This window comes from Pleomorphomonas sp. JP5 (assembly GCF_023721815.1).
Lineage (GTDB): Bacteria > Pseudomonadota > Alphaproteobacteria > Rhizobiales > Pleomorphomonadaceae > Pleomorphomonas.
On the sequence record NZ_JAMDLI010000013.1, the window covers coordinates 1 to 112,064 of the forward strand.

The 112,064-nt window shown below is 64.5% G+C and carries 106 protein-coding genes and 1 pseudogene (1 of these 107 running past the window's edge); 51 read left to right on the forward strand and 56 right to left on the reverse strand.

Annotated elements, in window-relative coordinates; translation table 11 throughout:
* Positions 1-172 precede the first annotated feature (172 nt).
* From M4J40_RS17245 to M4J40_RS17270, 6 genes and pseudogenes are all read right to left on the reverse strand, one after another.
* Positions 173-1,291, reverse strand: coding sequence for a branched-chain amino acid ABC transporter substrate-binding protein (locus M4J40_RS17245; protein ID WP_251755663.1), 1,119 nt, complete (start codon positions 1,289-1,291; stop codon positions 173-175).
* A 164-nt stretch (positions 1,292-1,455) separates the two neighbouring features.
* Positions 1,456-1,803 (reverse strand): DUF6867 family protein, encoded by a 348-nt coding sequence (locus tag M4J40_RS17250; protein ID WP_251755664.1) that lies wholly within the window; start codon positions 1,801-1,803, stop codon positions 1,456-1,458.
* A 68-nt stretch (positions 1,804-1,871) separates the two neighbouring features.
* Entirely contained in the window at positions 1,872-2,609 is a 738-nt protein-coding gene (locus M4J40_RS17255; protein WP_251755665.1) for an ABC transporter ATP-binding protein, read from the reverse strand.
* A gap of 26 nt (positions 2,610-2,635) precedes the next feature.
* Positions 2,636-3,490, reverse strand: a pseudogene (locus M4J40_RS17260) (ABC transporter ATP-binding protein); the annotation flags it as partial.
* A gap of 1 nt (position 3,491) precedes the next feature.
* Positions 3,492-4,886, reverse strand: a complete 1,395-nt coding sequence (gene livM / locus M4J40_RS17265; RefSeq protein ID WP_251755667.1) for a high-affinity branched-chain amino acid ABC transporter permease LivM — start codon at positions 4,884-4,886, stop codon at positions 3,492-3,494.
* Positions 4,887-4,888: 2 nt separating this feature from the next.
* On the reverse strand, positions 4,889-5,809 hold the full coding sequence (locus M4J40_RS17270; RefSeq protein WP_251755668.1) for a branched-chain amino acid ABC transporter permease: 921 nt from the start codon (positions 5,807-5,809) through the stop codon (positions 4,889-4,891).
* 376 nt (positions 5,810-6,185) lie between these two features.
* Between M4J40_RS17270 and M4J40_RS17275 the strand changes: the two genes are divergently transcribed.
* A complete protein-coding gene (locus M4J40_RS17275) occupies positions 6,186-6,746 on the forward strand; it encodes a flavin reductase (RefSeq protein ID WP_251755669.1) in 561 nt (186 codons plus the stop codon).
* A gap of 169 nt (positions 6,747-6,915) precedes the next feature.
* Positions 6,916-8,241, forward strand: coding sequence for an adenylosuccinate lyase (gene purB / locus M4J40_RS17280; RefSeq protein WP_251755670.1), 1,326 nt, complete (start codon positions 6,916-6,918; stop codon positions 8,239-8,241).
* Positions 8,242-8,293: 52 nt separating this feature from the next.
* On the opposite strand, the gene M4J40_RS17285 is transcribed toward purB, so the two are convergent.
* Positions 8,294-8,764 (reverse strand): SRPBCC family protein, encoded by a 471-nt coding sequence (locus tag M4J40_RS17285; protein ID WP_251755671.1) that lies wholly within the window; start codon positions 8,762-8,764, stop codon positions 8,294-8,296.
* Complete coding sequence (locus M4J40_RS17290) at positions 8,757-9,089, reverse strand: helix-turn-helix transcriptional regulator (RefSeq protein WP_251755672.1); 333 nt, start codon at positions 9,087-9,089, stop codon at positions 8,757-8,759. Before M4J40_RS17290 ends, M4J40_RS17285 begins: the two co-directional genes overlap by 8 nt.
* Positions 9,090-9,380: 291 nt before the next feature.
* Here M4J40_RS17290 and M4J40_RS17295 point away from each other — a divergent pair, with 291 nt between their 5' ends.
* Complete coding sequence (locus tag M4J40_RS17295) at positions 9,381-9,941, forward strand: alpha/beta hydrolase (protein ID WP_251755781.1); 561 nt, start codon at positions 9,381-9,383, stop codon at positions 9,939-9,941.
* A 23-nt stretch (positions 9,942-9,964) separates the two neighbouring features.
* Here M4J40_RS17295 and M4J40_RS17300 read toward each other — a convergent pair whose 3' ends face one another.
* Together M4J40_RS17300 and M4J40_RS17305 are read right to left on the reverse strand one after the other, a co-directional pair.
* Complete coding sequence (locus tag M4J40_RS17300; protein ID WP_251755673.1) at positions 9,965-10,735, reverse strand: HpcH/HpaI aldolase/citrate lyase family protein; 771 nt, start codon at positions 10,733-10,735, stop codon at positions 9,965-9,967.
* Between the two features lie 19 nt (positions 10,736-10,754).
* Entirely contained in the window at positions 10,755-11,138 is a 384-nt protein-coding gene (locus M4J40_RS17305) for a DUF1476 domain-containing protein (protein WP_251755674.1), read from the reverse strand.
* 348 nt (positions 11,139-11,486) lie between these two features.
* Between M4J40_RS17305 and purC the strand changes: the two genes are divergently transcribed.
* From purC to M4J40_RS17350, 9 genes are all read left to right on the forward strand, one after another.
* Positions 11,487-12,284, forward strand: a complete 798-nt coding sequence (gene purC, locus M4J40_RS17310) for a phosphoribosylaminoimidazolesuccinocarboxamide synthase (RefSeq protein ID WP_026782764.1) — start codon at positions 11,487-11,489, stop codon at positions 12,282-12,284.
* A 115-nt stretch (positions 12,285-12,399) separates the two neighbouring features.
* Positions 12,400-12,642: a phosphoribosylformylglycinamidine synthase subunit PurS gene (purS, locus tag M4J40_RS17315; protein ID WP_251755675.1), complete on the forward strand. Its 243-nt coding sequence runs from the start codon at positions 12,400-12,402 to the stop codon at positions 12,640-12,642.
* Between the two features lie 7 nt (positions 12,643-12,649).
* Positions 12,650-12,769: a phosphoribosylformylglycinamidine synthase-associated small membrane protein gene (locus M4J40_RS17320; RefSeq protein WP_251755676.1), complete on the forward strand. Its 120-nt coding sequence runs from the start codon at positions 12,650-12,652 to the stop codon at positions 12,767-12,769.
* A gap of 20 nt (positions 12,770-12,789) precedes the next feature.
* The gene (gene purQ / locus M4J40_RS17325) at positions 12,790-13,461 is read left to right on the forward strand and encodes a phosphoribosylformylglycinamidine synthase subunit PurQ (protein ID WP_251755677.1); all 672 of its coding nucleotides are present in this window, start codon (positions 12,790-12,792) and stop codon (positions 13,459-13,461) included.
* 185 nt (positions 13,462-13,646) lie between these two features.
* A complete protein-coding gene (locus M4J40_RS17330; RefSeq protein ID WP_251755678.1) occupies positions 13,647-14,213 on the forward strand; it encodes a BLUF domain-containing protein in 567 nt (188 codons plus the stop codon).
* Positions 14,214-14,341: 128 nt separating this feature from the next.
* A complete protein-coding gene (purL, locus tag M4J40_RS17335) occupies positions 14,342-16,546 on the forward strand; it encodes a phosphoribosylformylglycinamidine synthase subunit PurL (RefSeq protein WP_251755679.1) in 2,205 nt (734 codons plus the stop codon).
* 312 nt (positions 16,547-16,858) lie between these two features.
* Positions 16,859-17,089 carry a BolA family protein gene (locus M4J40_RS17340; RefSeq protein ID WP_251730501.1) on the forward strand — a complete coding sequence of 77 codons (231 nt, stop codon included), beginning with the start codon at positions 16,859-16,861 and terminating at the stop codon, positions 17,087-17,089.
* A gap of 51 nt (positions 17,090-17,140) precedes the next feature.
* Complete coding sequence (gene grxD / locus M4J40_RS17345) at positions 17,141-17,482, forward strand: Grx4 family monothiol glutaredoxin (RefSeq protein WP_251755680.1); 342 nt, start codon at positions 17,141-17,143, stop codon at positions 17,480-17,482.
* A 551-nt stretch (positions 17,483-18,033) separates the two neighbouring features.
* Positions 18,034-18,531, forward strand: a complete 498-nt coding sequence (locus tag M4J40_RS17350; RefSeq protein WP_251755681.1) for a hypothetical protein — start codon at positions 18,034-18,036, stop codon at positions 18,529-18,531.
* Between the two features lie 68 nt (positions 18,532-18,599).
* Here the strand turns inward: M4J40_RS17350 and M4J40_RS17355 are convergent, their stop codons facing one another.
* Positions 18,600-19,385, reverse strand: a complete 786-nt coding sequence (locus M4J40_RS17355) for an SRPBCC domain-containing protein (RefSeq protein ID WP_251755682.1) — start codon at positions 19,383-19,385, stop codon at positions 18,600-18,602.
* 162 nt (positions 19,386-19,547) lie between these two features.
* Between M4J40_RS17355 and M4J40_RS17360 the strand changes: the two genes are divergently transcribed.
* Positions 19,548-20,669 (forward strand): serine hydrolase, encoded by a 1,122-nt coding sequence (locus M4J40_RS17360; protein WP_251755683.1) that lies wholly within the window; start codon positions 19,548-19,550, stop codon positions 20,667-20,669.
* Positions 20,670-20,859: 190 nt separating this feature from the next.
* On the opposite strand, the gene rpsD is transcribed toward M4J40_RS17360, so the two are convergent.
* From rpsD to M4J40_RS17380, 4 genes are all read right to left on the reverse strand, one after another.
* Positions 20,860-21,477 carry a 30S ribosomal protein S4 gene (gene rpsD / locus M4J40_RS17365; protein ID WP_251730451.1) on the reverse strand — a complete coding sequence of 206 codons (618 nt, stop codon included), beginning with the start codon at positions 21,475-21,477 and terminating at the stop codon, positions 20,860-20,862.
* Positions 21,478-21,676: 199 nt separating this feature from the next.
* Positions 21,677-22,519, reverse strand: a complete 843-nt coding sequence (murI, locus tag M4J40_RS17370; protein WP_251755684.1) for a glutamate racemase — start codon at positions 22,517-22,519, stop codon at positions 21,677-21,679.
* A 107-nt stretch (positions 22,520-22,626) separates the two neighbouring features.
* Positions 22,627-23,424, reverse strand: coding sequence for an RNA methyltransferase (locus tag M4J40_RS17375; RefSeq protein WP_251755685.1), 798 nt, complete (start codon positions 23,422-23,424; stop codon positions 22,627-22,629).
* 126 nt (positions 23,425-23,550) lie between these two features.
* Positions 23,551-24,582 (reverse strand): aldo/keto reductase, encoded by a 1,032-nt coding sequence (locus M4J40_RS17380; RefSeq protein ID WP_251755686.1) that lies wholly within the window; start codon positions 24,580-24,582, stop codon positions 23,551-23,553.
* A gap of 268 nt (positions 24,583-24,850) precedes the next feature.
* Here M4J40_RS17380 and M4J40_RS17385 point away from each other — a divergent pair, with 268 nt between their 5' ends.
* Entirely contained in the window at positions 24,851-25,765 is a 915-nt protein-coding gene (locus tag M4J40_RS17385) for a LysR family transcriptional regulator (protein ID WP_251755687.1), read from the forward strand.
* Here M4J40_RS17385 and M4J40_RS17390 read toward each other — a convergent pair.
* Positions 25,762-26,391: a LysE family transporter gene (locus M4J40_RS17390; RefSeq protein WP_251755688.1), complete on the reverse strand. Its 630-nt coding sequence runs from the start codon at positions 26,389-26,391 to the stop codon at positions 25,762-25,764. The two genes, M4J40_RS17385 and M4J40_RS17390, sit on opposite strands and share 4 nt — an antisense overlap.
* A complete protein-coding gene (locus M4J40_RS17395; RefSeq protein WP_251755689.1) occupies positions 26,388-26,843 on the reverse strand; it encodes an Lrp/AsnC family transcriptional regulator in 456 nt (151 codons plus the stop codon). The genes M4J40_RS17390 and M4J40_RS17395 overlap by 4 nt, the downstream gene beginning before the upstream one ends.
* 176 nt (positions 26,844-27,019) lie before the next feature.
* Here M4J40_RS17395 and M4J40_RS17400 point away from each other — a divergent pair, with 176 nt between their 5' ends.
* From M4J40_RS17400 to M4J40_RS17415, 4 genes are all read left to right on the forward strand, one after another.
* A complete protein-coding gene (locus M4J40_RS17400) occupies positions 27,020-27,574 on the forward strand; it encodes an NADPH-dependent FMN reductase (protein WP_251755690.1) in 555 nt (184 codons plus the stop codon).
* A 27-nt stretch (positions 27,575-27,601) separates the two neighbouring features.
* Complete coding sequence (gene map, locus M4J40_RS17405; RefSeq protein ID WP_251755691.1) at positions 27,602-28,351, forward strand: type I methionyl aminopeptidase; 750 nt, start codon at positions 27,602-27,604, stop codon at positions 28,349-28,351.
* Positions 28,352-28,510: 159 nt separating this feature from the next.
* Entirely contained in the window at positions 28,511-29,728 is a 1,218-nt protein-coding gene (locus M4J40_RS17410; RefSeq protein WP_251755692.1) for an NADP-dependent isocitrate dehydrogenase, read from the forward strand.
* A 317-nt stretch (positions 29,729-30,045) separates the two neighbouring features.
* Positions 30,046-30,222 (forward strand): YegP family protein, encoded by a 177-nt coding sequence (locus M4J40_RS17415; protein WP_251755693.1) that lies wholly within the window; start codon positions 30,046-30,048, stop codon positions 30,220-30,222.
* A gap of 120 nt (positions 30,223-30,342) precedes the next feature.
* On the opposite strand, the gene M4J40_RS17420 is transcribed toward M4J40_RS17415, so the two are convergent.
* The 3 genes from M4J40_RS17420 to M4J40_RS17430 all read right to left on the reverse strand — a co-directional run bounded on the left by M4J40_RS17420 (position 30,343) and on the right by M4J40_RS17430 (position 31,820).
* Positions 30,343-30,711, reverse strand: coding sequence for a VOC family protein (locus M4J40_RS17420; RefSeq protein ID WP_251755694.1), 369 nt, complete (start codon positions 30,709-30,711; stop codon positions 30,343-30,345).
* A 97-nt stretch (positions 30,712-30,808) separates the two neighbouring features.
* A complete protein-coding gene (locus M4J40_RS17425; protein WP_251755695.1) occupies positions 30,809-31,069 on the reverse strand; it encodes a hypothetical protein in 261 nt (86 codons plus the stop codon).
* Positions 31,070-31,331: 262 nt separating this feature from the next.
* A complete protein-coding gene (locus tag M4J40_RS17430; RefSeq protein ID WP_311134154.1) occupies positions 31,332-31,820 on the reverse strand; it encodes a GNAT family acetyltransferase in 489 nt (162 codons plus the stop codon).
* A gap of 283 nt (positions 31,821-32,103) precedes the next feature.
* On the opposite strand from M4J40_RS17430, the gene M4J40_RS17435 reads away from it, so the two are divergent.
* On the forward strand, positions 32,104-32,718 hold the full coding sequence (locus tag M4J40_RS17435) for a PadR family transcriptional regulator (protein WP_251755696.1): 615 nt from the start codon (positions 32,104-32,106) through the stop codon (positions 32,716-32,718).
* 73 nt (positions 32,719-32,791) lie between these two features.
* Here the strand turns inward: M4J40_RS17435 and alaS are convergent, their stop codons facing one another.
* The 3 genes from alaS to recA all read right to left on the reverse strand — a co-directional run bounded on the left by alaS (position 32,792) and on the right by recA (position 37,344).
* Positions 32,792-35,446, reverse strand: coding sequence for an alanine--tRNA ligase (alaS, locus tag M4J40_RS17440; protein WP_251755697.1), 2,655 nt, complete (start codon positions 35,444-35,446; stop codon positions 32,792-32,794).
* A 349-nt stretch (positions 35,447-35,795) separates the two neighbouring features.
* Positions 35,796-36,191, reverse strand: a complete 396-nt coding sequence (locus M4J40_RS17445) for a RidA family protein (protein WP_251755698.1) — start codon at positions 36,189-36,191, stop codon at positions 35,796-35,798.
* Between the two features lie 67 nt (positions 36,192-36,258).
* Positions 36,259-37,344, reverse strand: coding sequence for a recombinase RecA (gene recA, locus M4J40_RS17450; RefSeq protein WP_311134155.1), 1,086 nt, complete (start codon positions 37,342-37,344; stop codon positions 36,259-36,261).
* Positions 37,345-37,559: 215 nt separating this feature from the next.
* Between recA and M4J40_RS17455 the strand changes: the two genes are divergently transcribed.
* Positions 37,560-38,441 carry a PfkB family carbohydrate kinase gene (locus M4J40_RS17455; protein ID WP_251755700.1) on the forward strand — a complete coding sequence of 294 codons (882 nt, stop codon included), beginning with the start codon at positions 37,560-37,562 and terminating at the stop codon, positions 38,439-38,441.
* A 44-nt stretch (positions 38,442-38,485) separates the two neighbouring features.
* On the opposite strand, the gene nagA is transcribed toward M4J40_RS17455, so the two are convergent.
* Complete coding sequence (nagA, locus tag M4J40_RS17460) at positions 38,486-39,601, reverse strand: N-acetylglucosamine-6-phosphate deacetylase (protein ID WP_311134156.1); 1,116 nt, start codon at positions 39,599-39,601, stop codon at positions 38,486-38,488.
* A 203-nt stretch (positions 39,602-39,804) separates the two neighbouring features.
* Between nagA and M4J40_RS17465 the strand changes: the two genes are divergently transcribed.
* From M4J40_RS17465 to M4J40_RS17500, 8 genes are all read left to right on the forward strand, one after another.
* On the forward strand, positions 39,805-41,109 hold the full coding sequence (locus M4J40_RS17465; protein ID WP_251755702.1) for an ABC transporter substrate-binding protein: 1,305 nt from the start codon (positions 39,805-39,807) through the stop codon (positions 41,107-41,109).
* Positions 41,110-41,197: 88 nt separating this feature from the next.
* Complete coding sequence (locus tag M4J40_RS17470; RefSeq protein ID WP_251755703.1) at positions 41,198-42,091, forward strand: carbohydrate ABC transporter permease; 894 nt, start codon at positions 41,198-41,200, stop codon at positions 42,089-42,091.
* A complete protein-coding gene (locus tag M4J40_RS17475) occupies positions 42,088-42,954 on the forward strand; it encodes a carbohydrate ABC transporter permease (protein WP_251755704.1) in 867 nt (288 codons plus the stop codon). The genes M4J40_RS17470 and M4J40_RS17475 overlap by 4 nt, the downstream gene beginning before the upstream one ends.
* Entirely contained in the window at positions 42,951-43,829 is an 879-nt protein-coding gene (locus M4J40_RS17480; protein WP_251755705.1) for an ROK family protein, read from the forward strand. Before M4J40_RS17475 ends, M4J40_RS17480 begins: the two co-directional genes overlap by 4 nt.
* Positions 43,822-44,568, forward strand: coding sequence for a GntR family transcriptional regulator (locus M4J40_RS17485; RefSeq protein WP_251755706.1), 747 nt, complete (start codon positions 43,822-43,824; stop codon positions 44,566-44,568). The genes M4J40_RS17480 and M4J40_RS17485 overlap by 8 nt, the downstream gene beginning before the upstream one ends.
* Before the next feature lie 55 nt (positions 44,569-44,623).
* Positions 44,624-45,418 carry a sugar isomerase domain-containing protein gene (locus M4J40_RS17490; RefSeq protein ID WP_251755707.1) on the forward strand — a complete coding sequence of 265 codons (795 nt, stop codon included), beginning with the start codon at positions 44,624-44,626 and terminating at the stop codon, positions 45,416-45,418.
* A gap of 88 nt (positions 45,419-45,506) precedes the next feature.
* The gene (locus tag M4J40_RS17495; RefSeq protein WP_251755783.1) at positions 45,507-46,586 is read left to right on the forward strand and encodes an ABC transporter ATP-binding protein; all 1,080 of its coding nucleotides are present in this window, start codon (positions 45,507-45,509) and stop codon (positions 46,584-46,586) included.
* Between the two features lie 329 nt (positions 46,587-46,915).
* Complete coding sequence (locus tag M4J40_RS17500; protein ID WP_251755708.1) at positions 46,916-47,830, forward strand: pseudouridine-5'-phosphate glycosidase; 915 nt, start codon at positions 46,916-46,918, stop codon at positions 47,828-47,830.
* 79 nt (positions 47,831-47,909) lie between these two features.
* On the opposite strand, the gene cckA is transcribed toward M4J40_RS17500, so the two are convergent.
* The 7 genes from cckA to flgB form a co-directional block, all read right to left on the reverse strand.
* Entirely contained in the window at positions 47,910-50,453 is a 2,544-nt protein-coding gene (gene cckA, locus M4J40_RS17505; protein ID WP_251755709.1) for a cell cycle histidine kinase CckA, read from the reverse strand.
* A 187-nt stretch (positions 50,454-50,640) separates the two neighbouring features.
* Entirely contained in the window at positions 50,641-51,717 is a 1,077-nt protein-coding gene (gene flhB / locus M4J40_RS17510; RefSeq protein ID WP_251755710.1) for a flagellar biosynthesis protein FlhB, read from the reverse strand.
* Positions 51,718-51,726: 9 nt separating this feature from the next.
* Complete coding sequence (fliR, locus tag M4J40_RS17515; protein ID WP_251755711.1) at positions 51,727-52,491, reverse strand: flagellar biosynthetic protein FliR; 765 nt, start codon at positions 52,489-52,491, stop codon at positions 51,727-51,729.
* Complete coding sequence (gene fliQ, locus M4J40_RS17520; RefSeq protein WP_251730429.1) at positions 52,488-52,751, reverse strand: flagellar biosynthesis protein FliQ; 264 nt, start codon at positions 52,749-52,751, stop codon at positions 52,488-52,490. Before fliQ ends, fliR begins: the two co-directional genes overlap by 4 nt.
* Before the next feature lie 26 nt (positions 52,752-52,777).
* Complete coding sequence (locus M4J40_RS17525) at positions 52,778-53,116, reverse strand: flagellar hook-basal body complex protein FliE (protein ID WP_251755712.1); 339 nt, start codon at positions 53,114-53,116, stop codon at positions 52,778-52,780.
* An 88-nt stretch (positions 53,117-53,204) separates the two neighbouring features.
* Positions 53,205-53,615 (reverse strand): flagellar basal body rod protein FlgC, encoded by a 411-nt coding sequence (gene flgC / locus M4J40_RS17530; protein ID WP_251730427.1) that lies wholly within the window; start codon positions 53,613-53,615, stop codon positions 53,205-53,207.
* A gap of 9 nt (positions 53,616-53,624) precedes the next feature.
* Positions 53,625-54,035: a flagellar basal body rod protein FlgB gene (gene flgB / locus M4J40_RS17535; protein WP_251755713.1), complete on the reverse strand. Its 411-nt coding sequence runs from the start codon at positions 54,033-54,035 to the stop codon at positions 53,625-53,627.
* Positions 54,036-54,434: 399 nt separating this feature from the next.
* Here flgB and M4J40_RS17540 point away from each other — a divergent pair, with 399 nt between their 5' ends.
* Positions 54,435-55,718 carry a flagellar biosynthetic protein FliO gene (locus M4J40_RS17540; RefSeq protein ID WP_251755714.1) on the forward strand — a complete coding sequence of 428 codons (1,284 nt, stop codon included), beginning with the start codon at positions 54,435-54,437 and terminating at the stop codon, positions 55,716-55,718.
* A 132-nt stretch (positions 55,719-55,850) separates the two neighbouring features.
* Positions 55,851-56,666 (forward strand): flagellar type III secretion system pore protein FliP, encoded by an 816-nt coding sequence (gene fliP / locus M4J40_RS17545; RefSeq protein ID WP_251755715.1) that lies wholly within the window; start codon positions 55,851-55,853, stop codon positions 56,664-56,666.
* Positions 56,667-56,673: 7 nt separating this feature from the next.
* Here fliP and M4J40_RS17550 read toward each other — a convergent pair whose 3' ends face one another.
* The 5 genes from M4J40_RS17550 to M4J40_RS17570 form a co-directional block, all read right to left on the reverse strand.
* The gene (locus M4J40_RS17550) at positions 56,674-60,570 is read right to left on the reverse strand and encodes a lipopolysaccharide assembly protein LapB (protein ID WP_251755716.1); all 3,897 of its coding nucleotides are present in this window, start codon (positions 60,568-60,570) and stop codon (positions 56,674-56,676) included.
* Positions 60,571-60,697: 127 nt separating this feature from the next.
* The gene (locus tag M4J40_RS17555) at positions 60,698-61,975 is read right to left on the reverse strand and encodes a MotE family protein (RefSeq protein ID WP_251755717.1); all 1,278 of its coding nucleotides are present in this window, start codon (positions 61,973-61,975) and stop codon (positions 60,698-60,700) included.
* Entirely contained in the window at positions 61,972-62,448 is a 477-nt protein-coding gene (locus M4J40_RS17560) for a DUF6468 domain-containing protein (RefSeq protein ID WP_251755718.1), read from the reverse strand. Before M4J40_RS17560 ends, M4J40_RS17555 begins: the two co-directional genes overlap by 4 nt.
* Positions 62,445-63,662 (reverse strand): flagellar motor switch protein FliM, encoded by a 1,218-nt coding sequence (gene fliM / locus M4J40_RS17565; RefSeq protein ID WP_251755719.1) that lies wholly within the window; start codon positions 63,660-63,662, stop codon positions 62,445-62,447. The genes M4J40_RS17560 and fliM overlap by 4 nt, the downstream gene beginning before the upstream one ends.
* A gap of 11 nt (positions 63,663-63,673) precedes the next feature.
* The gene (locus M4J40_RS17570; protein ID WP_251755720.1) at positions 63,674-64,183 is read right to left on the reverse strand and encodes a flagellar basal body-associated FliL family protein; all 510 of its coding nucleotides are present in this window, start codon (positions 64,181-64,183) and stop codon (positions 63,674-63,676) included.
* A 345-nt stretch (positions 64,184-64,528) separates the two neighbouring features.
* On the opposite strand from M4J40_RS17570, the gene flgF reads away from it, so the two are divergent.
* From flgF to flgH, 4 genes are read left to right on the forward strand one after another with little or no spacing between them, the layout of a single operon-like run.
* Entirely contained in the window at positions 64,529-65,272 is a 744-nt protein-coding gene (gene flgF / locus M4J40_RS17575) for a flagellar basal-body rod protein FlgF (RefSeq protein WP_251755721.1), read from the forward strand.
* Positions 65,273-65,289: 17 nt separating this feature from the next.
* A complete protein-coding gene (gene flgG / locus M4J40_RS17580) occupies positions 65,290-66,078 on the forward strand; it encodes a flagellar basal-body rod protein FlgG (RefSeq protein ID WP_251755722.1) in 789 nt (262 codons plus the stop codon).
* A gap of 9 nt (positions 66,079-66,087) precedes the next feature.
* Positions 66,088-67,074, forward strand: coding sequence for a flagellar basal body P-ring formation chaperone FlgA (flgA, locus tag M4J40_RS17585; RefSeq protein ID WP_251755723.1), 987 nt, complete (start codon positions 66,088-66,090; stop codon positions 67,072-67,074).
* A gap of 21 nt (positions 67,075-67,095) precedes the next feature.
* Positions 67,096-67,839: a flagellar basal body L-ring protein FlgH gene (gene flgH / locus M4J40_RS17590; RefSeq protein ID WP_251755724.1), complete on the forward strand. Its 744-nt coding sequence runs from the start codon at positions 67,096-67,098 to the stop codon at positions 67,837-67,839.
* Between the two features lie 278 nt (positions 67,840-68,117).
* Here flgH and dksA read toward each other — a convergent pair whose 3' ends face one another.
* Both dksA and M4J40_RS17600 read right to left on the reverse strand, forming a co-directional pair.
* On the reverse strand, positions 68,118-68,534 hold the full coding sequence (gene dksA, locus M4J40_RS17595) for an RNA polymerase-binding protein DksA (RefSeq protein WP_100078724.1): 417 nt from the start codon (positions 68,532-68,534) through the stop codon (positions 68,118-68,120).
* Between the two features lie 164 nt (positions 68,535-68,698).
* On the reverse strand, positions 68,699-69,121 hold the full coding sequence (locus M4J40_RS17600; RefSeq protein WP_251755725.1) for a flagellar assembly protein FliX: 423 nt from the start codon (positions 69,119-69,121) through the stop codon (positions 68,699-68,701).
* Between the two features lie 237 nt (positions 69,122-69,358).
* On the opposite strand from M4J40_RS17600, the gene M4J40_RS17605 reads away from it, so the two are divergent.
* The 4 genes from M4J40_RS17605 to M4J40_RS17620 all read left to right on the forward strand — a co-directional run bounded on the left by M4J40_RS17605 (position 69,359) and on the right by M4J40_RS17620 (position 71,988).
* Positions 69,359-70,471, forward strand: coding sequence for a flagellar basal body P-ring protein FlgI (locus tag M4J40_RS17605; protein WP_251755726.1), 1,113 nt, complete (start codon positions 69,359-69,361; stop codon positions 70,469-70,471).
* Positions 70,471-70,791 (forward strand): rod-binding protein, encoded by a 321-nt coding sequence (locus M4J40_RS17610; protein ID WP_251755727.1) that lies wholly within the window; start codon positions 70,471-70,473, stop codon positions 70,789-70,791. The genes M4J40_RS17605 and M4J40_RS17610 overlap by 1 nt, the downstream gene beginning before the upstream one ends.
* Complete coding sequence (locus tag M4J40_RS17615; protein ID WP_251755728.1) at positions 70,788-71,264, forward strand: flagellar protein FlgN; 477 nt, start codon at positions 70,788-70,790, stop codon at positions 71,262-71,264. Before M4J40_RS17610 ends, M4J40_RS17615 begins: the two co-directional genes overlap by 4 nt.
* Before the next feature lie 346 nt (positions 71,265-71,610).
* On the forward strand, positions 71,611-71,988 hold the full coding sequence (locus tag M4J40_RS17620; RefSeq protein WP_251755729.1) for a hypothetical protein: 378 nt from the start codon (positions 71,611-71,613) through the stop codon (positions 71,986-71,988).
* Positions 71,989-72,071: 83 nt separating this feature from the next.
* Here M4J40_RS17620 and flaF read toward each other — a convergent pair whose 3' ends face one another.
* The 3 genes from flaF to M4J40_RS17635 all read right to left on the reverse strand — a co-directional run bounded on the left by flaF (position 72,072) and on the right by M4J40_RS17635 (position 76,927).
* Complete coding sequence (flaF, locus tag M4J40_RS17625) at positions 72,072-72,446, reverse strand: flagellar biosynthesis regulator FlaF (RefSeq protein ID WP_251755730.1); 375 nt, start codon at positions 72,444-72,446, stop codon at positions 72,072-72,074.
* Positions 72,447-72,792: 346 nt separating this feature from the next.
* Complete coding sequence (locus M4J40_RS17630; RefSeq protein WP_251755731.1) at positions 72,793-74,589, reverse strand: flagellin; 1,797 nt, start codon at positions 74,587-74,589, stop codon at positions 72,793-72,795.
* Positions 74,590-75,115: 526 nt separating this feature from the next.
* The gene (locus tag M4J40_RS17635) at positions 75,116-76,927 is read right to left on the reverse strand and encodes a flagellin (protein ID WP_251755732.1); all 1,812 of its coding nucleotides are present in this window, start codon (positions 76,925-76,927) and stop codon (positions 75,116-75,118) included.
* Between the two features lie 329 nt (positions 76,928-77,256).
* Between M4J40_RS17635 and M4J40_RS17640 the strand changes: the two genes are divergently transcribed.
* Together M4J40_RS17640 and flbT are read left to right on the forward strand one after the other, a co-directional pair.
* Positions 77,257-78,726: a flagellin gene (locus tag M4J40_RS17640; RefSeq protein WP_251755733.1), complete on the forward strand. Its 1,470-nt coding sequence runs from the start codon at positions 77,257-77,259 to the stop codon at positions 78,724-78,726.
* A gap of 23 nt (positions 78,727-78,749) precedes the next feature.
* Positions 78,750-79,163, forward strand: a complete 414-nt coding sequence (gene flbT, locus M4J40_RS17645) for a flagellar biosynthesis repressor FlbT (protein ID WP_251755734.1) — start codon at positions 78,750-78,752, stop codon at positions 79,161-79,163.
* Positions 79,164-79,259: 96 nt separating this feature from the next.
* Here flbT and M4J40_RS17650 read toward each other — a convergent pair whose 3' ends face one another.
* The 6 genes from M4J40_RS17650 to M4J40_RS17675 form a co-directional block, all read right to left on the reverse strand.
* A complete protein-coding gene (locus tag M4J40_RS17650; RefSeq protein ID WP_251755735.1) occupies positions 79,260-80,921 on the reverse strand; it encodes a flagellin in 1,662 nt (553 codons plus the stop codon).
* A 41-nt stretch (positions 80,922-80,962) separates the two neighbouring features.
* Positions 80,963-82,858 (reverse strand): flagellar hook-associated protein FlgK, encoded by a 1,896-nt coding sequence (gene flgK, locus M4J40_RS17655; protein ID WP_251755736.1) that lies wholly within the window; start codon positions 82,856-82,858, stop codon positions 80,963-80,965.
* 77 nt (positions 82,859-82,935) lie between these two features.
* Positions 82,936-84,321: a flagellar hook protein FlgE gene (locus M4J40_RS17660; RefSeq protein WP_251755737.1), complete on the reverse strand. Its 1,386-nt coding sequence runs from the start codon at positions 84,319-84,321 to the stop codon at positions 82,936-82,938.
* Positions 84,322-84,528: 207 nt separating this feature from the next.
* Positions 84,529-85,527, reverse strand: a complete 999-nt coding sequence (locus M4J40_RS17665; RefSeq protein WP_251755738.1) for a YcjF family protein — start codon at positions 85,525-85,527, stop codon at positions 84,529-84,531.
* Positions 85,524-86,939: a YcjX family protein gene (locus tag M4J40_RS17670; RefSeq protein WP_251755784.1), complete on the reverse strand. Its 1,416-nt coding sequence runs from the start codon at positions 86,937-86,939 to the stop codon at positions 85,524-85,526. The genes M4J40_RS17665 and M4J40_RS17670 overlap by 4 nt, the downstream gene beginning before the upstream one ends.
* Positions 86,940-87,191: 252 nt before the next feature.
* Positions 87,192-87,719, reverse strand: coding sequence for a histidine phosphatase family protein (locus M4J40_RS17675; protein WP_251755739.1), 528 nt, complete (start codon positions 87,717-87,719; stop codon positions 87,192-87,194).
* A 146-nt stretch (positions 87,720-87,865) separates the two neighbouring features.
* On the opposite strand from M4J40_RS17675, the gene M4J40_RS17680 reads away from it, so the two are divergent.
* Positions 87,866-89,245 (forward strand): glutamine synthetase family protein, encoded by a 1,380-nt coding sequence (locus M4J40_RS17680; protein WP_251755740.1) that lies wholly within the window; start codon positions 87,866-87,868, stop codon positions 89,243-89,245.
* Here M4J40_RS17680 and M4J40_RS17685 read toward each other — a convergent pair.
* The 3 genes from M4J40_RS17685 to M4J40_RS17695 form a co-directional block, all read right to left on the reverse strand.
* Positions 89,191-90,426, reverse strand: coding sequence for an acyltransferase (locus M4J40_RS17685; RefSeq protein WP_251755741.1), 1,236 nt, complete (start codon positions 90,424-90,426; stop codon positions 89,191-89,193). The genes M4J40_RS17680 and M4J40_RS17685 overlap by 55 nt on opposite strands.
* A 71-nt stretch (positions 90,427-90,497) precedes the next feature.
* Complete coding sequence (locus M4J40_RS17690) at positions 90,498-90,818, reverse strand: 2Fe-2S iron-sulfur cluster-binding protein (protein ID WP_251755742.1); 321 nt, start codon at positions 90,816-90,818, stop codon at positions 90,498-90,500.
* A 230-nt stretch (positions 90,819-91,048) separates the two neighbouring features.
* Complete coding sequence (locus M4J40_RS17695; protein ID WP_251755743.1) at positions 91,049-91,390, reverse strand: Hpt domain-containing protein; 342 nt, start codon at positions 91,388-91,390, stop codon at positions 91,049-91,051.
* A gap of 679 nt (positions 91,391-92,069) precedes the next feature.
* On the opposite strand from M4J40_RS17695, the gene M4J40_RS17700 reads away from it, so the two are divergent.
* The 7 genes from M4J40_RS17700 to M4J40_RS17730 all read left to right on the forward strand — a co-directional run bounded on the left by M4J40_RS17700 (position 92,070) and on the right by M4J40_RS17730 (position 102,381).
* On the forward strand, positions 92,070-98,162 hold the full coding sequence (locus M4J40_RS17700) for a hypothetical protein (protein ID WP_251755744.1): 6,093 nt from the start codon (positions 92,070-92,072) through the stop codon (positions 98,160-98,162).
* A 175-nt stretch (positions 98,163-98,337) separates the two neighbouring features.
* The gene (locus M4J40_RS17705) at positions 98,338-98,652 is read left to right on the forward strand and encodes a DUF2282 domain-containing protein (RefSeq protein WP_251755745.1); all 315 of its coding nucleotides are present in this window, start codon (positions 98,338-98,340) and stop codon (positions 98,650-98,652) included.
* 130 nt (positions 98,653-98,782) lie between these two features.
* Positions 98,783-99,694 carry a DUF692 domain-containing protein gene (locus M4J40_RS17710; RefSeq protein WP_251755746.1) on the forward strand — a complete coding sequence of 304 codons (912 nt, stop codon included), beginning with the start codon at positions 98,783-98,785 and terminating at the stop codon, positions 99,692-99,694.
* On the forward strand, positions 99,681-100,505 hold the full coding sequence (locus M4J40_RS17715; protein ID WP_251755747.1) for a DNA-binding domain-containing protein: 825 nt from the start codon (positions 99,681-99,683) through the stop codon (positions 100,503-100,505). Before M4J40_RS17710 ends, M4J40_RS17715 begins: the two co-directional genes overlap by 14 nt.
* A gap of 73 nt (positions 100,506-100,578) precedes the next feature.
* Positions 100,579-101,010: a DoxX family protein gene (locus M4J40_RS17720; RefSeq protein ID WP_251755785.1), complete on the forward strand. Its 432-nt coding sequence runs from the start codon at positions 100,579-100,581 to the stop codon at positions 101,008-101,010.
* 182 nt (positions 101,011-101,192) lie between these two features.
* The gene (locus M4J40_RS17725; RefSeq protein WP_251755748.1) at positions 101,193-101,759 is read left to right on the forward strand and encodes a sigma-70 family RNA polymerase sigma factor; all 567 of its coding nucleotides are present in this window, start codon (positions 101,193-101,195) and stop codon (positions 101,757-101,759) included.
* Entirely contained in the window at positions 101,746-102,381 is a 636-nt protein-coding gene (locus tag M4J40_RS17730) for an NrsF family protein (RefSeq protein WP_251755749.1), read from the forward strand. Before M4J40_RS17725 ends, M4J40_RS17730 begins: the two co-directional genes overlap by 14 nt.
* Positions 102,382-102,399: 18 nt before the next feature.
* Here M4J40_RS17730 and M4J40_RS17735 read toward each other — a convergent pair whose 3' ends face one another.
* From M4J40_RS17735 to M4J40_RS17750, 4 genes are all read right to left on the reverse strand, one after another.
* Complete coding sequence (locus M4J40_RS17735) at positions 102,400-103,023, reverse strand: ABC-type transport auxiliary lipoprotein family protein (protein WP_251755750.1); 624 nt, start codon at positions 103,021-103,023, stop codon at positions 102,400-102,402.
* Positions 103,024-103,126: 103 nt separating this feature from the next.
* Positions 103,127-104,779: an MlaD family protein gene (locus M4J40_RS17740; RefSeq protein WP_251755751.1), complete on the reverse strand. Its 1,653-nt coding sequence runs from the start codon at positions 104,777-104,779 to the stop codon at positions 103,127-103,129.
* Between the two features lie 8 nt (positions 104,780-104,787).
* Positions 104,788-105,579 (reverse strand): ABC transporter ATP-binding protein, encoded by a 792-nt coding sequence (locus M4J40_RS17745; protein WP_251755752.1) that lies wholly within the window; start codon positions 105,577-105,579, stop codon positions 104,788-104,790.
* A 3-nt stretch (positions 105,580-105,582) separates the two neighbouring features.
* The gene (locus M4J40_RS17750; protein WP_251755753.1) at positions 105,583-106,698 is read right to left on the reverse strand and encodes an ABC transporter permease; all 1,116 of its coding nucleotides are present in this window, start codon (positions 106,696-106,698) and stop codon (positions 105,583-105,585) included.
* Between the two features lie 406 nt (positions 106,699-107,104).
* On the opposite strand from M4J40_RS17750, the gene dgcA reads away from it, so the two are divergent.
* Positions 107,105-108,085 carry an N-acetyl-D-Glu racemase DgcA gene (dgcA, locus tag M4J40_RS17755; protein ID WP_251755754.1) on the forward strand — a complete coding sequence of 327 codons (981 nt, stop codon included), beginning with the start codon at positions 107,105-107,107 and terminating at the stop codon, positions 108,083-108,085.
* Positions 108,086-108,093: 8 nt separating this feature from the next.
* On the opposite strand, the gene M4J40_RS17760 is transcribed toward dgcA, so the two are convergent.
* Positions 108,094-109,263, reverse strand: coding sequence for an MFS transporter (locus tag M4J40_RS17760; protein WP_251755755.1), 1,170 nt, complete (start codon positions 109,261-109,263; stop codon positions 108,094-108,096).
* A gap of 181 nt (positions 109,264-109,444) precedes the next feature.
* Here M4J40_RS17760 and M4J40_RS17765 point away from each other — a divergent pair, with 181 nt between their 5' ends.
* Both M4J40_RS17765 and M4J40_RS17770 read left to right on the forward strand, forming a co-directional pair.
* Positions 109,445-110,923: a protein phosphatase CheZ gene (locus M4J40_RS17765; RefSeq protein WP_251755756.1), complete on the forward strand. Its 1,479-nt coding sequence runs from the start codon at positions 109,445-109,447 to the stop codon at positions 110,921-110,923.
* Between the two features lie 197 nt (positions 110,924-111,120).
* Entirely contained in the window at positions 111,121-111,309 is a 189-nt protein-coding gene (locus M4J40_RS17770) for a putative motility protein (protein WP_251755757.1), read from the forward strand.
* A gap of 119 nt (positions 111,310-111,428) precedes the next feature.
* Here M4J40_RS17770 and M4J40_RS17775 read toward each other — a convergent pair whose 3' ends face one another.
* Positions 111,429-112,064: the 3' portion of a glycosyltransferase family 1 protein gene (locus tag M4J40_RS17775; protein WP_251755758.1), read on the reverse strand. 417 nt of this gene lie beyond the right edge of the window; only the last 636 of its 1,053 coding nucleotides appear in the window; its start codon lies off the right edge, out of view; it ends in the stop codon at positions 111,429-111,431.

Genomic DNA, 112,064 nt, shown 5'->3' on the forward strand with positions numbered 1-112,064 from the left:
TGACCCACTGCGTGGCCCAAGCACGGAGGTTTCTTTTATACTGTGTAGAACCCATCCAATCCTCCACCATAGGTGGAGGTTTTCTTTTGATAAAACGAAACGCCGCCGGAGTGACCCGGCGGCGTTCGATGCGAAGCGCCTGTTCCAGCCGCCGAAGCGGCCGAACCGCGACTTACGGCAGCATCTTGTAGGTGATCTTGCCGTCGTCGGCCTTGTACCACTCGTAGACAGTGTAGTCGGCGTCCTTGCGGTCGCCCTTCTCGTCATAGGCCAGCTCGCCAATAACGGTCGAGATCGGCGCGCCCTTGCGGACGGTCTCGGCCACAGCCTGCGGATCGACCGAACCGGCCTCCTTGGCGCCGGCGGCGATGATCTGTACGGCGGCGTAGCTGTAGAGCGTGTAGGCCTCGGGCTCGAAGCCGGCGTCCCGGAACTTCTTCACGGCGTCGGCAGCGGCCGGGTTCTGACGCGGGTCGGGGCCGAAGGTCATCAGCGTGCCTTCGACGGCCGGACCACCGATGGCGGCGAACTCGTCGGAGGCGATGCCGTCACCCGACATCATCGTCGCCTTGAGGCCGGCTTCGGCCGACTGACGGGCGATCAGACCGCCTTCGGTGTGCAGGCCGCCCCAGTAGATGACTTCGACGCCGGCTTCCTTCATCTTGGAGATGAGGGCCGAGAAGTCCTTGTCGCCGACGTTGACGCCTTCATAGAGGGCTTCGGTGACGCCGGCGGCGTTGAGCGCCTTCTTGGTCTCGTCGGCAAGGCCCTGACCGTAAGTGGTCTTGTCGTGCAGCACGGCCACCTTCTTGCCGGCGAGCTTCTCGGCAATGTACTTGCCGGCAACGGCGCCCTGCTGGTCGTCGCGACCGCAAACGCGGAAGGTGTTCCAAAGGCCGCGTTCGGTGAAGCTCGGGTTGGTGGAGGCCGGCGTCACCTGGAAGATGCCATTCTCGGCATAGACGTCGGAAGCCGGGATCGACACCGACGAGTTGAAGTGACCGACCACGAACTGGACGCCATCACCCACGAACTTGTTGGCCACCGAGACGCCCTGCTTGGGGTCCGACACGTCGTCGCCGAGCTCGATGACGACCTTCTCGCCGTTGATGCCACCGGCGGCGTTGATGTCGGCGGCGGCCTGCTCGGCACCCTTCTGGAGCTGGGCGCCGAAAGCGGCGTTCGGACCGGTCAGCGGACCGGCGACGCCGATGATGACGTCCGCCGAAGCGGCGCCGGCAAAAGCGAGGCCAGCGGCGAACACGACGCCAGACAGGAGGAACTTCTTCATTTTGTGGTCTCCCATTTTTCTGTCACTGGAAGTCTAGCGGGCTCATTCCCGAGCCCTGGGTACAAAGCGGCGGCCGGCGGAGAAAACCCCTGCTCCATTTGCCGGTCGCCACCCGGAACGCCTGGCCACGACTGGAAATCCAGCCCTGACCTCGTCGTTTCCGCTCAACCGCGCCCCTTCCAGGAGAAGGGACCGGTCAACTCGTATAGCCAGTAATACTGCGTAGCCATTTGACGTGCGCGCGTAAACTGGAATCCGGCGAATGCGATGGCTTCGAGAACGATCGCATCGACGACGTAATAGTGCGGCGACAGAAGCGTGCCGCTGAAGATCGAGAAATGGATGAAGCGGATGCCGACGGAGAGGATGGCGACATAGATCGCCATCACCAACCTTGGCCGCCACGTCTTGGCGCAAGCGCGACCGGTCATCCAGGCGCCGAGGCCGCCCAGAAGAAGCGTGACGAAGATAAAGGTGAGGCTCGACGCCTCTTCGTAGAGGATGCCCTGCATGATCTTTCTCCTTGGAGCCTGCCGGGGGAAAGCGAAGCCGCTTCCCGCGACGACAAACCCAGCCAGTGTTAGTGGGCACCACCCTCGAGATACGCGGCGCGCACCTCCGGGTTTTCGAGAAGTTCACGGCCGGAGCCGCTCATGGTGATCACGCCATTGACCATCACGTAGCCGCGATGGGCGAGCTTCAGCGCATGGAAAGCGTTCTGCTCGACCAAGAACACGGTAAGGCCGTCGCGCCGGTTGAGCTCCCGAATGGCGTCGAAGATCTGCTTGACGATCAGCGGCGCCAGACCGAGCGACGGCTCGTCCAGCATCAGCAGCTTCGGCCGCGCCATCAGCGCGCGGGCGATGGCCAGCATCTGCTGTTCGCCGCCCGACAGGGTGCCGCCACGCTGGTTGATCCGCTCCTTGAGGCGCGGAAACAGGTCGAACATGTACTGGATGTCGGTGTCGAAGAACTCCATGTTGTCGATCGACGCGCCCATCTGCAGGTTTTCGAGCACCGTCATGCGCGGGAAGATGCGCCGCCCCTCGGGCGACTGGGCGATCCTGAGGCGTGCGATCTCATGGGTCGGCAGGCGCGTGATGTCCTGTCCGTCGTAGACGATCGTGCCCTCGCGCGCCCTCGGATTGCCGCAGATGGTCATCATCAGCGTCGACTTGCCGGCACCGTTGGCGCCGATCAGCGTGACGATCTCGCCCTGGTGGACGTCGACGTCGACACCCTTCAGCGCGATGATGTTGCCGTAATAGGTCTTGACGCCCCTGACGGTCAGCAGGGACTTGGTGTCCGTGGCGCTCATGCCCTGCCCCCTTCGCTGCCGGCCGTCTCGTCGAGCTCTTGCTCGATCTCTTCCACCTCTTCGTCGTCGACGCCGAGATAGGCGGCGATGACGCGCGGATCGTTCCGCGTCTCGGTGGGCGTACCGTCGGCGATCTTGGTGCCGTATTCGAGCACGACGACATGGTCGGAGATGCCCATCACCACCGACATGTCATGCTCGATGAGCAGGATCGAGGTGCCGTCGTCCTGACGGATCGACAGCAGCAAAGCGTTGAGCTCGGCCGATTCACGCGGGTTGAGGCCAGCGGCCGGTTCGTCGAGACAGAGCAGGTCCGGACCGGTGCACATGGCGCGGGCGATCTCCAGGCGGCGCTGGGCGCCATAAGGGAGATCGCCGGCCGGATCGTCGGCGCGGTCCATGAGGCCGATCTTGTCGAGCCAGTAGCTGGCCCGTTCGATCGCCTCCCGTTCGTGGGTCTTGTAGCCGCCGATGCCGAGCACGCCGAGAATGGTCATGCCCGAGGCGATCATCAGCGGATTGTGTTGGGCGACCAGCAGGTTTTCCAGAAGCGTCATGCCCGAGAACAGGCGGATGTTCTGGAAGGTGCGGGCCACCTTGGCCTTGCGAGCGACGACAAAGTCGGGCAGCCGCTCGAGAAGATGCAGCGACCCGTCCTTGGGACGCATCGACATCATGCCGGTCGTCGGCTTGTAGAAGCCGGTGATGCAGTTGAACACCGTGGTCTTGCCAGCGCCGTTGGGACCGATCAGCGCCGTGATGTCGCCCCGGCCGACGGAGAAGCTAAGATCGTTCACCGCCACGAGACCGCCGAAACGCATGGTCAGATGCTCGACGGTCAGGACAGGATCGCTGTCCCAGTTCCGATAAGAGATGGTCATGTCAGCCGTGGCCTTCCTTCACGAGATCGCCTGAAACAGTCTTCCGCTTGAACAGGAAGGCGGTTGGCTGACGAGCTGAGACAAAACCTCTCGGTTTCCACACCATGATGATCACCATGGCGAGGCCGAACAACAACATGCGGTACTGGTCGGGATTGAAGTCCTTGCCGAACACCAGCTTCAGGAAGTCGAGTTCGCGCAGGAGCTCGGTGCCACCGATCATCGCCACCGCCGCCAACGCGACGCCGATCATCGACCCCATGCCGCCCAGCACCACGATGGCGACGATGACGGCCGATTCCATGAAGATGAAGGATTCCGGCGAGACGAAGCCCTGGCGGGCGGCGAAGAACGAGCCGGCGAAGCCGCCAAACATGGCGCCGATGGCGAAGGCCGTCAGCTTGGTGTTGGTGGTGTTGATGCCGAGCGACCGGCAGGCCACCTCATCCTCGCGCAGCGCCTCCCAGGCGCGGCCGATCGGCAGGCGGCGAAGCCTGATGGTGATGAAGGCGGTGAGCAACGCAAGGAGCAGGATCAGGTAGTAGAGAAACACCTTGTAGTAGGCCGACGACGGCGAGAGATGGAACGCTTTGATGAAGCTGTTGGTGGCGTTCATGTCGAAGGAGTAGATGCCGAACATCGTCACCTTCGGGATCGAGGAAATGCCCGCCGAGCCGCCGGAGAAGTCCTTCCAGTTGATCAGCACCAGTCGGATGATCTCACCGAAGGCCAGCGTGACGATGGCGAGATAGTCGCCTCGGAGCCTGAGCACGGGGAAGCCGAGGATGATGCCCCAGAAGGCGGCGAGAATGCCGGCCACCGGCAGCAGCACCCAGAAGCTCAGGTGAAAATTGATGGCGAGCAGCGCATAGGAATAGGCGCCGACCGCGTAGAAGGCGACGTAGCCGAGGTCGAGCAGTCCGGCGAGGCCGATGACGATGTTGAGGCCCCAGCCCAGCATCACGTAGATCAGGATCTGGACGCCGTAGTTGTCCACCCACTTGATCGATCCCTGCACGCCGAACAGCGAGATGATCAGGATCGGGTAGACGAACAGAAAGATCAGGCCGGTGACCGACAGCCCCCGGGTGACCCTCGCCCGCGCCTCCAGCTCGGCCAGCGTCACCGCCGCCTTGGTGCGGCGTCCGCGAGCGGCGATCCAGGGATAGATGAAGGCCGACAGCAGGAACCTGCCGACGCCGATGATCGCGGACAGTATGGCGGCAAGGCCGAGCCTGTTCTGCAGGATCAGTTCGTTGGCCATGTTCTGGTCGGTCTTGAGGCCGACCAGAGGCCCGAGGAGAGCGAAGGCGACGATCCCGATGATCACGCCATCCTTGAGGGCGCGGCCGAAATCGATGCCCGCCCCGTCTTTGGACTTCACAGCTGAGTTCATGATCAGACCTTCTCGACTTCCGGACGACCGAGCAGGCCCTGCGGCATGAAGATCAACACGATGACCAGGATCGAGAAGGCGGCGACGTTCTGGTAGTCGGCCGAGACATACTGCCCCCACAGCGTCTCGATGAGACCGATCAGCAACCCGCCGAGGACCGCGCCCGGCAGCGAGCCGATGCCTCCGAGAACCGCCGCCGTGAACGCCTTCACGCCCGGCGTGAAGCCGTCTGAGAACACCACGACGCCGTAGTACATGAGGAACAGCGTGCCCGCGACGGCGGCAAGCGCCGCGCCGATGACGAAGGTCAGCGAAATGGTGCGGTCCACGTTGACGCCGAGCAGCGCGGCCATCTTGCGGTCCTGCTCGCAGGCGCGCTGGGCCCGACCGAGAGCGGTCTTCTGCACCACGTACCAGAAGGCGGCGAGCAACAGGGCCGTCACCACCCAGATGATGATCTGCTTGAGGGAAAGGTTGACCGGATAGCCGTTGGCGCCTTCCCAGAGCGTGTAGACGTCACGCGTCACCGGCGGGATCGGCTTGTTGCGCGGACCCTGGGCGACCTGGATGAAGTTGGACAGCACGATTGACATGCCGATGGCCGAGATGAGCGGCGCGAGGCGGAACGACCCCCTGAGTGGTGCGTAGGCGACGCGTTCGATCGCCCAGACGAGTAGCCCCGTCAGCACCATCGCCACGACCATGACGAGAATGAGTGCCAATGTCATCGACGCGATGCCGAACCAGGACGTCAGCACCAGGAGAAAGATGAGAGCGAAAAAGGCAGACACCATGAACACGTCGCCATGGGCGAAATTCACCATGCCGATGATGCCGAAAACCATGGTGTAACCAATGGCGATCAGACCGTACAGCGATCCGATCGTGATCCCATTGATCACCTGCTGGACGAAAACTTCCATGAAACTGAGACCCCCTGCAGACGCCCTTGGTGGCAGCATTTTCCAGGCTGCTTCATTTGTGGGCGTTATGGATTCCATTAACAGGATCGATCGATCAAGACAACCGAGCCCCTTGTCATTGCATGTGGAATCACCCCTCGCGAAACATAACTCGGCCCAATTGGCCAATATCTAGCGAATTTCACTTCGATCCGTCACTATTTTGGAGATTTACGCGTAATCTCCGAAAAGGCTCAATCAAAGTGCAACCCGCGCCCCGCCAGCCCTATGCAAGAAGTTTGCCGCTTTTGGCGTGACCGCATTATGGGGGTCTGACAGCCGGTCCGTTCGTGATAAGCGTAGGCAGATCAACGGATTCGCTTTGCGAGAGGCAACAATGGCCACCGACAGCACAGCCGGTCGCGACTTTTCTGGGCAGGAAAGCGCCACGAGCACCCTGCAGACGACCACCGGCGAGGCATTTCGCGATGCCATTGCCCGCCTTCCATCGGGCGTCAGCATCGTGACCACCGCAGGACCGGCCGGAAAGGCCGGTTTTACGGCCACTGCGGTCGCTTCCGTATCCGACGATCCGCCCACAATTCTGGTCTGCCTCAACCGCAAAAGCCCGCAGAACAGGCTGATGCAGGACAATGCCCAGTTCGCGGTCAATCTGCTACCTAAAGATGCAGTAACGCTGGCCAACATTTTTGCTGGCCGAACCGGCCTGCACCTGGACGACCGCTTCAAGCACGGCGACTGGACCGTGCTTTCCACCGGCTCGCCCGTCCTGAAGGACGCCATCATGGCGCTCGATTGCCGCCTCCTGTCGTTCCAGGACGTCGGCTCGCACACCGTCTACTTCGGCACGGTCATCGCCACCTTGACCAAACCGCGCGATTCCACCGGCGCCAAGGAAGTCCTGATTTATCACGACCGGCATTACGGCGAAGCCTGATCCGCCCCACCCAGACTGAAACACGTTTCCAATCAATTGATTGTTCCGGACTCCGGACTCAGTTCATGAGTCGCGGAATGACGGCATTGCGCGCCGCGTTGCGACGCCGGTTGAGCCACCTCGCCCTTCCTGCTAAACCGCGCCCATTCCCACAAGAGAAGGCCGAGCCATGATCCCGCGCTACGCCCGCCCCGAGATGACTGCCATCTGGAGCCAGGAAACCAAGTTTCGTATCTGGTTCGAGATCGAGGCCCACGCCACCGACGCTCTCGCCGCCATCGGCGTTGTACCGAAGGACGCGGCGAAGACCATCTGGGAAAAGGGCGGCGCGGCGACATTCGACGTCGACCGTATCGACGAGATCGAGCGGGTCACCAAACACGATGTCATTGCCTTCCTGACCCACCTCGCCGAGTTCGTCGGCCCGGACAGCCGCTTCGTCCACCAGGGCCTGACCTCGTCGGACGTGCTCGACACCTGCTTCAACGTCCAGCTCAAGCGGGCCGCCGATCTGCTGATCGCCGACCTCGATGCCCTGCTCGCCGCGCTGAAGCGCCGCGCCAAGGAACACAAGCGCACGGTCTGCATCGGCCGCAGCCACGGCATTCACGCCGAACCGGTCACTTTCGGACTGAAGATGGCCGAGGCCTACGCCGAGTTCGACCGCTGCCGGGCCCGCCTCGTCGCCGCTCGCGAGGAAATCTCCACCTGCGCCATCTCCGGCGCCGTCGGCACCTTCGCCAACATCGACCCGCGCGTCGAGATCCATGTCGCCGAGGCGCTGGGGCTGCGCCCCGAGCCGGTGTCGACACAAGTCATCCCCCGCGATCGTCATGCGATGTTCTTCGCCACGCTCGGCGTCGTCGCCTCGTCGGTCGAGCGCCTCGCCATCGAGATCCGCCACTTGCAGCGCACCGAGGTGCTGGAAGCCGAGGAGTATTTCTCGCCCGGTCAGAAGGGCTCGTCGGCCATGCCGCACAAGCGCAACCCGGTGCTGACCGAGAACCTCACCGGCCTCGCCCGCGTCGTTCGCGCCGCCGTGACGCCGGCGCTTGAGAACGTCGCTCTCTGGCACGAGCGCGATATCTCCCACTCGTCGGTCGAGCGCTATATCGGCCCCGACGCCACCATCACGCTCGACTTCGCCCTCGCCCGCCTCACCGGCGTCGTCGACAAGCTCCTGGTCTATCCCGAGCGCATGGTCGCCAACATGGACCGCCTCGGCGGCCTCGTGCACTCCCAGCGCATCCTGCTGGCGCTGACGCAGGCCGGGGTCTCGCGGGAGGATGCCTATCGCCTCGTCCAGCGCAACGCCATGAAGGTGTGGGAGAGCTACCACCACGGCGGCAGCTCGACCGTCGACTTCCTGTCGGAGCTCCTGAAGGACCAGGAGGTGCGCGCCGCGCTTTCCGAGGAGGAAATTCGCGACAAGTTCGACCTCGACTATCACTTGAAGCACGTCGAGACGATCTTCGCCCGCGTGTTTGGCGAGTGATCCCTTCGGAAAGCCCCGGTCACCCGGGGCTTTCTTTGCCAACGAGCTCGGCTCAGGCTGCAACGCTCTCTGCATAGAGCCCGAGAATGAGCGGCCAGCCGCCATCCGAGCCAATCATGTCGGCAACGGCCGCGGCCCGGCTGCCGAAGCGCTCGATGTTGCGATGCTCGAGCTCGACGCGGGTTCCCTCACCGTCGGGGATGAACAATATCTCCACCTCGGTGATGAGGTCAGGATCGTATTTCCAGTCTGCATCGATCTGCCAGGCGAGAACCAGGCGCCCCGGCGGCTCGTAAACCAGCACCTTTCCCCAGTCGCAGGTCGAGCCATCCTCGCTTACCTCATACCAGCGGCCACCCGCCCGAGGTTCCATGACGGCATCGACCAGAGGCTTGCCGCCGATGGCATGACTTCTCGGCCACCAGCGGCCGATATTTCCAACGAAGGCCTGGAAGGCGCGTGCCGGCTCCGCCTTGACGGTCACCGAACGGCGAACGGGGGCGGCAACGATCGTGTCAGTCATGGTCGTCATCCTTGTCGTCCTTTGCATGCGCTTCGAGATCGGCGGCGAAGGCATCGAGAGCCTCACCCCAGAACTGATCGAGCCAAGCCCTGAGCGGGCCGAGCCCCCTGGGATCGATGCGATAGATGCGCCTTGCGCCATCGGCATGGTCCAACACCAATCCAGCCTCCTTCAACACCTTGAGATGCTGCGACACGGCTGGCCGGGATACCGGCAACCCCATGGCAATGTCGCCCACCGGCGCGGGAGATCGAGCCACACGCTCGAACACAGCGCGACGGGTGGGATCGGCAAGGGCAAGCAGGGCGGAGTTCATGTTAGCCATAGCTTACCGTAAGCGTACACTTACGGTAAATCAATCCCGCCGCCCCGTCGGCAGGACTTCAAGTCGAATCGGAACATCAGGATACAGCTTGAATCGCCATCACAACGGCAGGCACACGAGAGCATCCCGGACAGAGGAGTAGAGGATAACCCACTGAAACCAAGGCACTTCATCTTGAATCTTCACATGAGCTTCAACTCAAGCCGAAAGCAGACTCAGAACGTGAAGGCACTCGATCGCGGTGACGGCGCCTGCCTTGCTTTCCGCCCGAAAGCCATTCAAGGTCGCACCATGAAGACCTCCGAATGCGACATCCTCATCATCCCCGGCTGGAACAACTCAGGTCCCAACCACTGGCAAAGCCGCTGGGAGAAGCGCCTGCCAACGGCGCGGCGCGTCGCCCAGCGCGACTGGGCCAAGCCCGATCGTGACGCCTGGGTATCCGCCCTCGGCATCGCCGTCGGCAAGGCGAGTCGACCGGTGGTGCTTGTCGCCCACTCGCTCGGCGTCGCCACTGTCATCCACGCCGCCCCCTACGTCGGACGCAAGGTGGCCGCCGCGTTCCTGGTCGGCCTGCCGGACGTGGATCAGCTGGAGGTCCCTGAGATCGCCAGCTTCGCCGGTCTGTCTACTGACCCCCTACCCTTCCCTTCCATGCTGATCGCGAGCCGCGACGATCCTTACTGCGCCTTCGAGCGAGCGGACGAGTATGCCGCCGCCTGGGGATCGGATTTCGTCGACGCGGGATTTGCCGGCCACCTCAACGACGAGACCGGTTATGGCCCGTGGCCGGAAGGATTGACGCGCTTTGCGACGCTTCTGAAGCGAGCCGGAGCACCCGCGGCGCCCTGACGGCGCCGCGACTGCGGATCCCGTCAGCCACCCTCCACCTCGGAGATCGCCGCCTTCACGGCAGAGGCGACAAGATCCATGTCGGTCGACAGCGTGGCGAAGGTGAAGCCGAGCCCGAGATAGCGACGCACCAGCGCGGCATTCGCGCCAAAGGCGCCACATATCTTGCCGGCCGCCTTGGCCTGTCGGACCACCCGCTCCATGGCGGCGATCGTGTCGGGCCGGTCGAGCCCCGGCTCGCCATCGGGCGACAGGGCGATGGAAAGATCATACGGGCCGACGAACACGCCATCGATGCCGGGAACGGCCAGGATGGCATCCAGGTTGGCAAGCGCGGACCGCGTCTCGATCATCACCACCGCCAGCGTCGAGGCGTTGGCCGACGTTCGGTAGGCGTCAGCCGACAGGCCCGACAACTGCACTGCGCGGGCAGGCCCGTAGGAACGCAGCCCGTCCGGCGGATACTTCATGAAGCCTGCGAAGGCACGCGCGTCATCGGCTGTCTCGATCATCGGCGCCACCACCATCTCGGCGCCCCAGTCGAGCAGCCGGGAAGCCGACTGATACTCGCCCACCGGAACGCGAGCCAGCGCGTACCCACCGGCCGAGCGAATAGCGGCGAGCATGGCCGGCGCCACGCCCATGTCGATCACGCCATGTTGGAGATCGAGCAAGACCGCCTCGAAGCCGGCCCGGACCATGGTCTCGGCAGCCAGCGGATCGGGCAGGCAAGACCAGCCGACACGCAGTGGACGGGTACCTGCAAGCGCGGCGCGCAAGGATGGACGTTCCATCGTTTCCCTTTCGGACGGATCAGGTCTCGGTCATGACCTCGAGTTCGGCGCGCGCCATGAAATCGCGCATCGCCGTCTGTATCTCGTCGTCCGTTACGGGAATGCCGGCGTCGGCGAGGTCAGCCGCCAGCTTGGCGGAGATGTCGCGACCGCCGACCCGCGTGAGATCCGCAAAGACGACCGTACGAGCATAGTCGGCCGCCTCGGACTCGCCCATCCCCATTTTCATGGCCGCCCACAGACCGATGAGCTTGTTGCGGCGCGCAGTGGTGCGGAACCTCAACTCCTCGTCGCGGGCAAACTTGATTTCGAAGGCTTTCTCGCGGTTATCGAAGACCGCGATATTGCCGTTGTGGGCATTTTCACCTGACAAAGGCAGGCTTCGGCTCCATGTCGCGGACATCCGAACCTCCTTTCTCTAAAAGGCGAAAGCTCAAACACTCTCCTCGAATTGAATATAAGCTTTCACGCCCCTGTGATCAACTTGGCCGGAAGTAGGTAAGTAACCAAAAGAGTTAAGGAATGACCACTACGCGAAATTGCAGCACGACGGGATTGTTATCCGGGACCCGATCGGATAGTGTGCCCTCCAGGCGAGGGAGCGGGCGGACGTCAGTTCGCCCGCTTTCTGTGCTTAGAATGTGTCCACGCTGACGGTGCATTGCGCGCCGGTTGTCGTGTTGTCGCATCCTGAATTCCCGCCGAGGCGACAAGCGGGCTAGTTGTAAATCGGACCCGGAGCCCCGGCCTCATGGATTTCATCAACAGACCACGGTATATCCCCATGAACCGCCGCCGGCGTATCTACGAAGGTAAGGCCAAGATCCTGTACGAAGGTCCCGAGCCGGGTACGTTGATTCAGCACTTCAAGGACGACGCTACGGCGTTCAATGCCAAGAAGCACGAGATCATCGACGGCAAGGGTGTTCTGAACAACCGGATTTCGGAATATCTCTTCACCCATCTCAACAACATGGGCATTCCCACCCATTTCATCCGCCGTCTCAACATGCGCGAGCAGTTGATCCGCGAGGTGGAGATCATTCCGCTTGAGGTGGTGGTGCGCAACGTCGCGGCGGGCTCGATCGCCACGCGACTCGGGATCGAAGAGGGCACACAGTTGCCGCGCTCGATCATCGAGTTCTATTTCAAGAGCGACGAGCTCAAGGACCCGATGGTTTCCGAAGAGCATATCACGGCCTTCGGCTGGGCCTCGCCGCAGGAAATCGACGACATCATGGCGCTGGCCATCCGTGTCAACGACTTCCTCGCCGGTCTGTTCCTCGGCGTCGGCATTCGCCTTGTCGACTTCAAGATGGAGTGCGGGCGCCTGTGGGAAGGCGACATGATGCGCATTGTCGTCGCCGACGAGATCAGTCCCGACAGCTGCCGTCTTTGGGATATCGCCACCGGCGACCGACTCGACAAGGATCGCTTCCGCAAGGATATGGGCGGTCTTGTCGAGAGCTACACCGAAGTCGCACGGCGCCTGGGCATCCTCAACGAGTCCGAGCAGACGCGCCCCTCCGGCCCGACGCTGGTGAAATAAGCATGGACGCTGCGAAAAGCAGCGCCATGAAAGGCGGAGACGCCTCGAAAACCGACTTGTGAATTCGAGAACGCCGGGTTATTCCCCCGGCGTTCTTCATTTTCGGGATACGGCCATGAAAGTGCGCGTCACCATCACCCTCAAGGCGGGCGTCCTCGACCCGCAGGGCAAGGCGATCGAGGGCGCGTTGCGCGGCCTCGGCTTCGCCGGCATAGACGGCGCCCGCCAGGGCAAGATCGTCGACCTCTCCCTCGCCGAGACCGACCCGGACAAGGCCCGCGCGGCGGTCGCCGACATGTGCGAGAAGCTGCTCGCCAACACCGTTATCGAGAACTACGACATCGCCATTCTCGGCTGAGGCGAACATGGCCGACGGCCCTGACGATACGCGCCGGATCATTCGTTTCATGCTGGTCAAGGCAGCGATCTTCATCGGAATTCCGGTCGTCGCCGCCACTCTCGCCGTTCTGTTCCTGATGCCCTGACCTTTCGAGGAGAACACGATATGCGCTCGGCCGTCGTCCTCTTTCCCGGCTCCAACCGCGACCACGACATGGTCAAGGCCCTGCATTCGGTCACCGGCGTCGAGCCGACGGTCGTCTGGCACCAGGATGCGACAATCCCGGACGTCGACTTGATCGTCCTGCCCGGCGGCTTCTCCTACGGTGACTATCTGCGCTGCGGCGCCATCGCCGCGCGCTCGCCGGCCATGCTCGACGTAGCCAGGAAGGCCAAGGCCGGCGTCCGCGTCCTCGGTGTATGCAACGGCTTCCAGATCCTCACCGAAGCCGGCCTGCTGCCCGGCGCGCTGATGCGCAACGCCCACCTTCGCTTCGTCTGCAAGGAAGTGAAGCTCGAGGTGACCAACAACGACACCGATTTCACCCGCGCCTATTCCAAGGGCGAAGTGATCCGCTGCCCGGTGGCCCATCACGACGGCAACTATTTCGCCGACCCGGAAACGCTGGCGCGACTCGAAGGCGAAGGACGCGTTGCCTTCCGCTATGCCGAGGGCACCAACCCCAACGGCTCGATCAACGATATCGCCGGCATTCTCAACGAGACCGGCAACGTGCTCGGCATGATGCCGCACCCCGAAAACCTGATCGAAGCCCTGCACGGAGGCCTTGACGGCCGTGGCCTGTTCGAAAGCGTCGCCACCTCCGTCGCCGCCTGAAGCCAAGAACGCACCGCCAGTTGTGGTGTTGTATATTGACAGTTTTTGCGAGCTGATTAACCTCAACTTACCTTAAGTAGCAGATAGCCTTTCGTTTTCGCCACCAGGTCAGCTTCGGTAACCATTTGTCTGCCACGTCGGGGCTTCAGTGGAAACCGGATTAACATTGGCCGGAGCGTACTGCCATGCTGTCTCGACTGGTGTTCTACGGTCGCACCAACGTCAAGATCGGCGAATCCGCCGGGATGATCAAAAGCATCTTGGCGGCGGCCAGCGAGTATAGTCCTGCGTCGGGCCTCACCGGCGGTCTTGTCTTCAACGAAAAATATATGTTGGAGGTCATCGAGGGCGCTCGCGAGCAAGTCTCCAAGCGCCTGCGGTTGCTATTCGAAGATCCTCGCATCGAAGACCTCACGGTGCTCGCCATATCCACCATCGACAAGCGCGTCTTCGACGGATGGGCGGTGGGTTACGCGGGGCGCACCATCGATGCCGAGCGGCTGTACCTGAAGTACAATCCGACGGTCGATATCAACCCGACGAGCATGTCGGCGGCAGCCGTCCTCGATTTCGTTCGCGAGTTCTGCGCCCTCGATACGCTTTACGTGCAGCGCACCGGGCTTGCCGACCAACGTCCGACGACATTGCCGCCCCAGCCGCCGCCCGCCGCGCCTCGCCCGGCACCGGCCAGGCAGGACCCGCCGGTCGAGACCATAAGGGTCGTCAACACCAAGACCATGGCCCCAACCTGACGGTACCGATCGTTGCCGTCTGAAAAAGCGGCGACACGCGCTTTTTTGTGCGGCCGCTTTCTTGCGGTTTTGTGCCAGTCGTTCTATCCCCTGCCCAACCGTCGGCCCGGTCTCCAAGGGGATTGCCCGTGTTCCAGAACGACATCGAAATCACGCCCGACCTCATCTCCCGTCACGGGCTCAAGCCCGACGAGTATGACCGCATCCTCCATCTGATCGGGCGCAAGCCGACACTGACCGAGCTCGGCATCTTCTCGGCGATGTGGAACGAGCACTGTTCCTACAAGTCCTCCAAGAAGTGGCTGAAGACCCTGCCCACCAAGGGCGACAAGGTCATCATCGGACCAGGCGAGAACGCCGGCGTCATCGACATCGGCGATGGCGATGTCGCCATCTTCAAGATGGAAAGCCACAACCACCCGTCCTACATCGAGCCCTATCAGGGCGCGACGACGGGCGTCGGCGGCATCCTGCGCGACGTGTTTACCATGGGCGCCCGGCCGATCGCCGCCATGAACTCGCTGTCTTTCGGCGAGCCCGATCATCCGAAGACCCGCCATCTGGTGGCCGGCGTCGTCGCCGGTGTCGGTGGCTACGGCAACTCCTTCGGCGTGCCGACCGTCGGCGGCGAGGTTCGCTTCCACGCCCGCTACAACGGCAACTGCCTCGTCAACGCCTTCGCCCTGGGTATCGCCAAGCGCGACGGCATCTTCCTCAGCGAAGCCAAGGGTGTCGGCCTGCCCGTCGTCTATCTTGGCGCCAAGACCGGCCGTGACGGCGTCGGCGGCGCCACCATGGCCTCCGCCGAATTCGACGATACCATCGAGGAGAAGCGTCCCACCGTTCAGGTCGGCGACCCCTTCACCGAAAAGCGCCTCCTGGAAGCCTGCCTGGAGCTGATGAAGACCGGCGCCGTGGTCGCCATCCAGGACATGGGCGCCGCCGGCCTCACCTGCTCGGCCGTCGAAATGGGCGCCAAGGGCAACCTCGGCATCCGCCTCGATCTCGACCGCGTGCCGCAGCGCGAAGAGGACATGACGCCCTACGAGATGATGCTCTCCGAAAGCCAGGAGCGCATGCTGATGGTGCTCGAACCTTCCAAGGAGAAGGAGGCCGAAGCCGTCTTCCGCAAGTGGGAGCTGGACTTTGCCGTCTGCGGCGAAACCACCGACGACCTTCGCTTCCGTATCATCTGGCAGGGCAAGGAAGTCGCCGACCTTCCGATCAAGGAACTCGGCGACGAAGCACCGGAGTATGATCGCCCGTGGGTCGAGCCGCGTAAGGCCGCTCCGCTTGCCGCCGACGCCATTCCCGCAGTGAACGATGTCGGCACCGCGCTCGTCCGTCTGATGGGGGCTCCCGACCAGGCCTCGCGCGCCTGGGTCTACGAGCAGTACGACTGCCTCGTGCAGGGCAACTCGGCCCAGATCCCCGGCGGCGACGCCGGTGTCGTCCGCGTCGAAGGGACCGGCAAGGCGCTGGCCATGTCGGCAGACGTGACGCCGCGCTACTGCGAGGCCGACCCCTTCGAAGGCGGCAAGCAGGCGGTGGCCGAAAGCTGGCGCAACGTCACCGCCGTGGGCGGCGACCCGATCGCCCTCACCGACAACCTCAACTTCGGCAACCCCGAGAAGCCGGAGGCCATGGGCCAGTTCGTACGGGCGCTGCAGGGCATCGCCGATGCCTGTCGCGCCCTGAACTTCCCGATCGTCTCGGGCAACGTGTCACTCTACAACGAGACCCACGGCGAAGGCATCCTGCCCTCCCCGACCATCGTCGGCGTCGGCCTCCTGCCGGACGTGGCCAAGATGGCCACCATCGCCTTCAAGGCGGACGGAGACGAGGTTCTGCTCGTCGGCGGCCATGGCAGCCACCTCGGCCAGTCGGTCTACCTGCGCGATCTTCATGGTCGCGAGGAAGGCACGCCCCCGCCCGTCGACCTCGCACTCGAGAAGAAGAACGGCGACTTCGTGCGCGGCCTGATCGCCGCCGGTCGCGTCTCCACCTGCCACGACCTCTCTGACGGCGGCCTCGGTGTGGCGCTTGCCGAAATGGCGATGGCCGGTCAGCGCGGCGTCCGCATCGAGCTTGGCGACCTCACCCCGCATGTGGCAGTCTTCGCCGAGGATCAGGCTCGCTACCTGATCGCCGTGAACCCCAACGAGAGCGCCGCCGTTCTGGCCGACGCCGCCAAGGCCGGCATCAAGGTCGAGCGGATCGGCACCGTCGGTGGCAACGCCGTCGACTTCGGCCCTGCCGGCAAGGCGTCCATCGCCGACATCAAGGCGGCCTATGACGGCTGGTTCCCAGCTTTCATGGGCGGGAAGGCCTGAGCGCTTCTCCCTCGGCTGGCAATCCGACCGAACTGGAATATGCTCTGGTGGAGCGAATTTGACATTTGAGTCCCGCCTGACATAGAGCGCCCGCTCAAATGTCAAATTCAAAAGCTCCACTAGAAACAATAGCTTGCTAGTGGTTCTTTTGACCGAGACATTTGCTCTGAGGCTTGTGTCACGCGGACGCAAATGTCTCGGTCGAACCACTAGGGTATCAGCCCGGAGCATTTCCTTTTGAGCCGGATGATGCCATCTGATCAGAAGAAGCTGGGCGACTCCTGACCGGCGACGAAGAGAGGGGTGTTCGACATGGCCATGCAGGCAAGAGACATCGAGGCGATGATCAAGGAGGCGCTGCCGGACGCCAGCGTCGAGATCCGCGATCTGGCCGGGGACGGCGACCACTATTCGGCCATCGTCGTGTCCGAAGCCTTTCGCGGACTGACGCGGGTCAGGCAGCATCAGCTGGTCTACGACGCGCTCAAGGGGAAAATGGGCGGCGAGCTGCATGCCCTTGCACTTCAGACCAGCGCGCCTTAACTTTGAATGCTTCCAATTCGGACCTTGAATCCGATCGACCGAGGTAGACCCATGGCTGACATCAAGTCGCTTATCGACAACGAAGTGAAGAGCAACGATATCGTCCTGTTCATGAAGGGCACGCCGGATTTCCCGATGTGCGGCTTCTCCGGACAGGTGGTGCAGATCCTCGGCTACCTTGGCGTGCCATTCAAGGGCATCAACGTGCTGGACAATGCCGAGCTGCGCGACGGCATCAAGGCTTACTCCAACTGGCCGACACTGCCTCAGCTCTACGTGAAGGGCGAGTTCGTCGGCGGTTGCGACATCGTCCGCGAGATGTTTCAGAAGCAGGAGTTGCAGGCCCACCTCAAGGAGGTCGGCATCGCCGTCAACGAGGCCGCCGCCGAGTAAGACTAAGCTATACTCCCTGTCGCCTTTCCAAAGCCCTCGTCGATCCCGGCGGGGGCTTTTTTGCATGTCCAGATGTCCCCGAGACGATTTTTAGAGCAACTCCAGCAAAAGTGGATACCGGTTTGCGTCCGGAGTTGCGTGAAAACAAAGCGATAGAGCATGTTGGCGAACCAAGGTTCGCCGGACAAGCTCTAGACGGTGCGAACGGCGACTTCCTCCCCCCAACCAAGTTTTTTCATCTCAGAGCGTCGTTCCTTTCGTGAACGATTCCTCCCCATTCTCACGCCGCAGCCGGCCTGGACTGAGCAACTGGAGGCCGGTTTCCCGCGGTGTACCGCGGGTTTTCCCGGACCCACTGAATACGTTCAACTCCGTAGACACGTTTTCGCGACTTTCGTTCAACTGGATCGCTCGCACACGTCAGCGACGACCGGTTTGAACGTGAACGGTCAAGGTCCAAATGAGGGTCATCGGCAGTGAACAAGACCTCCCCGCTGCCAAAACACGAAGCAGGCCTTCCCAAGAAGACCACCCCATTTGGAGTAGACGTCATGAACACCAAGTTCCTTCTCACCGCCGCCCTCGCCGCCGCTCTGGTTCCTTCCATCGCCAACGCCGCCGGCGTGACCTTCGATCCGGCTGCCCGCGACAACGACCCGCAGTTCGTCAACATGCTCTTCAGTGACGGTGGCGCCAACGCCGCTGCCGCCAAGGCCGATGCCGCCCGCTACGCCGCGGCCGAGCAGACCCTGAAGTCCGGCGCCCTGGTCGGAACGCATGGTTCGGAAGCCGCAAAGGTCATCACGACCTTCGATCCGGCTGCCCGCGACAACGACCCGCAGTTCAACCGCACGGTCGTGCTTGAGAATCCCGCCAACGCCGCCGCGGCCAAGGCCGACGCCGCCCGCTATGCGGCGGCCGAGCAGAACCTGAACGCTGGCGCGGTCATCGGCACGCACGGCTCGGAAGGTTATCGCGTCGTGACGACCTTCGATCCGGCCGCCCGCGACAACGAGCCCCAGTTCAAGAACACCGTGGTCTTCAACTGATAGCAGAGCCACGCTCTCTGCCTGCCATCGGGCCGCCCCTTGGGGCGGCCCTTTCTGTTTGAGTCGCCTTATGCCCCAGGCTGCCCCGGCATGGAAAAGGTCCGCCCGGTTTCGACCAGTGTCTTCAGACGCGAGATCGCCTCGACCCAGCCGGCCGACACCATGCGGCTGGTGGTCGTGTCGCCCCCAAAGTCATCGTGCACAAGCGTCAGTTTCGTGGCCCCATCCCCCGCGGGCTCCAACTCCCAGGTGACGCGCGATGGAGGATCTCCGGCAACCTCCTCGGACCAGCAGGCGGCGAAGCTGTGCGACAGGCGCTTCGGCGGCGTCAGCTCCAGCACCTCGCCGACGATCATGGAATGGCCGCCCAGCAGGAACTCGATCTTGCCACCAACGCGCCACTCGGTGCGCGAGTCCATGTTGAAGTGCTGCCAGAGCGGCGTCTTCGCGTCGTCGGTCAGGATCGCCCACACCGCATCCGGCGTCGCGTCGATGAAAAGCTCATAAACATGCTTCGGTACGACCGTCACAGTATTCATTCTGAAAACCCCTTGCTGGAATCCGCTCTTCAGATCGGCGAGACCGCGCGCAAACGGCAGGGCATAGCGCGAGATCCATCGATCGCTCACATCCTGAATGGGGACGGGGTTGAGATAGTGGAACTTCTCTCGCCCGACCTTGCGGGTGACCACCAGCGCGGCTTCCTCGAGGACGCCGAGATGTTTCATCACCGCGAAGCGCGACAAAGGCAGACAGGCTTCGAGCTCCCCCAGGGTCTGACCGTCCCGCTCACGCAGGGCATCCAGCAACCGGCGACGGTGGGCACTGGCAAGAGCATCGAAAACATCAACCATGGCGCTACAATATGTTCCATTTTAGTAACGTGTCAATATGGTAACCTATGGACACTCATGAGAGTGCCCCGACATCTCCTGTCACAAATGGACGCGGAAAGCGCTAGGGTGACGGCCTCCGGGCACACAGACGACCCCGGAAAAAGGCGAGGAGTAAGCCAAGTGGGCAGGACCATTCAGTTTTCGGGCGTTGACGCCGTTGTCGACAAGGCCATCGGTCACAAGATCGTCGGCGCCAACATACTGATCTCGCTGAACGGTGAGCTCGTCTATCAGCGCCTGGCCGGCTTTCTCGATCGCGAGGCCGGCAGGCCGATGGCGCCACGCACGATCTTCCGGCTGGCCTCGGTGAGCAAGCCGATGGTCTCCGTGGCGGCGCTGGCCATGGTCGAGGCAGGCAAGCTGCGCCTTGACGACCCGGTGACGCGCTATCTGCCCGACTTCCGCCCGCGCCTTGCCGACGGCGAAGCACCGACGATCACCATATCGCAGCTGATGACCCACACCTCCGGGCTGACCTATGACATCGACAGCGGCGACGGCAAGCGCCCCTGCGGCGGAACGGGACCGTCCGACTTCGATCTAGCCGAGAATATTGCCCGCATCGCGACCCTGCCCCTCGCCTTCAGGCCCGGCACGGGATGGCAATACTCGCTCGGCATCGACGTGCTGGGCGGGGTGATGGAGGTTGCCGACGAACGGACGCTGCCGGAGATCGTCAAGACGCGCGTCACCGGACCGCTCGACATGGATGATACCGACTTCTGGCCGGCCGACCCCGATCGTCTGGCCGCCCCCTATGCGGACGGAACACCCCCGGCTCGAATGGGCGACAGAGAACTCGTCAAGGACGGCGAGGGCTTCGTCGAGTTCTGGACGGGGCGCGCCTTCGATCGGACAGCCTTCCCGTCGGGCGGCGCGGGAATGATCGGTTCGGCCGAGGACCTCCTCGTCTTCCTGGAGGCGATGCGCAAGGGCGGCGCGCCGTTGTTGACGCCAGCTTCCATGTCCCTTCTCACCGAGGCGCACACGGTGGACCTCGATCCGGCGCCATCAGGTCAGGGCTACTCGCACGGCTGGTCGATCTACCGTGACCCCTCGGTACAGAACCAGCCCTGCAAGCCCGGCACATGGGCCTGGGGCGGCATCTATGGGCATCAGTGGTATGTCGATCCGGCCACCGGCCTCACGATCGTCAGCTTCACCAACACCGCCATCGAAGGCTGCAACGGCGCTTTCCCGAAGGACGTTTTCCGCGCCGTCTACGCGGATCTCGGCCTCTGATACGCGTTCCGCTTGATCCGGACTCATCCGGCTCAAGCGGGTTTCGGCCTGACCGGCCGGCGCCCGGTCTGGCGCTTCCGCCTCCGTCAGCTTTCGACCCGAAAGGTCAAAACCCGACGGAAGCAGTGTGAACGGCAAAAAGGCCGCCCACTGGGCGGCCTTTCCACAGATCCGAAGCGTCGGAACCCTATCAGCGCGAGTAATACTCGACGACCAGGTTCGGCTCCATCTTGACGGCGTAGGGAACGTCGGCCAGCGCCGGCACGCGGACCAGCTTGGCGACCTTCTTGGCGGTATCGACCTCGATGTAGTCGGGCGTGTCGCGCTCGGCGAGCTCGACCGACTCGAGAACGATGGCCAGTTCCTTCGACTTCTGGCGAACCTCGATGACGTCGCCGATCTTGCAGCGGTACGAGCCGACATTGACCTTGCGGCCATTGACGGTGACGTGACCGTGGTTGACGAACTGACGAGCCGCGAACGGAGTCGGCACGAACTTGGCGCGGTAGACGACGGCGTCGAGACGGGTCTCGAGCAGGCCGATCAGCGCTTCCGAGGTGTCGCCACGCAGACGGACGGCTTCCTCGTAAATCTTGTAGAACTGCTTCTCGCTGAGGTCACCGTAGTAACCCTTCAGCTTCTGCTTGGCGCGCAGCTGCAGACCGTAGTCCGAGGTCTTGCCCTTGCGGCGCTGACCGTGCTGGCCGGGGCCGTATTCACGCTTGTTGACCGGGCTCTTCGGGCGACCCCAGAGGTTCTCGCCCATGCGGCGGTCGATCTTGTACTTTGCACTATGGCGCTTAGACATCGCGTATCCCGCTTTTTGTCAATGTTCATTCAGGACGCGCGCCCTCCTCTGCTCCGATCTGGCCCGAAAGCCACCCGAAACCGACAGGGAAACACTGCGCGCGGCAGGTCCCCCACGGGACACGTGAACGGCCACGCCGGCTCCTCGTTACCAAGGAACCGGCGGGTTGAGGGGTCAATAGTCGAGTGAACCGCCGCTGTCAAATCGAAAGCGCAGTTTTGCCGGCTTTCACGCCATCGGCGTCGCTTTTGGGCTGATCGTCGCGGAAGAACGCCTCCCCATCCACGAATCCGAAAGCGTCCAGCATGGCGCGACCAGGTCGACGACCGGTCGAATAGAAGCGGTTTGGCGCCCCCTCGTCGCGCGACGGCTCTGCCCCCTCCGTCACCGTCGCCACGCGGCGGGCGATGGCCGGCGCCGGATCGATCCACTCCACCGGCCAGGGCGCCAGCGCCTTCAGCCGATCGAGCACCAGGGGGTAGTGGGTGCAGGCGAGCACCACGGCATCGGTGCGTTTTCCACCATCTTCGACGAAGCAGGGCGCGATCTCGGCCAGCAGCTCGGCGTCAGTGACCTGTTCACCAGAGAACTGGCGCTCGACGAGCCCGGCCAGCCGCTGCGATCCAACCAGCGTGAAGCGGCAGTCGCCGCCGAAGGTCTCGATGAGGTCGTGCGTGTACTCGCGCTTCACCGTTCCCGGCGTCGCCAGCACGGAGGCCATGCGCGACCGGCTGTGCTCGGCGGCAGGCTTCACCGCCGGCACCGTGCCCACGATGGGCAGTTTGAAGCGGGCGCGCAGCGGCGGCAGCACAAGGGTCGAAGCGGTGTTGCAGGCGATCACCAGCGCCGCCGGGTCGAGCGCGGAGAGCGCCTCGTCCATCAACGACACGACTCGATCAATCAGGACATCCGGCTCCAGCGCGCCATAGGGGAAGACCGCGAGGTCGGCGACATAGTCCATGCCGGCGTCCGGCAGCGCCTTGCCGATCTCGCGAGCGACGGAAAAACCGCCGACGCCGCTATCGAACACCAGAATGCGCATGGGACTCCCTGGAGAACGCCTCGTTGTTCAAGCTGTGCCAGCCGAATGCGGCAACATCGCGCCGAGCGCCCGCATCGTCGGTCCATGGGGGACGACGATGCCGTCGCCTAGCCCTCGGCGTCGCCGTCTTCGACGATTCGCTTCTTCGGCCGATGGTTCTTGCCGTCGAGACAGGTGATGATGCCTCTCAGCGTCCTGATCTCCTGTTGCGTCAGCTGCTGACGCTGGAAGATGGCGCGGAGATTGTGGATCATCGTCGGCCGCTTTTCCGGCGGATGGAAGAAGTGCCGCTCGTCGAGCACGGACTCCAGATGATCGAACAGACCGAGCAACTCCGCCTTGCCGGCCGGCGGCGAGCGGTCCGAGGCGGCAAAGGGCAGCGCGGCGTCGGGATCGTCGAAGCCGGCCTTGCGCCACTCGTAGGCGACCACAAGCACCGCCTGGGCGATGTTGAGGGAGGCGTATTCCGGCACCACCGGCAGCGTCAGGATCTCGTCGGCGAGCGCCACCTCGTCATTGTTGAGCCCCCAGCGCTCGCGACCGAACAGCAGGCCCACCGCCGCGCCCTGCCCCTCCAGGTGACGCATGTGCTTTGCCGCATGCACCGGCCCGCGCACCGCCTTGGTGACGTCGCGGTCGCGCGCCGTCGTGGCGTAGACGAAGGAGAGATCGGCGATCGCATCCTCCAGCCTGTCGTAGACGCGCGCGGCGTGGATGATGTGCGTCGCCTTGGCCGCGTTGGCTTCCGCCTTCTCGTTGGGCCAGCCGTCGCGCGGGGCAACGATCCGGAGATCGGACAGCCCGAAGTTGGCCATGGCGCGCGCCGCCGCGCCAATGTTCTCGCCCATCTGCGGCTCGCAGAGGATGATAGCCGGCCCGCGTCCGGCCGTGGTTTCGTCCGACATGATCTTGCCTATCCCGCTTTCGGCGCGGGTTTGGCACATCGAGCCGGCCAAGAAAAGGGGAGAAATCCCCGAACATCACCGGTTCGGAGGACGGGTGGCGCCTCTTTGCGCCACCCGATGCACCAATCAGCGAGGCGCGGCCACCGAGGCCGCCCGCTCGGCGCCCTGCCGCTCGAGCATCCAGCCGGGATACTCGGCCGGCAGCGCCGAAACCGCGTCGAGACGGGAAAGCTCGTCGGTCGACAGCACCACCTCGCTGGCGGCGATGTTGTCGTCGAGCTGCTCGACCGACTTGGCGCCGATGATCACCGAGGAGACGAACGGCTTGTGCAGCACGTAGGCGAGCGCGATCCGGGCCACCGACACACCCTTGTCCTTGGCAATCTCGGCCATCACGTCGATGACGTCGAAAGCCCGGTCCTTGTTGACCGGCGGGAAGTCGAAGTTGGCGCGACGCCCCTCGCCCGAGCCATCGCGGTTGTACTTGCCGGACAGGAGACCACCGGCCAGCGGGCTCCACACCATCAGCCCGACCTTTTCGGATAGAAGCAACGGCGCGATCTCGCGCTCAAGATCGCGACCGGCGATGGTGTAGTAGGCCTGCAGGCTGGCGATACGGTCGAGGCCCAGCCGGTCGGCAATGCCGAGCGCCTTCATGATGCGCCAGGCCGACCAGTTGGAAACGCCGACATAGCGGATGAGGCCGTCTCGCACGAGGTCGTCCAGCGCCCGCACCGTCTCCTCGATCGGCGTCACCGGGTCGGTGCCGTGGATCTGGTAGAGATCGATATAGTCGGTGCCGAGCCGCTTCAGGCTGGCCTTGACGCCATCCATGATGTGGCCGCGCGAGGCGCCGCGATCGTTGACGCCCTTGCCCACGGTGCCGAGCACCTTGGTAGCCAGAACGATGTCGGAACGGGCGCGGCCGGAGTTGCGCATGGCCGCACCGGTGATCTGCTCGGAGAGGCCTTCCGAATAGACGTCGGCGGTGTCGATGAAGTTGACGCCCTTGTCGAGAGCGCCCGCGACGATCCGGTCGGCGACCGACTGGTCGAGAGAGCCGATGTTGGTCCAGAACCCCTGGCCGCCGAAGGTCATGGTGCCCAGGCAGATTTCCGAAACGAGAAGGCCAGTGCCTCCCAGCGTGTTGTAGCGCATGTCATCACCTTCAAGAATTGCATTGAGGAACTTGAAAACCACCGGCGCGGCGGCGCGCGGTTCGGGCAACGCGACAGAAGCGGAGGAAGCCTCCTGATGCCCACAAGAGACATAAGCCGCCGCCATGGCCGGGAAAAGCCGGATGGAAAGTGACAGCCTGATCAGTTGATCTATACAATCGTCGCCACTGACGCTGCTATTATGCGGCCAACGCGACGATCCACCAAATCACGGTTGGCGGAGCCGCGCCCACGCATCAGGAAACGCCATGGCCCGTACCGACCTCTTCGACGGCATCAGCGAGTTTCTCACCGTTGTCCGGCGTGGCAGCTTTCGCGCTGCCGCCCGCGAACTCGGCGTCACCCCCGGGGCGGTCAGCCAGGCGGTCAAGACGCTCGAGACGCGGATCGGTCTGCCGCTTCTCCACCGCACCACCCGCCACATCGCCCTGACGGAAGCCGGCGAGCGCTTCCTGGCCGAGGTCCGGCCGGCCGCCGAGACCATCGCCGGATCTCTCGACGCACTCGCCAATCTCAGTGCCCGACCGTCGGGGAGGCTTCGCCTGCTCACCCATCACATCGCCGCCCGCGAGGTGTTGACGCCGATGATGTCGGCCTTCCTGACGGCCTACCCCGACATCGCCGTCGAGGTGATCACCGACACCAAGCGGCATGACCTGGTCGGTGGCGGATTCGACGCCGGCATCCGTATCGGCGAGTTCATCGACCAGGACATGCTGACGGTTCGCGTCACGCCCCCATTCTCCTGGGTGGTTGTCGGCTCACCGGCCTATTTCGCCGCGCACGGCCGGCCGGAGACGCCGGACGATCTCGCCCACCACATGTGCCTGCGCTTTCGTTTGCCGGATAGCGGCGACCTCTATCGGTGGGAGTTCGAGCGCGAAGGCGTTGCCGTCACCATCGAGCCTCCGGGGCAGCTCACGTCCGACGACTCCGCACTGCTGCGCGCCATGGCCGTGGCCGGGCTTGGGCTCACCTACGCATCGTCGCAGAACGTCCGTCGCGAGCTTGCGGAGGGGCGCCTCGAAACCTGCCTCGGCGACTTTTCGCCGGCCCAGGACGCGCTCTATCTCTACTACCCCAAATCGAGCCGCATGCAGCCAAAGCTGCGCGTTTTCGTCGACGCCTGCCTCAGAAGCATGCGCGAGCGATCGAAGGGTTAGCGCACCAGGCCGGCAACGAAGGAACCGACAGCCAGCGCACCGAAGGCGAGGATCAGCGCACCGGACAGCCGACCGACCCACAATGCAAAGCGATCGCTGACCTTGTGGCGCACCAGCGCCACGCCACCGGTCAGGATGACCCACCAGGCGAGGGAACCGGCGAACACGCCGGCGACCACCACCAGAGCCGAAGGGGCATCCGCCGCCGAGGCGAGCCCCAGGCCGGCGAAGAACACGGCAAAGGACAGGATGGTCGTCGGATTGGCAATGGTGAGCAGGAAGGTCGCACCGATGGTTCCGAGAAGATCGCGAGCGCCGATCTCAGCCGCCGGGCGTGGTGGCTTCGGCTTCATGCCCTGCCAGCCAAGCCAGATCATGGCGAGGCCGCCAACAAGGCGCATCGGCCCGTCGATCGTGGCGAGAGCAGCCGAGAAGGTGGCAAAGCCCAAGGCTGCCAATGCGCCATAGGCTGCGTCGGCGAGCGCCGTGCCAAGCCCGCCGGACAGACCGACCCAGAAGCCGCGTTGCAGCGTCCGGTTGATGCAGAGCGCCCCAATCGGTCCGAGCGGAGCGGCAACGGCAAATCCCAGGGCGAACCCCTTGGCGGCGAACAAGAGAAGACTCACGATCTGTCTCCACGAGGACGGAACGGTGGTTCGACGACGGTCGAAAGGGCAATCATCGTCTCGCTACGGGCGATCAGCCGCCGCCGCTTGAGATCGTCGAGGAAGGCCTCGACACCGGCGAGAGACGCCACGCGGATCTTGACGAGATAGTTCCAACCACCGGTGACGTGCTGACATTCGACGATGGCGGGATGATCGGCGGCCACCGCCCGGAACACCGCTTCGTCGGCGTCTGCCGCGAGCCCGACAAAGACGAAGGCGGTAATCCCGAGGCCCATCGCCCCCGCGTCGGCATCGACGGTGAACCGGCGGATCACGCCATTCGAAACGAGACGACGGATGCGTTCGTTTACGGCCGAGGTCGACAAGCCAACCTCTCCACCGATATCGGCCAGAGAGCGGCGTGCATCCTCGCCAAGGCACATCACGATTTGACGATCGATTTCATCCATGCCGGATATACTCCCACACTTTGCCGAAACATCAAGATATTTTCCCGACAAAATGACAAGCCGCAGCAAATATTCCCGTATCTGTGCCAGCAGACCGCAAAGTCCGAGTACATGGACAGCAATCCGGGAAATCCCATATAAAAGGCGTGACATTTCATCGGACAAAGGAGAGAAGCATGGCCTATGACGTGGCAGTTCTTGTCGGCAGTCTGCGCAATGGATCCTTCTCACGCGCCGTAGCCGAAAACCTGGCAACACTCGCAAAAGACAAGCTCGCCCTCCGAATCGTCGAGATCGGCGACCTGCCGCTCTACAACCCGGATCTTGATGGCGACGCGCCGCCGCCGGCCCCCTGGACCAGATTTCGGAACGAGGTTTCCCGTGCCGATGCCGTGCTGTTCGTCACGCCCGAGTACAACCGGTCGATCCCGGGCCTTCTGAAGAACGCCCTTGACGTCGGCTCGCGCCCCTATGGCCAGAGCGTCTGGCAGGGCAAGCCCACCGCCATCGTCAGCGTCTCGCCTGGCCTCCTCGGCGCATTTGGCGCCAACCATCATCTTCGCCAGCCGCTGGTTTTCCTGGATATGCCGGTCATGCAGCAGCCCGAAGCCTATGTCTCCAAGGTGGGCGACCTCCTGGACAAGGGAGGCAAGCTCACGAACGAAGACACCAAGGGGTTCCTTTCCAACTTCCTCGCCGCCTTCGCGACCTGGATCGGCAAACACAAGTAAGCGCTCGAGAGCGACGAGAAAGTCGACATGACCATCACCAACGAAGACGAACTCGACGGCCTCAAGGCGATCGGCCGCGTCGTGGCGGACGCCATTGCCGCCATGGCCACCGCCGTCCGCCCGGGCGTTACAACCGCCGAGCTCGACGAGATCGCCGGCCGCGTTCTGGACAGAGCCGGCGCCATTGCCGCGCCGAAAGAGAGCTACGGCTTTCCCGGCATCGCCTGCATCTCGGTCAGCGAGGAGATCGCCCACGGCATTCCCGGCGACCGGGTGTTGAAGGTCGGCGACCTCATCAATCTCGATGTCTCCGCCTCCAAGGATGGGTTCTTCGCCGACAGCGGCGCCTCCTTCGCGGTTGCCCCGGCGCCTGCCAAGCTGGACAAGCTCTGCCGTGATGGTCGGCGCGCCATGTGGGCCGGCATCGGCGCCGTGGCGCCCGGCAAGCCGCTGGCCGGCGTCGGTCGCGCCGTTGGCGCCTTCGCCCGCAAGAACGGCTACACGCTGGTCCGCAACCTCGCCAGCCACGGCGTTGGCCGCTCCCTGCACGAAGAGCCCGCCGAAATCGCCACATGGCCCGACCCACGCGAGCGGCGCATCATCAGCGACGGCCTCGTCTTCACCGTCGAGCCCTTCCTGTCGCTGGGCGCCGAATGGGCCGAGGACGGCGACGACGAATGGACGCTCTATTCCGAGCCGCGCGCGCCGACGGTGCAGTTCGAGCACACCATCGTCGCCACCCGAAACGGCCCCGTCGTCGTCACCCTTCCGTCCTGAGACCTTCCGTTTACGTTAGCGTACGCCCAAAAGCGATGTAGCCGCACTGGCCTCGACGGCAACGTCATGCTACAGGCGGTTCATCCGTGCGTTTGCGTATCGGCAAGCGCACGAACCGGCCCTCAAGGCCCGGCCACACGTTCGGAAGGTCACCCCAATATGGCGAAGATCAAGGTTGCGAACCCGGTCGTCGATCTCGACGGCGACGAGATGACCCGCATCATCTGGCAGTTGATCAAGGACAAGCTGATCCTGCCCTATCTCGACATCGACATCGAGTATTACGACCTTTCCGTCGAGAACCGCGACGCCACGGGCGACCAGGTGACCATCGACGCCGCCCACGCCATCAAGAAGCACGGCGTCGGCATCAAGTGCGCCACCATCACGCCCGACGAAGCGCGCGTGAAGGAGTTCAATCTCAAGGAAATGTGGAAGTCGCCCAACGGCACCATCCGCAACATCCTTGGCGGCGTCATCTTCCGCGAGCCGATCATCTGCAAGAACGTGCCGCGCCTCGTGCCCGGCTGGACGCAGCCGATCGTCGTCGGCCGTCACGCCTTCGGCGATCAGTACAAGGCCACCGATTTCAAGTTCCCGACCAAGGGTACGCTCTCCATCAAGTTTGTCGGCGAAGACGGCGCGGTGATCGAGAAGGAAGTGTTCAAGGCCCCCGGGTCCGGCGTGGCGCTCGCCATGTACAACCTCGACGAGTCGATCCGCGACTTCGCTCGCGCTTCGTTCAATTACGGCCTGCTGCGCAAGTGGCCGGTTTACCTGTCGACCAAGAACACCATCCTCAAGGCCTATGACGGCCGCTTCAAGGACCTGTTCCAGGAGGTGTTCGACGCCGAGTTCAAGGCCGAGTTCGACAAGCTGGGCATCACCTACGAGCACCGCCTGATCGACGACATGGTCGCTTCCTCGCTGAAGTGGTCCGGCGGCTACATCTGGGCCTGCAAGAACTACGATGGCGACGTGCAGTCCGACACCGTGGCGCAGGGCTTCGGCTCGCTGGGCCTGATGACCTCGGTGCTGCTGACGCCCGACGGCAAGACGGTGGAAGCGGAAGCCGCCCACGGCACCGTGACGCGCCACTATCGCGAACACCAGAAGGGCAAGGAGACCTCGACCAACTCCATCGCCTCGATTTTCGCCTGGACGCGCGGCCTCGCCCATCGCGCCAAGCTCGACGACAACGCCAATCTCGCCAAGTTCGCCAACACGCTGGAGAAGGTCTGCGTCGATACCGTCGAGAGCGGCTTCATGACCAAGGACCTCGCCCTCCTGATTGGGCCGGACCAGAAGTGGTTGTCGACCACCGGCTTCCTCGAGAAGGTGGCTTCCAACCTCGAAGCCGAAATGGCCAAGTGGTGATACGGTAATCAAGGCTGAAACAAACGAGGCGGCGGGTCGAAAACGGTCCGCCGCCTTTTTCTTGAATAGACCTATTGATGAGGGATCGCCAAGCTCGCCGCCTTTCTTGGTCGGTGACATTCCCCGTGTCCGGAAATACCGTCAGTTTGGACAGACGTTGCTTCCAAAGCTTCCCCGGTCTCTTCCCGAAAGGCTTCGGGGACGTCCGTCTCGGGGCTCTCATCGATCAAGCCGAGTTGGCTGATCGATGAAATATGCTCCGGATTTCGGCAGGAGCTGACCGCCAAGCGCGGCGCTTTCAATCTGGAGGGGCAAACGTGGCGCACAAGTTCGAGATCAAGAAGAACAAGGCCGACGAATACGTCGCCTACTTCAAATACAACGGCGAAATCATATTCTGGACAGAGGGTTACAAGTCCAAGGCCTCGGCCATCAACGCGATCGAGTCGATCAAGAAGAACGGTCCCGGCGCCCCCACGGAGGACAATAGCTGATCCCCCCGCATCCGCCGGCCAAACGGGAATCTCGGATTGCCTGTGGATGCTTCAACCTCGGGCGCCAGAACAAATCAACGAAGCCTGCCGGATCCAAACCGGCAGGCTCTTTGTCCTTCGTCAAGCCGTCACGGCAAAGACGCGAATGCGATGTCCGTCGGGATCGGTCAGCATGAGACTGCGGCCGAAGTCCAGGTCCACGGGCGGCTGGAAGACTGGCAGGCCCTTCGCCAGCCAACGGTCATGAAAAGCATCGACTTCGGCCGCCGTCTTCATGGCGATGCCGACTTCCAGGGCGCCCGGCGCCCCACCGGTCTCCGGTCTCACCGTGTCCCTGGACCACAGTCCAACCTTGATCCCCCCCTCGAGAACGAACAACACGAACGTCGATGAAGACTCGACCGGAGGCACTCCGAACAGCTCGCCATAAAAGACAGAGCTCGCCTCGGGATAAGCGACGTGAAGCAGGCAATATGTGGGCGTGATCATGGGACTCTCCTCGCACCGTTGCGACAGAAATCCCATAGAGCATCATGCTGACAAAATTTGGCAGCATGAACACAAGTCAAACTGACCGAAATATCCGTCAGACGCGTCGGCGCGGAGAGAGCAGCGGCAGCCGAAGGTGAACCAGCGCGGCTCCGACGGCATAGGCGACCTCGAAGAAGATGGCCGCTTCGGCGATGTGAAGAGCCACGCGCGAACCGGACGCTCCAAGGGTCATGGCTTCCAGGAATGCGCAGATGCAGGCCGCGAGGGCCAACGGGGCCATGGCCATCACTCGGAACTGCGTTCCGACGACAAGGCCAGTAACGACCAGCACAAGCACCAGTTCAAGCGCGAGCATGTATCGGCCTCCGACACTCGGATTCGCCCTCCCCCGCCGCGGGGCCGAAACGAAACCTCAGGCTGGATCTCTTTTCCAGTAGGAATCTATCATGTTTAATTTCCGCCACTGGGTCTATTTCTACTTAGTCGTAGTACCACGCCAAATAGTTAACGCCTTGAGGGAACTGCACTCGAATTTCTGCCGAGAAAGCAAATATGCCTTTCTATTCAGCGTTATAAAAAAGAATAGAACGCTGACTGGACTTTAGTCGACACGATCGTCATCGACGAATTGCAGCCGCCCAAGCGGCCTTCTGCGCCCGCTCTTGCTCCGCGCGATCCGGGTCGAGTGTGCGATAGAGCGAAAGACTGTCGGTCGGCAGATAGCCCAGCGCTGCGTAGAAAGCGAGAACGGCCTGATTCTCGGCGCGGACGAGCAGGTTGAGCTTGGGGGCGCCGCGCGCCCGGCACCAGCCTTCCGCCGCCTCGACCAGGGCTCGACCAACGCCCCCACGCCGTTGATCGGGATCGACGCCCAGATAGTAGAGCGCGCCACGATGACCGTCGTGACCGGTCATGGCCGCCCCGACGATGCGCCCATCCCGACGCGCCACCAGGACGGCGGCGTTTTCCGTCGCCTCGGCCAAAGCCACATCCGCCACTGGATCGTTCCACGGCCTCGTCAGACCGCAGCGTGTCCAGAGTGCGACGACGGCCTCGCGCTCCGCATCGTTCATCTCGTCAACGGTCAAGGTATCGTCGAAACGCACGTCCGGCCCTCCGAAGCGACTCCGTTGATAGCCGGCATATCGCGACACCTTCCCGGATATCGCCAATCCCCGCTGGAGATCTGGCCATTCATCCCTGATGAGGCAGCGCTCGATGCAAAGCCCGGAGCAAGCGAACTACAAATGTCTCAACACCTTACCGCAATCCAGCGTCGCTTCGCATCATCCATGCGCAGCGAAATCCACGCATCCGCGATGATTGCCCCTTGAAATCCGATCTAATTTAGATATATCTAATTACATCACGAGATAACAGGAGATATCTATGCACCCCAAATTCCAGCATTTCGACGACACTCATTGCCAGGATGACCGCCGTGCCGCCGGCGGCCGTAGCCCCTTTGGACGCCCCTTCTGGGGCGAGCGCGGGGATCGACCGGAGCGTCATGGCCCCGGTCATCGCGGCGGACCATTCGGCCGCGGCCGCTTTTTCGACAATGGTGTCCTGCGCCTGATCGTTCTGGCGCTGATCGCCGAACAGCCGCGCCATGGCTACGAGATCATCAAGGAGATCGAGGACCGCACCGGCGGTGCCTACGCGCCGAGCCCCGGCGTCATTTATCCGACGCTGACGCTGCTTGAGGAAACCGGGCAGATCGAGGTGATGAGCTCGGAGGGCAACAAGAAGCTCTACGCTGCCACCGAGGCCGGCCGCGCCACCGTGGAAGAGAACCGCGCCACCATCGACGCGGTGCTTGCCCGCTTTGACGAGGCCAGTGCGGACCGCCGCCATGAACACAACCCGCGTCTCTTCCGGGCCGTCGAGAACATGCGCCTTGCCATGCGCCTGAAGATGCAGAGCGCCGCGCTGACACCCGAACAGATCGATGCACTGGCCGACCTGCTCGACGAGACGGCCCGCAAGATCGAACAGATCTGAACGCCCCCCCATGACAAACGCCCGCCCGAGCTTCCGCTCGGACGGGCGTTTTCTGTCAGAATGTCAGCCGGGTTCAGCCGGCGAGCGCCTTGCGGATCGCGTCAAGCGCCTCGGCCGCCTTGGCGCCGTCCGGACCGCCGGCCTGCGCCATGTCGGGACGACCGCCGCCGCCCTTGCCGCCGAGCGTCTCGGACGCCACGCGCACCAGATCGACGGCGGAGAAGCGAGCGGTGAGATCAGCGGTCACGCCAACCACGACGCCTGCCTTGCCATCCTCGGAAACGCCGACCAGAGCCACAACGCCGGACCCGAGTTTGGCCTTGCCCTCGTCGACGAGGCCCTTCAGATCCTTCGGGCTGACGCCCTCGGCCACACGCCCGAGGAACTTAATACCGGCGACCTCAGCCACCTCGTCGGCGGCAGCACCACCACCCATGGCCAGCTTGCGCCGGACCTCGGCAAGTTCACGCTCCAGCTTGCGGCGCTCCTCGACCAGCGTGGCCACGCGGTCGACCACATCGCCCACCGAAACCTTCAGCTCGCGGGCGACACTGCGGACCGTCTTCTCCTGATCCTCGAAATAAGCGCGGGCGCCATCGCCGGTCAGGGCCTCGATGCGGCGCACACCAGCGGCAACGGCGCTCTCGGCGACGATATGAACAAGACCGATCTCGCCGGTGCGCGACACATGCGTACCGCCGCAAAGCTCGGTCGAGTAGGTCTTGCCGGCCTTCTCGCCCTCGATCGCCGTGCCCATGGTGACGACGCGTACCTCATCGCCGTACTTCTCGCCGAACAGCGCCATGGCGCCTTCGGCAATGGCTTCTTCCTGCCCCATCAGGCGGGTGGTGACCGCGCCGTCCTGGAGCACGATGGCGTTGGCGAGACGGCTGACCTCGGCCAGCTCCGTCTCGTCCATCGGCTTCGGATGCGAGAAGTCGAAGCGTAGGCGATCGGGCGTCACCAGCGAGCCCTTCTGGGCGGCGTGCTTGCCCAGCACCGAGCGCAGCGCCTCGTGCAGGAGATGCGTCGCCGAGTGGTTGGCACGGATGCGCGACCGGCGGGCATGGTCGACCGTCAGCTCGACCGGCTCGCCAACCTTCACGGTGCCTTCCTCGACCGTCACCTGATGCACGAAGAGGCCATCGGCCTTCTTCAGCACATCGGTCACTGCCAGACGGAAACCGGCACCTGAGATGCTGCCGGCGTCTCCCACCTGGCCACCGGACTCGCCATAGAACGGCGTCTGGTTGACGATGAGCGAACCCGTCTCGCCGGCCTTGAGGTCGGCGACCTCCTTGCCATCCTTGACGAGAGCCATCACCACGCCCTCGGCCTTCTCGGTGTCATATCCGAGGAACTCGGTGGCGCCGACCTTCTCGCGAAGTGCGAACCAGACCGTTTCCGTCGCCGCCTCGCCCGAGCCGGCCCAGTTGGCGCGCGCTTCGGCCTTCTGGCGCTCCATGGCGGCGGCGAAGCCGTCGGTATCCACCGAGATGCCCCGCGCCTTGAGCGCATCCTGCGTGAGGTCCAGCGGGAAGCCATAGGTGTCGTAAAGCTTGAAGGCCGTCTCGCCGTCGAGGCTGCCACCCTGCGCCAAACCGCCGGTCGCTTCGTCGAGCAGACCCAGGCCGCGCGCCAGCGTACGTCGGAAGCGGCTTTCCTCGAGCTTCAGCGTCTCGGTGATCAGCGCCTCGGCGCGAACCAGTTCGGGATAGGCCTGCCCCATCTCGCGCACCAGAGCCGGAACCAGACGATGCAGCAGCGGATCCTGGGCGCCGAGCAGATGGGCGTGACGCATGGCCCGGCGCATGATGCGGCGGAGCACGTAACCGCGCCCTTCGTTGGACGGCAGCACGCCGTCGGCCACCAGGAAGCTGGAGGCGCGCAAGTGGTCGGCGATGATTCGATGCGAGGCGAGCTGATCGCCTTCGGCGGCAACGCCGGTGGCCTCGACCGAGGCGCGGATCAGCGCCTGGAACAGGTCGATATCGTAGTTGTTGTGAACGCCCTGCAGCACGGCCGCGATGCGCTCGAGGCCCATGCCGGTGTCGATCGACGGCCGCGGCAGATTGACGCGCTCCTCCTTGGAGATCTGCTCGTACTGCATGAACACGAGGTTCCAGATCTCGATGAAGCGGTCGCCGTCTTCCTCGGCCGAGCCCGGAGGTCCGCCCCAGACGTGATCGCCGTGATCGTAGAAGATCTCCGAACAGGGACCGCAAGGACCGGTGTCGCCCATGGCCCAGAAGTTGTCCGAAGTGGGGATGCGAATGATGCGATCCTCGGAGAGACCGGCAATCTTCTTCCAGTAGGTCGCAGCTTCCTCGTCCTCGGAATAGACGGTGACAAGAAGCTTGTCCTTCGGCAGCCCGAACTCCTTGGTGATCAGGTTCCAGGCCAGCTCGATCGCACGGTCCTTGAAGTAGTCGCCGAACGAAAAGTTGCCCAGCATCTCGAAGAAGGTGTGATGGCGGGCCGTGTAGCCGACATTGTCGAGATCGTTGTGCTTGCCGCCGGCGCGGACGCACTTCTGCGACGTGGTGGCGCGGCTGTAGGGGCGCTTCTCAAGACCGGTGAAGACGTTCTTGAACTGCACCATGCCGGCATTGGTGAACATCAGGGTCGGGTCGTTGCGTGGCACCAACGGGCTCGACGACACCACCTCGTGACCGTTCCTGCCGAAATAGTCGACGAAGGTCTTCCTGATCTCGTTCACACCACTCATGACGATCCGCCTGCCTGCGCTAGGACGGCACCCGCGCGACACGCGCAGCCGATCCGCCCGAACCCCATTTCCCGCGAGCCGCTCGCACGCTCCCGCAACCTAACGCCCTGCATCGAGCGACAGCGAAAAGGGACCGGCCGGCGGGGTTCGTCTCGGCAATCCGTATGGCGCCTGGAGACGGCAACCTTTCGGAGGGAAGGACGCGCAGGCCAGACCGGCTCCGACGTCATCGGCTCCAAGCAAGGCAAAGCGTTATTTATCCGCCGGCCATGCGCCTGTCCAGCGGCGCAGGGCCGGCGACTGCAAGGATATTCCGCAGCCGTGCGCGGCTTTCGAGCCGCCCTCCTCGTCAGCCCGCAGGAGCCTCGCGCGCCGCCCAGGCGTCGATCTCGACCTTTAGGGCGGGCGAAGCCAGGGCCGACACGTAAAGCAGCGTCATGCAGGGCCGATGATCGCCGAAAAACGCCTCCAGCGCCCGCTTGCGACGCTCCGCGTCGATATCGCCGACGAGATAGAACGTCAGCTTGACGAGGTCGCTGACGCCCATGCCGGCCGCCTCGAGATTGCGACGAATGTTGTCGAGCGCCACCTCGATCTGCTCCACCGGATCGGAAGGCGGCACACCGTCGAGTCTGAGGCCGATCTGACCAGACAGCACCAGCCAGCGAGCGCCCGCCGGAACTTCGATCTGGTGGCTATACGCGGCGACCGGCGCATGCACGCCGGTCGGATTGCGAGACAGCATGGGGCCTCCAGGGCGCCGGGTGCCCAGCCCCAGGCCCGATCGGGCCTGGGGCTGGGTCTCCAACTTCTCACTCGGCGTCGGGCGCCGTACCCTCGGCATCGTCTTCGGGCGCGCCCTTCAGGATGGAGTCGGCGATGACGCCGGCATTCTGACGGATCGCCGCCTCGATCTCGACGGCGAGCGCCTCATTGTCGCGCAGGAACTGCTTGGCGTTCTCACGCCCCTGCCCGAGACGCTGACTGTTGTAGGAGAACCAGGCGCCGGACTTCTCGACGATGCCGGCCTTGACGCCAAGGTCGATCAGCTCGCCGACCTTGGAAACGCCCTCGCCATAGAGAATATCGAACTCGACCTCGCGGAACGGCGGCGCCAGCTTGTTCTTGACCACCTTGACGCGGGTCTGGTTGCCGACGATCTCGTCGCGGTTCTTCAGCGCGCCGATGCGGCGGATGTCGAGGCGCACCGACGAATAGAACTTGAGGGCGTTGCCGCCAGTGGTCGTCTCCGGGCTGCCGAACATCACGCCGATCTTCATGCGGATCTGGTTGATGAAGATCACCATGGTCTTCGACTTGGAAACCGACGCCGTCAGCTTGCGGAGCGCCTGGCTCATCAGGCGGGCCTGCAGGCCCGGCAACTGATCACCCATCTCGCCTTCGAGTTCGGCGCGCGGCGTCAGCGCCGCCACCGAGTCGACGACCAGAACGTCGACGGCGCCGGAACGGACCAGCGTGTCGGTGATTTCGAGCGCCTGCTCGCCGGCATCCGGCTGCGAAATCAGGAGATCATCCAGATTGACACCCAGCTTGCGGGCGTAAACCGGATCGAGCGCATGCTCGGCGTCGATGAAGGCGCACACGCCGCCGCGCTTCTGTGCCTCGGCCACGGTGTGCAGCGCCAGCGTCGTCTTGCCCGACGACTCGGGACCGTAAATCTCGACGATGCGCCCCTTGGGCAAGCCACCGATGCCAAGCGCGATATCGAGGCCAAGCGAACCGGTCGGCACCGTCTCCACTTCCACCACCTGCCCCTTGCCGAGGCGCATGATGGACCCCTTGCCGAAGGCCCGTTCGATCTGCGACAGGGCGGCGTCGAGCGCCTTGGTCTTGTCCATGGAGGTTCCTTCCACGAGGCGAAGTGAATTCTGCGACACTGGATTCGCTCCTTATTTCACGGCCATTCCCGGATTTCAAATTCGCCGTAAATGTACATGATTTGTTCCTATGAGCAAGCGACATATATGTCCTTGACACAAAAAAGTAACTCTGGTTTTGTTCCCGTCGTGTTCCGGCGAGGCTGAAACACCGGAAATCGGGGAGAAATACGCTGGGTACGAGGAATCGAAACGAAGCCTTCCGCCCCCTTCTGGTGGTCGGCGGCTGCCATCAGGACGTACTCGGTCGCGCCGGCATCGTCTACGAGCCGGCAACCTCGTGCCCAGGCATCGTGACCCGCCGCCCCGGCGGCGTGGCGCGCAACGTGGCGGTGTTGCTCGGGAGGGCCGGCGCGCCTTGTCGCTTCGTGTCCGTGGTCGGCGACGACTTGGCCGGTCGCGAACTGATCGCCGAACTCGACGCAGCCGGGCTCGATACGAGAGCGATTGTCGTTGATGCGGCGGGCCGGACAGGCACCTACCTTGCCATCCATGACGAGGCGGGAGAGCTCGTTTCGGCCATCTCCGACCTAAGCCTCTACGACGGTTTCGTGCTGCCACCCGCGACGCTCGACAGCAGCGACGCCCTGGTCTTCGCCGACGCCAACCTTGCCCCCGGCGAACTCGCCCGCCTCGCCAAGGCCCATGGCGAGAGGCTGGTGCTGGACGCCATATCGAGAGCCAAGGCGCCGCGCCTCAAGCCGCTCGTCACGTCGGGGGCGCTGTTCATCTGCAACCTTCCCTCGGCCGAACTTCTGGTCGGCCATCCGGTAAGCCGACCGATCGAGGCGGCCGAACATCTGGCGGCGGCGGGCGCGCGGCGAGCGGTGATCACCGGTGGATCGAAGCCACTCGCCATCCTCGACCAAGGCCGCATCACCGAAATCGAGCCCCACCCGACCGAGGTGATCGACGTCACCGGCGTCGGCGACGCCCAGACGGCGGGCATCCTGCTGTCCCTGTCCACAGGCGCCCCGCTTCCCGCCGCCGTTGAAGTCGGCATGTCCGCCGCCCGCGCCGCTCTGGCCACCGCGGGCGCCTTGCGCGAGTTGCCGGACTGGGTGGCTGCCTCGGCCGTGGCGGCGGCCGGCGCCTAGCGCAGGTCGGCAAGAGTGGGAACCGGCGTTGCGTCGGACCCGCGTTACGAAATGGTGTCGCCGCCCACAAACACACCGGCCAAGGACAGGTCCGTCTCGACCACGACCATGTCGGCAACGGCTCCGGGGACAAGTCTGCCCCGCTGGGTTTCTCCAATGTAGTCGGCGGCGAAGGTCGACGTCCGGCGGGACGCTTCTTCGACCGTAAGTCCGATAGACACCAGATTCCGAAACGCCTGCGACATAGTCAGGCATGAGCCGGCCAAGGTCCCATCGGCCAGGCGCACTCCGTTGTCGCACTTGAAAACCGACTGAGAGCCGAGCTTGTAGGCGCCGTCGGGCATCCCGGTGGCCGGCGTCGCGTCGGTCACTGCGTAGACGTTGGGAATGGCGCGCATGGCGGCCCGGATGGCGCCGGGATGGACGTGCAGCAGATCGGGAATCAGCTCCGCGTAGTCGAGGTGGGCGAGCGCCGCCCCAACGATACCGGGCGCGCGGTGCTGCAAGGGACTCATGGCGTTGAAGAGATGGGTGACCGAGCGGCAACCGCAGCGGATCGCCTCAACCGCGGTCTCATAGTCGGCCAGGGAATGGCCGAGCTGAGCCCGGATGCCGGCCTCGACAAGATAGCGGATGAACGCGCCATCCCGATCGGCCTCGGTGGCGACGGTCACGACCCTGATGGCCGCCAGGTCCAGAAAGCGTCGCATCAGCTCGACGCTGCCGACTATGGCATTCGCCGGCTGGGCGCCGAGCCGTTGCGGAGAAATGAAGGGCCCTTCGAGGTGCACGCCCAGGACCGTCGCCTCACCCAGCGCCGGAGCCTTCCTCACCGCTTCCGCGGCGGCAAGAGCCATCTCGATGTCAGGAACGGGCGCCGTCATCGTCGTTGCCAGGAACGACGTCGTACCGGTCGCGACATGCGTAGCCGCCACCCTTCGGACAGCGTCGCCACCATCCATCACATCCGCGCCACCGCCTCCATGGCAGTGAAGATCGACGAAGCCGGGCAACACATAAGCATCTGGGACTCCATGTGCTTTCTCAATGCGCTCTACATGTCCGTCGCGCCAGAGAATGCGCCCGCTCACTAAGCCGCCGGGCGTCAGAATTTGCCCCGTCAGCTCACCGGAATTGGTCATCAACGCTCTCCATTGCATTCATGATTATGTTGTTATAACCTCTCGGAGGCCAAAGAGCCAAGGGGTCTCGTACCGACCTCCACGAAAAGCAAGCGTTCACTTCGTTTTCGACGGAACTGACGCACGCGGCGCCTGCCCGGCGGCTGCCATTCCGAAGCGAGAAACGAGGGGGTGCCCAGAGGGCGTGAGGCCGGAGACGAGCTTTCCGGAGGGCAAAAAAAGTGAAAACGTCTCATGGAACTACTTTCGTTTCGGCATTGATCGCCACCGCTCTGCTGAGCGGCTCGGCCCTGGCGGCGCCGACCGCCATCTCCTACCTGACCCACTGGTCGCCGGAGACCGTCGCAAAACTGGAGGCCGCCGCCAAGGAGTTCACGGCGGCCAATCCCGACGTGACCGTCACCGTGCGCGCCGTTCCGTTCGGCGATCTCCTGACGACCATCCGTTCCCAGGGCAGTTCGGCGGAAAGCCCGACCATCGCGTCGATCTACGATCTGTGGCTGCCCGAGCTGGCGCGCGACAAACTCGTCGAACCCGCCCCCGAGGCCAACGCCAAGGAAATCGGAAGCGACTGGCCGGCGGGCGTCGCGTCGGCCGCCTCGGTCGGCGGCAAGTACTATGGCTACCCCAACGAAATCGACGTCTACGCCCTCAACTACAACAAGAAGCTCTTCGCGGAGGCCGGCATCGCCGCGCCACCGGCGACATGGGCCGAGTTTGAGGCGGCGGCTGAGAAACTCACCAAGAAGGAGGGCGACCGTATCAGGCAGCAGGGCTTCGGCATGATCAACTCCTGGGCGGCCGGGGTCGTCCATCCGTTCGCTTCGCTGCTGGTGTCCAATGGAGGCGATCTCATTGTCGACGGCAAGCCGACGCTGGACAGCAAGGCGGCCGCCTCCACGTTCAAGCTCTACGAGGACTTCATCAAAAAGGGCTACACCGACCCGGCGATGGGAACCGCCGACGCCAACACCACCGGCCCCTTCCTCGACAACTTCGTCTCCGGCAACACCGGCATGATCATCATGGCCAACTGGTGGGAGAGTGCGCTGAAGGGCGGCCTCGGCGACAGGTTTTCCGACATCGGCACCGCCCCGATCCCCGTAGGGCCGGATGGCGACAAGGCCCGCTCGATCTCCTACTCGTGGCTGACCGTCGTCAACACCGGCGCCTCGGCCGAGCAGCGGGAAGCCGCCTGGAAGTTCCTGTCCTGGCTGAATGGTCCGTCGTCCGGCAAGGATGGCGCCTCCGCCATGTCGGACATCCTGCTCTCGATGGGAATCCTGCCGTCGCGCAGCTCGGATGTCACTGCCCACGCCAAGGACCTCGATCGCGACTTCCTCGCCGGATACGTCAAGACCTTGGCCGATGCCAAGCCGTTCCCGGTGGTCCTAGGCGGTCAGGAGTTCTCCGAGGCGCTACAGCAGGTCATCGAAGGCATTCAGTATGGCCGCCTCTCAGCCGAGGAAGCGCAGGCCAATGCCCAGGCTGACAGCGTATCGATCCTGGAACGCGCTGCCCAATAAAGAAAACACCGCTGGTCCGTGCGTCAGGTCCGGCGGGCCACAAGCCCGCCGGTCCTCACCCCAACCTCACCTCCAGAACAAGTCGGCCATGACCCATTCGCCTCGCACCCCGATACTCGTGATGCTGGCCCCAGCCGTCAGTCTCGTCGGTGTCTTCATTTTCCTGCCAATGCTGCTGACGATCTGGCTGTCGTTTCAGGCCTGGTCGACCCAGACCGGATTTGGCTCCACCAGGTTTGTCGGTCTGCAGAATTACGCCGACCTGCTCAGCCCGCTTTCGGTTGGCCGGGACTTCCGCCAGGCCTTCTGGAACACCGCGTTTTACACGGCGCTTTCGGTGATCGTGATCCTGCCGCTGTCGGTCGCGCTGGGCCTGATGGTCTATCAGACGAGGGTTGCAGGCGGCCATGTGCTCCGGACCGTTCTGTTCTCGACCTACATGGTGCCGATGATCGCCGTGGCCCTGGTATGGTCGAAACTCTACTCGCCCAACGAAGGACCGCTCAACCAGATCATCGGCTGGTTCGGCTTCGACCGTCAGCTGTGGCTGTCGTCACCGGATACCGCCCTTGCCTCCATCGTTCTTCTCAACGTCTGGCAGCAGGTCGGGTACTTCACGGTGCTCGTCATCGCCGGCCTCACCCAGATTCCCACCTCGCTCTACGAGGCAGCGCGGATCGACGGCGCCAATCCGGTGCAGTCCTTCTTCGGCGTGACGCTGCCGCTGCTGCGCCGGACGCTGTTGTTCAGCGCGGTCATCGCCGTCATCAACGCCGTTCAGGTGTTCGAGCCCGTCGCACTCATCACCCAGGGAGGACCGGCGAACTCCACCAATGTGCTCACCTACTACATTCGCCGCGTCGGCATCGAGCGGGCCCAAGGGGGGCTCGGGTCGGCCATGGCCGTCACGCTGATGCTGGCGTTGATCGTGGTGATCGTCGCGCTGTTCGCCTTCGCACGCAGAGGAGACGACGACAAATGAGCAGCGTTCGCAAGGGCCGTCTGTTCCGGGCCTCCAAGGCCAGACCACTCGATGCGCTGCTCCTGGGCGGCATTGTCCTGGTGGCCGTGGTCTCCGCCTTTCCTCTGATCTGGATGGTATTGTCGAGCTTCAAGACACCGGCCGAGAGCATGCAGGTGCCACCGGTCTGGATCCCGGAGTCGGTGAACTTCCAAGCCTATGGCGAGGTGGCGAGCGTCATCAACGCCGGCCGATCCTTCTGGAACTCGGCAGTCATCGCCACCACCACCACGCTCGGCATCCTGATCACCTCGCTGATGGCGGGCTACGCCTTCGCCAAGTACCGCTTCAGGGGGCGCGACCTGCTGTTCGCGGCGGTGATCGCCACCATGTTCCTGCCGCCGATCGTCACGCTCATTCCGCTTTACCGGCTCGTGGGCTCCATCGGGCTCAACGCAAGCCTGGCCGGCGTCATCGTCCCCAATCTGGCCAACGCCTTCGGCGTCTTCCTGATGCGGCAGTTCATTGCCGGCGTGCCCGACGACCTGATCGATGCCGCCCGCGTCGATGGCGCATCCGAACTCAGGATCGTCTTCACGGTGGTGGCTCCGGCCGTGGTCCCGGCCATCGCCGCCCTCGCCCTGTTCGCGTTCGTCTACCACTGGAACACCTATCTCTGGCCGCTCACGGTCCTGCAAGGACAGGTCGACAGCTACCCGATCGTCCTCTCGCTCTCGCGCCTGCTGAGCTACAACCGGGGTGCGATGAACACCGGTCTCGTCATGGCCGGGGCAACGATGGCGGTGTTGCCGCCGCTCGTCATGTTCCTGCTGCTGCAACGCTTCTTCGTCGACAGCATCGTCTCGTCGGGGGTGAAGGGATGAGCCGCGTTCTCGCCATCGATATCGGCGGCACCAACATTCGCGCCGGCATTGCCGATGCCGATAGCCCCTGCGAAACGGAGGTGGTCGCCAATGGCGCCGCGCCGTCCGACCTCCACGCGTTCCGAGCCTTCGTCGACGCGCAAATCGAGGCTTACCGACCCGATGGTCTGGGGATCGCAATTCCAGGCCTTGCCAACGGCACGCTCTGCCGTTGGGTGCCCAACCTGCCCTATCTCGACGGCAACGACGTCGCAGCGCTCTTCCCAGGGCAACCGGTCGCCCTCGGCAATGACGCCCACATGGCCCTGGTCGCCGAAGCCACGGCCGGCGCCGCCGCAGGCCTCGCCGATGCCATCCTGGTCGCGATCGGCACGGGTATCGGTTCGGCCGTACTCTCCGGCGGTCGGGTATTGCGCGGAAGCGGCGGGAGCGCCGCCTCCTTCGGTTGGGCGTCGGCCGACCGGGACGACGCTGGCGATGACCGCAGCGGCTGGCTGGAGCGCCATGCCGCCGGCCGCGCCCTCGACCGTCTCGCCCGCTCGGCAGGCCTCAGAAATGGTACGGAGCTGATCGCCGCCGCCCGCGCCGGACAACCCGATGCGCTCAAGCGGCTCGAAGAGCCCGCCGCCGCGCTCGGCACCTGTCTCGCTGGCGCCGTCGCCCTGCTCGACCCAGCCGTGATCTTGATCACCGGCGGCGTCGCGTCGTCCTTCGATGTTCTCGCCCCCCTGACGCGCGCCGCCCTGACGCGTCAGTTGCCACCGCATCTCCGCTCCATCCGTATCGCCGTTGGTCACTTCGGCCCCGGTGCCGTCCTTGCCGGTGCCGCCGTCGCGGCGGCAGGCAGCCCCCTTTGGAAAGTCGACCATGTCTAATCTTGGCCTCGTCACTCTACCCGATCGCAATCGGCCCGAACCGCTCTGGCATCAGGCCGAACAGGCCCTGCGGGCTCTCATCGCCAACGGTACCTGGCCGGAAGAGACGCAGCTTCCGAACGAGGAGCGCTTGTCGCAAATGCTCGGCGTCAGCCGCATCACCGTCCGACATGCGCTTAGAAACATTGAAGAATCCGGCCTTCTGCGCCGCGAGCACGGGCGTGGGACCTTCGTACGGTCGTCCACCGTCATCGCCGGAGTGCGGGGCCTGACGAGCTTCACGCAGGAAATGGCCTCGCTCGGTCTGACCGGTAGTTCACGCCTTCTGGAGGCCGACACCACCGAGGCGGACGAGACGATCGCCGATGCCCTTGAGATCAAGCTCGGCGAACCGGTGGTGCGGCTCCGTCGCCTGCGCCTCGGCAACGACGCACCTATCGGCATCCAGACAGCCCACCTGCCGGCCTCGCTGGTGCCCGGACTGGTCGAGCTCTCGCCACAGCTCACCTCGCTCTACGAGGCGCTGCGCAGCCGTTACGGCATCCTGCCCAAGGAAGCGCGTGAAGCCTATCGCGTCGGCAGCGTGCTCGAAGGCGACGCCGAGCTTCTGGGCGTTCCGTCCGGCAGTCCGGCCTTTGTCGTCGAGCGCGTCACCTACGACGTCAACGGTCCCTTTGAATTCGCCGTCTCCACCATGCGCGGCGACCGCTACGAGATCCGGTCCAAACTCTATCTCTAGCACCCCAGGGCGGCGCCTGCCGTCCACAACTCAGTACCCCAAGGAAAGGTCAACCATGTCCAGCCTCTACATCTCTCGCCTCGTCAAGATCGCCGAGGAAACCGCCGCCACCAACGAGCCGGCCTTCGAAGCCGCCGCCGCCGCGCTGTCCGACTCTCTTTCCAAGGAAGGCCTCGTTCACCTGTTCGGCTCCGGCCACTCGGTGCTTCCGTGCCAGGAAACCTTCCCGCGCTATGGCTCCTACGTCGGCTTCAACCCGCTGACGGACCCCCGCGTGATGTGGCACAACGTGCTCGGCGCCGGTGGCGTTCGCGAGCTGCTCTGGCTGGAGCGGACCGAGAACTACGCCGAGAAGTTCCTCGACCACCAGCCGCTCAACCCCGGCGACTCCATCGTCATCTTCGGTCACAGCGGCCGCAACTCCTCCGGCATCGACACGGCGCTCTACGCCAAGAAGCGCGGCCTCACGGTGGTGGCGATCACCGCCAAGCAGAACCTCGACAAGCCGGCGACCCATTCGTCCGGCAAGCGTCTTGCCGATGCCGCGGATATCGTCATCGACACCGGCGCGCCGATCGAGGATGCCATCGTTCAGGTGAAGGGCTGGTCGCGGCCGGTCTCCGGTTCGTCCACCGTGCTCGCCATGATGATGATGCACGAACTGGTCTCGCGCACTGCCGTCAAGCTCGCCGACAAGGGCATCGAGCTGCCGACCTTCGCCTCCCCGACCATCGCCGGCGTCACGCTGCTCGATACGGACATCATCTACGGCGTCTATCGCGAGAAGATGCTGAAGGCGCAGGAAAAGCACCTGGACTTCTTCAAGGACCGCATGAGCGGCAAGCTCTGAACCAGTCGCGGATCAGAAACAACGACATTGTCCCAGCCGGTTCTGCCGGCTGGGATCGTCCGGACCAAGCCACGGAGCGGGAATGACGATGGCAACTGTCGAACTGAAAGACGTGACCAAGGCCTATGGCGACGTCGGGGTGATCCGGGGTATCGACCTTTCAATCGCCGATGGCGAGTTCGTTGTCTTTGTCGGACCGTCCGGCTGCGGCAAATCGACGCTTCTGCGGATGATCGCCGGCCTCGAGGAAATCTCCACCGGCGACATCCTGATCGACGGAACGCGCTGCAACGACGACGCACCACGCGAACGCGGCATTGCCATGGTGTTCCAGTCCTACGCGCTCTATCCCCACAAGACCGCCTACGGCAACATGGCTTTTGGCCTCAAGCTGTCCGGCATGGGAAAGAGCGAGATCGACGTTCGCATCCACGAGGCGGCGCGCATCCTGAAGATGGAGGAACTGCTCGACCGCCGCCCCTATCAGCTTTCCGGCGGGCAACGCCAGCGTGTCGCGATCGGCCGCGCCATCGTCCGCCACCCCAAGGTGTTCCTGTTCGACGAACCGCTTTCCAACCTTGACGCCGCGCTTCGGGTCTCCATGCGCCGCGAGATCGCCAAGCTGCACACCCAGCTGGGCTCGACCATGATCTACGTGACCCACGACCAGGTCGAGGCCATGACGCTCGCCGACCGGATCGTCGTCCTCAATGGAGGCGTGGTGCAACAGATCGGCACACCGATCGAGCTCTACGAGCGTCCGCGCAACCTGTTTGTCGCCGGATTCATCGGTTCGCCGAAGATGAACTTCATCGAAGGCGAGATCACGGCTGTCGAAACGGATCATGTCCGGTTTTCCAGCCCCGATACCGGTGAAGTCACGGTTCCGATGCTTGCGACCGGAGCGACGCAGGTGGGCTCGCGGGCGACGCTGGGATTTCGGCCCGAACATCTTGCACTGGGTGGAGGAGAGTTCGGGATTTCGGCGACCGTCCGCTTGATCGAACGCCTCGGAGACCAATCGTTTCTCGAGTTGGAGACGGCGTCCGGCCAGCTCATCGTCGCTCGCGTCGACGCTGCGCATCCCGCCAATCTCGGATCTCAGCTGACGCTCGGCTGCGATTCCGTTCGCCTGCGACTGTTCGACGACGAGGGATTGGCTGTCTAGAGCCGCCCCCGGCGAACCCAGGTTCGCCAACGTGCTCCATCTATTTGTTCTCACGCAAGGCCGGTTCCCGCTGTCGCTGGAGTTGCTCCAGTACGCCTGGAAGCGACACTACGCGATGGAGCGCATCCGCCAGCCCAGGTCGTGGGCGTCCAAAAGCAAGACTGCCCGTTGAAACAACAGGACGATTTGCATTTTTTGCCGCCCGTTGCGTCTTCCCTCTTTCACAAGGCCGCCGTCTTGTCGTATAGAGTGCGGCTCGGAGATCCATCACCCGCCGCCGACGTCGCGTGCCCACTCCGTGGCCTTGTCGTGCGGCCACATTCGGAGGCATGATGGCATCCCTGCCACTCGTCTATTCGCCTGAAGTCGAAGCCGCGATCGCAGCCGGCAAGCCGGTCGTCGCACTCGAGTCCACCATCGTCACCCACGGCATGCCCTATCCGGACAACGTGGAGACGGCGCGCGCCGTCGAGGCCGAGATCCGCAGCCGCGGCGCCGCACCGGCCACCATCGCCGTTCTCGACGGCAAGATCCGCATCGGCCTCGATGCCGACACGCTCGACAAGCTGGGCAGCATGACCGGCGTCATGAAGCTGTCTCGCGCCGACCTCGCCTTCGCGATCTCCACCGGCCGTCCCGGTTCGACCACTGTCGCCGCAACGATGATCTGCGCCCACCTCGCCGGCATCGAGGTGTTCGGCACCGGCGGCATCGGCGGTGTCCACCAGGGCGCCGAGGAGAGCTTCGACGTCTCCGCCGATCTTGAGGAGCTCGGCCGCACGTCGGTGATCGTCGTCGCCGCCGGCGCCAAGGCCATCCTCGACCTGCCAAAGACACTGGAGGTTCTCGAAACCAAGGGCGTTCCGGTGGTCGGCTACGGCACCGACGAGTTCCCGGCCTTCTGGTCGCGTGGCTCGGGCCTGAAGGCCCCGCTCCGGCTCGATTCTGCCGCCGAGATCGCCGCCTTCCAGAAGGCGCGCAAGTTGCTCGGCATCGAAGGGGGCATGCTGATCGCCAACCCGGTGCCGGAGACAGACGAGATCCCGGCCGTCCGCATGCAGGGCTTCATCGCCGCCTCACTGGCTTCGGCCAAGGCGGCTGGCATTTCGGCCAAGGAAGTAACGCCCTACCTTCTTGCCGACATGTTCGAGCGCACCGCCGGCTCGTCGCTCAAGACCAACATCGCCCTGGTCATGAACAACGCCCGCCTCGCCGCCGACATTGCCACGGCGCTGAAGAGCTGATCGTCAGATACGCTTCGGGGCTGGTTCGCCCAGCCCCGAAGAAACCCCACAGTCAAGATTGCGCCGACCGTCGCCTGAGCTATTCGGCAAGCGTTTCCTTCACCGTCGTCGCCAGCTGCTTCAGCGAGAAAGGCTTGGGCAGGAAGTTGAACTGCTCGTTCTCCGGCAGGTTCTTCTTGAAGGCGTCCTCGGCATAGCCCGACACGAAGATGATCTTGAGATCGGGCTGGGTCTTGCGCAGCTCGCGAAGCAGCGATGGCCCGTCCATCTCCGGCATCACCACGTCGGATACCACCAGATCGATCTTGCCGTTCACCTCGGCCATGACTTCCAGCGCCTCAGCGCCCGTGGAGGCCTCGTGAACGGTGTAGCCGCGCGAGGCCAGCGCACGAGCGGCAAAGGCGCGCACGGCCTCCTCGTCCTCGACCAGCAGGATCGTCGCGTTGCCGGTGAGATCGGCGATCGGCGTCGCCTCGACGTTCTTCTTCGGCACGGCGTCGGCCGGGGCCTCGTGCCGCGGCAGGAAGATGTGGAAGGTGGTTCCAACCCCCAGCTCCGAAACCGGATAGATGTAGCCCCCGGTCTGCTTGACGATGCCGTAGACGGTGGAAAGGCCGAGGCCCGTGCCCTTGCCGACCTCCTTGGTCGAGAAGAACGGATCGAAGATCTTTTCCATGACCTCCGGCGTCATGCCCGAACCATTGTCTTCCACCTCGATGTGCACATATTCGGCAGCCGGCATGCCCTTGAAGGGATAGGACCGCGCGCACTCGTCCGCCATGACGTTGGAGGTGCGGATCTCCAGCTTGCCGGCCTTGGTCATGGCGTCGCGGGCGTTGACCGCCAGATTGATGACCACCTGCTCGAACTGGTTGAGATCGGCCATCACCGGCCAGACGTCACGGCCGTTGTTGACCTTGAGCTGAACCTTCTCGCCGAGAAGACGACTCAGGAGATTGGACAGTTCGGCCAGAACGTCGGACAGCACCAGCACCTGCGGCCGCAGCGTCTGGCGGCGCGAGAAGGCCAGGAGCTGCCGAACGAGGCCGGCCGCCCGATTGGCATTCTGCTTGATGTTCATGATGTCCTGGAAGGACGGGTCCGTCGGCCGGTGGTTGTTGAGCAGCAGGTCGGAGAAGCCGATGATCGCGGTGAGCACGTTGTTGAAGTCGTGCGCGACGCCGCCGGCCAGCTGACCGACCGCCTGCATCTTCTGCCCTTGGGCGAACTGCGCCTCCAGCGCCCGCTGCTCGGTGGTTTCCAGCGCGTAGACGATGGCCACCTCGCCGTCGCCAGCCCCTTCCTCCACGGTCGACACATAGAAGCGGGCGTAACGGTCGCCCTCTCCGGCCAGCGACACATCGATGCCCGAGATGTTGCCCTGTCCGTTCACCGCCGAAACGATGGCCTCGGAAATCGCCTTGCGATCGCGCTCGGCGATCACGTCGGTCAGGCGGCCGCGTGGGGCCGATGGGTCTGGCCTGACGGAGGATCCGAACAGGCGCATGAACGGCGCGTTGTTGCGGCCGATGCGGCCTTCCTTGTCGATCGAGGCGATGGCGGCCGGCGTATTGTTGAAGAAGCGGGTGAACCGCACCTCGGCGGCGCGCAGCGATTCCGACACGTCCTCTCCGGGCGAGCGGTTCAGCACCAGCGTGCGGCTGTCACCCACCGCGCCGTCGCTACCCACCGGTACGCGATGGATGATGCGGACCGGCAGGATCTGGCCGTTGCGCTTGACCATGTCGAGGTCGACGATGCCGGTCTTCACTTCGCCGGATGCGCCGCGAATGCCGTCGAGAAGCGCCACGCCGTCCCCGACGACGATTTCCTTGAGCTGCATGGCGCCCGCCTCGAACTCGGTGAGGTCGTAGCCAAGCCAGTCGGTCAGCGTGGCGTTCATGTAGACGACGCGACCGAGCGCATTGGCCGACAGGAAGCCGGCCGGCGCATGGTCGAGGAAGTTCACCGCCCGCTGCAACGCCTGGAAGCTGTTCTCCTGCTCGTCGCGATCGCGGGTGATATCGGCCACTTGCCACACGTTGAGTGGCAGGGACAGGCCGGTGAGCGGCCGCACGCGGATGCGGTACCAGCGGGCCGGACCGTCGATGCGGCCGAGGGGATGGGCAACGCGCAGTTCCTCCATGGCCCGTCGCCCCTCGCGGGAGGCCTGGGCCAGCCGGAAGATCACGTCGGCCGTGTCGGGATCCCCCGAAAACACCCGCTCGACGGTGCGGACATCGACGGCCGACTCGGCCCGGATCAGCCGGCCGTAGGTGGCGTTGGCATAGACGATGCGACCGTCGCCGTCGGTGACGCAGACACCGTCGGTCATGGTGTCGAGGAAGCGCTTGGCGAGCTGCACCTGCCCGTCGTTGCGCGAAGAGAGACGCACGAGACCGATGGCGATGGCAAACAGCGAGAAGACGCCGATCACCGCCAGGAGCCCGAGAAGACCGAGCACATAGGGCTCGGCCGCCGCCCGGTCGAGCACTGCGAACACCGCCGCGGCGGCCACCAGAGCCAGTGCCAGCGCTATGACAAGCCCCACGTTGCCGCCGCGCTCGGAGCGGTCGACGATCGGCGTTTCGACGGAAGGTGCCGACGGCTCGGTTTCGTTCATGCTGCTCTTGCCCTGCCCGCCTGCCGGCGCCGCGCCCAATGGGTTGGCGCAACGGCCGGGAATCGTCTGTTCATGCCATGATCTTTAGCAATCGCCCGTGACGAGGCAAACGGCGACTTGCGCCTTTTCGCCAATCCGGGACGATGATACCAGCTTTTGAAGGCCTTCCGCGCCCCGCTTGCCACCATCAGGACCGCCAGCTCGGCTTCTTCTTGAGGTTCAACACGTAACCGACCACCTGCGCCACCGCCTTGTAGTGCTGCTCGGGGATGGCGTCGTCGAGATCGACGCTGGCATAAAGCGCGCGGGCGAGAGGCGGATTCTCGACGATCGGCACATCCGCCGTCTTCGCCATCTCGCGGATGCGCAGCGCCACCTCGTCGACGCCCTTGGCGACGCAGATCGGGGCCGGTGTCGTCTCGTCATACTTGAGCGCCACGGCGTAGTGCGTCGGGTTGGTGACGACCACCGTCGCATCCGGCACCTTCTGCATCATGCGCTGACGCGCCCGCTGCATGCGCAACGACCGGATGCGCCCCTTGACGTGTGGATCGCCTTCGGTCTGCTTGTGCTCGTCCTTGACCTCCTGCAACGACATGCGCTGACGGTGCATGTAGCGGTAGCGCGACCAGAAATAGTCCGCCGCGGCGATCAGGAACATCAGCGCCAGCATGAAGCCGAGCATGCGAAGCGCCAGCGACTTCGCTACCGACAGCGTACGGGCGATGTCGATGGTGACGAGCGCATCCAGCCGGTCGCGCTCGGGCCACAGCACCATGGTCATCACCGTACCGAGCACCGCCACCTTCAGAAGACCCTTGACGAAGTTGGCGAGGCTTTCCGGCGAGAACATCCGCTTCAGCCCGGCAAGCGGCGACAGCTTGTCGAGCCGTGGTTCCAGGGATTTCCAAGAGAAAACCATGCGATGCTGGGCGAGATTGCCGACAACGCCGCCGAGCGCCATCAGCACCAGCGGGAAGGCGAGCGCCAACAGGAAGCCGCCAACCAGTGCGAGATAGAGGCGGCGCAGAGCACCGCTGTCGAGGGCGATCTCGGCGGCATGCTCGAAAACGCCCCGAAGGGGCGGCAGCAGCGCACTGATCATTCCGGAGCCGGTCAGCCCGATGACGGCGGTCACGGCGACGAGCCCGAAGAACGTGCCCACCTCCATGCTCTTGATGACGTCGCCCTGCTCGTGCGCTTGCTCGAGTTTTCGTTGGGTAGGTTCTTCTGTTTTGTCGCTGTCGTCGTCCGGACCGGCCATGGCGCTGCCTCAGTTGGGAACGAGGCGCATCAGACCGGTTTCCATGAAGGACCGGTAGAGGCCGAGGATGGTGGCGACGAGCGAAGCGAGAATGGCGAGGCCGATCATGATGGTGAGCGGCATCGCCAGGAAGTAGACCTGGAACTGCGGCATCAGCTTCTGCAACACACCGAGGCCGAGATTGTAGACCAGGGCGAACACCATGAAGGGCGCGGCGATCTGCAAGGCGGTCTTGAAGGACTCGACGATCGTCAGGATCGCCGCATCCTTGAAGTCGCCGACCGGCACCAAATCGCCGGGCGGAAACATGGTGTAGCTGCCGGCAATGCCGGCGAGAGCCACGTGATGCAGGTCGGTGGCGAAGATAACGGTCACCCCCGTCACCGACAGGAAGGACGAGATGATGGCGCCCTGCTGGCCCATGGTGGGGTCGACGCTCTGGGCAAAGCCGAGGCCGATGTCGGAGGCAATCGCCGTGCCGGCAATCTGGATCACGCTCATCAGAAGGCGCGCGGTCAGGCCAATGGCGACGCCGATGATGACTTCGGCGACAAGAGCGAAGATCAATCGACTCATGTCGTTGGCGAGCCCGGAGGGCAACCGGTTCGACAGCAGGGGATAGAAGACGGCGGTGAGAAGCAGCGCAAAGCTCAGGCGAGCACGCGAGGATATCGTCGGCTCCCCGATGCCGGGCATCAGCATGCAAAGCGTGCCGATGCGGGCGAACAGCAGGATGAAAAGGACCGTGACGTCGGGAAGGATGCGAATGGTCATCCCCGGACGATCCATTCGCTGAGCGTCACCATGAAGCTGTTGAGCGAGTCGGCCATGAAGGGCAGCACCAGCATCAGCACGATGAAGATGGAAAGAATCTTCGGGATGAAGGCCAGCGTCTGTTCCTGGATCTGCGTCAAGGCCTGAAACAGCGACACGACAAAGCCGACCGCGAGGCCGGCCAACATCACCGGCGCCGCGATCTTGATGGTCACCCAAATGGCGGTCCGGGCCAGGTCGAGAACCTCAGCGCCACCCATGCCGTCCGCTCCGAACCGCGCCGGCGTCAGATCGCCATGCGCATGATTTCCTCATAGGCCGAGATCACCTTGTCACGCACCGACACCATCGTATCGAGCGCCACCTCGGCTTCCGACACGGCCGTGACGACATCGATGATGTTGCCCTTCCCGGCCATGTAGCTCGCCTGCTTGACTTCCGAGGCGTTACCCTGATCGATCACATCCCGCACCTGATCGCGCAGCATGGAACCGAAATCGGGAGACGTCACCCCGGCGGCCCCGGCAGCCGCTTCGCCAGCCTGCCCCGCCTGACCGCGATTCGCCAGTCTCGACATGGCGCCGTACACATTGCTGGCATTAAGCGCGGTGGTGGTGAGCGCCATGACGATGGTCCTCCTAAGGCGATTCCGGCAAAGGCGCGTGTCGGCCTTGCGTCAGGACTAGTGTTCAAACAAAGAGCTTCGGGCGTACTCAGCCGCGCAGAATGTCGATGGTCTTCTGGAGCATGGCGCGCGTCGACGAGACGACGTTGAGATTGGCCTCGTAGGTGCGCTGGGCGCTCTGCATGTCGACCATCTCGATGAGCGGCGACACGTTGGGATACTTGACGTTGCCGCTGGCATCGGCCGCCGGACTGTTCGGCTCGTACTTCAGCTCGAAGTCCGAGCGGTCCGGTACCACGCGCCCAAGCCGCACCATCTCGGCCCCCAGCTCCTTGTCGAACTTGGAGGTGACCGTGGGAATCTGCCTGCGGTAGGGGTCGCCACCCGGCGTCGACGCCACGGAATCGGCATTGGCGACATTCTCGGCGATGACGCGCATCCGACCGGTCTGCACCTTGAGGCCGGCGGACGAGATCATCAACGTCTTCAGGAAGTCCATGGCCTCACCTCACCTCTTGCCAACGGCGGTCTTCAACAGGCCGAGACTGCGCTGGTAGAGCGACGTCACGGCCTGGAAATCCATCTGGTTGCTGGTAACCTTCATCATCTGGTCTTCGAGCGACACCGCGTTGCCGTCCGGCGTCACCTCGTAACCACCGACCTTTTCGGGCCGGAGCGGCCCGACATTGCTGATGCGAGGCCCGGCGATGTGCATCGGGTTGGTCAGGGCAGTGGCGACGCCGCCGTCCCCCTCGCCCTCCACCGCCATGCGGAAGAAGTCGGGAGCCTTCAGGTCGCGCGCCGTGTAGCCCGGCGTCTCCGCGTTGGCCACATTCTCGGCAAGCACCTTCTGGCGCGTCTCGTGGAAGCGCAGCTTGCCTTTGAGGGCCTGCAGGACCGGCAGATCGGTCATCGACATCGAAAGAACTCACCGCAGTTGGCGTCCGGACCGGCCGCCTGATACACCGCAAGAGGAGCGGCGCCCTGAAAGTCGCTGTCCTTCACAAGGATTCGCAACTTGAATAACCGTAGGCAATATTTGCCGACCTCAGGGTTAATGAATGGTTAACAATCCATTCCTCTAGGTCCGGAGAGGCTTGAAAAACGCCCGATTTGGCTGATAGCTGGGAAAAAGTGCCTAATGGGCTGAAGGTTGCGCCTTGCAACGCCCTGTCTGCGAGGGGTTGCCGGTGCAAAGCGGAACGAAGCGAACGGCGGCGGAAGACGTTTCCGAATAATTTCCCATTTCGAGATAAACCGGTTATCGACTTGACGAACTGGCACCTTCAACGAAACAGGTCTTGGGTGGAAAAGTGAGATGCAGGAATTGCTGGTAACTTGGTTTGGTGCCACGGGGGCAACCGTCGTGCGCTATGCCCTGGCCCTCGCGGTGGTAGCGGGGCTTCTGCTGCTGCTCCGCTGGGTCCTCCGCAACTATGCGACTGGCGGCCAGCTGTCGATCGGCCGGAGCCGCCAGAACCGGCTCACGATCGTCGAGCAGATCGCCCTCGACCAGCGCCGGCGCCTGTTGCTCGTGCGGAGAGACGGCGTCGAGCATCTGATTCTGGTGGGTGGCGGCAACGACCTCGTCGTCGAGCCAACCATCATCCGGGGCGTTCCAGTGGGCAGTCTCGGGCGCACCGCTCGTCCGGCTGTCTCCTCTACGGCCTCCTCCGAGGAAAGCGAGGCCACGGCGGCCGAAACGCCCGCCGTTGGGGCAGCGCCCGTCGCGCCCATGATGGAAGCGCCCGCCACCGTCCGCCCCGTACCGATTCCGCGCCCCGCCGCCGCCGTCGAGCCCGCCCGTCCGGCCTTTCCGTCGCATGTCGCTGGCGAACACCCGAAGGCCACGTCGATCCAGTCGCGCCTCAACCGCGCACAGCCCCGCACGCCGGATGCCTCGCGCGGCGCGGCGCCCTCGCCTTACATTCCGCCAGAAGCCCACCGCGTCGAGCCGACGGTGGCGCCCATTTCGCCGATCGTCTCCGACAAGCAATCGTCGGATCTGCCTGAGCCGCACGAAGCCCCGCAGATGGAGCGCAAGTCCGAACCGGCGCGTCCCGTGCCCGCCAGCGTGTCCATCCCTCCGGTGGAAGACAGTCCCGGCTTCGACGACCTCGCTCGACAGCTTGATGAAGCGCTCAAGAGCGAGATCGAGGAAATGAAGATCGAGGCGGCCGAGCCGCCCGCCGCGGCACCGGAACCGGCGCCCAAGCCCGAGCCGGCAAAGCCGACCACGTCGGCCGCCTCCGCCTGGCTTCGCCCGCGGGCGACTCAGGCGCCGCGTCCGATTGCGCCGCGCGAGCCGTCAGTGGCCCGGGAGCCGGTTGCAACCCGCGAGCCCTCCGCGCAGGCAACTCCGACGCGTTCGCCGCTGAGGCAGCCCGTCGCCGAGCCCCGGATTGCCGAGCCCCGGAGCGCCGAGCCGGCCGCGGAGCCGGTTGCCGCTCCGGAACCGGTGGTCACCCCGCGCGTGACCGAGAAACCCGTAGCCGAGAAGCCGGAGGACGACGTCCGCACCAGCCCCGAGTTTTCCTCGTTGGAAGACGAGATGGCCCGTCTGCTCGACGATCTGGCCGGTGATTCCAAGGGAAAACGCTGACCTCTCGTGCGCTTTCGATGCCTGTCGCCTTGAGCCGCCTGCCGGCCGGGGCGACAGTGTCGCGAAAAGCCGGATGATTCGTGTCCGGTCGCGATCGGCCGCATGGCGCGCCGATCCTTTCGGATAGGCGCGATGGCAGCGGACGACGACGAACAGGCCGGACGGGAGAACAAGGTGGCACCGCGTGGCCGCCACGGCGTTCGCCGTCTTGTCATCCTGCTCTGTCCGCTTCTCCTCGGCCTCCTGTGGCTTGGCCTGTCATCCGGCATTGCCCTCGCCCAGGACGTCAGCATCACGCTCGGCCAGGGATCGACACTGACCGAACGCGCCGTTCAGCTCGTCGGGTTGCTCACCGTTCTGAGCCTGGCCCCGTCGATCGTCGTGATGATGACCTCGTTCACGCGAATCGTCGTCGTGCTGTCGTTGCTCAGATCGGCCATCGGCCTGCAAACGGCACCGCCAAACGCGGTCATGATCTCGCTGGCGCTATTCCTCACCGCCTTCATCATGGCGCCGACATTCCAGGATGCCTACACCAACGGCATCGAACCGGTGGTCAACAATCAGATCGAGTTGACCGAGGGGTTCACCCGCGCCATGCAGCCGATGCGGGCCTTCATGCTGGCGCATGCCCGCGAAGTCGACCTGCGCCTGTTCGTCGACCTTGCCGGCCTGCCGCAACCCGAGACCCAGGACGATCTGGAAACCCGGATCATCATCCCGGCCTTCATGATCTCCGAGCTACGCCGAGCCTTCGAGATCGGCTTCCTGATCTACCTGCCCTTCCTGATCATCGACATGGTGGTTGCGTCGATCCTGATGGCCATGGGCATGATGATGCTGCCGCCGCAGGTGGTGTCGCTGCCGTTCAAGCTGATTTTTTTCGTGCTTGTCGACGGCTGGGCGATGCTCGCCGGCAGCCTTGTTCGCAGCTACGCGGGCGGATAAGGCGGCGCTAGCCGGCGCGCACCGAGCTACCGGCGTCCACGGATGCGTTGCTCCCCGTGGGCGTAGGTGCGGCGGTTCCCTCTGGAGGCGTCACCATGTCCGGCTTGTCCCCGTTCCCGACATCCAGATAGCGCTTGCGGTAGTCGGCCAGGAAGCTCTTCATCGTGTCGGCGTCGGCGATGGACTTGACGATGCTCTGGAAGTCGCTTCCGCTCGCCACGATCGGCCCGGTTACCGCATCGAAGGCCGAGCCGTTGGCGGTCGGCGCCATCTTCTCGGTATACTTGGAACGAAGCCGATCGACGCTCATGCGATCGCCGGCCAAGGTGTAGGCGATGCCGGCCTTGAGAACGGCCAGCTGCTCGCTGTCGCTGAGCGGCATGGCGTCGGTCCAACGAGCACCGAGCGTCTTCTCATAGGCGGTTCCGGCGTCGGCATACCGATTGGCCGACCAGAGGATGTCAGCCCTGAGGCGACCGATCTCCACGCCGTCGAGCGGCGCCAGCACCTCCAGCGCGCCGTCGGGATTGCCGGACTCGGCCATGGCCTTGGCCTCCACGGTGCGCCGCTGCCGCTCGATCGCCACCGGCAGTGAAGCCTGACGCGTTGTCGACAGAGTGAACATCGCCTTGTCCGGTCGGTCATCGAGCAGATAGACCATGGCAAGGTCGGCGGCCACCTGGGCGCGGGCGGCGCCACGCAGGCGGTTCTTCACCTGATACTCCAGCAACGATGCCGCCTGCGGCAGCAGGTCGACCTCGACGAGACGGTCGGCCAGCTTGCGCACCATAGCATCGCCCCGGCGTCCGCTCGGCGTCAGCTCGCGGTAGTCGTAGTAGAGCGACAGGGCCTGGACGGGGCTGAGATTTGACTGTTTCTTGTCGAGGAAGACCTGGGAGAAGGCCGCCTGCATCTCCTCCGTCATCTGACGGGATGTGGTGGAGTTCGGATTGACCTGCTCGGCCACGCGCATCACCTCGAAAGCGCGGCGATAGTTCCCGGCTTCGATCGAGTACTGACCGAGCAGACGCAGCGTCTTCAGTTCCATTTCATCGCCGCGCCAGGCCACGGCCAGCTGTTCCAGGCGGTCGATTGCCTGATCGAGGGTGATCAGTCCCTCCCGCCGTTGCAGCTGGACCAGACGATAGGTGGCCTCGGCGGCCACCGGCCCCTTGTCCTCCCGGACGATGTTCGACAAGAGCGTCACGGCGTCCATGGCGTGGCCGGCCGCATCGCGCGCCAGGGCGTTGAGCAGATCGAGACGCGCCCGCTGGTTGGCGTTGAGGCTGTTCGGATCGAGGCGCGCCAGCAGATCGCGCGCCGTGGTGTAGTCCTTGAGATCGATGGCCGAAGCGATGTGAGTCAGCGCATAGCGCCTCTGGATGGTGGGCGGAAAGCTGCCGATCACCGAGTCGCCCTTGGCGAACTCCGCCACCGCCTCCTCATGTCGCCCGAGATCGCTGAGCGCCATGGCCTTCCACACCGCTGCATCCGGGCTGTCGGCAAACTCGCGACGATCCAGCAGCTTCAGCGTCTGCTCGGGCCGATAGGTGAGGTACTCCCCACCTGCCCTCAAGGCAGCCATACGGCTCGATACGGTCTCCTCCGGCGCCAGCTTGCCGACGAGATCCAGAATCCCAGTGGTCTCCGGACCCAGCCCCAACGCCAACGAGAAGGTCGCCGCCTTGTACCAGCGGTCGATGCGCTCGGGTAGGTCCCGCGCCTGGGTGATGTCGGTCATCAGCTTGTGATGAACCTGCCAGTAGTTGGCGGGATCGACGTTGCGGACTTCGCCGAAATCGATGACGGCCGCCTTGCGGGCGACCGAAGAACCGAGTGCGGCCGGCAGATCGAACAATGTCGCCTTCTTCTCTTCGGCGAGGGTCGACACAGCCAACCCTCCAGGGCGGGCGATCGACACCAGGATGCCATCCGAGGTCACCGAGAGGTCGTCGACCTTCGGAATGAAAGCGAGGCCGTGAATGGAGGCGAGCGCATCCAGTTCGGCAAAGGCGTGCGACTTGACCAGGCCACGCGCCTGGCCCTTGCCAGTCACGACGATGACCGTGTCCTCGCTGCGCGGATCGGTGAGCGTGTGGATGCGAGATACCGGTCCGAAGGGAATGTCGAGCGACTTGGACCCGTCCGGTCGAACCTGCCGACCGATCGACAAGGGGCGTGTCGGGTCCGTGACCAGCTCCCCGATCGTCACCACCCACTTCGGACCGTCGGGACTCATGGTCGACACATAGCGGTCGGTCATGTCGATGCGGATCAGTTGGGTGCCGTCCAGCGTCGTCGGTTCGATGCTGCGGGCGAAACCGACGAAGGCGTCCTGCAACGTGGCGGCATCGATCGGCGCCGCGTCGTCGAACACCATCCAAAGCGTGTTGTCGCGCATGAACAGTGCGGCGCCCACTTCCTTCTTGTAGGGGAAAGTGATGTGGACGGCTTGGCCGACCCGCTCGGACTCGACGCGGATAACCCCGTCGACCAGCGCCCGCGCCACCGCGTTCTCCGGCAACTCGGCAATGTCCGCTTTCGGCTTGTCACTCGGCGTGACGATCACCGGACGAGCGGGAGTTGCCACGGGCTGCGCGTGCCCGGCGTCGACGCTCTCCGTCGCGGCGGCTCCGTGGGGTACCGTCTCGGACGGAACGGGCGCGGCCTCGTGAGAAACGACCGGCGCCGCATGATCTCCGGCGGGCGCCGCATGATCGGCCGATGCCTCGGCATGTGCCGGCGTTGCAACGTCCTGAGAGGGCGGCGTGGCATGTTCGGTCGCCACGGCGGCATGATCGACAACGGCATGGGCCGCATCGCCCTCGCCGGGTGCGACCGCCTCATGCGAAGTCGCAGGCGCGCCGTGATCGACCGTCGGAGCGGCATGATCTGCCGCCGGTACAGCGTGATCGGCCGTCGGCGCGGCGTGATCGGCCGCCGGGGCATCGTGTCCACCGGCGCTCACCGTCTGCGTCGCGCCGGCCGGAACGGCGGGCAACGGCGACACGGCAGCCTGAAGCGCACGATCGAGCGGCGTCATCGTGGCCGGGTTGTCCGGGCCGCGCACGTCGACCACATAGCTGTCGTCATCTTTGTAGGCGCGGACGTCGGCGACGCTGTCGGTGAGAATGTGAACGACAAGCCCCTGTTCGCCCTGTTCTGCGGTGATGTCGTTGATGAATGGGGGCGGATCGGAGCGGATCATCGAGAGATCGGGCGTCGCCACCCGGTTGAAACGAAGATCAACGCCGAGATCTGTACGCCGGAAGTCCACGTCGAACGGGACATTCCACTTGAAGTTCAAGCGACTGAAAGTAGGAGCGCGCGCAGCCGCGACGTCGACCCGGATCGGCTTTTCGGTTTCAGCGATCAGCCGTTGCGCAGCCGCGGCGGCCTTGGCCATCTCGTCGGCCTTCCGCGCAAGAGCTGCCACCACCTCGTCGGGCAGGCGCGGCGGCTCGCCCTTCCAGGTTCCCGGCAGGAAATCGACGAACAGCTGCGGCCCCGCCTCCATCACGTTGACCTTGACCGAACGGGCCAGCGCCATGCGCACGCCGAGGCCATCGGGATCGGTACGCACAATCAGCACGTAGTCGGCGAGCCTGGTCACCGCCGCCTCGGCATTGAGTGTAACCGGCTGATCGAACTGGATGACCAGTACGCCGCTGTCCGATGTCACCTTGTGCGACGGAAGAAGATTGAGGTTCGGAAAGGTCAGGACCATGCGGCCGAAGTTGGGCGTGTTCCGGAACTCGACCCTGACCGGCTCGGCAGCCTGCTGGGCAACGGCAACGCCCGACGCACCGAAAGCCGCGAGGCAAACGGCTACGGAAACGGCCGCAATACGGGCCGATGACCGAACACGCAACGCAGCCTTACACAGCAACCGGGCAAAACGCATGAACACACCCCGATGGCGCCAAAACACTTCGGCACTCTCGGAAGTCTAGGGGCGATGCGCTTAATTTGCCGTTACTTCCACCCCAAAAATGACCGGATTATCAGGGAAATGCCTTGCCCGCTGAGGCTCAGGGCGCCGGCATGATTTGCGGCAGCTGGGAAGCGTCCGTCGGCGAAGCACCGCCTCCTTGCGGCGTGGAGCCAAGCGACGGCGCCACCTGCTCCACCTGAACGACCACGCGCTTCTGCGCCTGCTGGGCGCCGACCATCAGGCCGGTGATGCGACTGGCCTTTTCCGGATCCATGGCCGCCATGATCGGCGACAGCTTGCGCGGGTTCATGTGGGCCGCGAGTTCCAGAAGAGTGCCGGTGTCGAGCTTGTCGAACACGGCTGCGGCGGCCTTCGGCTTCATCCCCTCATAGAGCGAAACGAGCGCCGCCAGTTGCTCGTTCACGGCAGGAGCCGCACCGGCGGCGGCCGGCGCACCAGGCGCGGCTCCAGACGCCGGAGCGCCTCCAGAGGGGGGCGATGTCGACGAGCCAGAGGCTGCCGGATTCGCCGCAGGCGCCCCGCCTCCCCCAGCCACGCCGAGCTGGGACTCGATGGATTGAAGCTGGTTCAGTCGCTCATTGAGACGTTGTTCCGTCGCCTCCAGCAACTTGGCGCGGAGGTCGAGATCATGCGCACGCTTGTCGAGTTCATCCCGCCGCACGGCGAGACCTTCGAGAATGGCCCGTTCAGACGAGCCGATCGGCGGCGAGTATTCCTTGGGGCGTTCGGTATAGACGTCGGCTGGCGCCTTGGCGCCGTGCCCGTCGCCTGCCGGCGCGCCATGTCCACCTTCGGCCGGGGCGCCATGGCCGGCATCGGCGGCGGGCGCGGCTTCATGACCACCCTCGGCGGGAGCAGCGTGCCCGGCGTCGGCAGCCGGAGCTGCGTCATGGCCGCCCTCGGCGGGCGCCGCATGTCCGGCATCAGCCGCCGGAGCTGCGTCCGCGGGCGCCGCATCGGCTGGCGCCCCGTGCCCGGCATCGGTTGCCGGGGCTTCTCCGTGAGCGGCGCCTTCGGCCGGCGCGGCGTCGTGGCCAGCAGCCGGCGCTTCGCCATGCCCAGCCGCGGAAGCTGCGCCGTGCCCTCCACCCTTTTCCTGTTCCGCTTTCAGCTTCTTGTACTCGTCGGCAAGATCGATCGGCGCCGTCAGACGATCGACGGCCGACGTATCCGTCGCGCCGCCCGTATCCGCCGCCGCCTCGCCGTGCCCCGCGGGCGCCTCGCCACCGGAGGCAGCCGCCTCACGGGGACCGACCGCGAAAGGCTCCACTCCCATCACGAAACCGAGCACCTTCACGGCAAGCAATGCCGAGACGGCGATCAGCACCAGCGGGAGCAGGCGGATCTTCTTCACGCAGCCGCCTCCCGCTTGCCGCGCCGCAGCGCCGAAAGCCGTTCCGCCGCCGCTTCGGCCGCGGCCTTGAGATTGCGCGCCGTGCTCTCGCGCACCATCGGCTCGGCCTCGGCTTCGCTCATCGGCGCGACCGTGCTGGTGCGCGCCGCGCCGACAATGGCGCCGATGCGCTTGACGATCTCGTTGCCGGCGGTCAGACGCTGGTCGAGGTCACCGAGCAGCGTCTCGGCGGCCAGCATGCGCCCGCCCAACGCCCGCTCGCATTCGGAGGCCGTCGCCTTGAGACCCAGGATCGCCCGTTCGGCGATCTCGGTGGCGGTAATCAGCTCGGAGATCGTTGCGCGCAGCACTTCCTCATCAGCCCTGAGACGCGTCAGACGACGGTTGAGAATGGCGCAGTAGACGATGGTGAGCGCGAGAAGGATGGCAACGACGATCTCAATCGCCACGCCGAGATTGAGGCCGGAAATCATGTGTTCTGCATCTCCTTCTGAACCGCGCGCTCGAAAGCGGCCAGCGTCATGCGCGGGCGCCTCAGATTCCTGTTGACCTTGACTGATACCTTGTCGCCGAGCCGGCCGATATTGCCCGAGGTGATATGTACGTCGCCGCATTTGATCGCCACCGGATCCTCCGGCGACACGCCGAACAGCAGCGTCTGGCCCACCTCGAGGTCCATGACCATGGAGAGCGGCAGTTCCTCTTCGACCAGAACGGCGTCGACCTCGATGTCCGCGTTATAGATCTCGGTGGCGAGGTGGCCTTCCCAAATGTTGTCGCGGCCGAACTTCTCGCCCATGATCATCTGCAACAAAAGGTTGCGGATGGGCTCGATGGTGGCGTAGGGCAGCAGCATCTCGACGATGCCACCGCGATCTTCCATGTCGACGCGGAACTGAATCAGGATACAGGCGTTGGCCGGCCGCGAGATCGGCGCGAAGCGCGGATTGGTCTCGAGACGTTCCAGCGTGAAGTTGATCTGGGTGAGCGGCGCGAAAGCCTTCTCGCAGTCGGCGAGCAGCAGGTCGATCATGCGACGGACGAGGTTCATCTCGATCGTCGTGTAGGGCCGCCCCTCGACACGGATCGCCGAGGTGCCGCGGCCGCCGCCGAGCAGCACGTCGATGATCGAGTAGATGAGCGACGAATCGACCGTCATCAGGCCGTAGTTGTCCCACTGCTCGGCCTTGACCACGGCCAGGATGGCCGGCAGCGGAATGGAATTGAGGTAGTCGCCGAAACGCACCGACGAGATGCCGTCAAGCGACACTTCGACGTTGTCGGAGGTGAAGTTGCGAAGCGTCGTCGTCGTCTCCCGCACGAAGCGGTCGAAGACGATTTCCAGCATCGGCAGGCGCTCGTAGGAGACGAGCGCCGAGTTGACCAGCGAGCGGATGCCGCTCTGGTCGTTGGAGACGTGATCCTCGACATTGAAACCGAGGAGGTTGTCGATTTCCTCCTGGTTGAGCACGCGATCGGCGCCGCGGCTCGTCGCATCGAGCTCGGCGTCGTTGTCGTCGATCATCGCCGCCCACTGGGCGGCCACCGCGTCGGCATTCTCGACGCCCTGCTCTTCAAGCGCCGCGCCCCACTCGGCGGCGAGGTCGTCCATATCGTCGCCGCTATCCGCCCGTTGCTCGGCCAGCGCCGCGCCCCAGTCCGCGGAAAGATCGTCGTCGTCTGCCATGCTCGACATCCTTATTGCACGATGACGTTCTTGAAGAGCACGTCGTCGACACGGGCCGGATAGACCGCGATGTTGACGCGCCGCTGCAGCTCTTCCTTCAGGCGAAACAGTCCAGCCGAGCCCTGCAAGTCGGAGGCTCTGAGCTCGCGCATATAGGTCTGGAAAGCATCGAGCACACGCGGCAGATTGGGCTTGATCACCTCCAGCATCTTGTCGTCGCTGACCTCGAGGGCGATCTCCATCTTGACGAAGGTCGGCCGTTCGTCGGCCGTCGACAGATTGAGGATCATCATCGGCAGGTCATAGTAGTAGGCGTGCGGCTGAGACGCCGCCTCGACGGCGGCGACATCGCTCACCGCCGGAGTTGCCGGCGTGCCGCCCATCAGAAAGAAGGCCGCGCCGCCACCGACCAGAACCACCGCCGCGGCCGCGCCACCGATAATGAACAGCTTCTTCTTCGAAGAGCCGCCAGCGGCCTCGCCGCCTTCCTGTTCGCCGTCTGCTTTCGGGGTTTTGGCCATAGCCCTTGGCGCCTGCTCCGGAATCGATGGAAGCCGAACGCGTCCACCTCAGAGCTATGGGTCGGCCCCTTCCCAACGACAACGATTCTTTGCCGGAGCCCACAGCCCTTTCATTGGCCTTCAGGATAGTTAACGATTGGTTGATAATTGGTTAACGGCCCGGCAAAAGTTGCCGCCCTCCACATGCCGGTCGGCAAGAAACGCCACGCACGACCAGAGGCACATCCCACGTAACCAATTGATATATCTATAACTCGAAGTTGGCACGTTCCCTGCGATACAGGTTTCGGGCAGCGACGCTGGGGAGCGTGACGCCGCCCGACTGGGACTTGGGAACGATTTGCCATGCAGAATGCAACTCTGGTGGCGCTGTCGGGTCAGGTTGCGCTGCGGCGCAAGCTGGACGTCATCGCCAACAACGTGGCCAACATGGACACCGCCGGCTTCAAGCGCGTTTCGCTCGACTTCGAGGAAACGACGATGCCGAAGGCGTCGGCAACGCTTTTTCCTCGCCGCGATCGCGACAATCGCTTCGTCCGCGAGCTCGCCACGGTGCATGACTTCTCGGTCGGCTCGGTCGAAATGACCGGCAACGATCTCGACGTGGCGATCGAAGCCGACAACAGCTTCTTCGTTGTCAACACACCGGCCGGCGAGCGCTACACCCGCGCCGGCGACTTCGCCATCGACAACACCGGTCGACTGGTTACCGCCGACGGCAAGCCCGTGCTCGGCGACGGCGGTGAAATCGTCTTCGGCAACGAGGAAACCAACATCGCCATCGCCCGCGACGGAACGATTTCCACCAGCGCCGGCCTGAAGGGCGCTCTCCGCATCGCTTCCTTTCCCGACACCACGGTGCTCTCCAAGGAAGGCGAGAACCTCTATTCGGCCAGCGCGGCGCCCCAGGTGCCCGCCAGCGTTCGCGTCCGCCAGGGCGCCCTCGAGAAATCCAACGTCTCGGGCGTCCAGGAACTCACCGCCATGCTGGGCGTCCAGCGCGCCTACGAGCGCATCTCCAACATGGTGAAGCAACAGAACGACCTTAGTGCCAAGGCGATCGAGCGCCTCGGCTCCGTCAACGCCTAATCCGGGAACGAGCGCACATGAAAGCCCTGACCATCGCCGCGACCGGCATGAAGGCCCAGGAGACCAACGTCTCGGTCATTTCCAACAACATCGCCAACATGCGCACCACCGGCTACAAGAGCCAGCGCGCCAACTTCCAGGACCTGCTCTACCAGACCCTGCGCCGCCAGGGCTCCACCACGTCGGACGCCGGTACCCAGGTGCCGGCCGGCGTGCAGATCGGCTCGGGCGTCCGCGTGGTCGCAACGCCCCGCAACATGACGCAGGGCGATCCCGAGTCCACTGGCAACGACAAGGATGTCGCCATCCGCGGCGAGGGCTTCTTCCAGATCACCCTGCCCGACGGCCGGACCGCCTACACCCGCGACGGCTCCTTCGAACTCGATTCCACCGGAACACTGGTCACGGCGGACGGCTACACCGTGCAGCCGGCCATCACGGTGCCGCAGAACTCGAGCGACCTCACCATTTCCAACACCGGACAGGTGCAGGCCAAGATCGGAAATGCCACCACCGCGACGGTGCTCGGCCAGATCGAACTGGCCCGCTTCGTCAACAAGAACGGCCTTGAGCCGATGGGTGACAACCTGTTCCTCGAAACGGCCTCGAGCGGCGCCGCCCAGACCGGCAATCCCGGCGATGCCGGCTACGGAACGCTACTCCAGAGCTATCTCGAGTCTTCCAACGTCGAGGCCGTGAGCGAACTGTCGTCCCTGATCTCGGCCCAGCGGGCCTACGAGATGAACTCTCGCATCATCACCGCCGCCGACGAGATGTCGCAGACGACATCCAACCTCGGCAAGTGAGGCTAGACCATGATGCGCGCCATCGTCCTCCGGATCGCCCTCGCCGCCGCTCTCGCCACGCTCGCGGCCGGCTTCATCGCCACCCATCAGGCATCGGCGGCCGAACTCCGTCCCCGCGTCGAGATCGACGGCGCCATCGTGACGCTCGGCGACCTGTTCGAAGGAGCGGGTGATCTTGCAGGCCATGCCGCTTTCCGGGCACCAGAACTCGGCGTCACCGGCGCACTGCCCGCCAGCGAGGCGATCAAGGCCGCCACCGCCGCCGGCCTAGCCGTCGATCGCCTTCCCGCGTTCGCCAGCGTCACCGTCGTTCGCCGCTCCGTCACGATTGATGACGCCACGCTCAAGGCCCAGGTCGCCGAAGCCGCCGCGGCCCGGCTTGGCGCCGCCGTCGACACCATCGACGTCACCATCGACGAGCCAGTCACCCCGATCGCCGCGGCCACAACCGCCTCGACGCCCATCGCGCTTGCCGACTTCGTCCTGCAATCGGCGTCAGGCCGCTTCAATGCGACCTTTGCCGTCGACGTCGGCGACGGCAGCCGCTCCGTCACATTGACCGGCCGCGCCATCGAGACCCTGGCTGTTCCCGTCCTGAACCGGCCGGTCGACCGCCGCACCGTCATTCGCGCCTCCGACGTCACGATCACCCGCATCGACAAGCGTCGCGTGCCGGGCTCCGCCGTCATCGACGCCGACGAGATCGTCGACATGGCGGCCAGGCGGCCGCTCCGGGCCGGCGAGGTGATCGCCAGCTCCGACGTGGAGCCGCCTCGCGTCATCCTTCGGGGCGATCTCGTCACGCTCCAGTACACGCGCCCCGGCCTGACCCTTTCCGCCCGTGGCCGTGCCCTCGCCGACGGCGCCAAGGGAGACATCGTCTCGGTGCTGAACGAGCAGTCCAAGCGCACCATTCAGGGCGTCGTCACCGGCGCCGGCATCGTGGCCGTGACCACATCCGGCTCCCCGACCGTCCTCAAGACGGCAATGAACTGAGCAAGAACCGAGGATCATCAGATGCGCTTGCCCACCATCCTCGCCACCGCCCTCCTCGGCATCGGCCTCTCCGCTTGCGGCAGCACCATGGACCGCCTGTCGCAAGTCGGCCAGACGCCCAAGCTGACCGCCATCGAGAACCCGACCGCCCAGCCCGGCTACAAGCCGGTGCAGATGCCGATGCCCACCGTGCAGCCCGTGGCCTACAGCCCCAATTCGCTGTGGCAGTCCGGCTCGCGCACCTTCTTCAAGGACCAGCGTGCTCGCAACGTCGGCGACATCCTGACGGTCAAGGTGGCGATTTCCGACAAGGCGGCTTTCGACAACTCGTCCGAACGGTCGCGCGCATCGAGCGACTCGACCGGCGTCGGCGGCGCCCTCGGCACGGCGATCGACACCATTGCCCTGCCCGCCGGCATGGCGGCCAGCGATCTCGCATCCACGACCGGCGCCTCGTCCTACAAGGGAAGCGGCACGATCGACCGGTCGGAAAGCCTGTCGACCAATGTCGCCGCCGTGGTGACCCAACTGCTGCCCAACGGAAATCTCGTCATCGAGGGTCGCCAGGAGGTGCGCGTCAACTACGAGATCCGCGAACTGGTCGTGGCCGGCGTCGTGCGCCCCGAGGACATCGCCGCCGACAACACCATCGAGAGCACCAAGATCGCCGAGGCCCGCATTTCCTACGGCGGCCGTGGCCAGATCTCCGACGTGCAGCAGCCGCGCACCGGCCAGCAGGTCCTCGACATCCTCCTGCCGTTCTGACGGCGCGTCCATCGGCTCGCGCTCCCCAAGCATCCCAAGCGAGCCGTATCGCCGAAGGACCGCTCCCCAACTGGTCCGAGGCGATCCCGCCGGCCCCTTCCCAAATCCGGGCCGGCTTTCCCCAAGTGGCGCGACCTCCCTTCCCAAGTCATCAAGGAGGTCGCGCCCAAGGGGAACACCATCCGATCTGAAAAACGAAGACCACCGCGCGACGCGCAAACGAAAAAGGGGCATCCGCTAGGACGCCCCTTCGTCAGTTCCAATGAAGGCAAGAGCCTTCATTCGTCGCGATAGACTTTCTCGCGTCGCTCGTGACGCTCCTGCGCCTCGATCGACAGGGTCGCGATCGGGCGGGCGTCGAGACGCTTCAGCGAAATCGGCTCGCCAGTCTCTTCGCAATAGCCATAGGAGCCATCCTCGATCCGCTTGATGGCCGCCTCGATCTTGGAGATCAGCTTGCGCTGGCGGTCGCGCGCCCGAAGCTCTATCGACCGGTCTGTTTCCGACGATGCGCGATCGGCAATGTCGGGAAGGTTGGTGTTCTCGTTCTGAAGGTTCTGGAGGGTCTCCTTGCTCTCACGCAGGATGTCCTCCTTCCACTGAAGCAGTTTGCGCCTGAAGTATTCGCGCTGGCGATCATTCATGAACGGCTCGTCGTCGGACGGCCGGTAGTCATCCGCAAGCTCAATCGACATCGACGGTCCTCACACACCACGAAGGCGGGCGGAATATAGCTATCTGACCTCGGCGCGACAACGGCAAATGCGATAAAATCACCAAACCTTGTAGGAATGGCGTTTACCAATACATATCAATCGATTAAGCCGGTATAGACCTCAGCGGAGACCGTCGCGGCGCGTCAGCTCCGGAAGTAGCCGAGCTTGGCAAGCTCCACTTCGGCCCTGAGAGCGATGTCCTCCATCAGCTCGTCGAGACGCGGATCGCCGGTCGCTTCGGTCTCGTCGAGCAGGTTCAGGATGCGGGCGATCGCCTCGCCCGAAAGCTGCCCCGACAGCAGTCCAATGCGGATTTCGTCAAGCCGATCCAGGAGGTCGCGTCCCCGCTTCACCGCCTTCCGCTTCTTGCGAGGCGCGTCGGCATCGACGGCCTGCAGGGCGATGAGGGCGTCGAGCCCGGCCAGCGCATGGGTCGCCGTGGCGGTAGCCGTCTTCGGCGCTCCACCTTCTGTCTCAGAAGGCAGCGCGAAGCCCGATCCATCGGTTCGCTTCGTCGGCGATCCCGAGGAGACTCCCCCGAGACGGTTCGGACCCTGAATGCGCATCGATCGTCCTTTGAGGCTGACCCGGCAGTTTCGACCAGCCAAGGTTACCGTTTCCCAACCCACCCGGCAAGAAATGCCGGCTCAAAAACGCAAGCAGACATCCAATACGCAGAAGAGAGCTTGGATACCATAATTATTTCAATACTTTATGAGGACCCTCCATCAAAAAGAAACATGGCACGACGATTGCGAATTCCCCGTTGGGAAGCCGTGTCGGGAAACACGGGGATGATGACAATGCGGTTTAGGATTCTCGGCGCACTAGGCGCCCTTATGATTGTTCTGATGGGCGTCGAGGCGGCGATGGCCGCTTCGCGCATCAAGGACATTGTCGATGTCGAGGGCGTTCGCGAGAACCAGCTCATCGGCTACGGCCTCGTCGTCGGCCTGCAAGGCACGGGTGACAGCCTCAACAACTCGCCATTCACCAAGCAGAGCCTGCAGGCGATGCTCGAGCGCCTTGGCGTCAACGTGCGCGACGCCACCATGCGCACCGCCAACACCGCCGCCGTCATGGTCACGGCCAAGCTGCCGGCCTTCGCCGCCCAGGGCACGGCCATCGACGTGACCGTCAGCGCGCTCGGCGACGCCAAGAACCTCCAGGGCGGGCAGTTGCTCGTCACGCCTCTGATGGGCGCGGACGGCGAAGTCTACGCCATCGGACAAGGCGCGATCGCCGTTGGCGGTTTCGATATCCAGGGTGAGGGAGCGAAGATTTCCCGCGGTGTCCCGACCCAGGGCCGCATCAGCAACGGCGCCGTCATCGAGCGCGAGCTGCCCTTCAAGCTCACCGACCTCGGCTCCGTGCGCCTGTCCCTGCGCAACCCCGATTTCACCACCTCGCGCCGCATCGCGCTCGCCATCAACGACCTCTATGGCGCCCCGGTTGCCGAACCGACCGACCCTTCCACGGTTCGCCTGTCGATGCCCCCGAAGTTCAAGGGCAACATCGTCGACCTTCTCACCGACGTCGAGCAGTTGATCGTCGAGCCCGACCTGCCCGCCAAGGTGGTGGTCGACGAGGCAACCGGCATCATCGTCATGGGCCAGGAAGTGCGCGTGTCGACCGTGGCCGTCGCCCAGGGCAACCTCACCGTGATGATCACCGAGGACCCGCAGGTGTCACAGCCGGCGCCGCTGTCGGACGGACAGACCACCGTGACGCCGCGCACCCAGATCCAGGTCGCCGACGGCAAGGAGCACCAGCTCGCCGTCGTGCGCTCCGGCGTGACGCTGCAGGAGCTCGTCGATGGCCTCAACGCGCTCGGCCTCGGCCCGCGCGACCTCATCTCGATCCTTCAGGCAATCAAGGCAGCAGGCGCGCTGCAGGCCGACGTGGAGGTGATGTGATGGAAGCAAGCAATCTCTCCTCGGTCGCAACCGCCTTCGCCTCGAAGACCTATTCGGGCATGGACAAGAGCGCCGTCGCCAAGAAGGCTCATGAGGTCGCCGCCGACTTCGAGTCCGTCTACGTCGCCGACGCGTTCAAGGCCATGTTCAAGGACGTCTCGGTCGACCCGCTGAGCGGCAAGTCGGACAACTCCAATGAACCCTGGCGCGACATGCTGATCGACGAATACGCCAAGGACTTCGTCAATAAGGGCGGCATCGGCATCGCCGATGGCATCGCCGCGCAACTGATCAAGATACAGGAAGGGCACCTGGGATGAGCCTCGCGCAAGAAACCCGTCCGAAGCTCGTCACCAGCCATGAAATCGCAGGCAAGCTGGTCGAGAAGCTCGGCATCGCCATGGAAGACCTTCTCGTGTTGCTCCGCCAGGAAACGGCGCTGGTCAAGGAAGGCAAGCTCCGCCAGGCCGGCGAACTCGCCATGGACAAGGAAGAGAAGGCCGCCCTCTATACCCGGCTGATGCTCGCCGCCCGCGACGAGATCGAAACGCTCAAGGCCTATGTGCCGGCCGAGACGGCGGCGCTTCTCAAGCGCCACGAGCTGTTTCGGTCCGAGGTGCAGATCAACCTCGCCGTGCTCGATACCGCCCGCGACGTCGCCGAGGACATCCTGCGCACCGTGGCAAATGAGGTTGGCCGTAACGAGACGCCCCCGGTCTACGGCCGTAGCGGTCACGCACAGGCCGCCTACGCCGCAAGCGCGCGCGGCGTCGCCATCAACCGCAGCCTTTGACAAGTCCGAGCGTTGGCCAAGGCCAGTCCAGGCGCCGCGTCCTCAGGATTATCCCTTGCAGTCACGGGCGGCGAACGGCGCCGTCACTACGTGTTGTTGCGAATTGTCAGTCTTTCCATGGAGGACTGCCCGCTTCCTTCGCTCTTTGTTAAGACTTGGGCCCTTATCTGAACCGGCCGGAGGAGCGACAGCCGTACTCTCCCACACAATTCGACCATCCATAAAACCTGCGGAAAAACGCCGGATCGATAAAACTTTACCTGTTTCTTAAACCCTGCCTTTAATTTCCGATGATAACGTCCTTTCCAGGCGAACCCTATGGGATTCGCGTGAAAGGACTTAGGTCATGGATATCGGCAGCGTGAGACCGGTCATACCCGGCATGAACGCGCCGGTGCCGAGAGCGCCGGCGGCGGCGGAACAGGCGGCAAGCACCGACCTTCCGGTCGGATCGGCTGTCGCCAGGACCGATGAGACGACCCGCGCCGGCAATGACACGCGCGGCAGCGCAAATCAGTCCCCACCCTATTCTCAGAATCTGCGGTCGACGGTTACCCGCGACGAGGAAGCGGACGTTGTCGTTTATCGTCAGATCGACGATACGACGGGCGATGTCGTCAACCAGATCCCCGACGAGAGTCGTCTACGCCTCAGGGCGATGATCAACGCCTGGACCGACGCGACCCGCGCACCAACGGCGTCGACGGCAAGCATGCTTGCCTGACCCCAAAACCAAATATCATCCCCAGAACTTAAAAAGGCGCCTCCTGGGCGCCTTTTTAAGTTCCGACCGAGGAGAAGAGCAGTCTACTCCTCGTCGGCCTGCCCGCGCAGCCCCTGAGCCAGAGAGCGATTGATGGAAATCAGAGCCGAAAGCTTCTCGGGCGTCGGATCGTCCATGATCTCCAGCGTACGCTTCAGCACGAACACTGTGAGATTGCCGATGTTCTCCTTGATCGCATCCGGCAACGGATTGCTGTCGTCGGTCGCCGATGTGCCGAGGATGGTCCAGAGCTTGCGATTCAGCATCAGGGCTTCCGCAACGGCGCTCTCGTCATAAGACCAGTTGTCCTTGAACGACTGCAACTGAGCCGCCGCCTTCAGCAGCAAATGCGCTTCCAGCTGACGCGGACCCAATGTCGTCTGGACCCGCTGGTACGCCGACGCTCCGTAACCGTTCATGGAACAAACACTCCCCGGTATTCTCGAGCCTGATGGCCTGTCGGCCAGGGCTTGTTATCAATCCACCCCGCCATGAAATGCCGAAGGCCATCTTGAGGGCGGCACCATTCGTCGCGAGTTGGTATCAGGAGATCCGGTTCGCGCCGCATCCTCCATCGTCACAACTAGACACCCATCACGGTTAACAACTGGTTTCTCCGCAGATATCGACAGTGAAACGAAGTTAATGAACCCCAAAAACACATAGACCTGAATACAGAGTAAGCATTACCACAACCCACCAAAGAAAACGGCGGGCCTTTCGGCCCGCCCTTTTGTTTCCTGCACACCCTTTTGGCCGCCGGCCTCAGCGGAGAAGCTGCAGCACGTTCTGGTCGGCCTGGTTGGCCATGGAGAGCGAAGACGTCGCCAGTGACTGCCGGGTCTGCAGCGCCACCATATTGGCCGCCTCTTCGTTCATGTCGGCCAGCGTCAGGTTGCTGGCGCCACCCTGCAGGGTGTTCATCATCTTCTTGGTGAAGTCTTGGCGGTTCTCCACGACCGACAGGTTCGAACCGAAGGTCGACGCCTGGGCGCGAACCTGGGTGATCGCAGCCTTCACGTCGTCCAGCAAGGAGTCGACGCCGCTGTCGGTATCGAGATCCTTGGCGACCATGGTGGTCGGCAGACCAAGCTCAGTCGAGTCGACTGACTTTCCATCTTTCACCTGAATGTCGATCGACGAGGTGCCGGTCTCATTGAAGGTGATCTTCAGTTTGTCGCCGCGCAACAGGTTGACACCGTTGAACGAGGCGTCGTCGGCCATCTTGTCGAGCTGGTCGCGCAACACGTTGAACTGGTCGGCAAGCCCCGACCGAACCGAGTTTCCGTCCACCACGGAGCTCTCGCTGGAGTCGCCGGTCACCTTGCCCGAACCGTCGGTGCCCTGGACGGTGAGATCCTGAGTCGACAGGTTCTGAATGCGCAGCTTGCCGTCGTCGTTGGAAGCTTTGATGATGCCCTTGGTCTCGGCATTGTTGTTGATCTCAGCAACAAGCGTATCGATTGTCTTCATCACGACCAGCGCCGCATCAGTCGTACCGGCAACACTGGTGACGTCCGCCGTCGCCGAGAAGATGTCAGCGTCGGCGCCAGTCACCTGCAGAGCGCCGGCATTGGTCGTTGCGCCCTGGATCTGAAGCGTCGCACCCGGACCGATAACAGCCTTGAACTTCGATCCAGCTGTCGCAAGCTGGTTGTTGACGTTCTCAACCGCCGTCGTCACGTCGGAACCGGTCGTGGAGTCAAGCGTGATGGCGACGCCATTCACCGAGAACTCGTACTTGCCGGACGCGCCACTCACGTCAGCCGCGCCACCCGTCAGGAAGTTCGCGATGTTGCCGGTCGTGGTGATATCGCTGTTCACGGTATCCTTGGCCTGCAACTGCAGGGTACCACCGACTAACTTGGCTTCCAGCTTTCCATTGAGATCGCTGCCGGCGATAGCCTGGTTGATCGTGGTAACGACGTCGGTCGCATCCGTGCTGGCCGCATAGTCGCTGAGCGTGACGGAGACTGACTTGCCCTCGTACGTAATCGTCGACACGCCGTTACCAGTAATGGGCGCGCCTCGGGCATTGGTCAGATCGACGCCGCTGTTCAACGTAGCCTTGGCCGCGGTCGCAGCTGGCGCGGTGTATGGGAGGTTCGAAACCACTTTCTGGCCGGAGGCCGTCGTGGTCAAATCGATGCTCGGGGTGGACGTCCCGAATGCACCACCGACCAGGGTCAGCTTTGCCGCTCCGGGGGTCAGCGAAACGTTGGCCGGCGAGAGGGTATAGGATGCCGTCTCGAAGGTCTTGTCCTGGCGGGCCTGCCGCAGCGTCGACTGCATCGACTCCAGCGTCTTGGTGATCGAGGTCAGGCCGTTATCCGCCGCTTCCAGCGTCTTGACGCCGTTGTTCATCGAGTCGAGCAGAGCATCGAGCTCACCGGCGCGCGAGTTGAGCGAGGACGCCGTAAAGAAGTTGGTCGGGTTGTCGAGAGCCGTGTTGACCTTGTTGCCCGTGGCCAACCTGTTCTGCGTCGTCGCCATCATCTTGGCAGTGTTTTGCAGAGACAGAAGATTCTGGCGAACTGCCTTGGTCAGATTGATGTCGCTCATTTCTGCATCCCACTTCCTTGGGGCTGGCGGGTTTCTTTCACCCCGAAAACGAACCGGACCTGACCGTCGACCATCCAAGCGGGGAGGACGCGGCGGTGCCTTTCACGTGGGAGTTAACACCCGACATGGTTAACAAAAAGTTTCTCAGTCGCGTTTTGCAACGAAGCGGAATTAATTCCGATAAACGCTTGTTAACCGAGGCAAAACCAAAGAGGGCCAACCGACAAGGCAGGGAAGCGTTACTCACCTGCCCGGCAACCGGCGCGATCGGCCGGATACCCCCCCCCGGAAAAGTCAGAGCGAACCGAAAGTCTATTGATTTTATTGATCTTTTCGCGCGACCACAAGCCAACCCGACCAGCGCGGATGCGAACACCGCGCGATCTTTCGTTTGGAGAAGCGAAACCACTCGTTAAGAAAGCAGAAAGGAACGTTTACCAACGCGCCGAACCCATAGACGCAAAAAGAAGGGGCGGGCCTTCTGGCCCGCCCCAACTTCTGTCGTATGATTCGGCCAGACTTGGCGTCAGCGGAGAAGCTGCAGCACGTTCTGGTCGGCCGAGTTGGCCATGGAGAGCGAGGAGGTCGCCAGGGACTGGCGGGTCTGCAGCGCAACCATGTTGGCCGCTTCCTCGTTCATGTCGGCGAGCGTCAGGTTGCCGGCGCCCGTCTGCAGGGTATTGATCATGTTCTTCGAGAAGTCCTGACGGTTCTCGACGACCGACAGGTTCGAGCCGAAGGCCGAAGACTGCGAACGGACCGTGTTGAGGGCCGTCTTCACCTTGGCCAGGGTGGAGTCGATGTCGGTATCGGCATCCAGGTCCTTGGCGGTCAGCGTGGTGGGCACGCCGAGCTCGGTCGAGTCGACCGACTTGCCGTCCTTGGCCAGGATATCGATCGACGAGGTACCGGTCTCGTTGAACGTGATCGTCAACTTGTCGCCGCGCAGCAGGTTGATACCGTTGAACGAAGCGTCATCAGCCAGCTTGTCGAGCTGGTCGCGAAGTTCGTTGAACTGGTCAGCGAGGCCCGAACGAACCGAGTTGCCATCGATCGTCGCGCTGGAGCTGTTGCTGCCGGTGATTTGACCCGAGTCGTTGGTGCCCTGAACCTGCAGGTCCTGGGTCGACAGGTTCTGGATGCGCAGCTTGCCATTGTCGTTGGAAGCCTTGATCAGTCCCTTGGTCTCGCTGCCGTTGTTGATTTCGGCGACGAGCGTGTCGACGGTCTTGAGCAGGGTCAGCGCGCTGTCCTGCGTGCCGGCGACGCTGGTGACGTCGGCGGTGGACGAGAACAGATCGGCGTCAGTTCCGGTGATCTGAAGGGCACCGGCATCGGTGGTGGCGCCCTGGATCTGGATCTTGCTGCCGTTCGCGACCGCCTTGAACTTCGAGCCAGCCGTCTCGAGCGTGTCGTTGATGGTCTTGAGGGCAGACGTCAGCGTGGTGTCGGTTGAGTCAAGCGTGATCGCCGTACCATTGACGGAGAACTCGTACTTACCCGAGGAACCGGCCGTGTTGGTGGCGCTAGCCGTGGCGGCAGTACCGAAGTAGGCGGCGGCAATGCCGGCATCCGAACCCGTGAAGTCGATCGCGCTGTTGTCGTTACCAATAGCCTCGATCATGACGCCGGTTCCGGCCGTGTTGTCGCTCGCCTGCAGCTTGTCAGCGAGATCGCTGCCTGCGATTGCCTGCTGAATCTCCGACGCGATATCCGAAGAGTTCGTGCCAGCAGCAGAGCTAATGGACGACAATGTCACCGACACGCTCTTGCCGGCATAGTTGATCTTCAGCGTACCGCCGGTGATTGCCGTCGCAGCATCAAGATCAATGCTACCCTCGGCCTTGGCCTTGGCAGCTGTGGCCGGAGCCGAATAGTTCTGGTCGGAAACGACCTTCTGTCCCTTGCCCGTCGTGGTCAGGTTGACCTCGGGGGTGTCGGTACCGAAGGCGCCGCCAATCATCTTCAGCTTGTCATTACCGTCGAGGGAAACGTTGGCCGGAGACAGACCAAACGAAGCCGTCTCGAAGGACTTGTCCTGACGAGCCTGACGCAGGGTCGACTGCATCGACTCGAGAGTCTTGGTGATCGAGGAAAGGCCGTTGTCGGCCGCTTCGATGGTCTTGATGCCGCTCGCCATCGAGTCCATCAGGTTGCCGAGATCGCTGGCACGAGAGTTCAGCGAGGCGGCAGTGAAGAAGTTCGAAGGATTGTCGAGGGCTGAGTTGACCTTGTTGCCGGTGGCCAGCTTGTTCTGCGTCTTCGCCATCATCGAGGCGGTGCCCTGCAGCGTGAGCAGGTTCTGGCGGACGGCCTTGGTCAGATTGATATCAGACATTTTTTACATCCCATTCCTTGGGTGAACTCATCTTCCCCCTTCTGAGGAAGTGCGCCGACCGTAACGCGGAGGTGTTGCCGAGCCGTTAATGGATTGGTTCAAATGCCGCTTCGGCCGCCGAATTCGGGATAAACAAGACTTTGGTTGTAGACGCGGCGCCATGTCGGCCAGATAAAAGGTTAATGGTACGAAGTAGAAGATTCGGCCGATTTTTCGGGCTGTTCCCGTCTTTTCTTCTCACCCTGAACAGCTATTTTTAACGAATTGGACGTTATGATTCTCAAAATGCAACGAGCCAACCCTGCAAGGCATCCACGAAAGACAAGCGCATGGTCGACATTTCCCTGACGAAATCGTTGCGCAGCACCGTCGCGACGCTGAACTGGGTGAGCGAGGAGTCCGCCGCCGCCAATCAGCGCCTGACAAGCGGCATCAAGATTCAGTCTGCGCTCGACGACCCCAGCACCTATATTTCGGCCAAGAGTCTGTCATTGCATGCCGCAGCGCTCGACAAGTATCTTGAGCGCCTGGATCAGGGGCTCGGCGTCATCAACGCCGCCGATAATGGCCTCTCCTCGATCAGCGAAAGCATCAACACGCTGAAGGGTGTGGTCACGCGGGCCGCCGCCAGCAAGAACGCCTTCGAGCGGGCTGACCTCGTCAAGGAATACAACGACATCCTCGACAAGATCGTCGACACAGCGAAAGACTCTTCATATAGCGGCAAGAACCTGTTGCTCGGCGACGGTAACGACCTGACGCTGTACCTGTCGACCGACCAGAACGAGTCGGTTACCATTGAAGCGGTGGACTTCACCGATCTCCTTAACTCGCTGGGCCTCAAGAAACTCGACGAAGGCAAGCTTGCCACCTACGAGACGAAGCTGACCGACGGTGGAGCCCCCGCCAAGCCGCTGAAGTCGACCAGCAAGCTCGTCGAGTCCCCGGATTACGCTGTCGGTGACGAGATCGCCGTCAAGGACGCCTCCGGAACCATCATCAGCACGCTGAAGATCACGGCGGACACCACCGCCGGTGACCTGGTCACCGCTTTTTCCCTTCCTGACAAGGGACTGCGCGCCACGCTCGGCAGCGATGGCGTGCTGAACGTCGAAGCGGCGAACAAGATGACCGTTGATACGACGCGCGCTGCCGACACGATTGCGTCGGCCGGTTCGCCTCCGTCCGCGACGAGCGCCCCGCTGATGATCGGCGCGACGCCTGCTGTCGGAACCGACCTGTTGACGGCGACGGGCCAATACAAGGAAGGCGACGTCATTTCCATCCGGCAGGGGAACACCGTCGTCGGGGCGCTGACAGTCGGCGCCGGCACCACGGTGGACGATCTCGTCAGCGCTTTCAACGTTCCCGCGTCCGGCCTCAGCGCCACGCTGGACGCCGCCGGTGTCATAACCGTCGATTCCGCGTCGGCCGCTTTCGCCATCGACAAAACCTCGACCACCATTGACCTGACCACGGCCACGGCTTCCACCTGGGTGAAGCGCACCGACGCCGAGGATGCACAGCAGACCGTCACCGACGCCCGTCACGCCGCCGAAAAGCATGCCACCAACATCGGCATCGGGCTAACGCTTCTGAAGAGTCGCGCCGAATATATTGGCGGCTTTTCTGACATACTCGGCGCGACCGCGGAATCGATGCGCGCCTCCGACAAGAACGAGGAGGCGGCCATCATGCTGGCGCTCGACACCCAGCAGCAGCTTGCCATCAGTTCCTTCTCGATCACCCAGACCGCCGACGACGGCATCCTCCGGCTGCTCGGCAGCAAACTCAGCTGATCTCCTGACAGGATTGCGAAGAGATGACCCTCAAGGTTGAACTGAAACCCGGCGAACGCATCATCATCGGCGAGTCGATGATCACCAACGACGAACAGCGCACGCGCCTCTACATCGAGGGCAACGCCCCGATCTTGCGCGAGAAGGACATCCTGACTGTCGAGTCAGCTGACACGCCGGCCAAGCGGATCTACCTCGCGGTGCAGCTGATGTACCTGTCTCGGGAGGTCACCAAGTTCCAGGATAACTACTTCTCGCTCATTCAGGACATCATGCAAGCCGCGCCGAGCACCATCCCTTACGTGACCAAGATCAGCAATCACATCATCGCCGACCAGCTCTACAAGGCGCTGAAGGAGGCCCGTGCGCTGATCGAGCACGAGAGAAAGATCTTCGCCGCCCTCAACCCGGCCGCCATGGCCGTCGAGGAGAGGTAAGGCGACCGCGCACTTCGACATCGCCACCAATAACAAGCCGCCGACCAGGCCACGACAACCTGATCGGCGGCTTTTTCGTTCGACAAGCGTCCTCGCCTATTTCATGTAGTTGAGCAGGCTGAGGTTGTTGAGCAGCATCGACGTGGTGTAGCTCGCTTCCATGCGCGTCTGCAGCGTCAGGATCTGCGCCGTCAGCTCTTCCTTGTTGATGCCTTCGACACCGTTCAGCATCACCTGAAGCGTCGTCTTGGAGTTGGTCTGCCGCTCTGCCGCGCTTTTGGCGACATTGCCGGACACGGCGATCTCGGTATGGATGTCGGTCGGCTTCTGGCTGCCGTCGGCGAAGGCCAGAACACCATCGACGCGCGAGGCCAGCGCCGTGTAGCGCGACTTCTCGACCTTGAGGTTCTGGTCCCGTTCGGCATCGGTCGTCGCGTTGGGGTCGCCCAGCGTACCGGCCTTCGGATCGAACTCGGCAATGGTCATGACAGCAAGCGAGCGCACCATTTCAGCATAGCCGGACTCGTTGGCCCGAACGCCGTAGCCGACATCGATGTTGCTGTCGACCCGCGCGATCACGTCGTTCCGCGGCGAGGTGCTGCTGTCGCTGGGATCGATCGTCGCGTTGTAGCCGGTGTACCATTCGACCGTGTCGGTGTCCGTGCCATCGCGCAGCCCCGTAGCGGTAGCCAGCTGGCTGTTGTCGGTGGGATCGGCAACATCGACCCGCTGCGGCTTGCCGCCTCCGGCCGTGTCGAAGAAGGTCTCCGACGCCCGCATCATCGAGGCCGCCTGGAAGGTGGTCTTCGCCTCGATCTTGAGGCTGTTCTCGAGACGATCCTTGAAGTTGGCCGCGGTCGCATCGGGGTCGACCGTTGGCGGCGTGCCGGTCGTCTGGGCGATGGTGAACTGCCCCTCGCCGGGGGGAGAGGTCAGTGTCGCCGTCAACTTCACCGTCGACTTGGTGCCGTCGGGATTCTCGAGCTCCAGCGACACGCTGTCGCCGGCCTGAAGATTGGCGCCGAACTGAACGCCATAGGCGGTGTTGACGGTCTTGCCGGCGCTATCCAGGCCGGTGGTCGGCGTTACCGCGATGTGGGACGTATCGGTCGTCGAGGCCGACGCGGAGGCAATCTTGTAGCCAAATTCGGCCGACGGCGGCGTGCCCTGACGGGTGATCGTCACGGTATCCGGGGTCGCCGCGGGATTGTCGAGGTCGAGGCGACCGAGCCCGCGGGTGCCGAGGTCGGCCGTGTAGCGCTCCGCGACCACCTTCTGCAGGCCGTATTTGCTGCCGGTGCCGTAGAGCATGTCGTTCATGTTGACCACGGGCTTGGTGTCCGTGGTCTTGCCCGACATCAGGTAGCGGCCGTCGGCCTCCGAGTTCAAAAGGCCGATCACCTCGTTAAGGGCGATCTTGGCGCCCTTCTGTCCCGTGGTGGTGCCCGTGGAATCAATGTTGTAGGTGTTGGGATCGATGGCGGCCGACGCCTCGCTGGGAATGTCCTCCAGGCGGTTCATCGCCTTGTCGAGCAGCGAGATGCGCATGTTCAGAACGTCGGTGTTCTGAAGATAGCCATCGATCTCGGAAATCTTCGAGCGGAAGGTGATCGACTGGGTGCGCCCGGAGCCGAGCGTACCGTAGGTCGCGGCCTTCTGCCCGGTGGCAAGCTGCCGCTGCATGTCCTCGAGCTGCTCCCGCATGGTCGACAGGAGCGACATGTTGGGACTGACGAGCACGTTGTTGATCGACGACATGACATCCTACCCATGTTCAGGCGGCGTTCGGCCGCCGTGCCCTACTTGAACGTGTTCATCAGAACGTCCATCAACTCCTGCGCCACGGTGAGCACCCGGGCGTTGGCCGAATAGGAGTTCTGAAGCTGGATGAGCGACATCAGCTCGGTGTCGAGATCGACCGCGCGGCTGTTGTCGTAGCGTTCCTTGAGGTTGGAGGTGACGACCTTCTGGCCGTCGGCGACATTCTTGGCGTCCTCGACGATGGAGCCCTGGGTGTTGACGACCTGCGACAGCAGCCCCTCGAACGTGCCTTTGAACGGCGTGGAGGCCGAGCCGATGCCGATCGAGGAAGAGTAGGAGTAGACGCGGCTGTCGAGCGCATCGAGAATGGCCTGCGGCCGTGTGCCGTCACCCGAAAGCGTACTGCCGCTGTATTTCACCGTCAGTGACGGATCGGCCACCACCTTGGGATTGACCGAAATGCGGCCGGCAAGGCCGGTGATCGTGTCGGTACCGTTGGTCAGGCCGGTGTAGGGCTTGCCCGTGGAACCGTCGAGGAACAGCGGAAACTCCTGGTAACCCGACTGTTCAGTGGGCGACGAGATCTCGCCGCTGATGCTGCTGATGCTGCCGTGGCTGGCCGGCACCGTGGTCGCATTGATGGTGACCGACGTCGGGGCGCTCGGCGGTGCTGGCGTCGCCGTGCCTGAGAAATCGGTGCTGCCGGTCGCGGTGTTGAGAGCCGCTGCGATCTGGGCGCCGATATCGGTACCGCTCGACAGGTCCAGGCCGACGACGGTGTCGTTGGGGTCGGGCGTGAAGGACCCATCGGGAGCCGTACCCCCGTTATAGGCGACAAAGGTGATCGACTTGCTGGTGCCAGATGCATCGACATAGTCGACCTTAAGGGTGTTTCCCTCGGTGAGGCCCGAAACGTCCAGCGTGTAACCGGCCGTGCCGGCGCCACTCACGGCCGTGCCGGAGGCCTGGCGCGTCGACGTGGCCTTCGACAGCGTCGCGGCGATGGTGTCGAGCTGGGCCTGAGCGTCGACCAGCGTCTCGTCGCGCAGTTCCTTGTAGGCGGCGATCTTGCCCGAGCGGATCGATCCGCTCTTGAACAGATCGATGCCGGCACCGGGACCGTCGGTGATGGTGACGGTGCCAAGCGAACGCTTGCTGTCATCGGGGGAATAGACGCGCGAAGCATCGACCACGCCCTGTTGGTCGAAGTTCAGCGTCACCGGCTCGTCGTCGTAGAGCTGGGTTCCGTCCGTCAATGCAATTGAAACGGCCCCGCCAATCTGGTCGCTGACACGGATGTCCATGTATTCGGACAACTCGTCGATGGCGGCATCCCGCTTGTCCTGCAAGCCGGCGGTGCTGTTCGTGCCACCGGCGCCGACGGCAACGATCTGCTTGTCGAGCTGCGAGATCGTCTGCAGCAGCGAGTTCACCCGGTTGACGGCGTCGGCGATATTGGACTCCGCCTCCTGGCGCAGCGACTGCACGTCGCCCGACAGCTGGTTGAGGCGGTTGACGAGGTTCTGCGAGGCGGAAACCGCGCTGCCCTGGATCGCAGTGTCGCCGGGCGTGGTCGCCAGTTTCTGAAGCGTGGTCGTGAAATCGCTGAAGACCGAGCTCAGCGAGCTGGAGCTGTTGGGAGCGCCCCAATAGTTGTCGAGCGCCGACAGAGCGGTAACGCGGGTATCGGCATAGGCCGAATTGGCGGTGGACACCCGCCACTGCTTCTGCACGAGAAGATTGATCTCGCGCGTGACCTTGTTGGCCTCGACGCCATAGACCTTCGAGCCCGCGACCTGCGCCGTCGACGATGACGTCTGGCGGCTGTAGCCCGTACTCTTGGCGTTGGCGATATTGGCCGACGTCACGCCCAGCTGTTGCTGGGTCGTCCTGATGCCGGACAAAGCCGTGGAAAGGGCACTCGATACAGCCATATCCGTCTCGCAATCGACAATCGGCGCGGATTGGGGAGGTGGCCGTCACGCGGTGCGCGCGACGGCCGGCAGAAGCATCAGCGGATGATCTGCAGGATGTCGGTCATCATCTGGTTGGCGGTGGTGATGACCTTGGAGTTGGCCGAGAACGCCTGCTGGGAGACGATCAGCTTGGTGAACTCCTCGGAGATATCGACGTTGGACGCTTCGAGCGCCGAGCTCGAGATGGCGCCGTTGATGTCGATCGGACCACCGCTCTGGATCGTCTCGGTGTAGGCGCCGCCGTCCTCGGCCTTCAGGTAGCTCGCACCGTTGAAGGCGACGATTGGAATTCCCCACTTCTTGACGGTCTGGCCGTTCGAGTAGTTGTAGCTCATGACGCCGCTGTTATCGTCGATCGACACGCCCTCGAACTCGCCGGTGGCGTAACCGTCCTGCGTCAGCTGGTTGGTGGTCGCCTGCCCGTTCTTGTCGGCGAACTCGGTGGCGGCGAGGTCCATGGTGATGCCGGAAAAGTCCTTGCCCTCGATGGTGATCGTGCCGAGATTGATGGACGACGTGTCGTCCTGTTGAATGCCCTTGTCGTCGAAGAAGAAGGCGCCGCTGGCAAGAGCGCTGGCCGGGGTGGACGTAGCATCCTGCGCGGCCGTCGTCTTGATCTGCTGCCAGGCGGGGTCGGTCGGGTTGGTGGGATTTTCGTCGGTGCGGTAGAAGAGGCCCCACTCGCTGCGCCCGGTGCTGGACTCGGTGAGCTTCACCCAGCGGAGCTGTACGATCGACGGTGTGCCCTGCGCGTCGTAGATGGTCCTCGAACCGCCGGCGATCGAGTTGTCCATGAAGGTGGTCAGTTCGGACTTCGGCACGGTTCCGCCTGCGATGGCCGCCACCGACGCACTCGGATAGACCAAGGCCTTGGATGTCGTCGACGGCTCCGTCGGCAGGTTCAGCTTGTAGGTGATTTTCTCGGTCGCCTTGGCGCTCTGCGAGGTCTTGTCGATCGTGATGACCGTCTTGTCGCCGACCGGCTTGCCGGTGGTCGGGTCGATGGTCTGCCCCATCAGGGAGTAGCCGGAGCCGTTCCGGAGGTAGGTCTGGCCGTTGCGCGAGTCGTAATACTGCTCGAAATCACCGGCGCGGGTATAGCGCGCGCCCAGGCTGCCATCGAGAGGATCGGCCGACACGCAGAAAAAGCCGGTGCCGTTGATCGCCATGTGGGTATCGACCTTCGACCCCTGCACGTCGCCGTCGAGCGTGATGGTGGAGCGCGACCTCGCCGTGACGCCACCGGACGTGACGCGGGAGGCGTTGGTCGTGTTGGCACGCACAAGGTCGCCGAAACTCGTATCCTTGCGCTTGAAGCCGGTTGTCGAGGAGTTGGCGATGTTGCCCGAGATATTTTCGAGGGCGAAGGACTGCGCTCCGAGGCCGCCGACGGCCGAGTTCATTGCGGTCAGGATACCCATGCTCGTTTTCCTTACGATCTGCAACGCGGTCGGCCGGACGAATGGCCGCTACAGACCTAAGGGCAACGGACGTGCCAAACCGAGCCCACAAGTTTTTCCGTTTGTTTTCAGGAAACAGGCGCTTAGGCATGGTGAACAAGAAGTTAACGCACCGGCAAGGTTCGTCTCACCGGGCAAATCCTGCCGGGCCGAACCGACCACCCGGCACTATTTGACACCCGCCGCGCGAATACCGGCCATGATCTCCGAGATCTGGGGACGCCGCCGTTCAAGGAACGGCAGGGGACGACAGACGTCGATGGCGGCGACGCCGACGCGGGCGGTCAGCAGACCGTTGATCACCCCTTCGCCAAGGCGCGCCGACAGCTTGGCGGCAAGGCCGTGGCCGATCAGTTGCTGGGCAAGCCCATCGCCGACGGCGATCGAACCGGTCACCGCGAGATGGGTCAGAACAAGCCGGGTCAGCCGCGCCAGCCCCATGAAGCCGGGGCGCCCGCCATAGAGCGCCGCGAGCCGGCGGATCAGGCCGAGCGTCGCCATGACGACGAAGATGACGTCGATGGCGGCGCGCGGCGACACCGCCGTCACCACCGACACACGGGCGGCGGCATCCGACACCAATCGGCGGGCGGCCGCATCCAGCGGGGCGAGCAGGTCCGCCTCGGCCAGCACCAGCCGGTCGCGACCATCGATGACGTCGTCGACCCGCGCTTCGGTGGCCCGCCGGCCGGGCGCAAGGTCGGGCCGGTCGGCATAGAGCGCCATCAGGTCGCCCACCACCGCTTCGGCTTCAGGCCGGTCGTCGCGGGCGGCGGCAAGGTCGGCGCGCTGTCGCATGCGGTCGATCCGCCGCAACCAGATGAGGCCGGCGATCTCCCGGGTGGCTATGGCCGCCACCGCGAGCAGCGCCAGCGCGATCAGGCCGATCGCCAGCCAGCCGAGCCAGTCTTCGCGGGCGAACAGCTCGCGGACCAACTGGTCGAGCCAAAGGCCGACGGCCAGCGACAAGATGCCGGCCACGGCGCCGAAGAACAGCCGCGACCAGGCAAAGCGCCGGCGGACGGGCGGCAGAGGAACCGGCAGGTCCTCCGTCTCCGCCACTTCCTCGACGACGACGCCCGCGGCGTCCGACGGGGGCGCCTCGCCGGGGCGAACGTGGCTGACGTCGTCAGCCCCGAGATCGAAGGCGGTGGGACGGCGCGTCATGCCAGGCGGTCTCCGATCAGGAAATCGAGGGCGCGGTCGAGACGGATGTGCGGCAGCGACAGGCTGACGCCCTCGGCCGTCACCTCCACCGGCGGTGGCCGGAAACGCAGGAAACGCAACGCATCGAAGACCGGCTCATCGGCCTCCGGCTCGCGGAACAGCGCTTGCGGGTTGTCCGGAAGATCTCCAGGGAACAGGGCGATTTCTTCCTTGCCGTCATAGAGATGGTCGTCGAGAAGCTCGCCCTCCTGCGGCACGCCGAGAATGCAGGGCAGGCTCTCGCCGTTGCGCCGCACCGTCGCCTCGCGCGTCGCCCGCACGGCGGCAAGCGCCTTCACGTCCACTTCGGCGCCGGAGAACGAGGCGCGGGCGATCGCCCGGTCGGTGAGGCGCCGCAGGATCAGCTCCAGGCGGTCGTGGCTGGCGTGGTGAAGGTGGTCGGCCTTGGTGGCGGCGAACAGGATGCGGTCGATGCGGCGGGTCAACGCCTGCCCCAGCCAGGAGGAATGCCCCGGCCGGAAACAGGCGAGGATCTCGCCGAGCGCCACTTCGAGATCGATCAGCGCCTCTCGCCCGCCATTCAGCGCTGCCAGCACGTCGACCAGCACCACCTGCCGGTCGAGGCGGGCGAAATGCGTCCGGAAGAACGGCCGGACAACCACGTCCTTGTAGGCCTCGAACCGGCTCTCCATCAGCTCCCAGAGGCTGTCGCGTGGCGCGTCCCCCGTCTCCGGCAGCTCCAGCGGCGCAAAGGTCAGCGCCGGCGAACCGGCCAGATCGCCCGGCATCAGGAAGCGGCCGGGCGGCACCATAGACAGCGACAGGCTGCCACCGCGCGCGGCGCCGAGATAGGTCGAGAACAGATCGTGCAGGCGCCCGGCGGCCTCGTCGTCTGCCGGCCCCATGGGATCGATGCCCGACGTGTGGATGAGCCAGTCGGCGGCGATGGCGGTGCGCCGCGGCTCGCGCGCCCGCTCCAGGGTCTCGGCGCAGAACTCCCGGTAGGTCTTTGAAAGGAGAGGCAGATCCAGGAGCCACTCGCCGGGGTAGTCGACGATATCCAGGTCGAGCTTGCCTCGCCCCAAAGACCGGCCGAGAAAGGTGGCGCTCTCATAGGCTATGGTGAGGCGCAGCTCGGAAATCTGGCGGGTCGAGTCCGGCCAGATGCGGGCGTCCGTCAGCTTGCGTACATGGCCACGGTAGTCGAACGTCGGGACGTCGGGGTGGAGCTGCGGCCGGATGTCGGCGCCGAGAAGGCGGCCCGACCGCCATGGCTCGAACATCGGCAGCCGCCCGCCGTGGATCAGATTGTGGATCAGCGCCGTGATGAACACGGTCTTGCCGGCGCGGGACAGGCCGGTGACGCCGAGCCTCAGCGACGGCGAACCGAGGCTCCAGGCGAAATCGGCCATATTGTCGAGCGCTATGCGCGCTTCGTCGGACAGCGTGGTGAAGCTCACGACTTCGTCGAACCTCGTCCGGCGCGGAAGGCGCCGCGCCTCTATGTAGGCACGCCCCGCGCGAGAACAATGGCTTATACCGGTTCCGCCAGGTTTCGACCCTCCGGGCGGAAGCTGACGGAAACGGAAGCGCCCGACCGGGCGCCGGCCGGTCAGGCCGAAACCCGTTTGAGCTGGATGAGTCCAGATCAAACGGAACGCGTATCAGTCGCCGTCCGGCCCGCCAAGATCGGCCGGCGTCACGAAGGAGATCAGCCGCCCGTCCCCCGGTCCGAGATCGCCCCATGCTCCCGAGAACGCGATCACGACAAGCGAGGCGGAGGGAAACTTCCCGGAAAGCCTTGCCAGAGAAGCGGGATCCCCCTGCCCCGGCAGCGTCGACGCCAAACGGTGGATCGATGGGTTATGCCCGACCACCAGAAGGTTTTCGGACGTGCCGGCATGAGTGGTGACCACCTTGAGCATGGCGCCAAGCGAGGCCTCGTAAAGACTAGGCACAAAATCGACGGCGAGCTGCTCCGGCAGAAACGGCAGCGCTTCCTTCAGCGTCTCCCGCGTCCGCGCCGACGGCGAGCAGAGCACGAGATCGGGCAGATATCCCTCATCGGCCATATGACGGCCAACCGCAGACGCGGCCGCCCTGCCCCGCGCGGCAAGCGGTCGATCGAAATCCTTCTGACCGGAAACGGCCGGCGGCGACTTGGCGTGTCGGAGAAGAAAAAGGCGTGGCATTGGCGGCCTCCGGGACTCCCATCCCGCCGGACTTGGCGTAATGTCAAATCATTCTAACCTGATTCCGGGTCGCAAACGCGGCCTCGACGATCCGCTGCCCCACGGGGCCCGCGTGTCCGATCGGTCAGGTCGCCGAGGATCGCTTCATGCCCACCTCTTCAGACGTCGCGCCCAAATTCTCCAACCAGGCCGACGCCATTCACTGGCTCCGCGACCATCGCATCACCGAGGTCGAGTGCATCATCCCGGACATGAACGGCATCATGCGCGGCAAGATCGTGCCGCGCGAGGATTTCATCCGCATCATCGACGCCGGCGTACGCTTGCCGGAGTTCGTGTTCTTCCAGGCGGTGACCGGCGACAGCGCCGTCGAAAGCAAGATCGTCAACCCGCTCGACCGCGACATCCGCTGCCTCCCCGACCTCACGACGCTGCGCCTCGTGCCCTGGTACGACGAGCCGACGGCGCAGGTGATCTGCGACTGCCACTTCGCCGATGGCCGCCTCGTCGACTTTGCGCCGCGCTCGGTCTTGCGTCACGTCGTCGAGCTCTACGCCGCCCGCGGCATCCGCCCGGTGGTGGCGCCGGAGGTGGAGTTCTACCTCACCGGCCAGAACGACGACCCCGACCTGCCCCTGGAAGTTCCGATCGGCCTTTCCGGTCGCAAGGAGAGCGGCAGCCAGGCCTACGGCATCGAGCACGCAAACGACTACGACCACGTCGTCAACCAGATGTACGACTATTGCGAGGCCTCGCGCATCGAGATCGCCACCATGGCGCACGAGGCCGGCCCCGCGCAGCTCGAGATGAACTTCCGCCACGGCGATCCGATCGAGCTCGCCGACCAGACGTTCCTGTTCAAGCGGACCGCCCGCCTCGCCGCTCGCAAGTTCGGCATGGTGGCCACCTTCATGGCCATGCCTCACCAGGAAATGCCGGGATCGGCCACCCACATCCACCAGTCGGTGGTGCGCGTCGACGACGGCGGCAACATCTTCTCCAATCCCGACGGTACGGACACCGAGAAGCTGGGCCACTATATCGGCGGCCTGCAGCGCTACGTTCCGAAGTCGATGAGCCTGTTCTGCCCCAACGTGAACAGCTACCGCCGCATCCGCCTCGAAAGCGACGCGCCCATCAACGTTCATTGGGGCCGCGACAATCGCACCTGCGGCCTGCGTGTGCCGGATTCGGGGCCGGAATCCCGACGCGTCGAAAACCGGGTAATCGGCGCCGACAGCAATCCCTACATCGCCATGGCGACGACGCTGGCCTGCGGACTTATCGGGCTTGAGGACAAGATCGAGCCGGATGAAGTGGTCACCGTCGATGCCAAGACGCTCGGCGTTACGCTTCCCCTGCACCTGTCGGATGCGCTGATCGAACTCGGCGAGTGCGAGCGGCTGAAGACAGTGCTGGGCTCCCGTTTCGTCGAGGCCTACATCGACGTCAAGCAGCTCGAGCTCAGGCTTTACAACCGCGTCATCTCAAGCTGGGAACGCGAGTACCTGCTGCTCAATGTCTGAGACTTGCCGATACGGGCGGCGATCCTCGCCGCGAGGCGCTGCCCCGGCAACTCGATGAACCGCCACGTGACCGCGGACAACGCCAGGACCCAGGAAATGTAGATCGCCGCCACCGCCGCCTCGCGCAGCGCGACGTGGTCCGGCAGGAACTGGCCCACCGTAAGCGACAGGCGCGGCACGATATAGGCGACCAGGAACAGGTGGGTCAGGTAGATCGAGTAGGAAAGACGGCCAAGCCATTGCATCGGCATGGTCGCCATCAGGCGCGACAGCGGGCCGCGATCACTGGCGTGTGCGAAGACAAGGACGAAGAACACCAGCGGCCCGGCATAGTGCGCGACCGGATACGAGGCGGCAACCCAGAGCAAGACGATGGCAGCCAGCGCAGCGGGGATTTCGGCCTTGCCGTCGGCAAGGGTCGCGAACGTCCCCCGCCGGTGCAGCCACTCGGCAACGACGCCCGAGAAGAAGCCGAGCAGGCAGCGCACGATGCCGAACACGTCCGTGCTGAGCATGCCGCGACCGGTGACATCGACGAAGAGGATCAGCCAGGCGGCGACCGCTATCGCAGCGGCGGCGATCACCCGTCGGCCGGAGAACCCGGCCGTGCGCAGTGCGACCAGCGCGAAGACGGCATAGGCCCAGACTTCGGCCGAAATGCTCCAGCTCGGGAAGTTCCACGTCAGCTCAGGCCCGAGGCGGGCCGTTTGCAGGAACAGCGCAATCGGCAAGATATCGTGGGGATTGCGCGGCCCGACGAAGGCGGCGTGCTCGGGTGAGAAGCCCGTCTCGCGCTGGAGAGCCAGCTTCGCCAACTCGACGGCGATGAACAGCGCAAGCATGAAGAGGTGCAGTGGCCAGAGGCGACCGAGACGCCGAACCACGAAGATCGCGACCCGATTGCCATCGACCAGATCGTCGGCATAGACGCGGGCCATGACGAAGCCGGAGAGAACGAAGAAGAAGTCGACCGCCAGGATCCAGGAGTCGAGCGACGGCGCCGAAGTCAGGTAGCCGTTGAGCTGCAGGTGGATGAAACAGACGGCAAGCGCGCCGACTCCTCTCCAGCCGTCCAGTGCCTTCATGCGCATGGCGACGCTCCAATCCGCTGCCGGCATGCCGGCACCAGTCCGGCCACGCTGCGGCGACAACACGACGGCAAAGTCCGTCGGTAGGCTCATCTTTAATGCCGGCGGCCTGTTGGAAGCAATCTAAACTAGGAATTAAGGATAACGGCGCCCTTCGGCGTCATTCAGGCCTGCCGCGCTGGAATGTGAACCACCAACCCGTCGAGATCGTCCTTCACCTTGATCTGGCATGAAAGGCGCGAGGTCGGCTTGGGATCGGCGGCGAAGTCCAGCATGTCCTCCTCCATCGGCTCGGGCTCGCCGGTGGCGGCCACCCAAGCATCGTCGACATAGACATGACAGGTGGCACAGGAGCAAGCGCCGCCGCACTCGGCCTCGATGCCGGGAACGAGATTCTTGACGGCGTTCTCCATCACGGTGGTGCCGACCTCGGCCTCCACCTCGTAGCGGTCGCCTTCATGGGTAACATAGGTGATCTTGGGCATGGAAACCTGTGGCTGCGGGGCGCCGCCCCTCTGGCCAACGGCCCGGCTTCGACGCTCGCATCCGTCCGACGAAGGCGGGGTGCGAAGCGCAAAGGGCGCGGAGCCATCGGCAAGTTACTGTTTCAACGACGCATTCGAACTCTACATCCGACCGGACGAAAGCGCCCGCATGAACTCGGATATGGAGCTCGGACCATTGGTATCTGCACATATAGAAGAGTTGGCCGCCGTCAACCCCTACCGCCGAGGCGCGCCTCGACAAACGCGGTGGCGGCGGCAACCGCCTCCCTCAACCGAACAAGATCGGCGCCTCCGTCGGAACCGCGCAACAAGGCGGATTCGAGCGCCGAGGCCGCCTCGGCGACCGCCCTCGCCCCAATGCCGCGCGCCGAGCCGAGCAACAGATGCGCGATGCCGGCGTCGGGCGTCGCCGAGAGCCGGTCAAGGCAGTCGCGACTTTGCTTCAGGAACAGGCGCAGGACCTCGGCCTCGAGCTCGGCATTGCCGAAGGTCTGTTCGGCGAGATGCCTGAGGTCGATGGGAGAGCCATTCATCCGCTCATCGTCGTTCATCGCTGTCGCCTCGTTCTCCCCCTCCGGAGGGTCATCCGCGCCTTCGCACCGGCGTCGAGCCGAGGTTGAAGTTGGCTCGCAAGCTCCGAGGAGCGGCCGGAATTCTGAAGATATGGTTAATTCAGCGGATACAATCCAAGCCTGTTGCCGCTGTGAACCTTGGTCGGGCCGTGCAGCAACAGCACAAACGCCCCTTGCGGGCGCGGCGGCCAAGATCGCGACAGCTGGCGAGCCACACGGTAACCATATGTTTTAAGCCAATATTCAACTCGATGGCCTAGCGTCTTGACTGTGTCTGCCCGGCATCTTCGCCACTTTGGATGCCGGCGCGCGCTCCAACGGCGAGGGATCGTCGGCCCACTGAACCTCCGCCTTCGGGTCCGGAAATAACAACCAGAAGATGAATAACAATGTTCGACGCCTATTAGCGGCTTGTTAACAATACGGGCCGCCGGGGGAGCTTTCCTTGTTCGGAAGGGCCTGTTGTGCCATTACGTTTTATTAGGCATTCCTCGGCCGGCGTAGCCATTGCTGTCTCTTCTACGGGCACATGGCGGTCGGGAAGGCCCGAGTTCATGCCGCTCGCCTAGGCCGGGCGTGGGCATGGTTCGACCGGGACGGCAACCGGGAGTACGCTTCGGATACCGTCCGGCTTCAAGTATGCGGACATGAGGGTACCATGGTAAAAAGCACCAAGGCATCGGATCCGGCGGAGGCCGCACTCTCCGCCGTCGAGGAGGCCCTGAAGATCGACTTCGGCGTCTCGGCCGATGAGCCGAAATCGTCCGACCAGGATACCTTCGCCGAAAGCTCTGACGCTGCTTCGCGCCAGCCGCTTGCCGACAACGCCGATGCGCCGCGCACCTCGGCGCGCCCCGGCCGCGCCCCGGCCAACGACGACCGCCGGTCGGTCGCGACACTGCTCTATCAGATGCAGCGCCGCCCATCAGCTGCTCCCTTCTGGATTGCCCTCGCCGCTTCCGTCGTCTGGGTAGCCGGCGGCTTCTACGTCGCTCGCGCCGCCTTCGGCGACTTTTCAGTTTTGGCCGACCCCGCCGCCCTGTTTGCCCGACCCGACGGCTTTGCCCTCGTCGGCGGCATCGTCGCTCCGGTCGTGCTGTTCTTCGCCATCGCAACGATGGTCTGGCGCGCCCAGGACCTGAGGCTTGCCGCCCGCTCGCTCACCGAAGTGGCCGTCAAGCTCGCCGAGCCCGAGATGTCGGCCAAGGAGAACGTCGTCACCGTCGGTCAGGCCATCCGACGCGAAGTCGCCGCCATGGGCGACGGCATCGAGCGGGCCCTCGCCCGCGCCAGCGAGCTTGAAGTACTGGTCCACAACGAAGTGTCCTCGCTCGAGCGGTCCTACGCCGAGAACGAGATGCGCATCCGCAGCCTGGTCGAGGAACTGGTCAGCCAGCGCGAAAGCGTGATCGCCAATGCCGAGAAGGCGCGCACCGCCATCTCCGGCGCTCACCAGAACCTCTCCGAGGAACTGCGCACCGCCGGCGACCTTCTCACCAACCGCATCGACGAAACCGGTCGAAACGTCACGCGCACCTTCGGCTCCAAGGCCGAGGAGCTGGCTCTGGCATTCGAGGCGGCCGGCAACTCGGTGACAGAGACCGTGGCCAAGCGCGGCGCCGACTTCCTGGCGACGCTGGGCACCGAGCGCGAAAGCCTGATCAGCGGCCTTGCCGAGACCGGCACCGCCATCAACGAGGCGATCGCCACCCGCAGCGAGACGCTGACCCGCACCATCACCGAGGAAGGTGGCCGTCTCACCGCCGCCATCGGCAAGGAAACCGAGCAGCTCGGCACCGAGCTGGCCAAGCGGTCCGACGAGCTTGCCTCGACCATCGCCACCCGCGCTGCCGACCTGTCGTCCGCCCTCAGCGACGGCACCGGCGAACTGGCCTTCACGCTGGCCTCGCGCACCGAGGAACTGGTCTCCACGCTGACCGCCCGCTCGGAAGAGCTGTCGTCGACCCTCACCGACCGCACCGCCGACATCGCCTTCACCCTGTCGGCGCGCACCGAGGAAATCGTCTCCACCATCTCCGCCCGTTCCGACGAGCTGTCGTCGACCCTGTCGGTCCGGACCTTCGAGCTCGGCAAGACGCTCGGCGAGAAGGCCGAGGAGATCGGCGCCACGCTGGAGAGCCGCACCGCCGAGTTCTCCACCGCGCTCTCCGAGAAGAGCGACGCCCTGGAGAGCACGCTCGCCCTGCGTTCGGCCCAGCTGGCCAGCACCATCGAGGCCCGCACCGGCGAACTCAGCGCCGAGCTGACCGACAAGACCCAGCTGATCGACCAGACGATTTCCGGTCGCACCAGCGAGCTGGCCGATACGCTGTCGACGCGCGCCGAGCTGTTCGGCGCCACGCTCGCCGAGCAGTCGGCCAACTTCGACCGCACCATCGGGCACCGCGTCAACGAACTCGTCTCGACCGTCGCCACGTCGACGTCCATCATGGAGACGCAGCTGCTCACCCGCACCGACAATCTCGACAAGGTGCTGACCGAGCGGTCGCAGGAAATCGCCTCCACCCTGGAGAGCCGCACCGGTTCGCTCGAGACGCTGCTGCGCGATCGCAGCGACGCCATCATCTTCTCGATCGACACCACGGTCGCCGCCCTCGAGGAGAACCTCACGCTGCGCACCAAGGAGATCGACGAGACCCTGGCCCGTTCCGGCCAGACCTTCGCCGAGGACATCTCCCAGCGCGCCTTCGCCGTCAGCGAGCAGGTCGCCCGCTCCACGGACGAAGCCTCCAAGGCGATGGTCGAGAAGATCGAGACCATCAACGAGACACTGCGCTCCACGTCCGAGGGCGTGTTGCTGGACCTGTCGATCCGCGGCAGCGAAATCACCGACCGCCTCGACCAGACCGGCACCCTGATCACCTCGACGATCACCGAGCGCGGCACCGACCTCGTCAACAAGCTCGCCGTCACCGGTGAGGCCGTGCACACGGCGATCAACGTCAACGGCGTCGACCTGGCCGACCGCATCGCGGCCAGCGGCCAGGAAGTCGCCCGCATGATGGACGACCGCACCACGTCGATCCGCGGCATCATCGATGGCGCCACGCTGTCGGTGGAGACGCTGCTCGCCGACAGCGGCAGCCTGTTCTCCGAGCGCCTGTCGACCATCGGCGCCGAGATCGCCCGCGCCGTCAACGCCCGTGGCGAACGCGTCGCCGAGACCATCCTTGCCGCCGGCAGCCAGATCGCCAACCTGCTCGACGACCGGTCGGACAGCATGTCGGTCAGCTTCGCCGAACGCATCCGCGTGCTCGACGAGATCATCAACGGTCGTGCCGCCGAGTTGGTGGAAAGCCTCGTCAGCCGCACCTCGATGCTCGACGGTTCGCTCGAAGAGCAGATCGCCCGCATCGAAGCGGCGCTGGCCGAGCGCACTCTCACCATCCAGAACGCCCTCGCCGAAGGTACCAACGCCCTCGAGGCCACGCTCAGCGGTCGGTCCGGCGCCATCACGGGCCTCATCGACGAGCGCGTCGAGCGCCTCGGCTCCGAGTTCGACAAGCGCTCCGGCGCTCTGGTCGAAACGCTCGACGGCCGCACCCAGGCGGTTCTCGCCTCGCTGGAAGGCCGCGCCGGCAGCTTCGGCGCCGCGCTGGAAGGCCAGCTCGCCGCCTTCGACGGCAGCGTCGGCAAGCGCCTGGAGGATGCGACCCGCACCTTCGCCGACAAGGCGGATTCGCTGACCGGCACTCTCGACAACCGTATCGAACTGATCGACCACGCCCTTGATGGCCGCGCCCGTCAGATCACCGAAACGCTGATGGCCCGCACCCGCGACCTGGCCCAGGCCTTCTCGGCCGGTCAGTCGGAAATGGTCGACGCCATCGAAGGCCGCCTCGACGCCGTCGGTCGGTCGCTGCAGCGCAAGACCGAAGAGTTCACCGAGACCCTGGCCGACAAGGTGGCCGAGATCAACGTGTCGCTCGGTTCCAAGGTGTTCGAGGTCGCCGAGACGCTCGACAGCCGCGCCAACTCGCTGGAGGTGTCGCTAACCCAGCGCCTCGCCTCCATCGTCGACATGCTCGGCAGCCAGACCGAAACGGCTCGCGAGGAACTGGCCCGCGCACTGATCAATGCCGCCTCCGTGCTGCAGAAGGAAAGCGCCCGCGTCCGCGAGGATCTCACCGGTTCCGTGGAAGCGGCCACCGACAAGCTGCGCGTCGAGGCCGACCGGGCCAAGGAGATCGTCACCGAGGCCATGACGGCCATCGCCCAGGAGATGGAAACCGGCTCGGTTCGCGCCCGCGACGTGGTCGCCGGTGTGCTGGAAGGCATGTCCGAGCGCCTGGCCGGCGAGAGCGAGCAGGTTCGCGCCGTCGTCGTTTCCGCCATCGATGGCGCCGCCTCGCGCCTCGCCAGCGAAGGCGAGAACACCTCGATCGCCGTCAGCCAGTCGCTGGCCGGCGCCGAGGACCGTCTCGCCAGCCTGCGGGACGAGACCCATGGCACGCTCAACGAGCTCATCAGCACGCTGTCCGACGTTCTCTCCACCGAAAGCCAGAAGGCCCGCGAGAACGTCTACGAGGCCATCACCGCCGTCGAGGGTCGCCTTGCCGGCGAGAGCGAGCGCGTTCGCGACACCATCATCGGCTCGGTCGACGACGTCACCGGCCGCATGGCGGCGGAAAGCGAGCGGGCACGTGCCGGCCTGATCGGCGCCATCGACGAAGTCACGGACCGCCTGTCGGAAGAAACCGCCCGCGCCCGCTCCAACCTCATCGGTTCGGCGGAGGCGGTCACCAGCCGCATCGCCGGCGAGACCGAGCGGTCGAACGAGGTTCTGGCGGCAGCCATCGCCAGCGCCACCGAGCGTCTTGCCGACGCGACGCGCGATCTCCAGGCAGTGCTCGATGCCCGCACCGAGGCCGCCGCCAACGCCCTGGACAGCCGCTCCGAGAAGGTGGTCGACCTCGTCAGCCGCCGCATGGCCGAGCTGGCCGAGCTGGTCGACGGCCGTGGCGGCGATCTCGCCAACGCCTTCCTGTCCGGCACCCGCGCCCTCGACGAGGCCGTCGGCAGCCGTGGAGAGGAAGTGGCCGGCATGGTCCGCAACGCCGCCGGCGACGTGCTCGCAGCACTGGCCCAGGGTGGCGAGGGCGTCAGCCGCGCCATCACGCAGCGTGGCACCGACGCCGCCGAGGCGCTGAAGCAGGCCACCCTGTCGCTGATGGCCACCTTCGACGAACAAGGCCGCGACGTCCTGCAGTCGCTCGACGACACCACGGCGCGCGTCAAGACCGACGTCGTCGCCGTGCTTGAGCAGGTGGACGACGCCAATCGCGGCCTCCGCTCGCTCGTCGACCAGGCGGCTGGCAACCTTGCCCGCATCGAACGCGGCCTTGAGCAGCAGACCGGCGACCTTCGCCTGTCGCTCGAGCGCGTCGTCGCCGATACCACCGCCTCCAGCACCACCGTCGCCGAGACGGCCGAGGTGCTGCGCGAGGTGTCGCGCACCGTGCTCTCCGACATCGGCACCATCGCCTCCTCGCTCTCCGAGCAGACCGGCGATCTGCAGTCGTCGGCCCGTGCCCTGTCCTCGGTTGGCGGCACGCTCCAGGATGTCATCGGCGATCGCCTCTCGGCGCTCGACGGCGTGGTCGCCACGCTGCAGGAACGCAGCGAGACGATGTCCGAAAGCCTGCAGTCCATCGCCGTCCAGATCCAGGACACGCTGTCCAATGCCGAGCGCCGCGCCCGCGACGTGGGCTACCAGTTGGCCCGCAACGCCGAAACGGCCATGAACGGCGTCACCCAGCAGCTCGAGCAGCTGTCGGTCAGCGCCGAAGAGGAAGGCCACAAGACGAAGGAAACCATCGAGCGGGTGCGCGGCGAGCTGATCTCCGAGATCAACGCCTCCATCGGCTCGGCGGTCGATCGCTTCGCCGGCGCCACCGAGGAAATGCGCAAGGCCACCCGCGCCGTCGGCCGGGAGCTGGAGCAGATCCGCGAGGATATCAGCCGCGGCGTTCTCGACCTGCCGGAAGAGACCAGCCAGCACACCGCCGCCATGCGCCGCGTGGTCAGCGAGCAGATCCGCGCCCTGAACGAACTCTCCGAGATCGTTTCGCGCCAGCTGCCCGGAGAGGCCATCGCCGAAGCGCCGGTCCGTGCCCGTGCCCAGGCCTCGACCCAGGCGCCACGCAGCCTGCCGGTCCAGAAGTCGTCGCAGCCGTCCGAGCCGCGCGCCTTCAGCCGCCAACCGGCCAACCAGCCGCCTCGCCCAGCCGTCGCCGAGAGGCGTCAGGAGCCGGCGGCCCGTCAGCCGGCCGCCGATGAGCGGGGCGAACGGTCGAGCGGCTGGATCTCCGACCTGCTGCGTCGCGTCAACGACGAGGACACCCCCTCGCCGCGCCTGCCGTCGTCCGACCGCAACAAGAGCGCCAACCCGCTCGACGGCCTGGGCTCGCTGACCTCCGACATCGCCCGGTCGATCGACCCCGAGTCCTACGCCGACCTCTGGGATCGCTATCGGCGCGGCGACGGCAACGTGTTCACGCGACGCGTCTACACGCTGCAGGGCCAGCAGACCTTCGACGAGGTCCGCCGCCGCTATGGTCGCGAGGCCGACTTCCGCGAGGCCGTCGATCGCTACATCGATCACTTCAGCGCCCTCTACGAGGAAGCCGTCCAGAAGGACCCGAATGGCCGCCTCGCCGAGAATTACCTGAACTCCGATACCGGCAAGGTCTACACGCTCCTGGCGCATGCCAGCGGCAAGCTCGGCTGAGCCTGAGGAACGAAGCAACATGCGAAAGGGCGCCAGACGGCGCCCTTTTTCGTTTCTGCCCGCCGTGCCACTCGATCACGCGTTCGTGATCGCACTCTCTGTAACAAAACACCCTCCGGCTCCGAGTACCGCATGTGCCCCGACAATGGCGCACGTCGAACCACGGAGAACACGGATGCTGAAGGCTTCGATTACCACTGCCATCCTCGCCGGCGCGGTCACCACGGCCCTCGCCACCCTTGCGAGCGCCAGCCCCTTGACCAAAGCGGAAGCAGACGCGGCGACCGCCGCCCACAAGGAGAAGTGCTACGGCGTGGCGCTCAAGGGCCAGAACGACTGCGCCGCCGGTCCGGGAACGACCTGCCAGGGAACGTCCATGAAGGACTTCCAGGGCAATGCCTGGAAGTTCGTCCAGGGCGGCACCTGCGCCTCGCTGGAACTGCCCGGCGGCCGCCACGGCTCGCTCATGCCGCTCGACCGCGACATCTGATTGCAACTCCCAAAACGGGCGCCGCTCTGGCGCCCGGAGTTGCACCCAGGAAAGGACGCAAAGGTTTTCCGGAGAGCTTGATTCCACCGGGAAACCTCCAGCCAGCAACACGGAGAGCGGGGGAAACGCAATGGCCGCGATCGAACAGACACCCAACGCGTCGGCGACGCCCCGCTTTCCGGCCCTGACCGTTGCCGGACAGGCCGGCACCAGTTTCAAGCCGGAGCACCTGCAAGCGATCATGGCCGAGAGCGGCTCGCAGGGCTTCTTCGAGGTCCATGCCGAGAACTACATGGGTGCCGGTGGCGCGCCGCATAGGGCGCTCGAAACGGTGAGGCGGGATCATCCCGTCTCGCTGCACGGCGTCTGCATGTCGCTCGGCGGGCCGCAACCGCTCGACAGGGAACACCTCTCCCGCTTCAAGCACCTCGTCGACCGCTATGAGCCGGCGCTGGTCTCCGAACACCTGGCATGGTCGACACACATGAGCACCTACCTGAACGACCTGCTGCCGCTGCCTTACACAAGCGCGACGCTCTCCCGCGTCTGCGACCATATCGACGAGATGCAGACCGCGATCGGCCGCCCTATCCTCCTGGAGAATCCCTCGACCTACGTGCTGTTCGCGGCCTCCTCGATGAGCGAAACCGAGTTCATCCGGGAGATATCGCGGCGAACGGGCTGCGGCCTTCTGCTCGACATCAACAATGTCTTCGTCTCGGCCACCAACCACGGCTTTTCGGCTCTCGACTACCTCGGCGACTTTCCGCTGTCGCAGGTGGGCGAAATCCATCTGGCCGGCCACGCCGAGCAGGAAGACGACGAGGGCGACCTGCTGCTCATCGACAGCCATGACGGACCGGTCGCCGATGCCGTCTGGCGCCTCTACGAGCTGGTGATAGCCCGCCGTGGCCCGATCCCCACGCTGATCGAATGGGACAGCCAGATTCCCGACTGGCCGGTGCTGCGTGCCGAAGCGGAGGCCGCCCAAGCCATCCTCGACCGATACGCCCTTGGAGAGCCCTCCCATGCGCTCGGCTGAAATCCTGCCGCTCCGGCCAACCGCATCCACCGTCGCGGTCGACTACGCCGGGCCGTTCTCGGCCGCCCTGCTTGCTCCCGACAGCCCGGCCCCGGCGCTGGTGACGGGGCCGCGCGGCAAACGAGCCGAGATCCGCTACAACGTCTACCGAAACAACGTCACCGTCAGCCTGATCGGCGCTCTGTCCTCGATCTTCCCGGCGGTCGAACGCATCACGGGGCCGGATTTTTTCCGCGCCATGGCCCGCTTCCATGTCCGGGAGACCCCACCAACCTCGCCGCTGCTGTTCGAATACGGGCGCGCCTTTCCGGATTTCATCGACCGCTACGAACATGCGGTGAACATGCCCTGGCTTTCGGACGTGGCGCGGATCGAGCGCTTGTGGCTCGACAGCTATCACGCCGCCGATGCCCCCATCCTCACGGCCGAGACGCTGTCGAGCGTACCGCCCGAAAGGCTCGGGGCGCTCGTCTTCACCCCGCATCCGGCAACGCGACTGATCTCCTCGGCCCATCCGGCCGTCACCATCTTCGCGGCAAACCGGAGCGACGGCCCCGTCGGCCGTGTTGAGAATCGGCCAGAAGAGGGACTGATCACGCGGATCGATGACGAGGTGACCGTCCATCTCCTGCCTCCCGGCAACCTCGTCTTCCTCAAGGCACTGCTTGATGGAGAAAACCTGACGAGCGCCGTCGGCGCCGCCCTCGCGGCCGAACCAACCTTCGATCTGTCCGGGGCCATCGGCGAGATGATTGCCGCTGGCGCCTTCTCCCACGTCGAGATGGAGGCCTCCGATGTCGAGCCTGCCTGATTCAATGCCTCGCCATGGTGCGCGCGTCTCCCTCGTGAAACGAGTGGCCTCAGCCGAAAGCCTCGTCCGCAAGATGGCGCAGCCGGACATCGTACTGGCCATCCTCCGGATCGCACTCGCCGTTCCCTTCTGGCGATCCGGCATCCTGAAATGGGATGGCTTCCTGCGACTGAACGACACGGCGGTCTACCTGTTCAGCCAGGAGTTCACGCTGCATCTGCCCGGAGGGCCCTACCCATTCCCGGCGCCGGAAGTGGTGGCTTTCCTGTCCGGCTGCGGCGAGGTCGTCCTCCCGGTGCTGCTCGTTCTGGGGCTGGGCACCCGTTTCGCCGCCCTCGGCCTATTCTTGATGACTGTCGTCATCCAGATCACGGTTCCCGATGGCTGGCCAATCCACCTGACCTGGGCCGCGATGGCGCTTGCCCTGATGCGACACGGGCCGGGGCGCCTCTCGCTCGACCATCCGATCGCGAGGATATCTTGCAGCGGCGCGCGTCCAACGTGACCGGCGCCCACCCAACTCTGGCGCTTTCGCCATCAGGTCCCGCCGGGACGGAGCGCAAATCCGCTTCTCTTGCCTTTTGCCAGACGATGGGTTCATCTGGCGCCGGTGTCTCCTTGTCGCTCCCGAGCCGCGCCGGAAACCGCGACAATGATGACGCCGGTCCGCGCGGGGGGACATGGCGGATGAACCATTCGGCCCGGGAAGAGGAGTGGGCGGCCTGGATGTGCGCGGCGATGGCCGGCGACACGCTGGCCTACCATCGCTTCCTGAAGGCCGTGACGCCCTATCTTCGATCGATCGCCAGCCGGCGATGCGCCCAGTACGGAGCACCGCCGGGCGAGGTGGAAGACGTGGTGCAGGAAGTCCTGCTGGCCGTCCACCTGAAGCGGGGAACCTGGGACGTTTCGCGCCCTGTCGGTCCCTGGCTGTCGTCGATCGTGCGCAACAAGCTGATCGACAGCCTGCGTCGGCGCGGTCGTCACATCAGCATCCCCATCGACGACGTGATGGAGACCCTTGAAGCCACACCCCAGGCAGAGGCCGGGGAGCATATCGACGTCGACCGCATGGTCGAAAGCCTGCGGGATCCGCAACGTGAAATCGTGCGATCCATCTCGCTCGGTGGCGCCGGCATTCGCGAGACGGCCGAGCGATTGCAGATGACGGAAGGCGCCGTGCGGGTGGCGCTGCATAGAGCATTGAAAGGGCTGGCGGCCCTCTATCGGAGCGACGGACGTGCAAACGAATGACCTGATCGAACTGCTGGCGAAGGATGCGAGGGTGCGCGCCCGCTTCGGACACGTGTTCGCGGTCGCGCTGGCGATCGGGTTGGCGGTCTCGGCCGGCCTGCTGCTGTCGACCTACGGCATCCGGGACAACATGGTCGCGGCGATCGAGACACCGCGCGTCCTGTTCAAGCTTGGCCTCACCCTGCTGCTGGCGATCACCTCAACCCGCCTTGCCTTTCTCATCGGCAAGCCCGGATTATCGCTGCGCTCGGCGAGCCTTTCGCTGTTCTGGCCGCTGCTTGTCCTGCTCGCCGGCATTGCCACCGAGCTGACCGTCCTGCCGCAAGGCGCCTGGGAGACGAGCCTGAAAGGGCAACACTGGGCCTTCTGCCTCGTCTTCGTGCCCACCCTTGCTGTGGCGCCTCTTGCCGCCCTGCTCTATTCCGTCCGCCAAGGCGCGCCGGAAAGCCCCGGGCTGGCCGGCGCAGCGGCGGGACTCGCGGCGGGCGGCATCGCCGCCGCCATCTATGCCTGGCACTGCCCCGACGACAGCCCACTGTTTGTCGCGACCTGGTACACCATCGCCATAGCTATCGTGACGGCGACCGGCTTCCTGCTCGGCCGCCGCATCCTTCGCTGGTGAAACGACCGCCGAGCCGAACTACAGCGTCGACGCCGTCCAGGTAACCACGTCAGCCACCGCCGCCGATACGGCCTGATCGATGGCGGCGATGGCATCCTTCGGTCGATCTGATGCCGATGGACGGCTGACGTCGAACACGCGGCTTGCGCGCACCCGGCCAGTCCGCTCGTCGAGCAGCTTGACGCCGAGCGCAACATGCGCGGCAGGAGCGCCAGTGACATCCAGCTCGAAGGCGCGAATATCGACGATTACCTGATCGTCGATGGCGAGACTCTCGCCCGGCTTGCCAACGGCCTTCACCCGGCCCGAATTCTCGAAAGCCCGAACCATGATCGTCTGTACCAGCGGCGGCAGTTCGTCCGACCACGACACGCCCGGCATGTAGGAAATAGCACCACCGTCGGAGCGCACGGCGATCAGCTCCGACGCCAGAGCATCGTTGGCGCTCGGCAAAGGCACGAGAAGCTGGGCAGGAGACCGTCTGGCCACACCATCGAAGGTCGTGGGGGCTGCGAGATCGTAGATGTCGTCGGGTTTCGGCGTCGTCCCCAGACCGAGCGTCGAACAGCCAGCGAGCGCGAACGCTAGGCAGAGCACCGCAGCGGAAACCAATCGCTGTCCCGGATGAGCTGAAACCAACATAGCCTCCTAGAGCATCTGCCCGAACCGCAGCGGTCTTCCGATAAGGCCGGATGCGCGAGGTACAACGCACAAGGCCGATAGCCGTTGCAATCCATGATCCCCTTTAGCGGCGCGGTGCGTATTGCGGCACGCCCTGCCCGCCGAAGATGAACTGCTGCGGATCTTTTTCAACGCCTTGCAGCACGCGGTCAAGCCGTGCCAGCGCCTGCCGCCCCTGCTCGGCCAGCGCGACGAAGCTGTCGAGCCCGCGACCAGAGAACTTCGTCACGTTGGCGGTGATCGGCCCGACCTGCGCGTTGAGCTTGTCAGCCACCTCGCGGATCGACTTCGCCGCCGCCGTCGCCTCCGCGACGAGCCCCTGCCCGTCACCGGTGACGTAGCCGTCGACCTTCTGGAGAACGCCGTCGGCGCGCGCGGCGATGCCGTTCAACTGCTCGGCAAGGGTGCGCGTGTCACGCACGATGCGGTCGACGTCGGGCGTCCGCGCATCAATGGTGTCGCCAAGATTGGCAAGACTGGCCGAGGCGCGATTGACATCGGCCATGATGGCGTCGAGCTGCGGCTTGTAGCCCTTGAGCGTGGCGGCGAAATCGCTGACATCGGTCACCGTCGAACGAACCTTCGCCGGATCGACCGCCTCGACGACGCCACGGGCCGCGCCAAGCGTCTGGCGCGCGTCGTCGACCACCATGCCGAGCGAACCGGACGCCGCCGCGATGTTCTGCGAGGCGGTATCCACCGCCGACACCACCGACCGCACCTTCTCGGAGTCGACCGCCGCCAGCAGTTCGTCGGCCCGGGCGGCCGTGGCGCGCAGCTCGTCGGAGGTGGCGGTGATGCTCGACACGAGACGGTCGACCTCCTGCGGATCGACCGCCGTCAGGATCGCGTTTGCCTGGGCGACGGTCTCGTCGAGCGTCTTCGCAGCGTCGGCGATGTTGTTGACGACGCCGTTGACCGCTTCGGGGTCGATGCCGTCGGCGATCACCTTGGCGCGCTCCAGCACGGCGGTCAGCCGTTCCGAAGAGACCGTCAGCCGTTCGGTGATCTCCGTCACCCGCTTGGGATCGACGGCGTCGAGGATGCGCGTCACCTGTGCGGCCGCGCCCTTGAGGTCGCGCGAGATGTCGCCGATGGAGTCGGCGGCCGAGGAGATCGAGCCCATCGCCTGGGAAATGTTCTCGGAGTTGTCGGCGAGCGCCGCCGAGAACTTCTCCACGTTGTTGACGGTGCGGTTGAAGGCGGGGCCGTTCTCGGTGATGAAGTCGTCGATCGCCGCCATGGCGCTGTCGGCGCGCGTCAGCACGTTGCGAGCGCTTTCGAGAATGTCCTGGAAGGGCGAGATTTCGCCCAGCATGGTCGGCATGCCGTCGGGCGCCACGTCGAACACCCCCGGCGCGTTGCGCGAGCCGCCCTCCAGCTGAAGCGTCGCGGCGCCGGTCAGCCCCTGATAGGACAGCATGGCGCGGGTATCGGTCTTGAGCGGCACGTCGCGATTCACGCGGATGATAGCGATGACGGTGCGCGGATCTTTCTCGTCGAGCCTCAGTTCCCGCACTTCGCCGATCTTGATACCGTTGAACAGCACCCCCGAGCCGGTGGAAAGCCCTGTCACCGCCCCGGAGAACACCACGCGTACCTCGCCCTGCCGCTGGCTTTCCCCGGCGTTGCCGAGCCAGCCGAGGAACGCGAGGCCAAGCGTCAGCATGACCAGGACGAAGGCGCCGATCACCGCGTAGTTGGCCCGAGATTCCATGGCGTTTCCTATCCGAAGGTAAAGTGCTCGGCACGCGGGCCATTGAAGTAGGCGCGCACCCATGGGTGGTCGAAGGACTTGAGCTCGGCGAAGGTCCCATCGACGAGAACGCGACGATTGCCGAGCACGGCAATACGGTCGGTGATGGTGACCAGGCTGTCGAGATCGTGCGTGACCATGAACACCGTCAGGCCGAGCGTGTCACGCAGTTTGAGGATCAACTGATCGAACTCGGCGGCGCCGATCGGATCGAGACCGGCCGTCGGCTCGTCGAGGAAGACGATGTCCGGATCGAGCGCCAGCGCGCGCGCCAGCGCGGCGCGCTTGATCATGCCGCCCGAAAGCTCCGCCGGATACTTGGCGCAGGCATCGGCCGGCAAGCCGGCCATCTCGATCTTGAGCCGCGCCAGCTCGTCGGCCAGCTTCTCGGGCAGTCGCATGTGCTCGTGAAGCGGCACCGCCACGTTCTGCTGTACGGTCAGCGAGGAAAACAGGGCGCCCTGCTGGAACAGAACGCCCCAGCGCCGACCTATATCCTGCCGCTCCTGGCCGGAAATGCCCTCGAAATCCTTGCCAAACACCTCGATGGTGCCGGCCGATGGCCGGTTGAGGCCGATGATCGTTCTGAGCAGTACAGACTTGCCGGTGCCCGAGCCGCCGACGACGCCCAGGATCTCGCCACGCCAGACGTCGATGTCGAGGTCTTCGAGGATCGGATCGCCGGAAAAACCGACCACGAGCCCCCGGGCGGTGATCACCGCCTCGCGTTCCTCGTTATCCCGCTGCGCTTCGCCACTCATGCGTCAGATTCCGATCGTCGCGAAGATCATGGCGAAAACGCCGTCGGTGACCACCACCATGAAGATGGCCTTCACCACCGCCGCCGTGGTGTGCTCGCCCAGCGACTCGGCCGATCCCTTGACCTTCATGCCCTCGACGGCGGCGATCAGGCCGATGATCGCCGCCATGAACGGCGCCTTGGCAAGGCCGATCAGCACGTAAGTCACCGTCAGGGCCGCCTTGAGGCGGCCGATGAATACATCTGTGGGGATGCCGATGTAGAAAAGCCCCACCACCCAGGCGCCGGCCAGCGCCGCCAGGTCGGACACCAGCGTCAGAATCGGCAGCGCGATGACCAGCGCCAGCAGACGCGGCAGCACCAGCACCTCGACCGGCGACAGGCCCAGCACCTTCAGCGCGTCGACCTCCTCGCGCATCTTCATGGAGCCGATCTCGGCGGTGTAGGCCGCGCCGGAGCGACCGGCGATCATGATGGCGGTGAGCAGTACGCCGATTTCGCGGCAGGTCAGCACGCCGACGAGATCGACCACCAACATGTCGGCGCCATAGGTGGACAGATAGAAGCCGCCCTGCTGGGCGATGATCATGCCGATCAGGAAGCTCATCAGGGCGATGATCGGCACCGCCTGGATGGAGGCGCGGCCAATGTTGTTGAACAGGGCCGCCCAACGCATGCGTCGTCTGAGGAGCATCACATCGAGCAAGGCGACCGATGCCTCGCCTAGCGTGGCCAGCAACAGGACCGCGTCATCGACGATACCGGCCGCGCCGCGACCAACTTCTTCCAGCGTCCAGGTGACAGGGTTGACGCGCGGCGGTTCCGGCAGCCGCTCGCGGCCGAGCGGATCGATCTCGGCAATCAATGCCGCCGCCTGCTTGGAGAAATCCTTGAGCTCGGACGAACCGCCTGCCGCCTCCTGCTGGCGCATCAAACCGATGAGCGCCCAGGCGCCGGCGGTGTCGAACCGCCCGAGCTCGCTGCCGTCGAACACCAGGCGCCGGCCGGGCGCCACCTTGTCCGCGACCGACGGCAGCACCTTGCCGATGGTCTCCACGGTCCAGTCGCCGGCAATGCCGAGCACCGTCACATCGTCCCGCGCTCCATCTGCCGACCGCACGCCACCACTCCTTGAGCACCCTCGTCGCACCGGATGCGCCACGCGCATCCCGTCGATCAGGTCCGATGGATCGACTCCAATACGAAAACCACGATACATCAGCGGCGCCCGCCGACGCCAGCCTCGAACACGTTACACCGCCTTGACAGAGCGCAAGGCCAGCCAGCTAGACCAAAGATAAGGGTTTCGACCTAGCGCCGCCCCTTTAAGGATTCCCATTTGGCCTTGATATCTTTAGTCTGGAGAGCGATCGGCCGCCGAGGCCGAGCGTCCGTGGACCAACTGATGGACAAAGTTGACCGAAACGGACAGTTGTTCGGTCCCCATGATGGGACGCTTTCCGGCGTAGCGCCGGCGGCATCCGTCGAAGCCGCCCCGCCCGTGCGGAAACCAATGTGAGGTCGCCTTGCGTAAGCTCAGCATAGCCGTCGAGAGGTTTCCTATCGCCGGCACCTTCACCATCTCCCGCGGCTCCAAGACGGAGGCGGTCGTTGTGGAGGCCACCATCACCGAGGACGCCGTGTCGGGACGGGGCGAAGGCGTTCCCTATGCCCATTATGGCGAAACGGTCGAAAGCGTCATGGCGCAGATCGAGACCGCCCGCGCGTTCATCGAAAAGGGCGGAGACCGCTTCGCCCTGCGCGAGACCATGCCCCCCGGCGCTGCCCGCAACGCGCTCGATTGCGCGCTGATCGATCTCGAGGCCAAGGCCACCCAGCGCGGGGTCGCCCACTTGCTCGGCTTGCCGCCGCTGGAGCCGGTCAACACGGCCTTCACCATCTCGCTCGACAGCGTTGAGGCCATGGCCGAAGCCGCCAGATCGGCCAGTGACCGGCCGACGCTGAAGGTCAAGCTCGGCGGCGACGGCGGTCGCGAGCGCCTCGTCGCCATTCGCCGCGCCGCGCCGCGCAGCCGCATCATCGTCGACGCCAACGAAGGCTGGACGCCGGAGATGTTCCCCGAGATGATGGAGGCTTGCATCGAACTCGGCGTCGCCATGATCGAGCAGCCGCTGCCGGCCGGCGCCGACGAGTATCTCGACGAAGCCAAGCGGCCGGTGCCGGTCTGCGCCGACGAAAGCGCCCATACCACCGCCGACATCAAGCGGCTCGTCGGCCGCTACGACGCCGTCAACGTCAAGCTCGACAAGACCGGCGGTCTCACCGAGGCGCTGGACATGATCGCCGCCGCCGAGGAGGAAGGGCTGATCGTCATGGTTGGCTGCATGGTGTCGAGTTCGCTGGCCATGGCGCCGGCTTTTGTCGCCGCCCAGCGCGCCCAGTATGCCGATATCGACGGTCCGCTGCTGCTGGCCCGCGACCGCACGCCGGGACTGATGTTCTCCGGCTCGATCGTCCACCCGCCCTACCCCGACCTCTGGGGCTGATTTTCCGATCAGCGCGCCGTGGCCTCGCCCGCGGCGACGCTGACGGTCCTCGTCGCGTCGTGCGCCGGCAACCGCCGGGCGCCGCCACCGGCGGCCGTCAGTATGATCAGGCCGAGAAGCGGGAAGATCGCCATCACGACATAGGTGTCCGAGCCGAGCGTCGGCACCAGCCGGCCGGCCAGCGCCGTGCCGAGCGCCATGGCAAGGCCGTTGAAGATGACGAAGGTACCCTGAGCCGAGGCGGCACGTTCGGTCGGCACCACCTCGCGCAGGAAGCGCATCAGCCCGATATGAGCAAGCGCGAACGAGCCGGCGTGCATCACCTGCAACGCCAGCGTCGGCAGGAGCGGCAGGTCCAGCGAGAACAGAAGCCAGCGGAGACAGCCGATCGCGGCGCCGCCTGCCATGAGCTTCAGCGGAGACACTGCGCGGAACCAACGACCGGCCAGGGCGAATAGGATGATTTCCGCGATCACGCCGATCGCCCAGAAAATGCCGATGGTGAAATCCGAAAAGCCGTTGCCCCGCCAGAGAATGGTGCCAAAGCTGTAGAGCGCGGCATGCCCCGCCTGGTTGACGGCGTGCCCCAGCAGCACGGCGAGGAAGGCAGGCTTGCGAAGCACGGTGAGCGCCGCCGCCGAGGACTGCGTGACGGCGGGCGGCGCGGGCGGAATGGCGACGGTCGCCAGAATGGCGATGGCAAAGCCGAACAACAACAGGAAATAGACAGCCGTCGACCCGGAGTGATCCATGGCATAGCCACCGACCACATTGCCGAGAATGAAGGACACCGAGCCCCACAGACGCATCTTGCCGTATTCGCCGAGGCCGTGGCGATCCATGATCATGGCGAAGGCATCGGCGAGCGGTCCGACGCAGTAGGAGAGCACCAACAGGATGGATCCGACCGCCATCACGGCGATGTCGCCATTGGCGATGCCGAACAGAATGGAGAAGCCTAGGGTCAGCGTGATGACGCCGGCCATCACGTGACGCCGGTCGCCGGCCCTGTCGGACAAGCCGCTGACCACCGGCATGGTGAACATGCGCATCACCTGCGGCGTCGCCAGCACGAAGGCGATCTGCTCGCCGCTGAGCCCCTTCACCTGCAGGAGGACCGGAAAGAATGGGGTCAGCACTCCATTGACGAAGAAGGCGATGGCATAGAAGGCGCTCATCAAATAGGCGGGGGCAATTCGCCCGATCAATCTTGTCAACGGAGCAACTCGGAATAAACTCGTTGTGAAGGATTCGCGGCGATGATGGTGTCTCGCCCGATTGAATCGCTTGCCTGTATCTGGCCGGCACTTTACCTGTAGCTTGGTCCGATTAGTCTACAAAGGGGTCTGCGGCGAAAATATGGAAAATTCGCAAGCCCTCTCGCCGTTGCGCGAATCCGATTACGAGGCCATCGAATCCGCCGTCATGGAGACGGAGAAGGGTCGGTGGTTCCTCTTCGAATACGCGCGGCGCCACCGGTCGGCAGATACCGATGTGGTGATGGAGGCCATCGGCCGTCTCGAAACGCTGCTGAAGCGCGAGCGTCGGCCGGATGCCGATCGCATTCGTCTCGATATCGGCGAGATGAAGGACGCCATCGAGCGCACAAAGCTTGAGATAGCCCAGATCAAGAGCGACGGCCGGTCGCCCCTCAGCCGCTTCGACCGCGCTTCCAACGAGCTCGACGCCATCGTCGAGCAGACCGAGGGCGCCACGTCCGAAATCCTTGGCTCGGCCGAGAAGATTCAGGAACTCGCCTGGACCATGCGCGAAGCCGGCGTCGACAACGCCCTTTGCGACGAGGTCGAGAACCTCACCACCAACATCTACATGGCCTGCTCGTTCCAGGATCTCACGGGCCAGCGCACGCAGAAGGTCGTGCAGGTTCTGCGCTATCTCGAAAATCGCATCAACGCGATGATCGATATCTGGGGCATGGACGAAGACGAGGTCAAAAGCTCGTCTGCCGACCAGCGCGTTGCCGTCAACGCCCACGACACCCGCCCCGACGCCCACCTTCTCAACGGTCCGGCACTGGCTGGCGAGGGCGTCGAGCAGAACATCGTCGACGACCTGCTGGTCGAGGATGCCGACGCCGACCGCGCGGTTCTCGATGCCGTTGCCAGTCATGCCATCGACGAAATGGACTTCGACCGCATCGAAGCCATGGCCGGGCTTGGACAGGCTCCGACCCCATTGGTGGTCGATGCCGACGGCCAGATCGACTTCGATTCTATTCCGACCGACGATACGCCGGAGAACGCAGCGGCGCTTGCCGACAGCATCGACTTCGATTCCATCGAGGCCGAAGAGGACCAGCCGGAAGATGCCGCAGCCCTCGCCGACAGTATCGAGTTCGATGCCGTAGAGACCGAAGAAGATCTCCCGGAGGACGCCGCAGCTCTCGCCGACAGCATCGAGTTTGACGCCGTCGAGGCCGAAGAGGATCTCCCCGAAGACGCCGCAGCCCTCGCCGACAGCATCGAATTTGACGTCGTCGAGGCCGAAGAGGATCTCCCCGAAGACGCCGCAGCCCTCGCCGACAGCATCGAATTTGACGCTGTCGAAGCCGAAGAGGATCTCCCCGAAGACGCCGCAGCCCTCGCCGACAGCATCGAGTTTGACGCCGTGGAGGCCGAAGGCGCTCTGCCGGAGGATACCGTCGAGCCTGAAGCCGAGAACGAACCGACTGACGAAGCGCTGGCCATCGCCTCCGAAGCCGTCGACACGGCCATAGAGGCGCTGAAGGAAGTGTCCGACACGGTGCGTCAGGGCAAGGACTCCGACGACCCCTTCGCCAAGATGACCAAGGCCGAACGGCAGGCGCTGTTCTCCTAAGCGCATACCATCCCAGCAAAGCGCGAGTCGCTTTGCGTGTCGGCGGCGAAGCGGCGTTGGTCCAGTGAACCGGAGTTCATCTCACGCCGCCGCTCTCGGACCGTAGCGCCCTCGGCGCCCTTTCGACTAACAGCTTGTCAATCTTTCGGGCGCTTACTTGGCCGACGGGAACATCCAACTGGCGCGAGTATCGAAAAATGGACATTGCGGCGACAGCCTCGACCATGCTTCAAGCCAGCACCAAGAGTGACCTCGGCATGGCCGTTATGAAGATGGCGCTCAAGTCGGACCAATCGGCAGCCGACCTTCTGAGCCAGGCCGCCGAGTCGGCTGCGTCCGCCCCGCCCCCGGCCGGCATGGGCAACCACGTGGACATGACCGTCTGACCACCGCTCGGAACCAGACCAGCCAGGCTCGCTCTAGCAAAGCGTGGGGCACAGTCGATCGTCCGGAGTTTCACGCAAAATGCTAAGCTGGCCCGCGAAGCTAAGTTCGTCGGAGTGCGCTATGCCGTCGCCGGAACGAGGGGCGCTTGATCCAGCGTTTCGCCGTTGGCGAGCCGGATGTTGTCGAGGAACTGCATCGCCGACCGACGCCAGGTGAAGGACAACGCGAGTTCGCGCGCTGCCTGCCGATCGATGGCGAGAGCGCCAAGACAGGCCGCCCTCAGGTCTTCATCGAGAATGCCGGCATCGCTGTCGCCGAGAATGTCGAGCGGCCCCATCACCGGATAAGCGGCGACCGGCAGGCCCGAGGCCAGCGCCTCCAGAAGCACGTTGCCGAAGGTATCGGTGCGCGAGGGAAACACGAAAACGTCGGCCGACGCGTAGGCGCGAGCGAGATCCTCGCCGATCCTGACGCCGGCGAAGTGAACGTTCGGGTAGCGACGTTCGAGGCTCGCCCGCTGTGGCCCATCGCCAACCACCACCTTGGAGCCCGGCAAATCGAGCGCCAGAAACGCCTCGAGATTCTTCTCCACGGCGACGCGTCCGACATTGATGAAAATCGGTCGCGGCAGATGATCGAACTCCCCTGCCTCGCCCGGCCGAGGGCGGAACAGGTCGGCATCGATGCCGCGTCCCCAGCGCATCAGGTTGCGGAAGCCTCGGGCGGACAGTTCGGCCGCCAGCGTGTCGGTAGC

What these genes read in the sequence shown, in the direction of transcription:
- M4J40_RS17245 (WP_251755663.1), bottom strand. Translation starts at nt 1,291, where the DNA reads ATGAAGAAGTTCCTCCTGTCTGGCGTCGTGTTCGCCGCTGGCCTCGCT.
- M4J40_RS17250 (WP_251755664.1), bottom strand. Translation starts at nt 1,803, where the DNA reads ATGCAGGGCATCCTCTACGAAGAGGCGTCGAGCCTCACCTTTATCTTC.
- M4J40_RS17255 (WP_251755665.1), bottom strand. Translation starts at nt 2,609, where the DNA reads ATGAGCGCCACGGACACCAAGTCCCTGCTGACCGTCAGGGGCGTCAAG.
- livM (WP_251755667.1), bottom strand. Translation starts at nt 4,886, where the DNA reads ATGAACTCAGCTGTGAAGTCCAAAGACGGGGCGGGCATCGATTTCGGC.
- M4J40_RS17270 (WP_251755668.1), bottom strand. Translation starts at nt 5,809, where the DNA reads ATGGAAGTTTTCGTCCAGCAGGTGATCAATGGGATCACGATCGGATCG.
- M4J40_RS17275 (WP_251755669.1), top strand. Translation starts at nt 6,186, where the DNA reads ATGGCCACCGACAGCACAGCCGGTCGCGACTTTTCTGGGCAGGAAAGC.
- purB (WP_251755670.1), top strand. Translation starts at nt 6,916, where the DNA reads ATGATCCCGCGCTACGCCCGCCCCGAGATGACTGCCATCTGGAGCCAG.
- M4J40_RS17285 (WP_251755671.1), bottom strand. Translation starts at nt 8,764, where the DNA reads ATGACTGACACGATCGTTGCCGCCCCCGTTCGCCGTTCGGTGACCGTC.
- M4J40_RS17290 (WP_251755672.1), bottom strand. Translation starts at nt 9,089, where the DNA reads ATGGCTAACATGAACTCCGCCCTGCTTGCCCTTGCCGATCCCACCCGT.
- M4J40_RS17295 (WP_251755781.1), top strand. Translation starts at nt 9,381, where the DNA reads ATGAAGACCTCCGAATGCGACATCCTCATCATCCCCGGCTGGAACAAC.
- M4J40_RS17300 (WP_251755673.1), bottom strand. Translation starts at nt 10,735, where the DNA reads ATGGAACGTCCATCCTTGCGCGCCGCGCTTGCAGGTACCCGTCCACTG.
- M4J40_RS17305 (WP_251755674.1), bottom strand. Translation starts at nt 11,138, where the DNA reads ATGTCCGCGACATGGAGCCGAAGCCTGCCTTTGTCAGGTGAAAATGCC.
- purC (WP_026782764.1), top strand. Translation starts at nt 11,487, where the DNA reads ATGGATTTCATCAACAGACCACGGTATATCCCCATGAACCGCCGCCGG.
- purS (WP_251755675.1), top strand. Translation starts at nt 12,400, where the DNA reads ATGAAAGTGCGCGTCACCATCACCCTCAAGGCGGGCGTCCTCGACCCG.
- M4J40_RS17320 (WP_251755676.1), top strand. Translation starts at nt 12,650, where the DNA reads ATGGCCGACGGCCCTGACGATACGCGCCGGATCATTCGTTTCATGCTG.
- purQ (WP_251755677.1), top strand. Translation starts at nt 12,790, where the DNA reads ATGCGCTCGGCCGTCGTCCTCTTTCCCGGCTCCAACCGCGACCACGAC.
- M4J40_RS17330 (WP_251755678.1), top strand. Translation starts at nt 13,647, where the DNA reads ATGCTGTCTCGACTGGTGTTCTACGGTCGCACCAACGTCAAGATCGGC.
- M4J40_RS17340 (WP_251730501.1), top strand. Translation starts at nt 16,859, where the DNA reads ATGGCCATGCAGGCAAGAGACATCGAGGCGATGATCAAGGAGGCGCTG.
- grxD (WP_251755680.1), top strand. Translation starts at nt 17,141, where the DNA reads ATGGCTGACATCAAGTCGCTTATCGACAACGAAGTGAAGAGCAACGAT.
- M4J40_RS17350 (WP_251755681.1), top strand. Translation starts at nt 18,034, where the DNA reads ATGAACACCAAGTTCCTTCTCACCGCCGCCCTCGCCGCCGCTCTGGTT.
- M4J40_RS17355 (WP_251755682.1), bottom strand. Translation starts at nt 19,385, where the DNA reads ATGGTTGATGTTTTCGATGCTCTTGCCAGTGCCCACCGTCGCCGGTTG.
- rpsD (WP_251730451.1), bottom strand. Translation starts at nt 21,477, where the DNA reads ATGTCTAAGCGCCATAGTGCAAAGTACAAGATCGACCGCCGCATGGGC.
- murI (WP_251755684.1), bottom strand. Translation starts at nt 22,519, where the DNA reads ATGCGCATTCTGGTGTTCGATAGCGGCGTCGGCGGTTTTTCCGTCGCT.
- M4J40_RS17375 (WP_251755685.1), bottom strand. Translation starts at nt 23,424, where the DNA reads ATGTCGGACGAAACCACGGCCGGACGCGGGCCGGCTATCATCCTCTGC.
- M4J40_RS17380 (WP_251755686.1), bottom strand. Translation starts at nt 24,582, where the DNA reads ATGCGCTACAACACGCTGGGAGGCACTGGCCTTCTCGTTTCGGAAATC.
- M4J40_RS17385 (WP_251755687.1), top strand. Translation starts at nt 24,851, where the DNA reads ATGGCCCGTACCGACCTCTTCGACGGCATCAGCGAGTTTCTCACCGTT.
- M4J40_RS17395 (WP_251755689.1), bottom strand. Translation starts at nt 26,843, where the DNA reads ATGGATGAAATCGATCGTCAAATCGTGATGTGCCTTGGCGAGGATGCA.
- M4J40_RS17400 (WP_251755690.1), top strand. Translation starts at nt 27,020, where the DNA reads ATGGCCTATGACGTGGCAGTTCTTGTCGGCAGTCTGCGCAATGGATCC.
- map (WP_251755691.1), top strand. Translation starts at nt 27,602, where the DNA reads ATGACCATCACCAACGAAGACGAACTCGACGGCCTCAAGGCGATCGGC.
- M4J40_RS17410 (WP_251755692.1), top strand. Translation starts at nt 28,511, where the DNA reads ATGGCGAAGATCAAGGTTGCGAACCCGGTCGTCGATCTCGACGGCGAC.
- M4J40_RS17420 (WP_251755694.1), bottom strand. Translation starts at nt 30,711, where the DNA reads ATGATCACGCCCACATATTGCCTGCTTCACGTCGCTTATCCCGAGGCG.
- M4J40_RS17425 (WP_251755695.1), bottom strand. Translation starts at nt 31,069, where the DNA reads ATGCTCGCGCTTGAACTGGTGCTTGTGCTGGTCGTTACTGGCCTTGTC.
- M4J40_RS17435 (WP_251755696.1), top strand. Translation starts at nt 32,104, where the DNA reads ATGCACCCCAAATTCCAGCATTTCGACGACACTCATTGCCAGGATGAC.
- alaS (WP_251755697.1), bottom strand. Translation starts at nt 35,446, where the DNA reads ATGAGTGGTGTGAACGAGATCAGGAAGACCTTCGTCGACTATTTCGGC.
- M4J40_RS17445 (WP_251755698.1), bottom strand. Translation starts at nt 36,191, where the DNA reads ATGCTGTCTCGCAATCCGACCGGCGTGCATGCGCCGGTCGCCGCGTAT.
- nagA (WP_311134156.1), bottom strand. Translation starts at nt 39,601, where the DNA reads ATGCAATGGAGAGCGTTGATGACCAATTCCGGTGAGCTGACGGGGCAA.
- M4J40_RS17470 (WP_251755703.1), top strand. Translation starts at nt 41,198, where the DNA reads ATGACCCATTCGCCTCGCACCCCGATACTCGTGATGCTGGCCCCAGCC.
- M4J40_RS17475 (WP_251755704.1), top strand. Translation starts at nt 42,088, where the DNA reads ATGAGCAGCGTTCGCAAGGGCCGTCTGTTCCGGGCCTCCAAGGCCAGA.
- M4J40_RS17480 (WP_251755705.1), top strand. Translation starts at nt 42,951, where the DNA reads ATGAGCCGCGTTCTCGCCATCGATATCGGCGGCACCAACATTCGCGCC.
- M4J40_RS17485 (WP_251755706.1), top strand. Translation starts at nt 43,822, where the DNA reads ATGTCTAATCTTGGCCTCGTCACTCTACCCGATCGCAATCGGCCCGAA.
- M4J40_RS17490 (WP_251755707.1), top strand. Translation starts at nt 44,624, where the DNA reads ATGTCCAGCCTCTACATCTCTCGCCTCGTCAAGATCGCCGAGGAAACC.
- M4J40_RS17495 (WP_251755783.1), top strand. Translation starts at nt 45,507, where the DNA reads ATGGCAACTGTCGAACTGAAAGACGTGACCAAGGCCTATGGCGACGTC.
- M4J40_RS17500 (WP_251755708.1), top strand. Translation starts at nt 46,916, where the DNA reads ATGATGGCATCCCTGCCACTCGTCTATTCGCCTGAAGTCGAAGCCGCG.
- cckA (WP_251755709.1), bottom strand. Translation starts at nt 50,453, where the DNA reads ATGAACGAAACCGAGCCGTCGGCACCTTCCGTCGAAACGCCGATCGTC.
- flhB (WP_251755710.1), bottom strand. Translation starts at nt 51,717, where the DNA reads ATGGCCGGTCCGGACGACGACAGCGACAAAACAGAAGAACCTACCCAA.
- fliR (WP_251755711.1), bottom strand. Translation starts at nt 52,491, where the DNA reads ATGACCATTCGCATCCTTCCCGACGTCACGGTCCTTTTCATCCTGCTG.
- fliQ (WP_251730429.1), bottom strand. Translation starts at nt 52,751, where the DNA reads ATGGGTGGCGCTGAGGTTCTCGACCTGGCCCGGACCGCCATTTGGGTG.
- M4J40_RS17525 (WP_251755712.1), bottom strand. Translation starts at nt 53,116, where the DNA reads ATGGCGCTCACCACCACCGCGCTTAATGCCAGCAATGTGTACGGCGCC.
- flgC (WP_251730427.1), bottom strand. Translation starts at nt 53,615, where the DNA reads ATGGACTTCCTGAAGACGTTGATGATCTCGTCCGCCGGCCTCAAGGTG.
- flgB (WP_251755713.1), bottom strand. Translation starts at nt 54,035, where the DNA reads ATGTCGATGACCGATCTGCCGGTCCTGCAGGCCCTCAAAGGCAAGCTG.
- M4J40_RS17540 (WP_251755714.1), top strand. Translation starts at nt 54,435, where the DNA reads ATGCAGGAATTGCTGGTAACTTGGTTTGGTGCCACGGGGGCAACCGTC.
- fliP (WP_251755715.1), top strand. Translation starts at nt 55,851, where the DNA reads ATGGCAGCGGACGACGACGAACAGGCCGGACGGGAGAACAAGGTGGCA.
- M4J40_RS17550 (WP_251755716.1), bottom strand. Translation starts at nt 60,570, where the DNA reads ATGCGTTTTGCCCGGTTGCTGTGTAAGGCTGCGTTGCGTGTTCGGTCA.
- M4J40_RS17560 (WP_251755718.1), bottom strand. Translation starts at nt 62,448, where the DNA reads ATGATTTCCGGCCTCAATCTCGGCGTGGCGATTGAGATCGTCGTTGCC.
- fliM (WP_251755719.1), bottom strand. Translation starts at nt 63,662, where the DNA reads ATGGCAGACGACGACGATCTTTCCGCGGACTGGGGCGCGGCGCTGGCC.
- M4J40_RS17570 (WP_251755720.1), bottom strand. Translation starts at nt 64,183, where the DNA reads ATGGCCAAAACCCCGAAAGCAGACGGCGAACAGGAAGGCGGCGAGGCC.
- flgF (WP_251755721.1), top strand. Translation starts at nt 64,529, where the DNA reads ATGCAGAATGCAACTCTGGTGGCGCTGTCGGGTCAGGTTGCGCTGCGG.
- flgG (WP_251755722.1), top strand. Translation starts at nt 65,290, where the DNA reads ATGAAAGCCCTGACCATCGCCGCGACCGGCATGAAGGCCCAGGAGACC.
- flgA (WP_251755723.1), top strand. Translation starts at nt 66,088, where the DNA reads ATGATGCGCGCCATCGTCCTCCGGATCGCCCTCGCCGCCGCTCTCGCC.
- flgH (WP_251755724.1), top strand. Translation starts at nt 67,096, where the DNA reads ATGCGCTTGCCCACCATCCTCGCCACCGCCCTCCTCGGCATCGGCCTC.
- dksA (WP_100078724.1), bottom strand. Translation starts at nt 68,534, where the DNA reads ATGTCGATTGAGCTTGCGGATGACTACCGGCCGTCCGACGACGAGCCG.
- M4J40_RS17600 (WP_251755725.1), bottom strand. Translation starts at nt 69,121, where the DNA reads ATGCGCATTCAGGGTCCGAACCGTCTCGGGGGAGTCTCCTCGGGATCG.
- M4J40_RS17605 (WP_251755726.1), top strand. Translation starts at nt 69,359, where the DNA reads ATGCGGTTTAGGATTCTCGGCGCACTAGGCGCCCTTATGATTGTTCTG.
- M4J40_RS17610 (WP_251755727.1), top strand. Translation starts at nt 70,471, where the DNA reads ATGGAAGCAAGCAATCTCTCCTCGGTCGCAACCGCCTTCGCCTCGAAG.
- M4J40_RS17615 (WP_251755728.1), top strand. Translation starts at nt 70,788, where the DNA reads ATGAGCCTCGCGCAAGAAACCCGTCCGAAGCTCGTCACCAGCCATGAA.
- M4J40_RS17620 (WP_251755729.1), top strand. Translation starts at nt 71,611, where the DNA reads ATGGATATCGGCAGCGTGAGACCGGTCATACCCGGCATGAACGCGCCG.
- flaF (WP_251755730.1), bottom strand. Translation starts at nt 72,446, where the DNA reads ATGAACGGTTACGGAGCGTCGGCGTACCAGCGGGTCCAGACGACATTG.
- M4J40_RS17630 (WP_251755731.1), bottom strand. Translation starts at nt 74,589, where the DNA reads ATGAGCGACATCAATCTGACCAAGGCAGTTCGCCAGAATCTTCTGTCT.
- M4J40_RS17635 (WP_251755732.1), bottom strand. Translation starts at nt 76,927, where the DNA reads ATGTCTGATATCAATCTGACCAAGGCCGTCCGCCAGAACCTGCTCACG.
- M4J40_RS17640 (WP_251755733.1), top strand. Translation starts at nt 77,257, where the DNA reads ATGGTCGACATTTCCCTGACGAAATCGTTGCGCAGCACCGTCGCGACG.
- flbT (WP_251755734.1), top strand. Translation starts at nt 78,750, where the DNA reads ATGACCCTCAAGGTTGAACTGAAACCCGGCGAACGCATCATCATCGGC.
- M4J40_RS17650 (WP_251755735.1), bottom strand. Translation starts at nt 80,921, where the DNA reads ATGTCGTCGATCAACAACGTGCTCGTCAGTCCCAACATGTCGCTCCTG.
- flgK (WP_251755736.1), bottom strand. Translation starts at nt 82,858, where the DNA reads ATGGCTGTATCGAGTGCCCTTTCCACGGCTTTGTCCGGCATCAGGACG.
- M4J40_RS17660 (WP_251755737.1), bottom strand. Translation starts at nt 84,321, where the DNA reads ATGGGTATCCTGACCGCAATGAACTCGGCCGTCGGCGGCCTCGGAGCG.
- M4J40_RS17665 (WP_251755738.1), bottom strand. Translation starts at nt 85,527, where the DNA reads ATGACGCGCCGTCCCACCGCCTTCGATCTCGGGGCTGACGACGTCAGC.
- M4J40_RS17670 (WP_251755784.1), bottom strand. Translation starts at nt 86,939, where the DNA reads ATGGCCGATTTCGCCTGGAGCCTCGGTTCGCCGTCGCTGAGGCTCGGC.
- M4J40_RS17675 (WP_251755739.1), bottom strand. Translation starts at nt 87,719, where the DNA reads ATGCCACGCCTTTTTCTTCTCCGACACGCCAAGTCGCCGCCGGCCGTT.
- M4J40_RS17680 (WP_251755740.1), top strand. Translation starts at nt 87,866, where the DNA reads ATGCCCACCTCTTCAGACGTCGCGCCCAAATTCTCCAACCAGGCCGAC.
- M4J40_RS17685 (WP_251755741.1), bottom strand. Translation starts at nt 90,426, where the DNA reads ATGAGCCTACCGACGGACTTTGCCGTCGTGTTGTCGCCGCAGCGTGGC.
- M4J40_RS17690 (WP_251755742.1), bottom strand. Translation starts at nt 90,818, where the DNA reads ATGCCCAAGATCACCTATGTTACCCATGAAGGCGACCGCTACGAGGTG.
- M4J40_RS17695 (WP_251755743.1), bottom strand. Translation starts at nt 91,390, where the DNA reads ATGAACGACGATGAGCGGATGAATGGCTCTCCCATCGACCTCAGGCAT.
- M4J40_RS17700 (WP_251755744.1), top strand. Translation starts at nt 92,070, where the DNA reads ATGGTAAAAAGCACCAAGGCATCGGATCCGGCGGAGGCCGCACTCTCC.
- M4J40_RS17705 (WP_251755745.1), top strand. Translation starts at nt 98,338, where the DNA reads ATGCTGAAGGCTTCGATTACCACTGCCATCCTCGCCGGCGCGGTCACC.
- M4J40_RS17710 (WP_251755746.1), top strand. Translation starts at nt 98,783, where the DNA reads ATGGCCGCGATCGAACAGACACCCAACGCGTCGGCGACGCCCCGCTTT.
- M4J40_RS17715 (WP_251755747.1), top strand. Translation starts at nt 99,681, where the DNA reads ATGCGCTCGGCTGAAATCCTGCCGCTCCGGCCAACCGCATCCACCGTC.
- M4J40_RS17720 (WP_251755785.1), top strand. Translation starts at nt 100,579, where the DNA reads ATGGCGCAGCCGGACATCGTACTGGCCATCCTCCGGATCGCACTCGCC.
- M4J40_RS17725 (WP_251755748.1), top strand. Translation starts at nt 101,193, where the DNA reads ATGAACCATTCGGCCCGGGAAGAGGAGTGGGCGGCCTGGATGTGCGCG.
- M4J40_RS17735 (WP_251755750.1), bottom strand. Translation starts at nt 103,023, where the DNA reads ATGTTGGTTTCAGCTCATCCGGGACAGCGATTGGTTTCCGCTGCGGTG.
- M4J40_RS17740 (WP_251755751.1), bottom strand. Translation starts at nt 104,779, where the DNA reads ATGGAATCTCGGGCCAACTACGCGGTGATCGGCGCCTTCGTCCTGGTC.
- M4J40_RS17745 (WP_251755752.1), bottom strand. Translation starts at nt 105,579, where the DNA reads ATGAGTGGCGAAGCGCAGCGGGATAACGAGGAACGCGAGGCGGTGATC.
- M4J40_RS17760 (WP_251755755.1), bottom strand. Translation starts at nt 109,263, where the DNA reads ATGAGCGCCTTCTATGCCATCGCCTTCTTCGTCAATGGAGTGCTGACC.
- M4J40_RS17765 (WP_251755756.1), top strand. Translation starts at nt 109,445, where the DNA reads ATGGAAAATTCGCAAGCCCTCTCGCCGTTGCGCGAATCCGATTACGAG.
- M4J40_RS17770 (WP_251755757.1), top strand. Translation starts at nt 111,121, where the DNA reads ATGGACATTGCGGCGACAGCCTCGACCATGCTTCAAGCCAGCACCAAG.